This window comes from Bacteroides sp. 90-K9/2 (genome assembly GCF_047310725.1).
Classification (GTDB): Bacteria; Bacteroidota; Bacteroidia; order Bacteroidales; family Bacteroidaceae; genus Bacteroides; species Bacteroides vicugnae.
Genome location: NZ_JBCGVL010000004.1, coordinates 346,030 through 456,722 on the forward strand (window position 1 = coordinate 346,030; position 110,693 = coordinate 456,722).

Sequence of the window (110,693 nt, forward strand, 5' to 3'; positions counted from 1 at the left end):
GGATTTCACGGTTTTTAGTATTATAATTGTATAAAGCAACAGCGTAATCCGTGTAATCCGTGCCTGAACTTACTGACAGTCTTATTGTTATTTCGACGCTTTCATCGCTCGGATGATAGCGGAAGTGAAGCCGTTATGCTCCAGTTCGTTGATTCCCTTGATGGTGATTCCGCCCGGAGTAGTCACCTTGTCGATTTCTACGCTGGGGTGGGTGTCATTGTTCTGAATCAGTGCGGCCGCTCCTTTTAAGGATTGGGCTATCATCTGCATGGCATCTTTAGGACGGAGTCCCATTTCAATTCCGGCTTGCATGGCTGCCTGAATGTATTTCAGAACGTAAGCGATACCGCAGGATGCCAATGCAGTGGCTGCCGCTATTTTATCTTCGGGAATCAGCATCACTGTTCCCATCTCGCTGAATAGCCGGAGGACGAATTTGTCTTGTTCATCATTCGTGTTGCGGGCAGCGACAAGCGTCATGCTTTCCAGTTCGCTGATAGCGGTATTCGGAATCAGACGGAACATCGGCATTTCCGGTGCAACGACACAATGAGCCAATTCTTCAAAGCTGATGCCGGCGGCTACAGAAATTAGTATCTGTTTGCTTTTCAGTTTCAATTCGCGCATCACAGGTTCCATAAACCACGGTTTGACGGCGAGGATGACAATATCTGCTCCTGCGGCAGCTTCCGCATTATTGTTCGTGATAGAGATACCCGGAAATTCATTCTTCAGTTTCTCTAGTTTTCCGGCACTGGGATTGGATACAATGATATCCGAATCGTCTATCAGACTTCCTTTTGCCAGGCCACGGGCTATTGAACCGCCCATGTTTCCTGCACCGATAATGGCTATTTTCATATACGCTTGTTTTTAATGAGTTGTTACAGACAAAGGTAACGGTTAATTACGAAAAAACAAAAAGCAGCCAGAATAAGAACTAAATTTCTAATAGAGGCTGCTTTTATCGTTGGCTGTTTATTAATCAAATGAGCGGTTAGAGTACTTTCTTGAACCGGGCAAGGAACTCTTTTGCTTCCTCCATGCTAAGACAAAGAGGGGGCAACAGGCGAAGTACATTCGTGCCGCTTGCTCCGGTGAATACGTGCTCGTCGTAAATGAGTCGGCTGCGCAGTTCCTTGATTGGTTCTTCAAATTCAAGTCCGATCATGAGTCCGCGTCCGCGCACTTCCTTAATTTGCGGGAATTTCTTTAGTTCTTCCAGTAAATAGTCACCTACAGCTTTTGCATTCTCTACCAGATTTTCCTGTTCAATGACATCCATCACGGCGAGAGCTGCCGCACATGCCAGATGGTTCCCACCGAAGGTAGTTCCCAGCTGACCGTATACCGGTTTGAACATCGGGCTGATTAGGACACCTGCCATCGGGAAGCCGTTACCGATTCCTTTGGCTACAGTGATGATGTCCGGTTTGATATCGTTATATTGATGAGCGAAGAATTTGCCGCTACGTCCGTATCCGCTCTGAATCTCATCCAGAATCAGGATGGTTCCTGTCTCGCTACAAGTTTTGCGGAGTTCCTGCATAAATTCGGTGGTCGGTATTTTGATACCGCCTACACCTTGAATTCCTTCAATGATAACAGCACAGGTGTCTCCTTTAGACAATTCCTGCTTCATCGCGTCAATGTCGTTGAGCGGAAGGTAGGTGACATGACCGTTATTGTTGATAGGAGCGATAATGGAAGGATTGTGAGTTGCTTCTACTGCAAGAGACGTACGTCCGTGAAACGCTTTGCTGAAAGATACGATTTTGGTACGTCCGTTGTGGAAAGAAGCCAGCTTCATGGCATTTTCGTTTGCTTCGGCACCACTGTTAATCAGAAACAGGCTGTAGTCTTCGTAACCGGAAATCTTTCCCAGTCGTTCGGCTACCTCTTGTTGAAGCTTATTGATGACGGAGTTCGAGTAGAAACCAAGTTTTGATACTTGATTGCTGATCATCGCTACATAGTGGGGATGCGCGTGTCCGATGGAGATAACGGCGTGACCTCCGTAGAGATCCAGATATTCTATTCCGTTCTCATCCCATACCTTGCAGCCATCACCTTTGACAATGTTGATATTGTATAAAGGATATACATCGAATAAATTCATAATTCTTCTGTTTTTTAGAAAGCTGAAGGCTTCAAACGTAGTCCTATGGTTTCTTCCAGGTTGAACATCAGGTTCATGTTATGAACAGCTTGTCCGCTGGCGCCTTTCAGCAAGTTGTCGATACAAGAGATAATCAATAGCTTGTCGCCATGCTTTTCCAGATGTATCAGGCATTTATTAGTATTAACGACTTGTTTTAAGTCAATATTCTTATCTACGATGTGTACGAAGGAGTCTTTGGCATAATATTCCTCATACATACGAACGATTTCTTCCTGCGCTACTTTGGTCTTGACTACCAGCGTTGCAAAGATACCACGAGGGAAGTCTCCACGGTATGGAATGAAGTCAATATCTGCATCGAAGCTGTTTTGCAGTTGCTTCAGCGATTGCTTGATTTCCGGAACGTGTTGGTGTTCGAATGCTTTGTACACACTCATATTGTTGTTTCTCCAACTGAAATGACTGGTAGCACCCGGTTTCACTCCGGCGCCCGTACTTCCTGTAATGGCATTTACCATCACATCATCCGTCAGCATCAGGTTCTTGGCGAGCGGAAGCAAACCAAGTTGTATGCAGGTTGCAAAACAACCGGGATTGGCTACGTGCTTCGCCGTGCAAGTGGCCCGGCGGTTCAGTTCCGGCAGACCGTAGATAAAGTCATGGTCATCGCTTTTGATACGGTAGTCCATGGAGAGGTCGATAATCTTCAGGTCTTCCGGTATGTTGTGGCTTTCCATGAATTTCTTTGTGTCGCCGTGGGCGGTACAGAAGAAAAGGACGTCGATTTCGTCCAAAGGTAACTGGTCGGTGAATCTTAAATCTGTTTCTCCATACAAGCCTTCGTGTACGTCGGTAATTTTGTTTCCGGCATTACTGCTGCTGTTGATAAATACGATTTCAGTTTCCGGATGGTTGAGCAGCAGACGGATTAATTCGCCTGCTGTATATCCTGCGCCACCAATGATTCCTGCTTTAATCATATCTCTTCGTCTTTGTGGTTATTATAATAAACGCGGAGCGGAGTGGAGGTCACTTTGATAAAGCCTTTTGCATCTTCGGCTGTCCAGCCTTTCTGCATTTCACCGTATTCTCCGAATTTAGTCTTCACCAGATCATCTTCCGATTCTACACCTACGGTAGAGAAAGAGAGCGGGCGAAGTTCGAGGATCGCTGTACCGTTCACATTGCGCTGGCTTTCCTGCAACATGGCTTCGATGTCACGCATGACCGGTTCCAGATATTGACTTTCGTGGAGGAACATACCGTACCAGTTAGCTACTTGGTCTTTCCAGTATTGTTGCCATTTGCTCAATGTATACTTTTCAAGGAAACGGTGAGCGCCGATAATCAACATCGGGGCAGCTGCTTCGAATCCTACACGGCCTTTGATACCGATAATTGTATCGCCTACGTGCATATCACGGCCGATACCGTATGCTGCACCAATCTCTTCCACTTTCTGGATAGCTTTGATCGGGTCGTCAAACTTCTCGTCGTTGACAGCTTTCAGTTCCCCTTTTTCAAAAGTCAGGCGGAGCTGTTCGCTACCTTCTTTTTCAACATGTTTGAGGTAGGCTGTTTCCGGGAGTCCTTGCGCGGAGTCGAGAATTTCGCCGCCACAGATAGAAGTACCCCACAAACCAACGTTATAAGAGTATTTCAGCTTAGTAAAGTCTGCGCTGAAACCATGCTTGTTCAGATAATCAATTTCTTCCTGACGGCTCAATGCCATGTCACGGGTCAATGTGATGATTTCCACATTGGGAGCCAGTACGAGGAAAGTCATATCGAAACGGATCTGGTCGTTACCGGCTCCGGTAGAACCGTGTGCGATGGCGTCTGCACCAATCTCGTTGGCATAGCGTGCGATAGCCAATGCCTGGAAGATACGTTCGGAACTGACTGAAATAGGATAAGTACCGTTGCGCAGCACATTTCCGAAAACCATGTATTTCAGACTCTTTTCGTAGTATTCTTGGGTAACGTCCAGTGTTACGTATTTCACTGCTCCCAGTTTATAAGCATTTTCTTCGTTTGTCTTCAGTTGTTCTTCACTGAAACCACCCGTATTGGCACAAGCTGCATATACTTCGTAACCTTTTTCTTTGGCGAGGTACATGACGGTGAACGATGTGTCCAGTCCGCCGCTGAATGCCACCACTACTTTTTTCTTCTTTTCTTCCATAGTGCTGTATCTTTTAAATGTTATTTCTTTCTTGTTCTTTTTTTATGTTCCGCGGGTCTGTCGGATCGTACAGCATGGCTGTGCAGATGCAGAACTTACGGTTCTTCGCTACCAGAATGTCATGGTTGATACATCCTTCGCATCCTTTCCAGAAAGCTTCATCGTCTGTCAGTTCATTGAAAGTGACAGGTACGTAACCCAGTTCGGTGTTCATCTTCATGACTGCTGCTCCGGAGGTCAGACTGAATATTTTTGCTTTCGGCCATCGGAGACGTGCGAGTTGGAAAGAAGCCTGTTTGATACGTTTTGCCAACCCTAATCCACGAAAATCGGGATGAACGATCAGACCGGAAGTAGCTACGTACTGCTTGTTTCCCCATGATTCGATATAGGTGAATCCGGCGAAAGTGTCACCGCAAAGAGCAATAATCGCCTTACCTTCTTTCATCTTTGTCGCTACGTATTCGTGTGTGCGTTCCGCAATTCCTGTTCCTCGTACGGCGGCAGCATTTCTGATAGTTTCCAAAATAGTGTCAACGTAAACCTCATGTGAGGCGTCGGCTACCATAACATCTATTTGTTGAGTGTCCATTTCTTTATTATATAATAATAGGTATAATTATTCGATATTGGGAATGATGAGTGACAAAAGCTGGCGTATCTTGCTGGTTGCAACTCCTTCACGCAATACCAGCATAATCGTGTCATCACCGGCAATGGTTCCCAGGATTTCACTGAATTCATTGTTGTCGATGTCATAAGCCATGCTGCTGGCATAACCGGGACGGGTGCGGATAACGGCGATGTTACCGGAAAACTGCAAAGAGATAAATCCGTTGTTGCGTAACATTTCACCGGCACTCTGGTCGGTAGAACGTTTATACATAATGTTGTTCGGCAGTACATATACGTACTTTCCGTTCATACTGGCAGCCTTGGCTACTTTCAGTTGTTTCAAGTCGCGGGAGAGGGTGGCCTGTGTCAGTTCGAAGCCTTCGCGGTTCAGCTCTTGCAGCAGTTCTTCCTGCGAACCGACCTCCTTGCTTGAGATAATCATTTTGATGGCGTCTAACCGATTTGCTTTCTTCTTCATTGTATAATTATTCTAAGAATGGCGCAAAAGTATGCATTATTTCGGAGAAAATATGCATAAAACCAAAGTTTTTTTGCATAAAAGTGAAAAATATGCTAAACGATGAGAGCCTGTTTTTCTGTTTTGTGTCAAAATGTATACCCTTTCAATCAAAATACATAAGGAAAGGGAGGAGGGAATCGCCTATCTTTGCCATGTGGGTAAATGTATACCTTAAACATATAGACAGAATACCATGAAACAAAACTTTTTTGCAGTCGACCTAGGCGCAACGAGCGGTCGTACAATCTTGGGAACTTTCATTGAAGGCGGATTAAATCTGGAAGAGATTAATCGTTTTCCTAACCACCTGATTGAAGTGGGTGGACATTTCTATTGGGATATTTATGCATTATATCGTCACATTATTGACGGATTAAAGTTGGTTGCTCACCGTGGCGAATCTATTGCTTCTATCGGCATCGATACTTGGGGAGTGGATTTTGTATGTGTCGGAAAAGACGGTAACTTGCTCCGTCAACCTTATGCATATCGTGACCCGCATACGGTAGGAGCACCGGAGGCTCTTTTCTCCCGTATCTCCCGTAGCGAAGTGTATGGCAAAACGGGTATTCAGATTATGAATTTTAATTCACTTTTCCAATTAGATACTTTACGTCGCAATCACGACAGCGCATTGGAGGCGGCAGATAAAATTCTGTTTATGCCGGATGCGTTGAGCTATATGCTCACTGGAGAGATGGTGACGGAATATACGATTGCTTCGACAGCCCAGCTGGTGAATGCACAAACACGACGTTTGGAGCCGGAGTTGCTGAAGGCGGTAGGATTGAGTGAGAAGAATTTCGGCCGTTTTGTATTTCCGGGTGAAAAGGTGGGAGTATTGACGGAAGAAGTGCAAAAGATTACCGGACTGGGGGCGATTCCTGTGATTGCTGTAGCCGGACACGATACCGGTTCTGCTGTTGCTGCCGTTCCGGCATTGGATCGCAATTTTGCTTATTTGAGTAGTGGAACCTGGTCGCTGATGGGAGTTGAAACGGATGCTCCGGTGATTAATGCCGAAACGGAAGCGTTGAACTTTACCAATGAAGGCGGTGTGGAAGGAACCATTCGTCTGTTGAAGAATATTTGTGGAATGTGGCTGCTGGAACGTTGCCGTCTGAATTGGGGAGATACAAGTTATCCTGAATTAATCAGTGAGGCGGATGCTTGTGAACCATTCCGTAGTCTGATTAATCCGGATGATGATTGTTTCGCGAATCCTGCGGATATGGAAAAAGCCATTGCTGAATATTGCCGGGCTACCGGACAATCGGTTCCCGAGAAACGAGGACAAGTGGTGCGCTGTATCTTTGAAAGTCTGGCTTTGCGTTATCGTCAGGTGTTGGAGAATTTACGTTCACTTTCTCCCCGTCCGATTGATACATTGCACGTGATTGGCGGAGGTAGCCGGAATGATTTGCTGAACCAGTTTACTGCCAATGCGATAGGCATTCCTGTGGTAGCCGGCCCGTCTGAAGCGACAGCCATCGGTAATGTGATGATTCAGGCTATGGCGGCAGGCGAAGCAACGGATGTTGCCGGTATGCGCCAGTTAATTAACCGTTCTATCCCGTTGAAGACTTATCAACCGCAAGACACGGAAGCTTGGGATACGGCTTATATCCATTTTAAGAACTGTGTTCGGAAATAAATGGAACAACCGACAGAATAATCATTTTTAAAACTAATAGAATATCATGAAAAAAGAAGAACTGATTCAGAAAGCGTATGAAATTGCTGTGGAACGTTATGCAGCAGTAGGTGTAGACACCGAAAAAGTATTGAAAACTATGCAGGATTTTCATCTGTCACTCCACTGCTGGCAGGCTGATGACGTTGCTGGATTTGAAGTACAGGCCGGTTCGTTGACCGGAGGTATTCAGGCAACCGGTAATTATCCGGGCAAAGCTCGTAACATTGATGAACTGCGTGCCGACATCTTGAAGGCTGCTTCTTATATCCCGGGTACTCATCGTTTGAACTTGCATGAAATCTATGGAGATTTCCAAGGTAAGGTGGTAGACCGCGACCAAGTAGAACCGGAACATTTCAAGAGCTGGATTGAATGGGGTAAAGAACATAACATGAAGCTCGACTTCAACTCTACTTCTTTCTCTCATCCGAAATCAGGTGATTTATCACTTTCTAATCCTGATGAAGGTATCCGTCAGTTCTGGATTGAGCATACCAAACGTTGTCGTGCAGTTGCGGAAGAAATGGGTAAGGCACAGGGCGATCCGTGTATCATGAACCTTTGGGTGCATGACGGAAGCAAGGACATTACCGTGAACCGTATGAAATATCGTGCATTGTTGAAAGATTCTTTGGATCAGATTTTCGCTACCGAATATAAGAATATGAAAGATTGTATCGAATCTAAGGTGTTCGGTATCGGTCTGGAAAGCTACACGGTAGGTTCTAACGACTTCTATATCGGTTACGGTGCTTCTCGTAATAAGATGATTACGTTGGATACCGGTCACTTCCACCCGACAGAAAGTGTAGCTGATAAAGTTTCTTCACTGTTGCTTTATGTTCCTGAATTGATGTTGCACGTAAGCCGTCCGGTTCGTTGGGATTCAGACCACGTTACTATCATGGATGACCCGACTATGGAACTGTTCAGCGAAATCGTTCGTTGTGGTGCTTTGGATCGTGTACACTATGGCCTTGACTATTTCGACGCATCTATCAACCGTATCGGTGCTTATGTGATCGGTAGCCGTGCAGCACAGAAATGTATGACTCGTGCTTTGCTCGAACCGATTGCGAAGTTGCGTGAATACGAAGCAAACGGACAGGGATTCCAGCGTCTGGCTCTGCTTGAAGAAGAAAAAGCGCTGCCTTGGAATGCAGTTTGGGATATGTTCTGCTTGAAGAACAATGTTCCTGTAGGTGAAGATTTCATCGCAGAAATCGAAAAGTACGAAGCCGAAGTAACTTCTAAACGATAAGTTATGGATATTTTAATCGGCTTATTGATTATAGCCATCGGTAGCTTTTGCCAGTCCAGTTCTTATGTGCCTATTAAAAAGGTAAAGGAATGGAGCTGGGAAAGCTTCTGGTTAATACAAGGTGTATTTGCCTGGTTAGTGTTCCCGTTCCTGGGTTCACTACTGGGTGTACCCCAGGAAAGTAGTTTGTTCGACTTATGGGGAGCGGGAGGTGCTGGAATGAGCATCTTTTATGGTATATTATGGGGAGTGGGAGGTTTGACTTTCGGGCTTTCCATGCGTTATCTGGGGGTTGCGCTGGGACAGAGTATCTCATTGGGTACTTGTGCCGGTTTCGGAACTCTTCTTCCGGCTCTTTTTGCAGGTACAAACTTGTTTGAAGGTAACGGGTTGATTCTTCTGTTGGGTGTTTGCATCACATTGGCGGGTATTGCCGTTATCGGGTATGCCGGTAGCTTGCGTGCACAAAACATGAGTGAAGAAGAAAAACGTGCTGCCGTAAAGGACTTCGCATTGACAAAAGGTTTGCTGGTTGCACTTCTAGCCGGTGTCATGAGTGCTTGTTTTGCTTTGGGACTGGATGCGGGAACACCTATCAAGGAAGCTGCCTTAGCCGGTGGAGTAGAAGGGCTTTATGCCGGACTTCCGGTGATCTTTCTGGTTACATTGGGGGGATTCCTGACAAATGCAGTTTACTGCCTGCAGCAGAATGTAGCGAATAAATCGATGGGTGACTATGCTAAAGGAAAAGTATGGGGCAATAATTTAGTTTTCTGTGCGTTGGCTGGTGTACTATGGTACATGCAGTTCTTCGGACTGGAAATGGGTAAGAGTTTCCTTACGGAAAGTCCGGTATTGCTGGCTTTCTCCTGGTGTATTTTGATGGCATTGAATGTCACATTTAGTAATGTTTGGGGAATTATTCTGAAAGAATGGAAAGGCGTGTCAAACAAGACCATAACTGTGCTGATAGCTGGTCTGATCGTACTTATCTTCTCATTAGTGTTCCCAAATTTGTTTTAAAAAAATCAGGCACGGATTACACGGATTACACAGTTTTTTTATAACTTGCGACAAAATCAGTGTAATCTGTGTAATCCGTGCCTAATTAAAAAATATATATAGAATGAAATCAATCTTAGAGAATCGTCCGGGACTTGCCAAAGAAGTAAACAAGGTAGCGGAAGTTGCCGGATACTTGTGGCAGAAAGGATGGGCTGAACGTAACGGTGGTAATATCACTGTTAATATCACAGAGTTTGTAGACGATGAAATCCGTCAGATGAAACCGATCAGTGAAGTTAAACCTATCGGTGTAACTCTTCCTTATCTGAAAGGATGTTATTTCTACTGCAAGGGAACTAATAAGCGCATGCGCGATTTGGCTCGTTGGCCAATGGAGAATGGTTCGGTGATCCGTATTCTGGATGACTGTGCCAGCTACGTAATTATTGCGGACGAGGCTGTGGCTCCGACATCGGAATTGCCTTCTCACTTGAGCGTGCATAATGACCTGTTGAGTAAAAACTCTCCTTATAAAGCATCTGTGCATACACACCCGATCGAACTGATTGCCATGACGCATTGCCCGAAGTTCCTGGAAAAAGATGTAGCTACCAATCTGTTGTGGAGTATGATTCCCGAAACAAAGGCATTCTGTCCGCGTGGTTTGGGTATCATTCCTTATAAATTGCCTAGTTCTGTTGAGTTGGCGGAAGCTACCATCAAGGAATTGCAGGATTACGATGTTGTGATGTGGGAGAAACATGGTGTATTTGCAGTAGATTGCGATGCGATGCAGGCGTTCGACCAGATTGATGTACTTAATAAATCGGCTCTCATCTATATTGCGGCGAAAAATATGGGCTTCGAGCCGGATGGTATGAGTCAGGAACAGATGAAAGAAATGACAGTTGCTTTTAATCTCCCTAAATAAAAAAACAATAGCACAACCATGAATCGCATTATTTTAAACGAAACTTCTTACTTCGGTGCCGGATGCCGGAGTGTGATTGCTGTGGAAGCAGCCAGACGTGGCTTTAAGAAAGCCTTTTTTGTAACGGATAAAGACTTGATTAAGTTTGGAGTAGCTGCCGAAATCATTAAAGTATTTGATGAGAACCAGATACCTTACGAACTTTATAGTGATGTAAAAGCTAATCCTACTATTGCAAATGTACAAAACGGTGTGGCGGCCTACAAAGCTTCCGGAGCCGATTTTATCGTTGCTTTGGGTGGTGGCTCTTCTATCGATACTGCCAAAGGGATCGGTATCGTTGTGAACAACCCTGACTTTGCAGATGTGAAATCTTTGGAAGGTGTGGCTGATACCAAACATAAAGCTGTACCTACCTTTGCACTGCCTACTACTGCCGGAACGGCTGCCGAGGTAACGATCAATTATGTGATTATTGATGAAGATGCCCGTAAGAAGATGGTTTGCGTAGACCCGAACGACATCCCTGCCGTGGCTATCGTAGACCCTGAACTGATGTACTCGATGCCGAAGGGACTGACTGCCGCTACCGGTATGGATGCTTTGACGCATGCCATCGAAAGTTATATTACTCCGGGTGCTTGGGTAATGAGCGATATGTTCGAATTGAAGGCTATTGAGATGATTGCACAAAATCTGAAAGCAGCCGTAGACAATGGTAAAGATGTGGCAGCTCGCGAAGCAATGTCGCAGGCACAATATATTGCCGGTATGGGATTCTCGAATGTCGGTTTGGGAATAGTTCACTCAATGGCTCATCCGTTGGGTGCATTCTATGATACTCCTCATGGGGTAGCCAATGCTTTGCTGTTGCCGTATGTGATGGAATACAATGCTGAATCTCCGGCAGCTCCGAAATATATCCATATTGCGAAAGCAATGGGAGTGGACACTACCGGAATGAGTGAAGCAGAGGGCGTTAAAGCTGCTATTGAAGCTGTGAAAGCACTTTCTATCAGCATTAATATCCCACAGAAATTGCATGAAATCAATGTGAAAGAAGAAGACATTCCTGCATTGGCTGTAGCTGCTTTCAATGATGTTTGTACAGGTGGTAATCCTCGTCCTACTTCGGTAGCGGATATTGAAGCCTTGTATCATAAAGCATTCTAAATCTCGTCATAATAAAGTTTGTTTTTATATAAACATCCGGAGATACTTGAAAGTATGCTCCGGATGTTTTTTTATACCCTTGCGTGTGTTTTCTGAAAATAATTCCTATTTTTGTCCAACTCAATTACATGAAAACACTCTGATATGATCGAGGATAATAGTTTGGGATTGGAATTTAAATATCTGATTGTAAATGACATGGACCGTAAATTCGGGCTATGGGTAAATACCGTCGGCTATCAGTCTATCCCTCCCGACTCACCTTATCCATTGAAAGAGCATCCCTCCGGTTACTTTTTTAATGCGGAAAAAGGAAGGGTGCTTCGCGAATATCAGTTGGTCTATATCACCAAAGGGCGTGGTTTGTTTTCATCCGATTCCACTTCTGAAAAGCAGGTTTGTAAAGGCCGGCTGATGGTGCTGTTTCCCGGTCAATGGCATACTTACCGCCCGTTACGGCAGACTGGTTGGACGGAGTATTATATTGGTTTTGAAGGACCAATGATAGACGCCATCGTGAACGATGCTTTTTTGTCGCAGGAACAGCAAATACTCGAAATTGGTATTAATGAAGAGTTGGTTTCCTTGTTCTCCCGTGCCCTTGCTGTGGCAGAAGCGGATAAGATTTCCGCGCAACAATATCTTTCCGGCATTGTGCTCCACATGATAGGAATGATTCTTTCCGTTTCTAAGAATAAGTTTTTTGAGATGAGTGATGTGGACCAGAAGATAGAGCAGGCTAAAATTATCATGAATGAAAATGTTTCCGGTAATGTGGATCCGGAAGAGTTGGCTATGCGGCTCAACATCAGTTATTCATGGTTCCGACGTGTTTTCAAGGAATATACAGGTTATGCTCCCGCCAAGTATTTTCAGGAATTGAAACTACGTAAGGCCAAACAAATGCTGGTCGGAACTTCCCAATCCGTGAAAGAGATTTCTTTTTTCCTGGGTTTCCAGTCTACCGAATACTTTTTCTCTTTTTTCAAGAAGCGTACAGGGCTTACTCCGTTGGAATATCGTTCGTTCGGACGGGAAGAATGAATAGGGTGAAAGTCTATATCTATCAGTAATTTTGCTCTGATTTTGGGAATATCATAAAAACTGTTACTTTTGTGACGAGATTAATGTGTGCTATAAACCATCATTCTTGATATGCGCGGACAAAGACTATCTAATATCCATTTTTTGATTCTGCTATCTCTTTTTGGATTTGTATTTCCACTCCGGTCACAGGAATACAAGTTCAGAACATTGGGTGTGGAAGATGGATTGTCGCAAATAACGGTGAGCGATATTTGCCAGGATGAGAAATCGCGTATATGGATTGCCACTCTGGACGGGCTGAATTGTTTCGATGGCAATCACATCAAAGTCTTCAACCACTTTCATAACGACTCTATCAGTTATGGTAATTTATATGTGACTCAAATGGTGGAAGACGGTCAGGGAAGTCTTTTCCTGTTGGCTTCTACCGGACTTTTCCAGTTCGACCTTGAAACGGAGAAATATTATATCCTTCCGGTGACTTCTCCCTCCACTCTTGCCAAAGGAAAGACGGGAGTGTGGATTGCAGAAGGAGGGAAACTGTTCTTATACGATAAGAATACCCGCCTCTTGAAACCGATGTATGCCGATTTGCAGCTGCCGGACAGTGGCCCGACGATGGTGGAAGGTTCCGAGGGAAGCCTCTGGATTGCTTTGAAAGAGGGTGGGGTGATGCGTGTAGACACTTGCGGAGCGATGTCACTTCACTTGCCCGGAATTAAAGTGATGAAACTGATAAAAAGTAACGACCAGAATATCTGGATAGGTTCGCAGGATCAGGGCGTTTTCTGTTTTTCACCTCAAGGTGCCATCATACATCACTATGAATACAATGATAAGAGTGTTTACACGGTTCGGGATGATATGGCGAGAGCGTTATGTCAGGACTTGGAAGGGAATATATGGGTAGGCTACAGAAGTGGATTGAGTAAGATTGAAGTGGCTACCGGGAAAATATTCCATTATCAGGCAGATCCTAACCGGGTGGGTGCCATGTCCAATCGTTCGGTGACGTCTCTTTATACAGACAATCAGGGAACTGTTTGGGTGGGGACTTATTGGGGAGGGGTAAATTTCTTCTCTCCGGAATATCAGCATTTTGTGCATTATCATGCTTCGGACACCGGATTGTCTTTTCCCGTGGTCGGTGCTATGGCGGAAGATAAAGCCGGAAATATCTGGATTTGTACGGAAGGAGGCGGATTGGATTTATATCAACCGGAGCAAGGGAAGTTCAAGCATTTTAATACGCATACGGGATATCATTTCAGTACGGACTATCTGAAAGATGTTGTTTTTGATGAGGCTAATAATTGCTTATGGATTGCTGCTGACTTTACCAATAAGGTGAATTGTTTTCATCTTGATAACTATCGGAATGATATCTATAATCTCGAACCGCTTGGAGAAGAAAGTGTAGGAGAAGCCCTGTTTGCTTTGGCAGATACGCCTCGTAAATTGTATGTCGGGACAACATCAGCTATTGTGAGTTTGGATAAACAGACCTTGAAACCGGAGGTGTTGTTTCATCAGAAGGAATTGTTTACACATAACTACAACACCCTATTGCTTGATTCGAAAAACAGATTATGGTTTGCTTCCGATGACGGTTGTGTAGCTTATGTGATTGAGGAAAAGCGGTTTGAAACCTATAGGATAAGTCTGAAGAAACGGGTCAGATCTCAAAAAGAGCTGGTCAATGTTATCTATGAAGATCGGAAAGGAAATATTTGGGTAGGGACACATGGAAACGGACTTTTCTTGTTGGATAAGAAAGACCGTTCATTTCATTTGCATACTCCTGAAAGTGTATTGTCAGGAGAAAATATCAGGGTATTGGGTGAAACTCCTTCCGGAAATTTGCTGATTGGTACCGGGCATGGATTGTCAATGCTGGAGCAGAAAGAGGGAAAAGTGATTAACTTCAATTCGAAAACAGGGTTTCCTCTGACTCTTGTGAACCGGAAATCCATGCATGTATCGCGCAATCATGATATTTATATGGGAGGGGCCACCGGACTGGTTACCATTCGTGAAAGTAGTCTGTATTATCCTCCGAAAATATACGATCTGGAGTTGGCGCATTTGTATGTCAACAACAAAGAGATAACAACAGGCGATCAAACTGGTATTTTAAATAAATCCTTTGCCTATACCGACCGGATCAAATTGAATTACTTGCAGAATGTGTTTTCTATCGGCTTCTCGACAGATAATTTTTTGCATATAGGCGGGGGTGAGGTAGAATACCGGTTGATGGGGTATAATGATGAATGGAGCGAGAACCGTTTGGGAAATGATATTACTTATACGAACATCTCTCCGGGCGATTATGTCTTTGAGATCAGGCTGAAGAACTTCCCGGAAGTAATCAGATCGCTGAATATAACGATTACGCCACCTTTCTATGCCACTTGGTGGGCCTATACGATTTATGTATGCGTGATTCTTACTATGCTATTCTTTATCGTGAGAGAATATAGAATCCGTCTGTTCCTGAAAACTTCATTGGATTTTGAACTTCGCGAGAAGCAATACATTGAAGAGATGAATCAATCCAAACTTCGTTTCTTCACGAATATCTCGCATGAAATCAGAACTCCGATCACTCTTATTCTGGGACAGGTTGATCTGTTGCTGAATTCCGGCAAATTGTCTACCTATGCTTATTCAAAACTGTTGAATATACATAAAAATGCAGGTAACCTGAAATCATTGATTACTGAATTGCTTGATTTCCGGAAACAGGAACAGGGACTTTTGAAACTGAAAGTTTCTCAATTTGACTTATATTCTTTGCTCAAAGAGCATTATGTATTGTTCAAGGAGTTGGCTGCTAACAGGAATATTTCGTTTGCTTTGCATGCCGACTGCGAGCAATGCCTCGTGTGGGGAGACCGGATGCAAATACAGAAGGTGGTTAATAACCTGCTGTCTAATGCTTTTAAATATACTTCAGACGGTGGAACTATCCGTATGGAATTGGCTGATGGAACGGAGGAATGTATGTTTTCCGTTTCCGATAATGGTGCGGGAATCTCCGAGGAAGACTACGTTAAGATATTCGAGCGGTTCTATCAGGTTGAGAATATAGGACAGTATGGAGGAACAGGTATCGGACTGGCTTTGAGTCAGGGTATTGTGAAAGCCCATCAGGGGGATATAACAGTAGAAAGTCAGTTGGGAAAAGGCTCTTGTTTTAAGGTCATTTTGAAAAAAGGGGATGCTCACTTTGATTCTTCTGTTGCCCGGGTTGAACCGGAGCGGGATAAGGAATATATTTATTATTCGGAAGATAAAGAACTGTTGGTTAAGGAGGTGCGGTCAGCCCAGAGTGAAAGCGGGACTACTGACTGTAAGTTATTGGTAATTGATGATAATGAAGAGATCAGAAATATCCTTGTGGATATTTTCTCTCCATTGTACACGGTTGAAACTGCAAGTGATGGCAAGGAAGGATACGAGAAAGTAAAGGTGATGCAGCCCGATCTGGTTATTTCGGATATCATGATGCCCGGAATGCCCGGAACAGAGTTATGTGCCAAGATCAAGAACAATATAGAAACCTGCCATATACCTGTCGTTCTTCTGACTGCCCTTAGTGCTCCCGAACGTGAGTTGGAAGGATTGAGAATTGGAGCGGATATTTATGTGGTGAAGCCATTTAATATGCGGCGGCTGGTGATGCAATGCAATAATCTCATTAATACCCGCAGACTTTTACAGAATAAATATGCCCATCAATTGGATAGCAAGGCGGAGAAGATTGCAACGAACGAACTCGACCAGAAGTTTATCGAACAAGCTACTCAAGTGGTGGAAGATAATATGGAAAATCCCGAATTCAGTGTAGATGCTTTCTCACGGGAGATGGGGGTGGGGCGTACTGTCTTATTTCAGAAGATAAAAGGTATCACGGGAAGTACGCCAAATAATTTTATCATGAATCTCCGTCTGAAAAAGGCTGCGTATTTTCTGCTGAATGCTCCGGAGATGAACATTTCGGATATTGCTTACCGGTTAGGATTTGGAAATCCTCAATACTTCAACAAATGTTTTAAAGAACTTTTTGATATAGCTCCTACACAGTATAGGAAATCTCATGATGCCCCTTCCGATCCCTCTGTAAAGTGATTAAAATAAGTCATCTGAATTTTTAGACTAGATAAAACGAACAATTCGATAGGGTGCAATATGCTCAAATGCGATACTTTTGTGGCGTTGGATCATGCCAGCTTGTACTTGAGTTTTCTTTAATTAGGTGTGTCCGCACACACTTTTATTTAGCAGACCAAGTATGATATAATCTTTATTCTAATATAATAATTATTGTATAGTATTATGAAAGACAATCATCCGTGTAATAAATAAAAGATAACATCTTACAGGAGAGAACCAATGTATTTCTCCTAATTAATTAAGTAGTGAGTAAAACCTTGATAATTAACCAATTTAATTTTATTCTAGTTATGAAAAATTTGCAGAGTAGGACAAAAGTGCGGTTGTTGCAGTCGTTTCTTTTGATTTCCTTGAGTCTCCTTTTCCTTGTCCATCCGGCTTATGCTCAAGGCGGGTTTGCAGTGAAGGGAGTTGTTGTGGATAAAACAGGATTTCCTTTGCCTGGCGCTAACGTGATGGAGAAAGGAACATCTAATGGGACAATTACGGATTTAGATGGTAATTTCTCATTGAATGTTTCAAAGAAGGGAGTTACTTTGACTGTATCATTCATGGGATATACCCCTAAAGAGGTAGTAGTGAAAGATAAAACAATGAATATTACGCTTGAAGAGAACTCTAAGTTACTGGACGAAGTAGTGGTAGTGGGTTACGGTACGATGAAAAAGCGTGATGTGACGGGAGCTATTACTTCCATCTCAAGTGAGGCTATTGAGCAGAAAATGGCTACTAATGTTTTTGAAGCACTGCAAGGTACTACTGCCGGTGTACAGGTAGTGTCAGGTTCGGGACAGCCCGGTGAGTCTTCTTCTATTAAAATTCGTGGTACTTCCACTTTCTCCGCCGAAGGAGTGACTCCTCTTTATATTGTAGATGGTGTGCCTTTGGAAAGTATCGACGGTATCAATACCAATGATATTACTTCTATGGAGATTTTGAAAGATGCTGCTTCTGCAGCTATCTACGGTTCCCGTTCGGCTAACGGTGTGATTATTATCACTACCAAGAGCGGTCAGGAAGGTAAAGCCCGTATTGATATCAAGTATAATCACTCATGGGGTACATTGTCTCATAAGGTGCCACAGGCAAATCGCAAAGAGCGTCTGTTGTACGACCAGTACCGCAAAGAGTATTTTGAAACATACGGCGGAGGTAATCCTGACGAAAGTAGTGATATACTGAATGATCCGTTGAACTCTTTCTTTAATGTAGACAATGATTATCTGGACATGATTACGAGCACTGCGCAGAAAGATCAGGTGGATATCAGCGTAGGTGGCGGTACGAAGAAACTGAAATATTTCATCAATACCGGTTATTATAACGAGAAAGGTATTATTTCCAATACCGGTTTTCAAAGATTAAATACTCGTATCAACTCCGATTATTCACCGACAGACTGGATGAATATGGGTAGCCGTATTTCTTTGACTTATTCTAAGAAGAAAGGTCTGAATGAAGGTACATTATTGAGTGCGGTATTGACTCGTCGCCCTTATTTCAATACTTATTATCCGGATGGCTCTTTGGTTGGAGTGTTTAATGGTCAGAAGAACCCTATTGCACAGGTTAATTATACAACTGACTTTACAGACTCTTATAAGGCGAACTTTTTCCAGTTCTTTGAAATCAAATTCAACAAATATCTGAAGTTCAGAGCCAATATCAATGCCAACTTCTATCTGGACAAGCGCAAAAAACTCGAACCGAGTCTTATCACCGATGAATGGCAGAAACAGAATAAGGGCTATTCTTATAATTACTTGAACTGGAACTGGATGAATGAAGATTTCATCACTTATGCACGTAAGATCAAGGGACATAATTTCAGCGCAATGGTGGGTGTCAGTGCTCAACAATGGCGTTATGAAAATGAAACCTTTGTAGGTTTGAATTCATCCACCGACTTTATTTATACGATGAATGCCTTTGCTGCTAATTTGGATTTGTCTTCTACGGGATCTACCTTGAGCAATCACTCCATGGCTTCTGTCTTTGCACGTGTGACGTATGATTATCTGGGAAAATATCTGTTTACAGCGAATATGCGTCGTGACGGTTCTTCCCGTTTCGCGAAAGAAAACAAATGGGGAAATTTCCCGTCAGTGTCAGTGGGATGGCGTTTCTCTGATGAGAAGTTCATGAAGTTCTCGAAGAAATTCCTGGAAGATGGTAAGATACGTGTAAGTTATGGTATTACGGGTAATGAAGCGATCGGAAACTATGACTATATTTATTCTTATTCTCCGAATTCTATCTATGACGGAGTGGGTGGTGTTATTCCGACCCGTATCGGTAAAGACAACCTGAAATGGGAGGAAACCAAACAGTTCAACCTTGGTTTGGACTTGAATTTCTGGAATAGCCGTTTGACGATTACTGCCGATTACTACGATAAATATACAGACGGTCTGTTGGCAAACTACCAATTGCCTAAAGAATCCGGTTTTGCATATATGAAGACAAACGTCGGTGAGATGAGTAACCGCGGTTTTGAAATTGCCGTTACCGGTGATATTATCCGCACAAAGGACTGGAAGTGGAATGCTTCTTTCAATATCTCCAGAAATATCAACCGCATTGAGAAACTGTCTGAAGGTAAGGCATATATGGAAGGTGATATCTGGTGGATGCAAGAAGGCGGCCGTGTAGGTGACTTCTATGGATTTAAAAGCGCCGGTATCTTTGCTTACGACGAATCGAACGCTTTTACAGATAAATGGGAACAACTGACTCCGGTATTTGAAAATGGTGTATTCCAATACAAGTATTTATTGAATGGAAAGGAATATGCAGGTGATATCCGCCAGAAAACGTTACCGAACGGCAAACCGTTCCGTGGTGGAGATTACAACTGGGAAGAGCCGGAAGGAACTCGTGATGGTGTGATTGATGATAATGACCGTATGGTGATTGGTAATGCCATGCCTGATGTGACCGGTGGTTTGAATACAACCGTGACTTGGAAAAGCGTAAGCTTGTATTTGGGATTCTATTATTCTTTGGGAGGACAGATTTATAACGCTGCCGAACATAATCGTAATATGTTCAAATATACCGGAACCACTCCTTCACCGGAAGTCATTCATAATATGTGGTTGCATCCGGGCGATCAGGCCATCTATCCGCGTCCGTATAACGATGATTTCAACAATGCGCGTATGGGTAACTCGTTCTATTTGGAAGATGCTTCATTTATCCGTTTGCAGAACGTACGTATAGCCTATGATCTTCCTGAAAACTGGATAAAGAAGCTGATGTTGAAGAATATAAACATCTACGCTTTTATAAACAATGCATTGACATGGACCAACTATTCGGGATTCGATCCTGAATTCTCTACAAGTAATCCTTTGCAGGTAGGTAAAGACTCTTATCGTTATCCGAGAAAGAGAGAATATGGTATTGGTTTTTCTGCTAACTTTTAATTGAAAATATCGTATGAAGAATATAAAATATTTTGTTGGAGCTGTATGCCTGGCTCTATCATTGAATAGCTGTTCGGACTTTCTGAATGAGGAACCGGTGAGTGAAATCCCGGCAGGTGACATGTGGCAGACCGCTCGTGATGCTAAGGCAGGTATAAATGAAATCTACGGATTGCTGCGTTCCACTTTACGCGAGAATTATTTTTATTGGGGTGAATTCCGTTCGGATAACGTAGCTCCCGGAGCACCGGTGATGGCCGATCAGGCACGTGTGATTAATAACCTGATGTCTACGGACGAGAAATGTGCGAAATGGACAACCTTGTATCAGATGATTAACCAGACCAATCTGGCCATCAAATATGTTCCTAATATCAGTATGCCCGACGTGGCAGACCGTAACGATTACCTCGGACAAGCGTATGCGCTACGTGCTTTGTCCTACTTCTATGCTATCCGTGTCTGGGGAGACGTACCTTTGTTTATAGAACCTACTGAAAAGTATTCGGAGGCTATTTACAAGGAACGTACAGATAAGAATTATATTATTGATAATGTAATTCTTCCGGATCTGAAGAAAGCGGAGAGTCTGATTAACCGTAACAAAAATTACGAACGCAAGCGTATCTCTATCTGTGGCGTTTGGGCCATCATGGCTGATGTTTATATGTGGACAGAGCAATATAATTTGGCTGATCAGACCATTGATAAGATGGCTGATATAAAATCTTCCAAAGGGCGTCTGGTAGATTTTGAACCCTCTATTCAAACTTGGCATACAATGTTCACAGAGGAATTGAATAACAAGCCATCGGATGATACTCCGGAAAATGATGAGTATTCTACAAAAGAGTTTATTTTCCTGATTCATTTTAATATGGATGAAGTGGGAACCAATGGTTATAGTTATATGTATCAATGGTTCTCCGGCTCTGGTAACCGTGCTGCCGTTTTGTCGGATAAGTTGATGAGTGTTTTCAATGAACCGGATATGCAGGGTGATTTACGTAAAGCTTATACTGTGAAAGATTATCAGAATGGAAACGAATTACGTAAATATATGGCCGGTGATATTAGTAACTCATTAAATAAGACTTGTGAGGTTGCTTATCCTATTTATCGCTACACGGATATGTTGTTATTGCAGGCCGAAGCACGTGCCCGTTTAGGAAAATGGGAAGAAGCTTTGGATTTAGTGAAGAAAGTACGTGACCGTGCCGGACTGGTTACTCCTACTGCACTTAGTTTTGCATCGGAAGATGAAGTCATTAATTATATTCTGCGTGAACGGCAGGTAGAGTTAGTGGGTGAAGGCCGTCGTTGGTTCGACTTGTTACGTACAGGGAAATGGAAAGAAGTGATGAAGCCTATTAATGGCATGAGTCAGGATGGAAATGAGCTGTTCCCGATTCATTATTCTCACATATTGGAGAATCCGAAGATAACTCAGAATGCATATTATGGTAACAATTAAAAAGATTGAAACGATGAAAAAGACAATATATAGAACGCTTTTCTTTTGCTTGAGCGTTATTGCGCTAGCTGGGTGTGACTTGGAATTGCAGAAGAATTATGATTATGAAGCATCAGTAGATGATCCTCATGTAAATGTAACAGCTTGGGAGTATTTTCAGGATCATCAGGATATGTTCTCTGAATTTACTACCGCTATAGAGTATACAGGTTTGAAGGATTATTATACTCAAACCGAAAATAAATACACTTATTTGGCTTTGAATAATACGGCAATGCAATCATACCGTGAAAATGCCTTTCCGGGGATAGCCTCTATTACGGACTGTGATAAAGAAACGGTGAAAAATATGCTTTTATACCATATTGTAGATGGTGAATACAGTTCCTATGGTCAACTGCAGGTGGAAGCTATGTTTGTTTTGACGATGCTTCCCGGGGAAAAGGGATTGATGACAATGTCTGTCTGGAAGAACCCGTGGCAGGCTGCCGTAGGCAAGATCTTGGTGAATGAAACGGGTAGTAATGGCAAATCACCTCAGCGTAATGCCAAAACTAGTAATATTTTGCCGACGAATGGTGTCATTCATATCTTCGAGAAATATTGTTATTACCAGAAATAATCAGTATTACATTAAAATGAGTTTATTATGATTCGTAAATTATATACCATCTTATTAATCGGGCTTTGTTTAAACTTAGTAGCTTGCGGCGACGACAATGAAGGCATTGATCCTAATGCGTCTGCTCCTGTTATCAAATTCCCGATGGAACAATTGGATGTTGATTTGAATAAAGTCGACAATCTGCCAGTAGTAGCTGTAATCAAGTCCCAGGCTGGATTGCAGAGCGTAACGATGAAAATCCAGACTGTAGAGGGTACTGTTGAGTATAAGACTGTCACGGATTTTTTTAATCCGAACTCTTATAGTTTGTCGGAAAACTTAGAATATAATGCAAATTATCAGGCATTTATTATTGAAGCGACTGATAAACTGAATCATGCTATCACAGGAACACTGCCCATATCTGTGACTGATGTGGTAGAACGTCCGGTTATCACTTTTGATCCGGAAGAGATTATCTATGATGAAATGGATGAGAATCCTACTATTCCTCGTACTACATTTAAAATAACTTCGGAGGCTGGTTTGAAAACAGTTGAAATGTATTTGGTTTCGGCTAGTGGACAGGAAGCGAAAGGAACGATAAATTTGAGTGGGGAGAAAGAGTACACGTTTGACGAAATGATTAATTATAAAGAAGGCGACAGAGGTTTTAAAGTAAAAGCGGAAGATACCTATGGTTATATTACGATTTCAACGTTACCTGTAACTTATAAAACTATCCCCGGACCTTCTTTGACCTTAACAGAATCCGCAATTTTTGCAGGTACTGATGCTAAAAAAGGAGTATCTATGCAGATAGAGTCAGTACGTGGAGTGCACGAGGTTGTAATTTACCGTATTGAAAATGGAGCGGAAGTTGAGGCCTTGCGTGAAACTAGAAGTGGAGAACATACTTTGAATTATGCTCCGGAAATAGATTTTACCGAAGCTACTTCAAAACTTAAGGTAGTAGTCTCTGATGGAAGAGAAGGCAAAGAAGCAACAGGCTATGTGAAAGCGTATGTTAATATGGAGGTTGCTACACTGAATGTAGGTAGCCAGCCTCTTGCTAATAATGCACATGAGAAATATCCGGATGCATTTGGAATGGTGTCTTTGAATGATTTGAAAACATACTCTGTTGATTATGCAATCGCTAATGAGGCTAATGCGAAGAATATAGACTTTAAATTCTATTGTTTTGGGGCGGCAGGTACTCCTCGCTTATACTCTATGGATAATACAGGAAAGGATAGTGAGTTTTCCGGGTCTACTGGTAAACTGTCGGCTATAAAGGTGAAAAACTTAACACGTTTTGCTATATTATCTAACTTTGATTATGAGAATGCAACTGTGACTTCTATTTCTTCGGAAATACTTTCAAGTAGTATAACTCAAAGTCTGTTGGATCCTATTGCTGTTGGAAATATTATAGCCTTCCGCACAGGAAGTTCTTCTACAGCAGGTGGAGGAAGAATTGGAGTTATGAAAGTTATTAATATAACGGAACCTAAGGATTTGGTTTCCAATAATGCAACTGCCCGAGTAATGACTGTTGAAATCAAATTCCCCCAAAAGAAGTAAAGATGCTCCCGTTCGCAATGTATTGAAACAGGTGGATTGTATAGGGATAAGAGGTTAGTTGTTGTGTACGAGATGAATGTCTCGTACACGATACTAACATTAACTGAAAGTAATATGGAAAAACATACATACAGGTATTTTTGCTCTTTTTGTTTAGCCAGTTTGATATTATTGTTCGCAATAAGTTGTTCTGGCAGTGCAGAAGAACCTTCAGAACCAGAAACTCCTACTACTCCAGCAGATGAGTATACTTATCTGAATGTAGAGTATAGAAAGTGGCAGAATGGGACTTTTCAATCGTGGACTACTGCAGATTCCCGTGAGACCCGTATCATTGATAATATGAACCGATACGCTCCTTCGGGAGATTATAGCAGGACTGCATGGGGAGGACGGATCGGGTTGCAACCTTCTTCTGTAACAGGAAAAGAAGGGTTCTTCCGGGTTGCCTATTGTGGAGGACGAGCTTACCTGCTTGATCCAGATAATGGAGCTGTTATTTTGCATGGAATTCAGCATGTTCGTCCAGGGGAGTCTACAGCTCACCAGAAAGCTTTCATTACAAAATATGGAAGTGAAGCCCGATGGAGTGAGGTGACTGGTAAAATGTTGGCTGACAATCATATAAACTATATCTCATATGGTTCAAACCGTATTGAAGCATTTCCCGTAGCGGTACGTGCCAATCTGTTGACTCCGAAGACACAGAAAATTGCTTATGCGGAAACGCTGTATCTACTCCGCACTTTTATGTGGGATATGACTAAGAATTTGGGATATGCTTTTGATGATGATAAATATAATCGTCTGGTTCTTCTTTTCGAACCCACATTTGCAGCATATATTGATAATCTTGTACAGGAGAAATCAGCATTGTTTGCAGGTGATAAACATTTTATCGGATATTATCTTGATAATGAATTGCCGTTTGCAAGTTACCAGAATGGTGATCCAGTAAAGGGAATTGAGTTGAAGCATTTTCTATCCTTGCCCGATCGTTATAAAGCTGCCCGGATTTATGCGGAGAAGTTTATGCAAGAAAGAGGGATTGCTTCTTCGGCGGCAATAAGCAAGAAAGATCAGGAAGACTTTCGTGGAGCTGTTTCTGATTATTATTATCAGTTAGCCACAACAACTGTTCGCCGCCATGATGCGGAGCATTTGATCTTAGGTACGCGTCTTCATGACTGGAGCAAATATAACCAGAAAGTGGTAGAAGCTTGTGCCCGTTACTGTGATGTTGTTTCTGTTAATTACTATGGACGTTGGCAACCCGAAACCGACTTCCTTGCTAATTTGAAAGTATGGTGTGGTGCGAAGCCATTTCTGGTATCAGAATTTTATACGAAAGCAGAGGATGCCAGTTATCAAGGGGTTAAATATGTAAATACTGAAGGCGGTGGTTGGCTTGTCCGTACACAAAAGAACAGAGGAGAATTTCATCAGAATTTCTGTCTTCGTTTACTTGAAACGCAGAATTGTGTTGGATGGGTACATTTTGAATACAACGATGGTTATGCTTCGGATGGCAGTGCCTCAAATAAAGGAATCGTTTCGCTGGAATATGAACCCTATGAATCCTTCCTCTCATATGTACGACAACTGAACTTGGCTGTATATCCATTGATTGATTATTATGATGCCAAGCAATGAGTAGGATAGTTTATCGAGATTTTGATAGAAAAAGAAAATATAATTTGAAATAGTTACTACAATGAAGAAGATCAGTTTATTAGCTCTTTTTTTAGGCTTTAATATAGCTTTAGGTGCTTGTTCAGATGACGACGCAGCTCCGATTGTGAAAAATGAATCGTTTCAGCTTCCCGCAAAGGCATATGTTTTGGCAGAGCAAACAAAACGTGCTATTGTGATAAGAGATGCAGAAACCCAACGTAATGTATGGAGTTGGGATCCTTATACTGCTCGTGTTCCTTCGGCACATCAGGATTGGTTTATTAATCCGAGCGAAGTAAAACCGGTATTTAATAAACGCTATATTCTAATGACTGCTTCCGGTGGGGCGGTAGCTTTAATTCGCTTGTCAGACCATAAATTAATGTTTTATGCAAACTGTGGACAGAACCCGCATTCTGCAGAAATTTTGCCGGATGGAAATATCGTTACGGCAGAGTCGAAATCCGGTGAAATCAATACCTTTGTAGTAGATACGGTAAAAGTATTAGGAATGAAAGCTAATACCATAAAACTGGGTAATGCCCATAATGTAGTCTGGGATAAGGAAAGAGAATGTATCTATGCTACGGCTACCATACAGGCGGGTGTAACAGCTTTGTTCCGTATGAATTATAATGGAAATCGGAATAATCCGCAACTTACTAATCAGACACGTATATATACCTTCGACAAGGAATCTGGAGGACATGATTTGTTCCCGGTGTATGGTGAAGAAGATAAATTATGGTTGACAGCGGCTTCGGCAGTTTATAAGTTTGATATTTCTACGGATGTTCCGACCTGCGAGAAAGTGTATAGCATAGCCGATATAAAAAGTATCTGCAACGGACCGGATGGAATCCTGATGTTGAAACCGACTGAAGAGTGGTGGGCAGAAGGACTTGTAAATGAGAAGGGAGAAGAACTTTTCAAAATGGACGGAGCCAAGATTTATAAAGGCCGTTGGATGATAGACAATACCTTCAGTTATCCGGAAAAGCATGATTTCGTGTTGGGTGAGGATTGATTAAGTATCACGGAAGATTGATAGAGTATATAAGTTGAATAATTAAGTTTGGAACAATGAGGAAGCTTCTTCTATTTTTATTGGTATCTATCGCATTGCCGGCTTTGGCGCAGAATGGAAAGAAAGTGTATGCCGACTTTCACGGTGTACGCTATACCCGGCAGCATGACGGAAAGTTGGGCCGTTGGGAGATGTATGCCAATACGGAGAAATCAAGTACCGGAAGAAAGTCGCTGTGTTATAATGCCGACCTGATAGACAGTGAAGGGCGGCATGAAATAGCGGCAGTGGCTTATCCGCAAGTCGGAATGCAGTCCAATCTCGATCCCGATTATATCGAATATCAGATTTTGTCTGCGAAAGCAGCCAAGATAGATGGATTCTTTATTGAATGGGGATTCAAGCCTCACGAAAATGACATCTTGTTGCGTGAGATGCAGAAAGTGGCGGCGAAGTATGACTTTGAGATCGGGGTAAACTGGTGTGACGGTTGGTTGTATTATGACTGGATTACTAAACTTTATCCGGAAATCAATACCCGTGAGGCAAAGACTGAATACATGGCTAAATGTTACCAATATTTGGTAGATAGCGTCTTTACTGGTCCTACAGCTCCTATGGTGAAGGGAATGCCTGTTTTTTATCATTTCGGTCCCGGAGCGAAGGTGGATGAATATAAGAAAGTATTATCACTGGCGAAGTTACCGCAAGGAATGAAGCAACCGGTTGCTTTACGCCGTTGGGCGGATTGGGGAAAACTGGAAAACGATAAATATATCCCCGTCACTCGTAGCGATGAAATGGATGCTTGGAAAGAAGTGGGAGAAATTCCGACTGCATGGCTTCCTGCCCGTGTCCGTACAAGAGATCAGGCACATGCCGAATGGGATAATTACGCCACACAGGATGATGTTATCGAGTTTATGAAACCTTTCCGCGATTCTATCTGGCATAGTAACAATCCTGCATATACAATAAAGTCGGGATTTGCCATGCCGGGGATGGATAACCGGGGGTGTGCAGGCTGGGGACGCGGACACTTCTATTATATTCCTCGCAACAATGGAGAAACCTACCAAAGTATGTGGAAGTTCTGTATGGCGGAGAAAGACAGCTTAGATATGATGTTTATTGCTTCGTGGAGCGACTATACCGAAGGACACGAAATAGAGCCAACCATTGAAAACGGCGACCGCGAATTGCGTACTACTTTAAAATATGCGGCAGAGTTCAAAGGTGAACAGGCGGATGAACGTGGATTAACCTTGCCTTTGATGCTTTTCCGTTTGCGAAAAGAAGCCCGTTTCCTGGAAAAGACAAAGATGGACGTATCCGGTTGTCATCGTTCCCTCGATAAAGCAGCATTGTTAATCAGCCAGGGACGTTATCCGGTGGCGATAGGTTTGTTGTCGCAAATAGAAAATGATGTCAAGACGGCAAAGTCGGCTTTAACGGTTGAGATGATGCGTTTGCGTGAGTCGGACATGAAGATTCAGGGAAAGCGGAAATCCGGTGGCTACAGTGCCGAAGAGACTCTCTCTATCTCTTTGCCTAAAGAGTTGGTTTCCAAACTACAAATGAATAACTATGTAGGATATCTCTATTTTGAGTATCTGGATAAAGGAAATGAATCTCTTTTTATACGTTCGTCTACGCTGCGTGAACCGAAAGAGCCGTTTAAAATTGTATCCCGGATACGTACCGACAATACGGGCGAGTGGAAAAGCGCAAAAGTAGAATTGTATAAGGATAATATCGTGAATGGATTCAATATGCCTACTTTTTATTTAAAAGGAAATGTCGTAGTCCGTAATTTGTCATTGGGTTATACGATCTACACAGTCAAATAAATGCATGGATGAAGAGCTTAAATAATTGGTTATTAGTTTTATCGGTACTATCCTACTTCGGCTGTTCCTCTCCGGTTCATGAGGATGGCAGAGGATGTGCTTTCGTATCTGACAGTATTCAATATCGGGTTGAGTTTATGTCGGCGGGATGCGTACGGATTTTGTCTTTTCCCCAAGGTGATACGTTGATAACAAAAAGATTGGTGGTCGATGCGGAAAAGCCGGCTTTCAAAGACTATAAATGGGAAGATACGGGACAGAAGCTGTTCTTTCGCACCCGTGAACTTTCCGTAGCTTTTGATAAGGCAGATGCGGCTTTCACTTTTCAGGAAATATCCACAGGTAAGTTGTTACTAAAAGAGAAAGGGGATGGAAAGGCACGGAACTTTAAACGTTCGGTTGCCGGAGGTGAACAATGTCTCGAAGTCACTCAATGCTTTGTTCCTACCGAGGATGAGGCTATTTACGGGTTGGGACAGTATCAGAACGGAATCATGAACTATCGGGGGAAATCCGTACTTCTGTTGCAGGCCAATATGGATATTGTCAATCCGTTCCTTATTTCGACCAACGGATACGGTGTCTTATGGGATAATTATTCTTCTACGAAGTTTGAAGATACGAAGGAGGGGTACTCGTTTACTTCCGAAGTAGGTGATGCTTCCGACTATTATTTTGTCTATGGCAAGAATATGGATGAAGTCGTTGCCGGTTATCGGGAATTGACGGGGGAAGTGCCGATGTTTGGAAAATGGGTATATGGCTTCTGGCAGTCCAAAGAGCGTTATAAGTCGTTCGATGAATTGAAGGCAGTCGTTAAAGAATACCGTAAACGGGAAATTCCGTTGGATAACATTGTGCAGGACTGGGAATATTGGGGAGACAAACCTCATTGGAACAGCCTGACTTTCCATCCGGCAAACTTTAATCATCCCCGTCAGGTTATTGATGAACTGCATCAACAGGACCATGTTCATTTTATGCTTTCCGTATGGCCCGGATTCGGACCGGAAACGGCTGTCTATCAGTCTTTGGATTCTATCGGTGCATTGTTTAGTGAACCTACATGGGCAGGCTATAAGGTTTTTGATGCCTATAATCCTGTTGCACGGGATATCTTCTGGCAATACCTCAAGAAAGGACTCTATGATATGGGCGTGGATGCCTGGTGGATGGATGCAACGGAACCTTCTTTCCGGGACGGATTCACACAGTTGAAACAGGAAGAAAAGACCAAATCGGCAGGTAATACTTATCTGGGTAGCTTCCACCGTTATCTGAACACCTATTCTTTAGAGATGCTGAAAGATTTCTATCAACGCCTGCGAGCCGAAAGCGATCAGAAACGAATATTTATCCTGACTCGTTCCGCCTTTGCCTCGCAACAACATTATGGTACGGCTGTATGGTCGGGTGACGTTTCGGCTTCATGGGAGAATATGCACAAACAACTGGTTGCCGGCTTAAACTTGTCCATGTCCGGTATTCCGTATTGGACTTCCGATACGGGAGGATTCTTCGTCACAGAACGGGATGCGAAATATCCCGACGGACTGAAAAGTAATGATTATAAAGAGTTGTATTCCCGTTGGTTCCAGTTTAGCGCATTTACTCCTATCTTCCGTGCTCACGGTACGAACGTGCCGCGTGAAATTTGGCAATTCGGTGAAAAGGGGACATTATTCTATGATAATCAGGTGAAATATATCCATCTGCGCTACCGTCTGTTGCCTTACATTTACTCAATGTCTCATCAGGTAACCGCCAATAACTATACCATGTTGAGAGGCTTGGCAATGGATTTCACGACAGATACCCGGACTTTTGATATTGATAATGCCTATATGTTCGGTACTTCCTTATTGGTGCGTCCGGTATTTCGTCCGCAATCGGAAGAAAAGAACATCAGCATTTATCTGCCGGAACACAGCGGTAAATATTGGTATGACTTCTGGACCGGAGAAGCTTTTGAAGGAGGAAGAGAACAAATGCAGACAAGTATCCTCGATATACTTCCGCTCTATGTGAAGGCAGGTTCTATCTTGCCTTTGGCAGAAGTAAAACAATATGCGATGGAATATCCCGACCGTGAATTGGAACTGCGTATCTATGGAGGAGCGGACGCTTCTTTTTTATGGTATGAGGATGAAGGTGATTCCTACCGCTATGAAGAGGGTGTATGTTCGAAAGTGCCGGTGCAATGGAAAGATTCGGAACGGACATTGATTATTGGCCTGCGTGAGGGAACTTATCCCGGTATGCCGGAACAAATAAAAGTGCATATGAAATTATATCTGCCTGAAGGTGCTGCTTTTGAGAGTAAAGAGTGTGTCTACACAGGTAGAGAGGTAAAAATAAAGTTTTAATTAGATGCATATATCGATTATGAAGAAGTTTTTCTATATCTTTATTCTATTGCTTATTGTGGGATGGGCGCAGGCGCAACAACGCGTGGTATACACAATCAACGACGGATGGAAATTTACAAAAGGATCTCCGTTTGAAGCGCAGCTGGCCGGCTGTGACGACTCTTCTTGGGAGACGGTCAATATTCCTCATACATGGAATGATAAAGATGCCGACGACGAAACTCCGGGATTTTATCGGGGGCCGGCTTGGTATCGGAAACAATTATTTGTAGACAAAAGCCAGGAAGGACGTCAGGCAGTGATCTATTTTGAAGGAGCCAATCAGGAAGTGCAATGCTATCTGAACGGTCAGTTCGTGGGAGAGCACAAAGGAGGGTATACCCGTTTCTGTTTTGACATTACTTCCCATTTGCGTTATGGACAGGAAAACCTGTTTGCCATTTATGTGAACAATGTCTATAACCCGAATATCCCGCCTCTGTCTGCCGATTTTACTTTCTTTGGCGGTATCTACCGGGATGTCTATCTGCAGTTTATGAATCCGGTGCACATTGCAACGAATGATTATGCTTCGTCAGGAGTTTATATCCGTACCCCCGAAGTGAACAACTCCGCAGCCTCGATAGAAATCACTACGTTACTGACGAATAATACACTCCAACCTGCTGAAATCAGGGTGGAAAATATAATCTGCGATGCGGATGGCAGGGAAGTGAAAAAGACTCATGCGGAAGTAAAGCTGGCATCCGGCGAAACAAAGACGGACATCTCTAAAAAGATAAAAATAGATTCTCCCCGTTTGTGGGATATAGACGATCCCTATCGGTATATGGTATATACGCGTATTCTTGATAAGAAAAAGGGCGCTTTACTGGATGAAGTGGTGAATCCGTTAGGTTTGCGCTGGTTCAAGTTTGATTCGGAAAAAGGCTTTTTCCTGAATGGCAAAGGACGTAAACTGATCGGAACTGCCCGGCATCAGGATTGTTTTCAGAAAGGAAATGCCTTGCGCGACGAGTTGCATGTACAGGATATATTGCTGTTGAAAGAGATGGGAGGGAACTTCCTGCGTGTGTCACATTATCCCCAAGATCCTGTAATCATGGAAATGTGCGATAAACTGGGTATTGTGACTTCGGTTGAAATCCCCGTTGTCAATGCTGTTACGGAAACCGAAGAGTTTCTGCAGAACTCCGTTGAGATGGCTAAAGAAATGGTGCGTCAGGACTTCAATCGCCCTTCTGTTATGATTTGGGGTTATATGAATGAGATTTTCCTGCGTCGCCCTTATACCGAAGGCAAGCAATTGGAAAATTATTACCGCTTTACTGAAAAAGTAGCCCGTGCCTTGGAGGCGACCATCCGAGAAGAAGATCCTTCAAGATATACCATGATGGCTTATCATAATATGCCTCAATATTACGAAGACGCCCATCTGACCGAGATACCGATGATTCAGGGATGGAACCTGTATCAAGGCTGGTATGAACCGGATATCAATGAGTTTCAGCGTTTGCTCGATCGTGCCCATAAGGTATACAAAGGAAAAGTACTGATGGTTACGGAATATGGACCGGGAGTAGATCCGAGACTTCATTCCTACCAGTCGGAACGTTTCGACTTCTCACAGGAATACGGTCTGGTATATCATAAACATTATCTCCGTGAAATGATGAAACGTCCGTTTATAGCCGGTTCCAGTCTGTGGAATCTGAATGATTTTTATTCCGAATCCCGTGTAGATGCTGTTCCTCATGTAAACAATAAAGGAGTTGTCGGATTAGACAGGGAGAAGAAAGATGTCTATTGGTTCTATAAGACAGCTTTGTCACGTCGTCCGATACTTGTTATAGGTAATCGGGAGTGGAAAAGCCGTGGGGGAGTGGTGAATACTGCACAGAAAGAGTGTATTCAGTCTGTCCCTGTATTCTCTAATGCGGAAGAAGTTGAGCTGTTTGTGAACAACAAGAGTCTGGGAAAGAAAAAGGTAGAAGATAATTATGCTTTGTTCGACGTGCCGTTCGTTGGTGGAGAGAATCTGCTGGAAGCTGTTGCTGTGGCTAGTGGTCATAAATTGCGTGATATGCTCCGGATTCAGTTCCAGTTGGTAGGTTCACAATTGAAAGATGAAGCTGTGCCATTCACGGAAATCAATGTAATGTTAGGTTCTCCAAGATATTTTGAAGACCGTTCGGCAAATGTAGCATGGATTCCCGAACAGGAGTATAAGCCCGGTAGCTGGGGATTTGTTGGCGGAACTTCTTATCGCCGCAAAACAGGGTTCGGCAGTATGCTTGGCTCGGATATTGATATTCACGGAACAGACATGAATCCGGTTTTCCAGACCCAACGTGTCGGAATAAAATCTTTTAAAGCTGATGTACCGGATGGAGAATATTCCGTATATTTGTACTGGGCAGAACTGGAGTCGGACAAAGAGCGGGAAGCATTGGTTTATAACTTGGGAGCTGACTCGGAACAGACATTTGCCGGAAACCGCAGCTTCGGAATTTCAATCAATGGAACAACCGTTTCTGATGATTTTAACGTAGCCCGCGATTACGGATATGCCCGTGCTGTTATCAAGAAGTTTGTGATAACAGTAAAGGATGGAAAAGGATTGAGTGTCGATTTCCATAAAAAGGAGGGAGAACCAATTCTGAATGCTATCCGTATTTATAGAAACTATTAATTATAAATGCTATCAATATGCTTAGGTCTATTTATTTACTGTCTTTTCTCCTCCTGCAATCCTTGTTTGCTTTTGCCGGGAATGTAAAGGAGAGTGTTCCGTCCTCTTTTGATTTGTATGTATGCATCGGACAATCCAACATGGCGGGGCGTGCAACATTAACTCCGGAAGTCATGGATACCCTTCAAAATGTGTATCTGTTGAATGATAAGGGGAATTTTGAACCGGCAGTAAATCCCCTCAATCGTTATTCAACAGTCCGGAAAGATTTGTCTATGCAACGCTTGGGACCAGCTTATGGTTTTGCCAAAGAATTGACGCGGAAAACGAAACGCCCTATCGGACTGGTAGTAAATGCACGTGGTGGTTCTTCTATCAACTCTTGGCTAAAAGGAAGTAAAGACGGATATTATGAAGAAGCACTCTCCCGGATTCGGATTGCGATGAAACAGGGAGGTGCTTTAAAAGCAATACTTTGGCATCAGGGAGAAGCCGACTGCTCCAATCCGGAAGCGTATAAACAAAAACTGATTTCTTTGGTGAAAGACCTGCGGGAAGATTTGAATCTGCCGGAACTGCCGATTGTTGTAGGACAGATTTCTCAATGGAACTGGACGAAAAGAGAAGCAGGTACAGTCCCCTTTAATCAGATGATTAAAAAAGTTTCTTCTTTTATTCCCCATTCCGATTGGGTATCATCGAAAGGATTGGGATGGTATAAAGATGAGAAGGACCCTCATTTTAATACGGAAGCACAATTGTTATTAGGGAAACGTTATGCAAAAAAGGTACTGAAGTTCTATAAGCATCCATAGAATACCCTTTTTCGAAAGAATACAAAAGCCGGCTGATTCATGAGGAATCAGCCGGCTTTTGTATGGTGAATAACTAAATACTGCCTTGTTGATAGAAAATGACTATATGTAGTTAATTATCTTGTTATAAACAAATTAACCTGTTAATAACTTTGTTAATATCCTTGTTGATAACTGAAATGAGGTTGTGAATAAAGTCTGTAGAGAAGAGTCGTCATAAAAAAGAAGAACCGCATTTTGCGATTCTTCTTTTCTTTAGTTGCGGAGATCCGACTCGAACGAATGACCTTTGGGTTATGAGCCCAACGAGCTACCAACTGCTCCACTCCGCGATGTTTAACGGGTGCAAAGGTACGGCTTTTTTTGAAACAAACAAATATATTGCTGAATATTTTTCGAATAAATCTTCACTTTTTTCTTATTAGGTTGAGAATGAGCGAAATAATGATGAAACTTTTTCTTAGCACCTATTAATATACAAATGTTAATATTCTCTCTATTTTCTTGTATGGTCTAAAGAAAAGAATTACTTTTGCTCAAAATATTCAGCAATGTGCAATTTGTAACCTATGACCGTATCCAAGACAAAAGCCAAATTAGTAGATGTAGCCCGTCAGCTTTTTGCGAAGATGGGAGTAGAAAACACAACTATGAACGATATCGCTCTTGCTTCTAAAAAAGGTAGACGAACACTCTATACTTATTTCAAAAGCAAGGACGAAATTTATTTGGCTGTTGTGGAGTCGGAATTGGATATTCTGTCGGATATGATGAAGCGGGTAGCCGAGAAAAACATCTCACCGGACGAGAAATTGCTGGAGATGATATATACCCGGTTGGACGCGGTAAAAGAGGTAGTCTATCGAAACGGAACACTGCGTGCTTATTTCTTCCGTGATATATGGCGGGTAGAGAAAGTCCGCAAGAAGTTTGATGCAAAGGAAGTCCAGCTTTTTAAAGCCGTTCTCCTGGAAGGACAGGCAAAAGGAGTTTTTCATATTGACGATGTGGAGATGACTGCCGACTTGATTCATTATTGTGTGAAAGGAATTGAAGTTCCTTATATCCGTGGTCATATAGGCGCGCATCTGGATGAAGATACAAGAAATAAATATGTGTCCAACATCGTGTTTGGCGCACTGCATAGAACAGAAATTTAATTAAATAACTTTTAGTATGGGATTATTAGACGGAAAAACAGCCATTGTAACCGGTGCTGCTCGCGGTATTGGTAAGGCTATCGCTCTTAAGTTTGCCGCCGAAGGTGCAAACATCGCATTTACTGACCTTGTCATTGACGAAAATGCAGAAAATACAGCTAAAGAACTTGAAGCAATGGGCGTGAAAGCCAAAGGCTATGCATCTAACGCTGCTAACTTTGAAGATACTGCAAAGGTCGTAGAAGAAATCCACAAGGACTTTGGACGGATCGATATATTGGTAAACAATGCCGGTATCACTCGTGACGGTTTGATGATGCGCATGAGCGAACAGCAATGGGATATGGTGATCAACGTGAACCTGAAGTCGGCGTTTAACTTCATTCATGCTTGTACACCTGTCATGATGCGTCAGAAAGCCGGTAGCATTATCAATATGGCATCTGTTGTAGGTGTTCACGGAAATGCAGGACAGGCTAACTATGCTGCTTCCAAAGCAGGTATGATTGCATTGGCTAAGTCTATCGCACAGGAGTTGGGTTCTCGCGGCATCCGTGCCAACGCTATCGCTCCGGGATTCATCCTGACAGACATGACAGCTGCTCTTTCTGATGAAGTAAGAGCTGAATGGGCAAAGAAAATACCTTTGCGTCGTGGTGGTACTCCTGAAGATGTGGCAAACATCGCTACCTTCCTTGCTTCTGATATGTCATCTTATGTATCGGGCCAGGTGATTCAGGTAGATGGTGGTATGAATATGTAATCGAACAGAATGACTGTTGTATACGAAGACAACCATATCATTGTAGTCAATAAGACCGCTTCCGAGATTGTCCAGGCAGACAAGACGGGTGATACGCCGCTTTCGGAGACTGTGAAACAGTATCTGAAAGAGAAGTATCAGAAACCCGGAAATGTTTTCCTCGGTGTGACACACCGGTTGGACCGCCCCGTAAGCGGTCTTGTTATTTTTGCCAAAACGAGTAAAGCGCTTACACGACTCAACGAGATGTTTCGCACCAGTGAGGTGAAAAAGACTTATTGGGCGGTTGTGAAAAATGAACCGGAAGAACCGGAAGGCGAACTGATACATTTTCTTGTGCGTAATGAAAAGCAAAATAAAAGTTATGCATATGATAAGGAAGTTCCGAACAGTAAGAAAGCGATTTTGCATTACCGGTTGATCGGTCGTTCGGAGAATTACTATTTGCTCGAAGTCGATTTGAAGACCGGACGTCATCATCAGATTCGTTGTCAGTTGGCCAAAATGGGATGTCCTATCAAAGGAGATTTGAAATATGGTTCTCCACGCTCCAATCCGGATGGGAGCATTTGTCTGCACGCCCGGAGAGTGCGATTCATACATCCTGTTTCCAAAGAGCTGATAGAGCTTGAAGCTCCCCTTCCCGAAGGGAATTTATGGAAAGGATTCATCATAGATTAACACGGATTTCTATAATAAATTTAAGCACGGATTTCACGGATTGGCGCTGTTGCTTTACAATTCATTATTCTAAAAAACATGGAATCTGTACCTAATAATATACGATTGTTTAGCAAGAGTGCTTGGTATACAGCTTTTTCTATGGAAATTCGGGTAAGTCTGTGATTGGAACTCTTGCCAAAAGAGTAAACTTGCCTGCCATTTTTCTAGTAAACTCCAGCGACATTTAGTAAATTCCTGAATAGGTAGTATATTTGCATCATTCGCTAATTGTTATTATCAATCATACCAAAGAAGAATACGAATGAAAGCATTTAAACTACTTGCATTGACTTCCTGCTTCTTGTTTGCAGCGGGAAATGGAGTTGCGCAACGGGACTATTCAAAAAGTGAAGGATTATTGCAGTACGTCGATCCGTATATCGGATCCGGTTATCATGGACACGTTTTTGTTGGGACGAGTGTTCCGTATGGAATGGTGCAGCTGGGCCCTACTAACATCCATAAAGGTTGGGACTGGTGTTCGGGTTATCATTATTCCGATAGCATCTTAATCGGTTTTTCACATACCCATTTGAGCGGTACGGGCTGTACTGACTTATGTGATATTCTCATCATGCCATTGAATGAAATCCGTACGCCTAGAGGCAATCAGGATGATATACGAGATGGCTATGCTTCCGGATATTCCCATACGAATGAAATTGCCCGTCCCGAATATTACTCTTTGCTTCTCGACCGTTACAATATCAAAGCTGAGCTGACAGCTACAGATCGTGTAGGCTTCCATCGTTATACTTATCCTGAAGGAAAACCTGCTTCCATATTGATCGACTTACGTGAAGGGAACGGCTCGAATGCTTACGACAGTTATATCCGTAAAGTAGATGATTATACAGTAGAGGGGTATCGTTATGTGAGAGGCTGGAGTCCTTCCCGCAAAGTTTATTTTGTGTTGAAAAGTGATAAGAAGATAGAGCAGTTTACTGCCTATGACGATAATACCCCGAAACCTTGGGGGCAACTGAAAGTGGCATCAGTGAAGAGTGTCCTCACTTTTGGTAACGTGAAAGAAGTGAAGATAAAAGTCGCTCTTTCTTCTGTCAGCTGTGACAATGCGGCGATGAATCTGCAAGCCGAACTTACCCACTGGGATTTTGACAAAGTAGTGGATAGGAGTGCCGCCCGATGGAACAAGCAACTGGAGAAGATGACAGTAGAAACCGACGATGAGGCTTCCAGACGTGTGTTCTATACCGCACACTATCATACCATGATTGCCCCTACACTTTTTTGTGATGTGAATGGAGAGTATAGAGGAATGAACGACATGATTTACACGGATCCTAAGAAAGCCAACTATACAACTCTTTCTTTGTGGGATACCTACCGTGCATTGAATCCTCTGATGACTATCACCCAACCTGAAATGGTGGACCATGTAGTCAATTCGATGATTTCCATCTATCGTCAGCAGGATAAACTCCCCATCTGGCCTTTGATGAGCGGCGAAACCAATCAGATGCCGGGCTATAGCTCCGTGCCGGTGATTGCCGATGCGTATCTGAAAGGATTTACCGGTTTCGATGCGGAAGAAGCATGGCAGGCTATGAAAGCTACGGCTACTTACGAGAAACAAAAGGGAGTACCCTATGTGGTAGAAAAAGGATATATTCCTGCCGACAAAATCCATGAGGCGACTTCGATAGCAATGGAATATGCGGTGGACGATTGGGGAATTGCTGCTATGGCATATAAGATGGGAAAGGTCGAAGATGCTGAAACATTCTCGAAACGTGCTCATTATTATAAGAACTATTTTGATTCTTCCATCCATTTTATCCGCCCGAAATTGGAAGACGGCTCTTGGCGTACTCCTTACGATCCGGCACGTTCCATCCATACTGTCGGAGATTTCTGTGAAGGAAACGGATGGCAATATACTTTCTTTGCTCCACAAGATCCGTATGGACTGATTGCCTTGTTTGGCGGTGACAAACCCTTTGCGACGAAGCTTGATAGTTTCTTTACCAACACCGACAGTATGGGCGAAGGAGCATCGAGCGATATAACCGGATTGATCGGACAATATGCGCACGGAAATGAACCGAGCCACCATGTTGCTTACCTTTATGCGTATGCCGGTGAACAATGGAAAACGGCGGAAAAGGTCCGTTTCATCATGAGTGATTTTTATACAGACCAACCGGATGGTATTATCGGCAATGAAGATTGTGGACAAATGTCAGCTTGGTATCTGCTTTCATCCATGGGACTCTATCAGGTGAACCCGTCGGATGGTGTATTTGTTTTCGGTAGCCCCTGTTTTAAGAAAGTAGAAATGAAGGTACGTGGTGGTAATACTTTTACTGTAGAAGCACCAAATAACAGCAAAGAAAATATCTATATCCAGAAAGTGTATTTAAATGGCAAGCCTTATGATAAGAGTTATATCACTTATCAGGATATAATAAATGGCAGCACATTGAAGTTTGTAATGGGGAAAAAGCCGAATAAGAATTTTGGTAAGGCTCCGGCAAACAGACCGGTTGTTTTGAATAAGATAAATAGATGAAAGACAGCTTATAAAAGATAAGTCCTTATTGAAAGGAGGGAAAAGTCTCCGGCAATGAAAGAATAAAGTTAGTTCCCGAGTATTAATTCAGTTTTCAATAGGTATTGTAAAGCTTTCCGGTTGTAACATTTAGTTCAGCTTCGGAAAGCTTTATTTTATACACTAAAAACGGCTGAAAAGTAAATCCTTACAGGAACTTACCGTTTTCAACCGTTTGAGAGGATGTAGTTTTAAGAAATAAGTTAGTCGTGATTACTTTCTTTCTTTTAAAGGAGGATGTAATCCGTGTCTGAATGATTATATAAACTACTTGTGTGCATATACTTAATTATGGCAGCGGATCAGCTTTTGCCGGCCGTTTCGGATCATAAACGGCTACTCCTACTTTGGAGTCGGCACAGCCATAATACAAATACCATTTGTTTTTGAAATAGACCATTCCTTCGATAAATACGGTTCCGTCCACATATTGTCCACTCTTTTCGAAGCTATCCATCGGGCGGAAAAACGGTTCGTCGAGACGGGTGATAAAGCGGGTAGGATCTTTGGCGTCGAAGAGCGCTTGTCCGGCAGCATAAACATTGGCAGTATAACGTTTGTCACCTCTTCCTGAATGGTTCTTACCATTGTAAAGAAGGACGATTCCTTTCGGAGTGTAGATGGCCGGTGGTCCACATTCGGTGAGATGGCTGTCAAAGTAGCCGTCACGGGGAGAAAACAGCTTCTTCAGGGAGCCGTCAATGTTGACAATCGGAGTCCAATGGATTAAATCATCAGAAGTAGCCGCAAATACGTGTTCTTCGCCCCAGTACATAAAGTATTTTCCGTTGATTTTCTTGATAACCTGTTTGCCTTTGACAACCTCCGTCAGGATAGAGCCGGATTTACAGCCCAGATTAAAGAACTTTCCGTTGTATGCCGTGGCAAAAGCAGGCCCATGCTTTGTCCAATCTTTTAGATTGCGGGAGGTCGCTACTGCCAGCCGAGGCACATGGCGGTTCCATTGGGTGTACATCATTACATAAAGTCCGTCATCGGTTACAGCAATCCGTGGATCTTCACAGCCGCCGGGCCATTCCAATTCTTTTTGTGAATCGTCATCCGGATAGAATACAGGAGTCTTTTCCCGTTGGAAATGTGTGCCATCAGTAGAGGTTGCATAACCGAGGCGTGAAGTACGGCGTCCGATGCCGACCCCTGATTTATCCTCTGCACGGTATAACACGACAATCTCTCCATTGTAGATTGTAGCTGCCGGATTGAATGTATCATTCGATTCCCATGCAATGGAGTCTTTTGTGAGCGGACAATAAAATTGGGTGTTTTCGATGGGGGATATTACCGGATTTACGCTCTTCGGACGTTCGAAACCACCGAAAGCCCAATCGGGTAACTGGTTCTCTTTATGATTGGAAGACTGGCCGTTGGCAGCACAAGTCATCACTGTCGTAGCAAGTAAGAATAAAAAAGTTGATTTCATATTGTCTATATTATATGGGTTGTTTATTTTCAGGAGTCATATAACTCTCTACATATAAATTGAAAAATGAATAAAATGCTGTCATCTGTCACCTGATTGGATATAAATTATTGATCCTGAAAATATTACGGTGTGACAGCATGGTGTGATGGCAAGGTGACGGCATGGTGTGCTGTCACTTTGTCGAAAGCTGGGATTTTATTGTTTTTCTGCTATGAGGGTACTTGTTTCTCTATTCGGAGTTGTATTCGCTCATTATCATACTATTACAGGTGAGAGAAGGTTTCATTGCTTGAAACTTTAGTTTCATCAGTAGGAAACTTTAGTTTCATTGGTGAGAAACTTTAGTTTCTGTTGCTTGAAACTATGGTTTCAAAGGCTTGAAACTAAAGTTCTTCTGCCTTGAAACTATCTTGGAACCGTAAGTGTCAATGTTAGAAACAGTTATTCCGTAAGCAGGAATACAATAATTCCTGATATGAGCAATCGGCTACTCCATCGCTTGCATACCGGCACTGCCGGAGAGGAGGATGGATAAACCAACTATTTTAGTTATATTCATGGTAATAATAATGGATGAAGTTAATTTATTTCGGCAAAAAACTCAATGAGGCAGGCATTGTCGAGCAACCATTTATACGGTTCCTCCTTATGTCCCGACCAGTCTCTTCCCAATAGTCCGTTCTCATCCCTGTAGTTTTCCCAAGCATGAAGAACGTTGTTCACCATGGCATCTACATAAACCGGATTGTTGTCAATCTTGTACAGAGCTTTCAATCCCCTGAACAGAATCACATTAAACCAAGCCATATCTTTGTGTACTTTGATTACCGGATCTTTCTTGTCGGCTTGCGTACGGAAAAAAGCGTCTGTTCCTGCAGCTGTTTGTCCGGCATCACGCAGATATTGTTCGTCTCCTGTTTCCTCATAGAGCAACACGCCTGCCTGAATCATCTGCCCACTGTTGTAGGCATACTTCTCTTTGGACACTTTTCCTTTCAGGTTGACGTTATCCCAATAAAGATGGTCGTCGGGGTCACAAAGATGTTCCCTGGTCCAGGCATAGGTAGCCTTTGCTTTTTCCAGATACTTGGCATCTTTTGTCAATCGGTATAACTTGACACCGAGCACAGTTGACGGGGCATTCGAACAAGTGTGTTTTGCTTCCTTTTGCTGTTCGCACCAGAAAATACCTCCACCCAGTTCGTCAGTCCAGCCGCTGTAAATGTATTGATACAATGCGATGGCTTTTTTCAGATAAGTTGGGATGTGGGTGAGCTGGTAATAGTCGCAATAATCCAATGCAATCCAGATGTTGTCGTCATAATAACGTCCGTGCTGACCATATTTGGCCGGATATGACTGATAACAGGCTGGTTGGCGGCTGTTATCCCAATACTGTTCCATTCCCGGCAAGATTCTCTTTTCGAGTAATTTCTTGTACTTCTTGTTACCGGTAGCTTTGTACAACGCCACACAACCTGACATCATCCCGGAGTAAGGCCATAGAAAAGAGGCTTTCAGCGTTCCGTTCTGTTGCATTCCTCCAGCCAGATAAGTGATTTTCTGGTCGGGATTGACAGGATAAGTCTCTGTCAGTAATCCGTCCTTCGTCTGATAAAGATTCAATACATTGTGCAGAATCGAGTCGGCAATGGAAAGATAGCGATTGTTTTCCGGTGTCTTTCCCGTTGCGGACGTAAGGAAAAATAACATACAGGCTAGGGTGTATATATTTCTCATAGGAATATCAGGTTGTGTGGTGAAACTTTTCAGGTTATTTTTAACTAATAAAATTATTTCTGCCGACGTTCGTCAAACTCTAACTCTACCTTTACAGGAAAGTGATCGGAAGGAGTGCGGGCTTGATATGCTTTGATGTCGATTTCTTCCGGACAGTCGGTTGCATTTTTTTTGTCTCCGTTTCCTACGATGCTCCGGTAAGTATCTGTCAGTACGCCGTATCTTTTCACATGGAAAGACGGAGATACGAATACATGGTCGATGCGGCTTTCTGTAAAGCTGTTCGGGTCGAAGTCATTGAAGGTTCCGTTGATAGCATAACGGAAATCGCATTTTTCGTAGGAATCGCACAGCACGCCTTTGCTTACAAAAGCATCGTATGACTGATGAGTCTGATCGACATTGAAGTCACCGGTCAGGATAGCCGGAAGATTCTTGCCTTTGCCCAGTTCCTTCATCTTCTCCTGTACAAGGAACGCACTTTCCACACGGGCTTTCTTCCCGATATGGTCCATGTGCAGGTTGAAGAACAGGAATTCGAAACCGGTATCTTTGCATTTGAAGTGTCCCCAACTGCAGATACGCGGTAGCACGGCATCCCAGCCTTTGCTCGGCACATCGGGAGTCTCCGACAGCCAGAAGTCGCCTTTCTCTACAAGATCGAACTTGTCGGTACGATAGAAGATTGCAGAATGTTCACCCTGATCTTTACCGTCGTCACGGCCCACACCGATATAGTCATAACCGGAAAGTGCTTCCTTCATGTCTTTCAGCTGATGAAGGAAACATTCCTGTGTGCCGAAAATATCGAAATCGTGGTATTGCACCATCTTGGCAATGACCGGATAACGTTGTCCCCAACCGTTTCCGCGAAGTGAATCGCTGCCGTTGGCATTTCTTAGGTTATAAGAGGCAACAGTAAAGGTGGTAGGCTGATAGTTACTCTGGCAATTGCAGAATACGATCGCAACAAGGGAAATTAGTAAAAGACTTTTCAGTTTCATGTTTTTATAGTTTGTTTGGTAGATAATTCATTGACCTCCAAAAGTACAATATTTTATTCAAATGAAAGAGAGTAAGGTACATCTTTTTCTGTGATTCCCCGCTGTTTATTGGGTACGGGGCTCATTTGGAATTGGATATTAGCACCTTTTGTCAGCTGGTCATGTGTAAGGAAATTGCGGGTTTGTGATTTCCCGTTCACCTTCATTTCTTTAATGTAGCGGTTGGCAAGCTGGTTGTTATCTGCTTTGATCGTAATGGTCTTTCCGTTTTCCAGATGTAACTTCGCTGATTTGAAGAGCGGAGTTCCTATGATATATTCATCTGTTCCCGGACAAACTGGATAGAAACCGAGTGCGGAGAATACATACCATGCGGAAGTTTGTCCGTTGTCTTCGTCGCCGCAATAGCCGTCGGGACCGGCGGTGTATAGCTTGTTCATAATCTCACGTATCCAGTATTGGGCTTTCCAGGGTTCGCCTGAATAGTTGTAGAGATACACCATATGCTGAATAGGCTGGTTTCCGTGCGCATATTGCCCCATGTTCATCACTTGCATTTCACGCATCTCATGAATCATGCCGCGGCTCTCCATTCCCTGTCTGCCCGGAATGACGAAAACGGAATCCATCATCGTATTGAATTCTTTCTTGCCTCCCATCAGGTTGATAAGTCCTTGCGGATCGTGGAATACGCAGAAGCTCCAGTGCCAGCTGTTTCCTTCACAAAATTCACCGCTCCAGTCTACAGCGTCGAATTTCGGATTGAATACGCCTTTGTCGTTTTTACCTACCATCAGTTTGTGTTCCGGATGATAGACATTTTTATAGTTCAATGCGCGCTTCTTGTAAATATCGGTTTCGCTTTCCGGTTTACCGAGTTTCTTGCCTAATGTATAAATCGCCCAGTCGTTATATGCATATTCCAATGTACGTGCAACGTTTTGTCCTATGCCGATATTGTTGGCGACATATCCCAGTTGGTTGTAAGATTCGTAGCCGAGACGTCCCGAAGCAGTTCCGCTAAGATGTGCATTGGCTCCATGTTTCAATGCTTCCCAAAGAGTTTCGATGTCATACCCGCGCAACCCTTTGATGTAAGCGTCGGCCACTACGGAAGCCGAGTTGTTGCCCACCATGCAATCCCTGTGTCCCGGGCTGGCCCATTCCGGCAGGAAACCGCTTTCTTTGTAAGCATTCACCAGTCCCTCCTGCATCTTCTGATTCATTGACGGATACATCAGGTTGAGGAAAGGAAACAAGCAGCGGAACGTGTCCCAGAATCCGGTGTCGGTAAACATATAGCCGGGACGCACTTCGCCGTTGTAGGGGCTGTAATGCATGACTTGTCCCTTAGCGTCTATTTCGTAGAAACTGCGTGGAAAAAGCATCGAACGGTACAGGCAGGAATAAAATGTACGTAAATGATCAATGTTGTCATCTTCTACCTCTATCTTGCTCATTTCACGGTTCCAGACCTCTCTTCCGTTTGCTACCAGTTGGTCGAAACTGTTTTTGCCAAGCTCTTTGAGATTCAACTCCGCCTGTTCGGGACTGATAAAGGAGGAAGCAACACGTGCGTGTACAATTTCTCCTTTTTGGGTGGCGAACCCGATCACGGCACCTGTGTGGTTTCCTTTCGCTTCTGTTTCATTCGGAAGAATGTTATTTTCGGAAACTGCGGAAAGGAATGTGAACGGTTTGTCGAACTGAATCACAAAATAGTTTTTGAAGTTTTCCGGCACGCCACCGCTATTCTTGGTTGAATAGCCGATAATCTTGTTTTCTTCCGGAATCACTTTCACGTAAGATCCCTTGTCGAAAGCATCTACAATCACGTAGGCATTCTTTGTCTCCGGATATGTGAAACGGAACATGACGGCACGCTCCGTAGGAGCAAGCTCGGTTGTTACATCATGGTCGGCAAGGTACACCTTATAATAATAAGGTTTGGCAACTTCCGCTTTGTGAGAGAACCAACTGGCACGTCGGTCTTGATCGAATACCAGTCCGCCAGTGATAGGCATGATGGCAAACTGCCCGTAGTCGTTCATCCAGGGACTGGGCTGATGTGTTTGTTTGAATCCCCGGATTTTGTCGGCATCATACGTGTATGCCCAACCGTCTCCCATTTTACCGGTCTGCGGTGTCCAGAAATTCATTCCCCACGGCAATGCCGTAGCCGGATACGTGTTTCCGGTAGACAGTTCAAACTTGGATTGAGTGCCTACCAGTGTACTGACATAGTCTACCGGATTCTTAACGGCAGAAGATTGCAGGCTGTACAACACGGCACCTCCAAGAAATAGCAAGTGTTTAAATGAAAAAGGTGTTTTCATGAACCAATGAATTTATAGATTTGAAAATAATTTCTACGACGAAAATAGGGAGAAAAGGAATGCGCTTCTAGTAATAGGGAGTTTAAATCGTCTCTTGTCACTGAAATTAACTACTCTGGCACGGATATTTACTTATATCTCGGCCAAAAAAAAAGCTCGGAATGTTTTTTTGTTTACCTTTGTCATATAGCAAATCTAAGAATAATACACTATGGGGAAACAGTCGTTTTTTATTCTATTCTTTTTTCTTAATCTGTTGATACATAACGCTTATGCTTATAATTTGAAGCAAGTTGCAGATAAAGAATATATGTCTAATAGTTCGATTACATCTCTGTGCCAGGATGAACGTGGATTAATGTGGATCGGGACCTGCGACGGACTGAATATTTATGATGGACAAGAGATTGAGGAATTTAAGACCCGTGACAAGGAGGATTACTTATCTGGTAATCTGATTGACAATATTGTGTATACGGGTGAAGACATTTACTGGATTCAAACCTACTATGGGTTGAACCGTTTGAACCGGAAAACCAATACAATCACTCACTATAATGAATTTCAGAAACTCTTCTTTATGAATAAGGATAGTCATGGTAATCTGTTCATTATCCAGGATAGTAACTGCATTTATTATTATCATAAAAAAGAAGGCGTCTTCAAGAAAATCAATATCACGGGAATTCCGATTTCCGATATCGTAAACTTCTTTATCGATGGTAATAACCGGATGTGGGTAGTCATGAAAGGATACAACCGTTGTTATGACATACAGCAGGAAGCCACATCGGGAGATATCACCCTGTTACCCCAAAAAACGAATCTGATTTATCAGACCTCCTTGATCTATTGTTTCAATGACGAGCAATCTCTTTATTACATAGACAAGGAATTTAATTTTTATGCTTTCCATATTCCGACCCAGAAGAATGAATTTATTGCCAATCTGGGTAAGGAAATACAGGAACGTGGCAAAATCTCTTCCATCGTTCATTATCATAACAGCTATTTTGTGGGTTTTTTGATGGATGGTATTCTGCTGTTGGAGAAACAGAAGGAAACGAATCATTATCAAATTCAGCCGTTGCCAATCAACAGCGGTGTATTCTGTCTCAAGAAGGACCGTTTTCAGGATGTTGTTTGGATTGGTACAGACGGGCAAGGTGTTTATCTTTATTCGAACCCGCTTTATTCTATCAAATCAATGGTGCTTAGCAATTACACCGAGAAAATAGAACGCCCCGTGCGTGCCATCTATCTTGATGATGAACGTACTTTTTGGGTGGGAACCAAAGGAAACGGAATTCTTAAAATCTATGATTACGAATTCGATAAAAACATCTCTGACTGCCGATCAGAGGTGTTGACTACCTCTAATAGTGCTTTGAGTAGTAATGCCGTTTATTGTTTTGCCAAAAGCCACCGGAATTTGCTTTGGATAGGAGACGAAGAAGGATTAACTTATTATTCATATCGGGAAAAACGTATCAAGAGTATACCAATACGGATCGGCAACGAAGATTTCAAATACATCCATGACATTTACGAAACAGCAGATTCCGAACTGTGGCTGGCGAGTGTCGGCATGGGAGTGGTGAAGGCTCGTATTGCCGGAACACCGGACAATCCGGTGATTGTGGATGCGCAACGTTACATCATTAATGATGGCGAACTGGGATCGAACTATTTCTTTACTATTTATGCGGAGAATGAAACCAACCTGTTGTTTGGTAATAAAGGATATGGGGTGTTCCGCTATAACGAAACGACGAACGGCCTGGAACCGGTGTCTACTCACAAATACGAAAACATGACCCTGAATAATATTCTCGCCATCAGTAAAGACAGCAGCAATAACTATCTTTTTGGAACGAGCTACGGATTGATAAAGTACACTTCGGAAACTTCTTATCAGCTCTTCAATGCCAAGAATGGTTTCCTGAATAATACCATTCATGCAATTCTTAGAAACTCGTCCGACAATTTCTGGTTGAGCACCAATCTCGGATTAATCAATTTCGATACGAAACGGAATGTCTTTCGTTCGTATGGTTTCGGAGATGGTTTAAAGGTGGTAGAGTTTAGTGACGGTGCCGCTTTTCGGGATTCCCGGACTGGTACTCTGTTCTTTGGAGGAATCAATGGAGTCGTAGCTATCCGGGCGGATGGCCGTCCGGAGCAGCTTTATATGCCTCCTGTTTATTTTGATAAGCTGTCTATCTTCGGTGAACAATACAATCTGGGAGAATTTCTCACCCGGAAAAAAGAAGCTGAAGTCTTGAATTTACAGTATGACCAGAATTTCTTTTCAGTTTCATTTGCTTCTGTGGATTATCTGAATGGTAATAACTGTACCTATTTCTATAAACTGAAAGGATTGAGTGACCAATGGGTAAACAATGGTTCGGAAAGTGGAGTCTCTTTTACGAATATGGCTCCTGGTGAATATACCTTACTGGTGAAATATTACAATAGTGTCTTTGATAAAGAGAGTGATGTCTATTCCCTGGTCATTCGTATAGGCGATCCGTGGTATGCTTCCTGGTGGGCTTATTTGATTTATGCCTTCTGTCTGCTTTTACTGGCAGCCTTACTGATACGTTCTTTTATACTGCGCTCCAAACGTAAAAAGCAGGAATTGCTGAACGAGATAGAGAAACGCCATCAAAAGAATGTCTTTGAGTCCAAACTTCGTTTCTTTACTAATATCGCACATGAGTTTTGTACTCCGCTGACTTTGATTTATGGTCCTTGCGGACGAATCCTTTCATCGAAGGGACTTAGTAAATTTGTCGTGGACTACGTACAGATGATTCAGACGAATGCGGAGCGTCTCAACAACCTGATTCATGAGTTGATTGAATTCCGTCGGATTGAAACAGGAAACAGGGAAGTACGGATTGAGTCATTGAATGTGTCTTCTATTGTGAAAGGAATAGCCAAAACGTTTGTCGAAATGGCTAAATCCAGAAACATCACTTTCTTGAGCAAGATACCCGAACAGGTGATGTGGAACTCGGACAAGGGATTTCTGAATACGATTATTATTAATCTGATTTCTAATGCCTTTAAATATACTCCCGACGGACAGAGTATCAAGATTGAAGTGGATACGAGTGGGGAAAACATGCTGACTCTTCGTGTAGCAAATGAAGGAAGTACCATCAAGGAAAAGGATTTCCAGTATATTTTTAACCGGTATGCCATTTTGGATAATTTCGAGAATCAGGATGAAAAGAACTTTTCACGGAACGGACTGGGACTAGCCATCTCTTATAATATGGCAAAGTTACTGAATGGTACGTTGAAAGTGGAAAATACTCCTGACGGATGGGTGATGTTTACACTCACCTTGCCGGTCGTGGAACTGACTACCGGAGTGTCGGAAACCAAGCGGCTCACAGCGGAATACATCCCTAAGATAGATACTCAATCGATACTGAAACTTCCACAGTATGAGTTTGACAAGATGCGTCCCACGCTTTTGGTGGTCGATGATGAAATTGAAATGCTATGGTTTATTGGAGAAATATTCTCGGCTGATTTCAATGTGGTAACCTTGCAAGATCCCGAACGGCTGGATCAGGTGATGAATGAGGTTTATCCGAATGTGATAATCTGTGATGTCATGATGCCGGGAATGGGTGGCATTGAACTGACCAGGCGGATCAAATCGGTGAAAGAGACGGCGCATATTCCTATTATTGTGGTTTCCGGACGGCACGAGATGGAACAACAGATGGAGGCTCTTTCTGCCGGTGCGGAAATGTATATCACGAAACCGTTTAGTGCGGAGTACCTTCGTATTTCTGTCTGTCAGGTGATGGAACGGAAAGAGGTGTTGAAGAATTATTTCAGTTCGCCGATTAGTTCTTTTGAAAAGTCGGACGGGAAGTTGACGCATAAAGAGTCGAAGAAGTTCCTACAGTCGGTTTTGAAGATTATCAATGATAATATAACGAACAAAGATTTGACTCCGCGTTATATCGCCGATCGGCTGGCAATCAGTCCCCGGAGTCTTTACCGGAAGATGGAAGAGATAGGAGAGGATAGCCCGACCGATCTGATTAAGGAATGTCGTTTGCACATAGCGAAAGATTTATTGCTGACCACTAAAAAGACGATTGATGAAATTGTATTCGATTCGGGATTCTCGAACAAAGTTACTTTCTTTAAGGTGTTCCGTGAAAAGTATGAATGTACGCCAAAAGAGTTTCGGATGAAACATTTGGAAGAGGTTCAGCAGTAGTCTGTGGCGGGAATTTTTAAAGAAAAAGAAGAAGTAAATATCCGTGTTAATGTAGTAAATATCCGTGCCAAAAGGTAAAAAAAAGCAGTTAATTTTCTTTTGGTAGAGTTTAGTGATTTTATCTTTGTCTCATCGAAGTTTTAAGTAGATAAACTTGAAAAGTATTAATTTATTAATCTTTAATCTAATGAAAAGGAAACTTAGTTTTTTATTTCTTTCAGCATTGACTATCCCATTTTTTATGGTATCGTGCAGTGATGATAAAGAAGAACAGGAAGTGAAACCGGCAACAGATCTGGTTGTCGATAATAATTCGGTGACACTGCTACAAGGAGATGAGATTACGGTAAGTATCACTTCCGGTAATGGAGATTATTATGTGAAGCCATTTGATGAAAATGTGGCGACGGCTACAATCAATGGTAATAAGGTGACTATTAAAGCTACCGAAAATAGTCAGTTGGAGGAAAATAACCGTACGGAAACCACTATATTAATAGTAGATGGGCGTAAGAAAGTGGCTAGAGTGCTGGTTCGGGTAGCAAAACTTTGGGATTTGACGGTAGATGCACCGGAAGAAGGGTTTGACCTCTTTATCGGTGAAAAGAGACTGGTGAAGATTTTGACCGGTAACGGAGATTACCAGATTTCCATACCGGAAGGTGCTGATAAGTTTCTGGAAGTGGGCGAACTATCGGGACAGGTTATTCCGTTGACTGCCAAGTTCGAGACTGGAGATGATCCGGTAAATGTTACGATAACAGATAAGAAAGGCAAAACGATCATCCTTCCTGTGGTAGTGAACATCGTGGATCTGACACTGAAAAGTAATGAAGCCATTTTTGTCGAACCGGATGCCGAATCTCAATATATATCTATAGAGAAAGGTAATGGTGGCTATAGTTTTACTTATCAGGTAGGAGATGGCGAGCCTACTACGGATGCAATGATTGTGGAGGCCACTGAAAAAGAGAATCTGATTACCTTGAAACCCAAAGCCAGAGGTGATGTGAAAGTGATTGTGACAGACCAAAAAGGTTCCATGGAGGAGATTGCGGTGAAAGTGAATCCGTATAACCTTAAATTGGAAAATGAAGCAACTTCTTTAATTATTGGTGGCTATGAGGCATCTACAGAAATTGCCATCGCCAGAGGAAATGGCGATTATAAGTTGGCACAACTCACAGATGATAATAAAACCTATTTGAAAACCGCTGAATTGATTACGGAAGACGGGGCTACCAAGTTAAAACTAACAGGAAAGAAGCTTGGAACTACTACACTGGAACTGTCTGATGCGGCAGGTCAGAAATTGACTTTACCAGTTTATGTGAATCCGGTATGTTATCGTTTGGAATATGACGTATGCTTTAAAATTGATATTAAGAAGTATGCGGAATCACATTCAGAGGTGAAAAGTATGAATCAGCTTACTCTTGAGGTTGTTTTCTATCCGACTTATACTCGTTCTTTGCAATCGTTTATAGGTTTGGAAAGTGTATTCCTGCTTCGTGCAGAAGCTAAGGATGTGAATCCGCGTTTTGAAATAGCCACTAAAATTAATGGTAAGAGTGACCCCCGTTTCCGTAGTCAGCAGACTATTTATTGTGATGATTCGGAAGGTGGACGTAAGACTCCGGGTAAATGGTATCATATAGCCATTGTATATGATGGAACGAAATCAAGTACAAAAGAGGCTTATAAAATGTATATAAACGGAGTGAGAGAAACGTTGACTCCTGCAGATAACTCTTATGAAGATTGTGCCCCTAATTCATCTCTCAATCTGACAGATGTAGGTGGAAATGATAAGGCGTTGTTGATAGGACGTTCCGGAGATTCATATCGGGTAGGATATTGCAAAGTTTATCAGGCACGGATGTGGAAGAGAGCGTTGGACGAAAGTGAAATTAAAGCGAATATGTGCAAAATCCTTAATGCAGAAGAACACTCTGACTTGATGGGATATTGGGTATTCTCGAAAGGTGTCGGAGGTTCTACAGTTTTTGAAAATTGGGGAAATGGCGGTAGCGGATTGGATGCGCAAGTTTGTTTGCAGAATATAAGCGAAAATAAACCAGCTTGGGGAGCGGAACTTCCTGCAACTTATAATGGAGATAAGAGCCGCTTTGAACCAATTGGATGTCCTCATTCATACTAAAACTAGGAATATAATATGAGAAACAATATGATAACAAAGAAACTAATCAAATTTGCCCTGCTGTTTTTTCTTATCGGACTGACGGCCTGTGACAATAAACTGAATCCGGGCTTTGATCCGGATGATTATGAACCGATTGTTCCGCCTGAACCAGTCAGAACAATGGATGCAATGGCTAGCGGTGAGCGGGTAGTACTTTCGGGTGCTTCGTTAACGGATATTATCTTAAAATGGACGCCTACCGAGAAGCACGGAAATACTGTATATCGTTATGAAGTATTGATTGATACGATCGGGGGCGACTTTACCAAACCGGTAGAAACTTTTTTTTCGGATAATAATGGGCTGGAATCACAGCTGACTTTTACCCATTATCAGGCAAATACAATAGGTAAACTGGCTAAGTTCCGTTGCAATACCAACGGCACACTGCGTTGGAAGGTACGTGCTTATTGCGGATTGGATCAGGCTCTTAGTAGTTTGGAAGGCTATTTCGTAATTTTTATGATGGACGGCATCGATGATATGCCTTCTGAAAACGAGCCGGTTTATATCACTGGAGCAGGTACAGAAGATGATGGCGATGAAGCGGAAGCGCAGCAGATGCTTCGTCAGAATGAGGGAATTTATCAGACATTTACTCAATTGAAAGCTGATCAGCCATTTGTCTTTACATCTACTGTTGAAGGTCGCAAGTGCTATTATTATGTAGATGATAACGGAGTGTTGCGTGAACGTAATGACGGTGAAGATTATACAATTACGGTTCCTCAATCAGGCATCTACCGGATTACTATCAATATGGGTGAGCAGACAATCAGTTATGATGAAATAGGAGAGGTGTATCTTTATAACCATTCAGGCGGGTATAGACAGAACTTCAACTATCTGGGATATGGCAAATGGGGTGTGAAGAATTATACTGCCCGGAAACAAACGGAAAGTTGGGCAGGAAGCGGTGAAACCCGTCATAGCTTTAAGATGGAGATCAACGGAACAACCTACCGTTGGGGACATAAGGAGAAAGATAAAGGGCAACCGAATCTGACTACCGACAACAGCTATTATAATTTATATCAACTGGCATTGGGCACAGATCCATGGGATTACAGTTTCCGTTTTTGCGACGAGTTACTGCAATGGGGCGAAAAGCAGGGAAATGTCTATTATGCTACGGTGAAAACCGATGTGACCCTCTATTTCAATGCAGAGTTTGGAACGTATACCCACCGTTGGGTAGCTTCGGAAACGAATGAAGATTAAAACTGAATAATAATATGAAGAACTATATAGTATCATTATCAAAAAGAGCTTTGCTGTTAAGCGGTGCACTGGCAATATTTACAGCTTGTGACGACGGCGATTTGGGAGATATCTACAAGGGCAATTCGTCTGGCGAATATGTGTCGGATGTGAACTGGACAGATGCAGCCGACAAAAGTACGGGAACTTATATCAAATATTTTTATGAGAATGCCAGCGGACGGGATACCTTTTGCGGAAGCATTTACTGGGAAAAACCGAATACACCGGAAACCGGAGAACCGGCAAGCACAGGCGGTAGCGGTGGATGGTCGCAGGGACATGCATTGGATATCGTGATCGATGCTTATATCCGTCATGCAAATAATCCCGAATATCAGGCTCATTTGTATGAAAACATCATGAAACCTTTCCTGCCGGCTTTTGATGACTGGAATGAACATTGCGGTTATGGTGGCAAAGACTTCTGGAATAACTTCTATGATGATATGGAATGGATGGCACTGTCTTGTCTGCGGGTTTATGAGTTGACTGGCGATCAGGATTATTACAGTGCGTTGATGAAGATGTGGAACCATATTAAGGGAGCGAAGAATGCCTATAAAGGGGTAGGAGGAATGGCATGGAAAACGGATGCGCCGGCTTCACGTATGTCTTGTTCTAATGGTCCCGGTTGCCTTCTGGCTATGAAATTGTATCAGCTTACCGTTAAAGAGGCTAAAGACGGCTGGGAAGAGCAGGCTGCTTATTACCTGAACTTCGCCAAAGAGGTATATAACTGGATGACGGCTTATCTGTGTGATATTTCCACCGGACAGGTATATGATAATCTTAGTATTAAAGATGACGGTACACCGGGAGATCCTGATAAAGTAGCCTTGTCTTATAATCAGGGAACATTTATGGCGGCTGCTCTGGAGTTGTACAACGCTACCGGTGAGGATGAATATCTTCGTAATGCAGTTGCTTTCGGCTCTTACCAGGTGAATAAGAAAATGGATTCCAACTATCCGGTATTCAGTGGTGAAGGAAATTCGGGAGATAATCTTTTATTCCGTGGAATATTTGTCCGTTACTTTTTGGATATGGTGAAACAGCCGACTAGCAGCCTTTATCCGGAAAAGACCAAGAATAAGTTTATTGCTGCATTGCGCAGCTGTTCTGATGTGCTTTGGACGTTGGCTCATCCCGAAGGCTATTATGTGTGGGAGTACGACTGGGCAAAAGCACCGGTCTTCGGTAATCGCGACAACAGGGAAGATCGTCTGACAATCTCCTTGAATGCGGAAGTCCCGGGAGCAACAATGATTGAAATCCGTGCCCGTTATGAAGACTGGGTGCAAGGTAAAGCAACGGAAAAAGCCAACTGGGTCGGACCGGATTTCGGTAAGAAAGCAGAGGAATAAGATTGATTTATTACACATAGAAAATCGAAAAGAAAGATGATACATATAAAAAGAAATATTTGTCTGGTGGCTGTTTCTTGCACTCTTCTTGCAGGTATACCTTTGCAGGGGGTGGCGCAAACGGGAAGAACGGCAAAGGTGCAGGCCACACAAAGCAATAAGATAACAGTGTCAGGTACGGTATTGGACAAGACGACAAATGACCCGTTGATCGGTGTGTCTGTTGTCGTGAAAGGAGTGGCCAATGCAGGTACGATTACGGATATGGATGGTAAGTTTACATTGAAACTGCCTTATGCAGAAGCTCCGTTGGTGTTTTCCTATCTGGGTTACCAGCCGCAGGAAATTGTTCCCGGTGCAAAGAAGGAACTGACTGTCTTACTACAGGAAGATACGAAAGCCCTGCAGGAAGTGGTTGTGGTAGGTTATACCAAACAACGTAAAGAAACCATGATCGGTTCTGTTGCTACCATTACGACAAAAGATTTGACGCAGAGTCCTACGGCTAATATCAACAATGCACTTGCCGGACGTCTGCCTGGTTTGATTGTAAACCAGTATGCGGGTGGTGAACCGGGTGTTGACCAAAGTGAATTGTTTATCCGTGGTAAGGCAACTTACGGTAATCAAAGTGCTATTGTCATTGTCGATGGAATCGAACGTGACATGAGTTACCTCGCACCAGATGAAATTGAAACATTCACTATTCTGAAAGATGCTTCCGCTACTGCCGCTTATGGTATCCGTGGTGCAAATGGTGTAATCGTTATTACCACCAAACGTGGTAAGGCAGCGGAAAAGGCAACCGTGAACCTGAAAGCCTCTATCGGTATTAACCAGCCGATCGGTTTCCCCGAATATTTAGGTTCTGCCGATTATGCAACCTTATATAATGAGGCCAGATTGAACGATGCCAAGATGACGGGTGCAGACATCAGCAGTTTGAACCTCTTCTCTCAACAGGCGATTGATAACTTCCGCCGCGCCAAAGGAGATAACTCCGATGGCTTGGGATATGACTGGGATTATTATGATTTTGCCTTTAAACCGGGCTTGCAGGAAGATGTAAGCCTCTCCATCCGTGGAGGTACGGACAAGGTACGTTATTATGTATTGGCTAATTACTTCTCACAAGGAGGTAACTACAAATATGCGAATGCTGGTGAATATGACTCACAGACCAAATTCACCCGTTACAACTTTCGTTCAAACATTGATATTAACATTAATCGTTATTTGAGTACCCGTCTGGACTTGGGAGCCCGTATTACTGACCGTAATGCACCGGGTACAACGGCTAGTCGCCTGATGACCATCTGTGCAACTCAACCTCCCTATCTGCCCATTTTGGTGGAAGAAAACTCGCATCCGCAGAATGAGGAATATATTCAGCAGAACCCTCGTGGAATGCTTTATGGTGACAACATCTATCGCTACAATCTTTTGGGTGAATTGAGCCGTACGGGTTATTTGAATGAGAAGAATACTTATCTGAACGGTAGTTTTGCGATGAATCTGGATATGGGATTTCTGACGAAAGGATTAAAGGCGGAACTGATGTTTTCTTATGATGCTTCCGAAGGACGATGGATTAACCGCAAACTGGATACTTACAAGGATGGATATCGTGAATATCCGAAGTATGCAACGTTTATGCCGATTGAAGGTTCAGATGCTTATATGACTGGCGGCCATTATACCGGTGCTTATAAAACAGGTAACAAGTATGATATTGACCAGACTATCGGTAACGGATTCAGTCATAATGCTTCTGATGGACGTACTTATATACAAGCACGTTTGGATTACAACCGTTTGTTTAGCGATCGTCACGAAGTGACAGCCATGTTATTGGCAAACCGTGGTAATCGTACCGTTAACAATGAGCTGGCTTATCATAGCCAAGGTATCACCGGGCGCTTTGCTTATTATTATAATCAGAAGTATCTGATGGAATTCAATTTCGGTTACAATGGTTCCGAGAATTTCGCTCCGGGCAAACGTTACGGATTCTTCCCCGCGGGTTCAATCGGTTGGGTAGTCTCAGAAGAAGAATTTATGAAAAAAGCTTCCTGGGTTGATTTCCTGAAAGTAAGAGCTTCTTATGGTTTGGTAGGTAGTGACAATGTCAGCAGCCGTTTCCCTTATCTGGCTTTCTATGGTGGTGGTAGCGGTTATGATTTCGGTAATAACTTTGGTACAAATGTAGGCGGTAATTCCGAAGGTAATCTGGCTAATGCAAGTTTGACTTGGGAGAAAGCTCGTAAACTGAATGTCGGTATTGATTTTACTACCCTGAATCAAAGGTTGGCATTGACGGTAGATGCATTTTATGAATATCGTTTTGACATTATTACGGATATGAACGGTGACGGTATCATGGGATATCCGGACATTGTAGGTAAGGATGCGGCTTTACAGAATCTGGGTGAAGTAAGCAACCGCGGTGTGGATATCGAATTGAGCTGGAACGATAAGATTGGAAAGGATTTCCGTTACTATATCCGTCCGAACCTGACTTTCTCCCGCAACCGTCTGGAATATAAAGCGGAAGTTGCCCGTAAGAATTCCTGGCGTAAAGAGACCGGTAAACGTTTATACGAAAACTTCGTCTATGTGTTCGATCATTTTGTAGCCGATCAGGAAGAAGCTGACCGCCTGAACAAAATCGGTTATCAGCCGTGGGGACAATTAATTCCGGGAGATGTTGTTTATAAGGATTTGGATCGTAACGGAGTGATTGATGATGAAGACCGTACGGCAATGGGAAATCCGCGTAGTCCGGAACTGATGTTCGGTATTCCTTTCGGTTTCCAGTATAAGAACTTTGATTTTAGTGTATTATTGCAAGGTGCGACAAAATCATCTATTCTGTTGAATGGGGCTGCTGTATTTGACTTCCCGCAATTTGAACAGGATAAGATCGGACGTGTGAAGAAAATGCATCTGGACCGTTGGACACCAGAAACGGCTGCTACTGCCAAATATCCGGCATTACATTATGGAACACATGATAACAACAAGAATGGAAACAGCAGTTTGTTTTTGTATGATGCTTCATACCTGCGTCTTAAGAATGTGGAAATTGGTTACAATGTATCGCCCAAATTATTACGTAAATTCCATGTGCAACAGGCACGTATCTATGTGCAAGGTCTGAATCTGTTGACTTTTGATAAACTGGGTGATGTGGATATCGATCCGGAAACGAAATCCGGAGACGGAGCTTCCTGGTATCCTATTCAAAAGGTATTCAATTTTGGTATTGATATTACATTCTAAATAAGATAGAAATATGAAAAAGTTAGATAGATTTTTAGCAATTGCTTTATTGGTCCTGCCTTTGGTCTTTACTTCCTGTAGCGATTACCTGGACCGGGACGATGATGATAATATTACGGAAGCGGACGTTTTTGCCCGTTACGAAAAAGTGAACGGACTAGTCTCCGACGTATATGCGGCTGCAAAGAAAGCAGACCGTCCGTTGGTATTCTTCGAACACTTCAGCAACAGTGCCATTACGGACGAATGTGAAGGAACCAACGTAGAGGGAAACATAACGAATAACTTCAATAACGGCGCTTGGAACCCGAACTCTTTGCCCGGTAGTTTTGGACAATATTGGGAGGCTCTTTATGAAGGAATCCGTAAAGCGAATCTGATTATAGAAAATGTACAAAAATATAACACTCCTGATAATCCTCAACAGGATGGTGATCTTCGTAACCGTATCGGTGAAATGTATTTCATGCGTGGTTATTTCCACATGTTGTTAATGCGTATGTATGGCGAAGCTCCTTATATTGATCGTGTGATTAATGCCGGAGATAATATGGACTTCAAGAAAGAGTCTGTTCATTCGATGGCCGAGAAGATTGTGACGGATGCGCAAACAGCTTATGGCATGGTTCCCAATAAATATGTGAAAACTTCTGAGAATTTCGGTCGTGTGGATAAGGGAGCCTGTCTGGGATTGATTTCTTTTGTTCGCTGGGTAGCAGCTACTCCGTTGTGGAATGGTGCTTCTCAATATGGATATAACCTGCGTCGTGTGTTCGAAGATGAGTATGCTTACGATGCTACTCGTTGGAGAAAAGCAAAAGAAGCGGCCAAAGCCGTTTTGGATTTCGAAGTCGGTGGCACCAAGCGTTATTCTCTCTATACGAAACATGACGCAAATGATTTCAAGGATCCGGCTGACGGTAATCTGAATGACAGCCGTGTATATGCTCGTTTGTGGGATATGTTTTATGATATGGATGCCTTTGCCAATGAGTATGTGTTCTTTATGACGAAGAGCAAGGATCAGGCATGGCAGGGAGATATTTATCCGCCCAGCCGTGAGGGAAGTTCGCGCCAGCAACCGGTGCAGGAACAAGTGGATGAATATGAATATATCGTAGGTGATTATGGTTATCCGGTGTATTCGGCAGAAGCCCGTAAAGGTGGCTATGACGATGCTAATCCGTATGTGAAAGGTACTCGTGACCCGCGTTTCTATCGCGACGTAATTTATCACGGAGCTCCTTACCGTAATAACAAGAACGAGTCGAAAACGATCAATACCGCGAGTGGTTCCGATAAGATTGGTGCTACCAATGCAACTACTACTGGTTATTATTTACGTAAATTCCAACAGGAGTCATGGAACAAATCCGGTAATTTCAGTATCAATGCGCCCGCCATCTGGCGTCTTCCGGAGTTTATATATATTTATGCGGAGGCTTGTAATGAATTGGGAGAGGATATTGATGAAGCTTATAAATTGGTGAATATGGTTCGTGAACGTTCTTTTATGAAACCGATGCCGCCGGAAGTAAAAACGAATCAGCAGTTGATGCGTGAATACATTCAGCGCGAACGTCGCGTGGAACTCTTTTATGAGGGAAAACGTCCGTGGACTTGCCGTTTGTATTTGGAGCCGACAAGTAAGGAAGAACTGGCAAAGGAAAGCCTTTGGAAATCTAGTGGAAGCGACAACTCAAAACGTACACAGAAATACTGGGCTGCCAATAACGGTGCATTGCCTCGTTGCCAGCGAATGATTAACGGAATGCGTCCGGTACAGGATGAGAATGGAGCGATTACGGTTGACGGTGTAAAATATAGAATGGAGCGTTTCTGCGTGGAAGAACGTACTTTCTCTATTCAGCATTATCTGTTCCCGATTCGCCAGAGTGAGTTGCAGAAGACACCGACCATTGAACAAAATCCCGGATGGTAAACCGGTAGGAATGTATAACTTTAAAAAGAAAATCAGATGAAACGAATCTATACATATATGTGTCTGTTGCTTTTGTCGGTATTATCGTTTGCCGTTATAGGTTGTGATGACGATGATGATGACGATGTGGCTAAAGACTTGATAGAGTTGATTGTGAATAAACCGGTGATACGTATCGGGCAGAATGAGGAAGCCAAAGTGAATGTAGTGGTTGGAAACGGAAACTATACCGTGAGAAGTTTCAACACTGCCATTGCAACGGCTACTGTTTCCGGTGAATTGATAACTGTAAAAAGTGGCTCACAGAATGGAGCCACTACCATCGAAGTAATGGATGGAGAAGGAGTAGCTGCCAATATCTCTGTGAATGTAGGTGTATTTGAACTGGAAGTGAATGAGCCGGAGGTGATCTTGGAAGTTTCCGGTGAAAAGCAGTTGATTGTCAGCATGGGGAATTTTTCCAGCAATGATGAATTATCTTATGAGGTGGAGGACGAAACGGTTGTCAGCATGGTCAATACAGACCAGTTCCGTCCTTTCTATACTTTGACAGGCTTGAAGAACGGACATACAACAGTGACTTTTACAGACCATAAAGGAAAACAGGCAGTGGTTCAGGTGACGGTAAATCCGATTTCTATTGATGTCTCCAATCTGACACCGAGAGTGGGAGTCAACAATAAGATCATGATTACGGTAGAAAAAGGAAACGGAGGTTATAGTCTGACAGCAGAGAATGAAGAGATTGTAGCTATTCAGCAGGTGGATGACACTCGTTTCAATTTAATAGGTAAAAAAGCGGGTATCACTACCGTGTTTGTCAGAGACGAAGCGGAGCAGGAATTAAGTCTGACTGTAACGGTGGTACAGGCAGATAAAGTAGCGAACCTGGGTAGCGGTAATTACTTTAAAGTACCGTTTGAATATAATGGTACGGCAGATGAATCGCTAAAGAATTTGAGTACGATCACGTTTGAAGCCCGTTTCAACATTGAGTCGTTGAATGGAGATGACAATGGAAATGCCCGGATTAATACAGTGATGGGTATAGAGAAGAAATTCCTGCTGCGTGTCGATGTGCATAAAGGAGGAAGCAATAATGAGGAACGTTTCCTTCAGCTTGCTGCAGATGATAAAGGCAGTATCCGCTATGAAGGTTCTACCAAGATAGAAACTAATAAATGGTATGATGTGGCTGTGGTATTGGATAATAGTAAGAGCGGAAGTGAACGGATTGCATTGTATGTAAATGGTGCCAAAGAAACGCTTCAATTATCAAACGGTACGCCGGATGATTTGAAAGAGATCAATCTTACTTCTGATTTCTACATCGGACAGTCTGATGGTAAACGCCGGTTGAACGGAGCTATCAGTTATGCCCGTATTTGGACAAAAGCCTTATCGGAACAACAAATTTCCGAGCAGAGCGGCAAGTTGTTGAGTGAGGATAAGGATGGAATGGTAGCTAATTGGTTGTTCAATAATGGAAATGGCAATACTAAGACATTTGTGTCTTTGGTAGGAAAGAGTTTTGAAGCAGAGGCGGCAAATATTGTTTCAAGTTGGAAAGCTGATCCGATATTGGAATAAAAATAAAAAAAAGCCATCCCCGGAATAGACGAAAGTAGGGATGGCTTTTTTTGTAGTGTGCTTACTATTGTTCAGCAGACTATGTCCTGCTTGTTGTTGGCAAGGTTATTCCTTGACAGGCACAGCCGGTTTGTCTTTAGATGCAGTGTCTGTGACAACTGTATCATTGACATTAGCGGCTAATGCAACCAGTGATGCCGTTGCAGGCTCGTCTTTTTTAGTTACAGTATCTTTTACTACTGTATCATTGACAACTGTCGCATTGACTTCTGTCGGGGCTGTCACAGCTTCTGCAGAACTCTGAGCCTTTACAAGGAATGAACCACCACAAACAAACATAAACATTGCTACTACTAATACTAATTTTTTCATAATCGTTTGCTTTAAAGATTATTAGACATATGTTTTCAATTCTCTACTTTTGTGTTAAGGAATTGGTTATTACTTTTTCGCTAACGTTTTATTAAAGATCAAAGCGCGTGCCAAAAAAAATAGCGATATGCTAAGTGGTTGATAAATAAAGGTGTATGTGCTTTCGAAAGGCGTAGGACTGTGTAGAACCGTATGTGGAATGTGTGGAAATAGTGGCGGGGAGTGTGGAATTATTCCACACTCCCTGCCACACTCCTTTTGTTTGGGCAATCTATTTTATTTCGTCCGGCCAGGGACAAGGATTGCCGGTAGCTTTGGAAGTAGGTCGTTGTGCATCTACTTTTCTTAGATAGTCTCCTAACTCTTTGGAAAGTTTTTTCACGATATCCGGATGTTGTGCACTAAGGTCGTTGCTTTCACCTATGTCATCAGGGATATTGAACAACTCTTTCTTGCCTGTTCCATAGTAATAAATCAATTTCCAGTCGCCGTTACGAACGGCACAATTGAAGTTGATTCCGGGACCGTCATTTCCCCAGTTGTTAGGCATATTCCAGAAAAGGCTCCGGCCTTTGGAGGGATTGCCTGTCTGTTTCAACAGAGGTATGAAGCTGATTCCATCTATTGGCTGGACTGTTTTGTATTTTTTGATTCCTGCCATTTCGAGGATAGTGGGGTAGAAGTCCTCTATCAGCAGGTAATTGTCGCATTTGCTTTCTGGAGCCACTACACCCGGCCAGCTGACAATCATCGGTTCGCGAATACCACCTTCATAGGTAGAGCCTTTGCCACTGTTCAAAGGGTAATTCTGTGTATTCAATTTGCCGTCACGCCATTGGGGTTCGGAGGCAAGTCCTCCGTTATCACTCATAAAAATGATAATCGTGTTATCAGCTTCTCCATTCTTTTCCAGCCAGTTCATTAAGTCGCCAAGACTCTTGTCCATGCCTTCAATGAGCGTTGCATAGGCAGCTTCGTGGTCAGTCATCCCTTTCTTCTTGTATTTGTCATAGAAACGTTTATCTTTGTTCAGCGGGATATGGATGGCGTATTGAGCCATATACAGGTAGAAAGGCTGGTTGTATTTCTTTGCCTTATCCAATGCTTTAATAGCTTCCAAAGTCAGCGCTTCGGTTACAAAAGTTTCTGTACCCCAATATTTTTCAAGCCCGGGAACAGCCATCAATGAAACCGGTTTCCCTTCTTTGGTATGTCCGTAATTTTCTTCTCCAAGATAACTGGCAAGCCCTCCGGCGGCATGTCCGGCGATATTGACTTCAAATCCCCAATGATGTGGATCTTCTCCCGGCGTGTCTATGGCACCGAAGTGGGCTTTTCCGCAATGGATGGTATGATAACCGCTGTCTTTTAGGAGTTGTACGAAAGAGGTTCCGACAAAGGTGTTATTAGTGCCGGCTACTTGACTTACTCCGTTATAGTTCCAATCCGGAACATCCAGTAATTTGTCTTCGCGATCCGTCTTTGTATTCTTTTGTAGTGTCCAATTGGTTACCCGGTGGCGGGCTGCATTCGTTCCGGTGATAAGACTGCACCGGGAAGGAGAACTGATGCTGCTGGCATACGCTTGGGTAAACATCATTCCTTGCCGGGCGAGGCGTTCCATATTAGGTGTTTCATACAGTTCGTTGTAACGTGTCTTTTGCGTCCAGAATGGGAGGGAAGTGTCTTGCCATCCCATATCATCCACCATAAAGAGGATGATATTCGGACGTTTGTCTGTGCATTCACTTCGGAGACTGCCGTTGTTCTGTGCCTGCAAATAAGTTGCGGCCAGCGGCAAAAGTGTGAGAGGAAATAGAGCTTTCTTGTTCATGGGGGGGGAGTTTTTGGGTGTTATTTCTTTATTTCAATTATGCCTATCTTGTTGATGGGGATACTTCGTAATTACTGCTTTCCGTTAGAATCAACCCATACTATATTCAAAACATTCTGTACCATACAATTCATCAATCCCAGCTGCATACGATGGGCTTGATGTTCTAATGCGAGGTTACAGTACTTTGCCTGTCGAACGGCCTGCGTTCCGTCCATATAAAACGGGAGCGTGAAAGATTGGTTATCTATCTTTAAAAAGTCAAATCCATACTCTTTCATGGTGCGGATGGTTCTTTTCATGTTTCCGATTTTATTGGACGGAGTATGCACTGAAATTGATAATATCCGGTAATGCGGTAGATTCGAGTACAGTCAGTCTTAGTGCCGTTGCTTCTACCGGTTCAAACTTTTCAATCCGTTTGTGGCCTACGGATTCTCCTGTGCAGACGGTTTTCCATTTGCCGTTCACTTTCGCTTCTACTTTATATTGACGGATGCGTTCTCCATTTTTGATGTTTTCCTGGATGATGCAGTAGTTTACGGGTTGCTTTTTGCCAAACTTAAGGGGCAGACTTTTCTTCTGTCCTGCGGTTTGTGCTATCGGTGAAGCGAACCGGCGATTGATTTCATCTCCCATTTCTTTGAGCCGTTGCACGTCTCCGGTGGGAAGTAACCCTGTGGGGTCGGGCGTAAGTCCAAGGATTAGCGTGGCGTTTCTTCCTACCGATTTTTCATATTTGTCCATTAGCACGTCCACCGGGTAAATATTGTTTTCGTCATCTGGTTCCCAAAACCATTCGTGACGTCCGTTAGCCCCTCTTAATGGAGTGTCTGCCATGGCGGGAACCCAATATTTGCCGTCCTTGCTTCCGTGTTTTAGCAACTCCAAAAGGTCTTTGTCTTGTTCCAAACGCTTATGGTGCGAGCAGGGAGCGGGAAAAGTAGACCAGCAAGGATAGCCCACAGTACCGGTTTCCGACCCTCCCCAGCGGAAGTCGGCACGGTCTATATTATGGTAAAACAAACAATTCGGTTGGTATTTGTTCACGATAGGTTCCACATCCGGACCGTCACCGCGCGGGTCATCGGCTCCACCGTCAAACCATATCATATAGAGATCGCCGTAGCGGGTGCACAGCTCGGTAACCATTCTCTCGCACAGGCGTTTATACCATGTCTGGCGGTTGACTGCGAATTCTCCTTCTCCTTCGGCTTTGAAATTGTGGATGCCTAGCAGAGCATTCCATCGTACACCGACATAAATGCCCGGTTGCACACCATATTTGCGGCAGGAGTTCACGAAGTCGCGTACAATATCTCCTTTGCCGTCCCGCCATTTCACGGCTTTCAGGCAATAAGGGTTGACATCACTTTGCCAAAGACAGAAGCCGGTTTCGTGACTGGTTGTCAGCACAGCGAATTTGCATCCGGCAGCTTTGGCGGCTTGCACCCATTGGTCGGTATTCAGTTTGGTAGGATTGAATATGTTGTAATCTTCGATGGGGTTAATGCGGTTGTTGCCTTGCTCATAGCGGATGCCGTCGAACACATGCAGGTCGTAGTGGAAGACGGCTCCTAATTCCGCCTCATGCCATTTTAGTTGGTGAGGCTTGGGGACAGGGATGTTCTGCTGTTGTGCGAGACAGGTAACTGTGCAAAAGATAAAAAGAATAAAGTAATGTAGTTTCTTCATGGTCTTTAATTTATTTATTAGGGGGTCAGATAATTGGCAAATGAATCATGGGTATGGTGTAGCCATTTCTTGAGTTGTTCCCGGAACTGCCGGACTAACTTGGGGGAGTGTTCGGCTATATTGTTTATTTGATATGGGTCTTTTGTGCGGTCGAAAAGAACTGTTTCGTCTATAATACCATTTTGGGCATGTACTACAAAGGTATGGGTTGCTGTGCGTAGTCCGCGATAACCTGTGGCATGATTGTCGAACTGTACGAAATAATAAGGTTGTACGACCTCTCTTCTACTTTCACCGAGGATTTCCCGGGATAAGTCGAATGTTTGTACCGTTTCGGGAATCTCTTTCCGGAATCCCATCATGGATAGGAGAGAAGGATATAAGTCGGCGAAAGCAATCATCAAATGTTCGTCTTTACGCGGCTGAATTTTTTCTGGCCAGGAAATAATCATGGGGATACGCATAGACTCTTCATAAAAAATATCTTTCCCTGCATGGTTGTGAGCACCCATACAGATGCCGTGGTCGGAAGTAAACACTATAATCGTATTCTTGAAGAGCCCGTTTCTTTTTAATTCGTCTACGATACGTCCTACGTTCTCGTCCACTCCTGTAACACATGCATAATAGTTACGTATGTTGTCTCTGAAATAGTCACCCATTTCAGTCCCTTTGGCAGGTATATCGGGGCGATTGGCACACAAGGCTTCTACATTCAAGTCCCTATACATGGCTTTATAGTTGTCGGGAACCAGTTCATAACCTGTATGTGGAGGATTCATTGAAACGACTAATGCGAAAGGCTGTTTATTCTCTTTTTGTGCCTGAATGTATTCGATGGCTTTATCTGCCTCATAGGCAGGTCCCCATTGGTTTACATAATAGAAACTATCGCGTGGGGCGGTAGTATCCCAATACATGGGCTTTAGATGGTAATCGTACGTCCCGTAGGCTATCCAATGATCGAAACCATGACGACGTTCGGGCGGACACCATTCGTTCCATGCTACTTTACCGCGGTTGTTGTAGGTGTCTACATAAGGTTTATGAGGAGAATCCAAGTGCCATTTGCCTATATATCCGGTCTGATAGTTCATTTCTTTCAGTACGTCGCTCCAGCAGCGGGCTTCTTGAGGAAGTTCTACATCATAGGGGGCAGTTTGTGAATTACAATTGCCTACCACCTTATTGTGGAGCGGATACATACCTGTCATCAGCATGGCCCGTGCCGGTGATGAAACGGGATAACTGCTGATTGCATTGGTCAACAGGATTCCTTCGGAAGCAAGTTTATCCAGACAAGGGGTTTTTACAGGTTCTTTGCCCACACAACCTAATGCATCTCCCCGATATTGGTCGGCCATGATAAAGACTAGGTTAGGGGGGACCTGTGATGAAACTGGAAGAATCGGAGCAGCAAGTGCTGCTCCGATTATCCATGTCCGGTGATATATCATACTTGTTGTAATACTCATAATGGCAAAAATAGCTTTTTATTTTTAATGGATTATGATTTATATTGAATTGCTACTGATTTGCATAGAGATTGGAGCCTATCGGCCATCCCGGATTCTGATATACAACCGAAGTGGTTGGGTCTCCTCCTTTCACTGGTGTCGACATGCGGAAGATGTCATAAGAAATCGGGGTAAGATAGTTTGCTTCTTCAAAGTTATAGCCATTGTTGTTGATAATCAACTCGTTGAAGGCATATGGCCGCAGATATTTGCTATCATAGATTTTCAATCCCAGTTGCGTCTGATGTACATAATACTCCTCTTTCTTATATTCTTCCCAGTTGAATCCTTCCACTATATAATTCTTCATTTTATCTAGTGAACGCCAACGGAATAAATCGTCTTTGCGCATACCTTCAGCTATAAACTCACAACGGCGTTCACGTCGGATATTATAAAGCAGTCTGCTAACTTGTTCATTGCCCGACCATACAGCCAGGTCATTTTCTTTGTTCAGGTCAGTGTTGTCTATGGTCTTTTGATAATCATCTGATACTCCCGCGCGTTTTCTTAATGCTTTCCAGTATTTCTGGCTGTTTGCATCTATGGAAATTCCTCCGTTTTTCATACAATCGGCTTCCATATAGTTGAGGAATGCTTCTGAAGCACGGAAAATCATATAAGCCAATGGCGAATTATCATTCATAGTAACGTTGCTGTCTCTCCATCCTTTGCGTACCATATAACCGGTAGTGGAATGAGATACGCTTTCATATGAATTCAGCAAGTTGACATATCTCATGATACCTGTCTGGTCAAGGTTTGCTCCCCTCCATATGAGATCTCCCGGTTTGGAAGTTGATTGTACCAGACGCAGATCTCTGTTTTTCATCACATCTTCAATACTTGCGTCACCCTGATATTCTGTGTTGCCGGTTGCGTAAATAGGCAAACCGTTAGTGGTCAGGAATGTTTCCATTAATGAGCGTGTGTATCCTCCGTCTTTGCCGGCACAACCTTGGGCTTCTGTTTTTTCTCCGTAGTAGATACTATGATACGTACCCTCCACCTTGCTGTTGACTGTTGCATCTACGGCATACATACGCCATAACAATACTTCTTTATTGGATGATAAATCATATTGGTTGAACAAATTCATGTAGTCTTCAATTTTATCGGTAATATTGGGTAGAAATGCTTCTGCTATAGGTTTTGCTGCCTCCATTGCCTGTGTCAGGAAAAAGTCTGTTTCTGTGTCCAGATTACCATCAAATGTTCCTCCCGGCCATCCCGGACCACCCGGTACGCGGGCTGTTCCTTTGTGATAAGTCTCCCAACTGGCTTCATAAAGAGCAACACGTGACTTAAACAATAATGCGGATTCCTGATTCAACCGGTGATTGGTTAATGCATTGCTACGGGGAAAAAGACGGCTGATAGCTTCATCCAGATCGCTAAGAATAAAACGTGCTACCTCATTACGTGGCTTACGTTTGTTTGCTTCCACATTGGCGGCATAGTCATCAGCGGTAAGTTCTTCCGTAATGATAGGGAAGTCTCCAAACTTTCTTAGGTATTCAAAGTAAATATAGGCACGGAAGAAATACATTTCGCCTATATATTGCTGTGTTTCATTGGTATTATTAAGTCTTCCGCTTTTCAGGTTCTCAAGAGCATAGTGCAGGAAGTGGTTACAATCCCGCAAATGTTCCTGCCGGTTATAGCTGCCATCTGTTGCTACTTTGATGCGCTGGGGCAAAAAGAGATCTTTCGGTGCGTCTGCTGCCTGATTATCACTCGTTTCGTCATCATTGAAAAGATTGACATCTTTATAATCGGGGAGCAAATCATATTTTTTATTGCAATATGCCTGCAATTGAATCGGTTCGGTGAAGAATCCTTCGTCCGTATTGTCTGTCAAGGGTTGCCTGTCGAGAAAGTCACTGCATGAACTCAAAGTGAATGAGGCAGCCATGAATGAAAAGAATATATATTTTAGTTTCATAATAATCTGTTTTTAAGGTTTATAATGTGATGTTGACACCGAAGGAGAGTGTATAGCTTAGTGGGTAACTCATACCATTCTGATATAATAGCTCCGGATCAAAATTCTTACTCATTTTACTTCCTGTCCAAAGATTGTCACCAGAAAAGAAGACCCGTATTTTTTGTAAACTGATTTTTTGTATCAGCGCTTTCGGTAAGGTATATCCGATTTGTAGATTCTTCAGACGGATATAAGCGGCATTTTGCAGGTAACGAGTCTGTACTTGTTGATTTTGCTTGCTTCCGATGATGGGACGAGGGAAGTAAGCGTTCAGGTTTGTTCCCAGTTCGTCACCTTCCGGGCGGAAGAAATCATAATGTTCTTCGTATCCTGTAGAGTCCCATTGTCCTCCGTTGACTCCCCAGAAAATCATACCTTTTTCATATACAGATCTGTCATCTCCACCTACCCATATATCGCGTTTGGCCACTCCCTGGAACATCATGCTGATATCAAAACCTTTGTAATCTGCTCCCAATGTGATGCCAAAACGATAGCGCGGTGTACTGTTGCCGATAATGCAGAGGTCCTTCGGGTCGTTGGCGGAAGTCCCTTTTTCAATAGCAGCATTATCATCGAGATTCGCATACATGATGTCACCTGCTTTCCAGATGTTATTGCCAACATTGGGAAGTCTGCTTTGGTCATGGATAGCTATATAATCTTGTATTTCCTGATCGGTTTTTGCCATGCCTACTGTCTTGAATCCCCAGATTTCACCTAGTTTTTTTCCTTTCCAGTAACTTTCTATTGTATTACCATCAGAGTCTTTGGTATAGAATGTCTTGTCAGGGTTAGGATATTCTGTCACTTCAGTCTGCGCATCGGATAAGTTGAGAGATATGTGATAACCTACCTGACCGATTCTATCCTGCCAATTTATTTGTAATTCCCATCCTTTGGTTCGTAAAGATGTATTGTTCAGTTTCGGGGCTGACGCACCTACAATCGGAGAAATCTCTTCGGCAGGTCCTACCATGTCTTTTGTGTCGCGGACATAATATTCAGCATATCCGGTCAAACGGTTGTTGAAAGCTCCGAAGTCCAGACCGGCATTGTAACTGGTGATCCGTTCCCAAGTGAGCAATGAACTTACAAGTCCGGGAGTAGTAGCTATACTTGACTTGTTGGCCTGCTCAAGCAACCAACGGCCTCCGTCGTCTGCGCTACCTACTGTAATGTCCTGAATGGAATAGGTAGGGTAGAAGCTCTCTGTGTTCTGGTTTCCCAGACTACCATAAGAGAAACGGAGTTTCAAAAGATTTACTTGTTGTTGTATCGGTTCCCAAAATGCTTCGCGTGCGATATTCCAACCGACGGATACGGAAGGGAAAGTTCCCCAACGTTGATCTCCACGGAAACGGGAAGTCGCGTCACGACGGATATTTCCTTCAATCAGGTATCTGCCGTCGTAGTCATAGTTGACGCGTGCGAAATAACCCATTGTAGCCCATTCTCTTGTGAAGGCTTTCAGTACGCTCGTTCCTGTTGCGGTATTGATACTGGGGACCAGTTCGTTGACTACGTCATAGCGTTTGCCTACCATGTTGTTGATGCGGTAATATTCCGAATTCATACCTGCGGTAGCTTTGAAATTATGCTTCATCCAAGAGTATTCATAGTCTGCGTAAAGAGCCGTAGTTACCATGGAAGTTTGTTCCGTTTCGCTTTGTGCAGATGTTCTTCCGGCGGCAAGATCGTCGTCACCACCCAACCATTGCTCTTCAACCGGCTGATTGTCACGAGTGTATAGATATACTTTGTTAATGTTGTATTGATGTTGATAGCTTTCGGTACGCAGACTGGCTTGCCCGTGTATGCCTAATCCTTTGATGGGGGTTAAATGAAATCCTCCCTGGGTGAAGTAAGTATCTTTCGTTGAGTTGGAACGCCCTCCGGAAGTTAACTGCATTAACTTGGGATTACGTGTATAGTGTCCGTTGTTGTCATATAATGGCATTGTAGGATATAACTTGGTTGTTTCTGCAAAGAAACGGTCGCCATAGAGATTGATAAACGTAGGCATTGCAATATCTTCACGGATAAATCGTGCATTGAAGTCAAGGTTTAACCATTTGGTTACCTGTCCGCTGACTTTTCCGCTGATATTAAAACGTTTCTTTTTCTCGTCAGAGTAGTTCATTTGTCCTTCTTGCGAAAGAAAAGCACCGGAGATATAATACTTGACCTTTTCACTTCCACCGGAAATACTTAAATTATGTTCTTGTCCGAAAGATGTTTTGTCTATGAAGTTTCGCGGCCAGTTTTGGTTATCATTAGACGCTCCATTGAAAGGGAAAAAATTACTCCCTTGAGAACCTTCCGGATCAGAGGTGTATGGATACTCGCCTGCCATGTATCGTTGGATACGATCAATAGTGTTGGCATCGAAAATAAATTTCTTGTTACCATCTCCTGTATTAAGTTGCGCTGCATTGAAATATCTGGCAAAACGATAGGAGTCAAGCATGTCGGGTATATTGGTCGGACGAGACCAACGGAAGTTATCTGAATATTGGATCGTTGTCTTTCCTGCTTCTCCGGATTTAGTAGTAATCAATATCACACCAAACGGAGCGCGAGATCCGTAGATAGAAGAGGAAGCTGCATCTTTTAATACGGAAATATTAGCAATATCCTGTGGATTAAGCGTGTTAATATCTCCTTCGGCACCGTCAATCAAAACAAGTGGTGAAGCACTGGAACCTGTTCCCAGGTTACCGACGCCACGGATGTTCATTGTCGGATTCTTATCCAGTCGTCCGCCTTTATCATTCACGTCAATGTTCAATCCCGGCATGACCCCTTGCAGGGCCTGTGATACGGAAGTGACCGGGCGGGATTCCAATGTTTTGGTATCTACTGTCGCTACGGCTCCGGTTAAGTTCACTTTCTTCTGCGTACCGAATCCTACTACAACCACTTCATCCAGCGTTTGTGTATCTTCGGTCAGCATAATATTGAAAGTCGTTTGATTGCCGTCGAATGTCAGGCGTTGAGGCTGATATCCTATATAAGATATGATCAGCACATTTCCTTTAGCGACATTTTTGAGAGAGAAGTTACCATCTATATCTGTGATGGTTCCGTTGTTTGTGTTTTCCACTAATACACTGGCACCGATAATCGGCTCATTAAGCCTTTTGTCTGTAACGGTACCTTTGATGCTGACTTGCTGCGCATACACGAAACTGATACCTAGCAATAGCATGGTGAGTAATGATGTTAGTTTTCTCATTGCATTTTATTTAAAGTTATACATAAGGTTATTGTACTGCAAATGTACGCGAACAAAGTCTTTACGGATATGCATATTTCTTTCATTCAGTGTACATGTTTAATTCATGCGGCATTTCTTTATTCTTTTTTTTTGTATGTTTTGACTTTATTTCGTTTATTTGCCCTAAATTGATTAATATGACAAAACGCTTAAATCTAATCTTACTAGTTCTGATAATAAGCAGTATTCCTTTGGTTTCCGTTTATGCTTTTTTTGATAAGGATATTCGTTTGTTGACAATGCAGGATGGACTGGCAGACAATACCGTTTCTTGCATTTGTAAGGATGCGGATGGATTTATGTGGTTTGGCACGAATAATGGCTTAAGCCGATATGATGGTAAAATAATTAAAAATTTCAGACCGATGGAAGTGTCTGCTCCGTTTGAAAAGATTGTGAAATTATCAAAAGACTATCTGGGTGTTATTGCCGGAAATAAACTTTATTGTTTCAATAGAAAATCCGAATGTTTTACTCCTGTCATATCCGGAAAGGAGACGGATGGAGTCAGGCTCTGGGGATTGTTGCCTTTGAATGAAACTTCTTTTTGGGCTATATTCGAAGATAAATTATTGTTGTATCAATGGAAAGAGCATAAAGATCAGTCAGGCGATGCAGACTTTATTTGTGCGAACCTTCAGAAGGAGTTTAAGCTACTATCCGCAAAAGGAGAATTTCTTTCTGCTGTTTGCTTTGATGAAAATAGAGGGTTGTGTCTGGTTACCAATTTCAGTAACTTGCTGTTATTTCATCCGGATAGTGAGAAGTTGTGCCGGACGTTGATTCCATTAGATACAATAAAGTCTACTCAGATTACGTCTGTCATGTGTAAGGATGATATTGTATGGATTTCAACCATTGCCCGGGGGATTATTCGCTATCATTTGCGGACTCATCAGATTGACCGGATCTCGTATGACGGGACAACTGAGGAAAATCAGCTTTCCCATACGGATGTCTATCAAGTCATACCAATAGATAATAACCGTTATCTGGCGGTAACTTGGAGTGGTTATACACTGTTGATACCGGATAAGGAACATCCACAGAAACTCACTACTGAAATTTACAATAATACAGCTTCACAAGTTCAGCAAAACTTGGAAACCCGTATGATTTCATCCTATTATGATCCGAATGGGGTGCTTTGGATTGGGACAAACGGTGGAGGAGTGATGTGTTCGGACTTGCGGTCACAGTTCTATAACCGTTTTTATCAGGATAGGCATAATGAGATTTGCAGTATAACGATGGACGACGACTGTTTTGTATGGCTGGCCACTTTTCATAAAGGTATTATGCGAAGTGATGAACCTTATGAATCAGGTAAGAGGCTACAGTTTTCTACTGTATATTCCGGTTCGGGAAATAGTAGTAAAACTGTGCTCTGTTCTTTGAAAGATGGACAGGGTAATTTATGGTTCGGGAATAGAAATGGGACATTGACCGTTTATGATGTTAAATCCCGCCGATTCATAACTTATACTTTGCTGGTGGATGGTATCATCTATACTTCGGATATTTGGGCTATCTATATAGATGCTGAAGGAGTTATTTGGGTGGGTACTGAAAAAGGACTTTTGCTCTTTGAACCTAAAAAAAGAATGTGCAAGCGTTTGCCGGTTGAACAGAAACTAGATAAAAAAGAAGCACTTGCCATACGTTCTATTGCTGTAACAAAAGACGGGGGTATCTGGCTGGGCACAAGCAATCAGGGAGTATGTAGGGTGTCTGTCTCTGCTTCCGGTGAAATATCAGCCAAGTCTGGCTATGAGCAGAAAGCAAATGTAAAGAATCATTCAGTGCGGTCATTGTTAGCTTCTACAGATGGAAATCTGTATGTAGGCTATATGGATGGTTTTGCAATTCTCTCTCCTCAACAGGATTCGATTCGTGAATTTTATACAACTGCTGACGGATTGTGCAGTAATTTTGTCGGTTGTATTACGGAAGATGCTAAAGGACATATATGGCTGGGCAGCAATTCGGGAATTTCCCGTTATAGCCGTCATCAGCACCTTTTCTATAATTATTATATTGCAGGTAGTAACCGTTCGGCTTTATTCAGTAACCATACGTTGTTCTTTGGGAATAATCAGAGTATGACTTACTTTCATCCGGATGATGTAGATGTGTATCCTGCAAATGAACGGGTATTGATAACGGGATTGGAAGTCGACAACCGTCCGGTGGAAATAGATAAGGAGATAAACGGTCAAATAATACTTCGGGAGGGAATCTCTTATACCAATCAAGTTATTTTGAATAATGATAATCGCGATTTTTCTTTGACTTTCAATAATCTGTCTCATTCCAATGAACAACAAAAGTATAACTACCGGCTTTTGCCCTATCAGGAGAATTGGCTGATATCTGATGATGGAGAAAAAGCCTCATATACTAACTTGCCGGAAGGGGACTATGTATTCGAGGTAAAGAATATATTTCCGGATGGACAGACGGGAGCAGTGACTTCCCTGAATATAAAGATACTTCCTCATTGGAGTCGCACAGTGGCTTTTCGGTTGTTTATTCTCTTTGTGGTGATTGGCATGATAGCTTATTTTGTGCGATTGTTAAGATTGAGACAACGGCGTCTGGAACATGAAATGCAGATGAAACATGAATTGCTGACTGTTGGTCTGGAGCGTGAGAAAGAACGGCAGATACGTATGGAACGTGAAAATTTCTTTACTGGTGCTGCCCACGAACTGCGTACTCCGCTAACTTTGATTCTTGCTCCGTTGCAGGAATTGATGAAACAAGCTAATCCGTTGGAACCTTTTTATAAGAAATTGCAGATAATGCATAAGAATGCTACTTCCTTGCATACTTTAGTAGATCATTTACTTTATGTGCAAAAAATAGGGGCAGGAATGGTTAAACTCCAATTGTCCGAGACCGACTTGGCTCGGGTGATAAAGAGTGTGTCGGAACCATTCCGGCAAATGTCGGAGATCAAGGATTTGCGCTTTGAGGTTAATCTGCCTGAAGGAAAACTGTTGTATTGGGTAGATGAACCCAAAATTACTTCGGCCATGCAAAATCTTCTTTCGAATGCATTTAAGTATACATCTTCGGGTGGTAGTGTCCTGCTCTCTGTCTCCCATACAATGAAAGATGGACAAGGATATTGCCGGATTGCTGTTTCGGATACAGGGGCAGGGATTCCGAAGGATTTGCAGAAACATGTTTTCGAATCGTTCATAACAGGAGAAAATATACCGGAAATATCAACAAAGATAGGGATTGGATTATACATTGTGAAGAATACGATGGATTTGCATCATGGCAAAGTGACATTGGAGAGCAAAACGGGTGAAGGGAGTACGTTTGTTTTATATATTCCTGATGGCAAGGAGCATTTTGCAAAAGATGATTATGAACTGGTTGACTGTCAGCAAATGAGTACGAAACCGAATGAAGAGTTGGAGTCGGAACTATTTCTTTCTGCATCAGAAAATAGTCAAGAAACAACATCCAAAAAAAGCTTGTTGGTTATTGAGGATAATGAAGAAGTCCGTGAATATATCCGGAGTTTGTTTATTTCTAAGTATTTAGTATATGAAGCCGGCAATGGTGAAGAAGGGGTGCGTATGGCAAAAGAACAATTGCCCGACCTCATTATCTCGGATGTGATGATGCCTGTAAAAGACGGCTTTACTTGTTGTCGGGAGATTCGTGCACAACAGGAAACGGCGCATCTTCCGATTTTGATGTTGACTGCAAAATCGGAAGATGCTGATATCTTGCATGGTTCTTATAGTGGAGCGGATGATTATATGCTGAAACCTTTCAATCCGGAGATTCTTCTTGCCAAAGTGGATAACCTGATTTTACAACGAGAACGGTTGAGACGGATTTATACAAAGGCCTTGATGCTGAAACAAGAATCGGAAGAGGGAGGGAAAGAAGATACTTTCCTGCAACAGCTTATTCATGTTATAGAGGTTAATCTTTCCAATGAAGATTTTAATGTGAAGATGTTGGCGGAACAATTAAATATGAGCCAGCCTACGTTGTATCGGAAAGTGAAGCAGCGTAGTGATTTGTCGGTCATAGATATGATCCGCAGTATACGTATAAGCAAAGCGGCGTCATTAATTCTGGAAAACCGCTATTCTATTCAGGAGATTTCGGAAATGGTCGGATATTCTGATACTCGCACTCTTCGCAAACATTTCACGGAACATTTTGGAGTATCTCCTTCTAAATATATGGGAGAAATATAGAAAGGTAGCCAATTATTAGCAGGTTATTACGCAATCATTCTAATCAACCTGTAACAAGAATAAAGAAAGAACTAGTCAAATAGTATCAGGGAAGTACAATCTAAAGTGTTCTCACTGTGATGAGAAAAAATACTCATTATAGTGAGAACTTTTTCTCATGCCTATGAGAGTTTTTTCTCATCACAGTGAGAATGCTTGAGAAATATAAGATTGTAAATTGCTACAAATCAATATTATATAATTTCAATTTATTATATAATGTCTTCCGGTCAATATTCAGTAACTGTGCAGCTTTGCTCTTATTATTTCCGGTTTGGCGCAATGCTTCCAGAATATGTTCCTTTTCGGTATCTTCATTGCGTAATGCTATGCTTGTGACACTGGATACGGGAGTTTCCAAAAGTTCGGTCCCAAGTTCAAGGAGAGTGATGAAACTGCCTTGTGCCAATAAGGTCGCTCTTTTCACGATATTCTTCATTTGGCGTAAGTTACCTGGCCAATGATAGTTCAGTAAAGCCTGTGATGCTTTTGCATCAAAGCCTATCAGATGCTTGTCCAGCTCCTTATTTGCCTGATCAAGAAAGAAATTTGCAAAGAGCAGGATGTCCTCTTCCCGCTCTTTTAGGTCAGGCATTTTCAACGTAAATTCATTAATACGGTGATAAAGATCTTCACGGAAAGTTCCTTTTTCGATAGCTTGTTCCAGATTTTCATTTGTTGCAGATACCAGACGGATGTCTACTGATATTTCCTGCATGGAGCCTACCGGACGTATCTTTCTCTCTTGCAGGGCACGGAGCAGTTGTATTTGTACTTCGTAACTAAGATTCCCGATTTCATCCAAGAAGATAGTTCCGCCGTTGGCAGCAACGAAAGCCCCCGTCTTATCTGTCAAGGCTCCTGTGAACGAACCTTTTACATGACCGAAAAATTCGGAGGCCGCCAGTTCTTTGGGGATAGAGCCACAATCTACGGCAATAAACGGCTTGTCATTCCGTTTGCTAAGTTGGTGGATGCGGTGTGCCACATATTCTTTTCCTGTTCCGCTGGAACCGTTGATAAGTACGGACATATTGGTAGGAGCTACCAGACCTACATAGTTGTAAAGTTGTTTGGCTGCATCACTTTCACCTTCCAGATAGGCATGATGATTTTCTGTTGAATCTTTAGATGAAATGGAGGTGCTTTTTTTAGAAGAAGATTTGGCGGTATTATGAGTCACCGGAACCTTTCCGACCTGTAAGGATTCTGCGATTTTCTTCAGCAACTCTTCCGGATTCACAGGTTTGGCGATATAATCACGTGCTCCCAGTTTCATTGCTTGCACAGCCGATTGTATATCTGCATAACCGGTCATGATAATTAAAGGAATATCAATGCCTTGTTCGTTCATCCATTTCAGTAGATCAATGCCCTCGTGGTCGGGGAGTCTCAAGTCTGATAAAATGAGGTCGACGCTTTGGCTTTCAATATGTTTTCGGGCGCGGGCAATATTACTCACTGATGATACTTCAAAGCCCTTTTTGCCTAACCAGGTTTTTAGCATCATTCCAAAAGTGATATCATCTTCAACGATCAATATGGAGCTCATCATGTCAGGTTTTGATTCTTTTAAGTCACAAAGGTAAGAGGATTTAGGCGAAAATGGTATATTTGCAAACTTAAATTAAATAAAAGCGTTATGAAAAAGATTTTATTGATCATATTAACCATATCGTTTTGCGGACTTACTGCCTGCAAAACCGGAACAAAAAAAGGAGGAGACATGGATAAAGAAACGTTGGTAAAGATTGAAACCACTTTAGGAGACATTGAGGTAAAGCTCTATAATGAGACACCGAAGCATCGCGATAATTTTATCAAACTGGTGAAAGACGGAGTTTATGAAGGTACGTTGTTTCATCGCGTTATCAAAGATTTTATGATTCAGGCAGGTGACCCGGACTCAAAGAATGCGCCGAAAGGAAAAATGTTGGGTACCGGAGATGTAGGTTATACTGTTCCCGCAGAATTTGTATATCCTAAATATTTCCATAAGAAAGGTGCCCTGTCCGCTGCTCGTCAGGGAGATAATGTGAACCCGAAGAAAGAATCTTCCGGTTGCCAGTTTTATATCGTGACGGGTAAGGTGTTCAATGATTCTACCTTGCTGGGTATGGAAAGCCAGATGAATGAGAATAAGATTAATGTTATTTTCAATACGCTGGCACAGAAACACATGAAAGAAATCTATAAGATGCGGAAAGAAAATGACGAGAACGGTCTTTATGATTTGCAGGAAAAACTGTTTGCACAGGCACAGGAAATGGCTGCCAAAGAACCGGAATTTCATTTCACTCCGGAACAGATTGAAGCCTATACAACGGTGGGAGGAACTCCGCATCTGGATGGCGAATATACCGTATTCGGCGAAGTCGTGAAAGGTATGGATATTGTGGATAAAATCCAGCAGGTGAAAACCGACCGTAGCGACCGTCCCGAAGAAGATGTAAAAATAACAAAGGTGACAATACTTGACTGAAATATATGAAAATCAACAGGCATATTCTTGATAATGGGTTACGTTTGGTACATTCGCAGGACGAAAGTACGCAGATGGTTGCCCTTAATATATTATATAATGTGGGAGCCCGTGACGAAGATCCCGAACATACCGGTTTTGCCCATTTGTTCGAACACCTGATGTTCGGAGGATCGGTGAATATTCCCGATTATGATATGCCGCTTCAACTGGCGGGTGGAGAGAATAATGCCTGGACGAATAATGATATAACCAATTACTACCTCACTGTACCTCGTCAGAACGTAGAAACCGGCTTTTGGCTGGAATCCGACCGGATGCTGAGTCTTGATTTTAGTGAACGGAGTCTGGAGGTACAGCGGGGAGTAGTAATGGAAGAATTCAAACAGCGTTGTTTGAATCAGCCCTATGGAGATGTAGGGCATCTTTTGCGTCCTCTGGCTTATCAGACGCATCCTTATCAATGGCCTACTATCGGAAAAGAGTTGTCGCATATAGCCAATGCTACGCTGGAAGAAGTGGAGGCATTCTTTTTCCGTTTTTATGCTCCCAATAATGCTATATTGGCTGTGACCGGCAATATCTCTTTCGAAGAAGCGGTTGCTTTGACGGAAAAATGGTTTGCCTCTATTCCTCGTCGGGAAGTTCCTCAACGGAACCTGCCACAGGAACAGGAGCAGACGGAAGAACGTCGACTGACAGTTGAGAGAAATGTTCCTCTTGATTCCCTGTTTATGGCTTACCATATGCCCGATCATCATCATCCGGATTATTATGCGTTTGATATTCTGTCGGATGTGTTGAGCAACGGGCGTTCCAGCCGTTTGAGCCAGCGTTTGGTACAGCAGAAACAATTATTCTCAAGTATAGATGCCTATATTTCCGGCAGTGTAGATGCGGGGTTATTCCATATTAGTGGCAAACCTTCGGCAGGTGTCACCCTGGAACAGGCGGAAGCGGCAGTACGGGAAGAACTGGATTTGTTGCAACAAGAATTGGTTGACGAACAGGAACTGGAAAAGGTGAAGAATAAATTTGAGTCTACCCAGATATTCGGCAACATCAATTATTTGAATGTGGCAACCAACCTGGCTTGGTACGAATTGCTTGGCCGGGCGGAAGACATGGAAAAAGAGGTTGATCGTTATCGATCTGTCACAGCTGACCAATTGCGGGCGGTGGCTCAATCTGCTTTCCGTAAGGAGAACGGAGTAATACTTTATTATAAGAAACAACAAAATTAAATTCTCCCTTTTATAATCTACCAGTGAAAGGGAAAAGTCCCTTTGCCTGAAAATGGAGATTCGTTTAGGTAACGAAAAAGTAAATGAGACATATTTATAGTACATATAAAGAGCATTATAAAGCACTGATTTTTCTCGGATTGCCGATTGTGATCGGTCAAATAGGAGTAATCGTTCTTGGATTCGCGGATACGTTAATGATCGGACATCATAGTACGATTGAGCTGGGAGCAGCTTCCTTCGTCAATAATGTGTTCAATCTGGCGATTATTTTCAGTACGGGTTTTTCGTATGGGCTGACTCCCATTGTGGGAGGTTTGTATGGAACCCGGCAGTATGCCCCTGCGGGACAGGCTTTACGCAACAGTTTGCTGGCAAACCTGATGGTTGCATTGCTGCTGACTATCTGTATGACTGTTCTTTATCTAAATATAGAACGTCTCGGACAGCCGGAAGAATTGATTCCTCTGATTAAACCGTATTATCTTGTTTTGCTCGCTTCGCTAGTGTTTGTCATGCTTTTCAATGGATTTAAGCAGTTTACAGACGGAATTACGGATACTAAAACCGCCATGTGGATATTGCTTGGTGGAAATGTCTTGAATATCATAGGAAACTATATCCTGATTTATGGAAAGCTCGGATTGCCCGAATTAGGTCTGTTGGGAGCAGGTATCAGCACGCTGTTCTCGCGTATCGTGATGGTGATTATATTTATCATAATCTTTATGCGTAGTCCGCGTTTTGTCCGCTATAAGATTGGCTTTTTCCGTTTGGGATGGTCACGAGCTATATTTGGACGTTTGAATGGGATCGGATGGCCGGTTGCCTTTCAAATGGGAATGGAGACAGCCTCCTTTAGTCTAAGTGCGATCATGATCGGTTGGCTGGGTACTATCGCTCTGGCTTCCCATCAGGTTATGCTGGCTATTTCGCAGTTTACATTTATGATGTATTACGGTATGGGTGCCGCTGTGGCTGTTCGTGTCAGTAACTTCAAAGGTCAGAATGACATCATCAATGTACGTCGTTCTGCCTATGCAGGTTTTCATCTGATGATGACATTGGGTGTTGTGCTTTCTTTGATTGTCTTCCTTTGCCGGAATTACTTGGGAGGCTGGTTTACCGACAGTCAGGAAGTGGCTGCTATGGTGACCTCTCTAATCTTACCTTTCCTCGTTTATCAGTTTGGCGACGGACTGCAGATTACTTTTGCCAACGCTTTGCGTGGAATTTCAGATGTAAAACTAATGATGGTGATTGCCTTTGTCGCCTATTTCATTATTTCCCTTCCTGTAGGTTATTTCTGTGGCTTTGTGATGGGATGGGGAGTAGTAGGTGTCTGGATGGCGTTCCCTTTTGGTTTGACGAGCGCAGGATTGATGCTTTGGTGGCGTTTTCATCACATGACGAAACTCCCCGAACCCCATCCCAAAACCTGATACTAAATACTTGATACTTAAAACTTAATACTTAACCCCAATGGCTTCCTTCCGTTTTACAAAGTTGAAAATAACCGCCGGTTACACTTTGTTGCTGGCGATCCTCCTTTTCTCGCTGGTGTTTGTACATCGTGAGATGGAAGCATTGTCGGCCGCCGACGATCAACAGAATTTAAGAACAGACAGTCTGTTGACCCTTCTCCATGAGAAAGATCAAAACACGATTCAGATGTTGCGGGTGCTAAGTGAAGCAAACGACAGTCTTCTCTCTGCTTCGGAAATCGAAGAAATCATTTCCGAACAGGATTCAGTTATTACCCAGCAGCGGGTACAACATCGGGTCATTACCAAGCGTGACTCTTTAATCACTACGCCTAAAAAGAAGGGATTCTTTAAGCGACTCGCCGAGGTGTTTTCCCCTTCTAAACAAGACAGTGCCGTATTAGTAAATACATCGTTGGAAGTCGCTACCGATACCATTCTTCAACCGACCACTTCCAAAGATTCTCTTCAGCAGAAAATCCGCATGGCTACCGAAGAAAAACGACTGCAACGGAGGAAAACAATCCGGCGTACCAGTACAAAGTACCAGCGGATGAATACGCAGTTGACGGCACGGATGGATAGCCTGATTAAACAATATGAGGAAGAAATGACCTTGCGTGCCCGTCAGGATGCCGAACTTCAGCAGGAAGTGAGGATGCGGTCGGCACGTATCATCGGCGGTATCGCGGTTGGTGCCGTACTATTATCTGCTTTTTTCCTGATATTGATTATGCGGGATATTTCCCGTAGCAACCGTTACCGTCGGCAATTGGAGGTAGCGAATAAACGGGCGGAAGATTTGCTTGTTGCCCGCGAGAAATTAATGCTTGCCATTACCCATGATTTTAAAGCTCCGTTAGGCTCAATTATGGGATATACCGAGCTTCTGTCCCGGTTGACAGAAGATGAACGGCAACGATTCTATCTCGACAATATGAAAAGTTCTTCGGAACATTTATTGAAGTTAGTCAGTGACTTGCTCGATTTCCACCGGCTTGATCTCAATAAAGCGGAAGTGAATCGTGTAACCTTTAACCCCTCCCAGCTATTTGATGAAATTTATGTCAGTTTCGAACCTCTGACTGCTGCCAAAGGATTAGCCTTGCAATGTCACGTCGCTTCGGAACTGAACAGAGGATATATTAGCGATCCTTTGCGACTTCGGCAAATTGTGAATAACCTTTTGTCCAATGCTGTAAAATTTACTCAAAAAGGCGAGATTAGCCTGACAGCCGGTTATGATTCTTCAAAGTTAACCATTGCTATAGCCGATACAGGAAAAGGAATGGCATCAGAAGATCGTGAACGTATTTTCCAGGAGTTCACACGTCTTTCCGGTGCACAGGGGGAAGAAGGATTCGGACTCGGACTGTCTATTGTGAAGAAGCTGGTAACCTTGCTTGAGGGAACAATCGACGTGCAGAGTACATTGGGTGAGGGGAGCTGTTTTACGGTCGTTCTGCCTCTGTATCCGGTAGGTAAATCCCTTGCGGAGAGTGAATCTCCGGAAAGTGAATCATCGGAGAACGAAAGTCCATACGCTCCCAAACAGTCGGCTGGCATTCCTCCCATGAAAGTCATTCGTGTGCTCTTGATTGATGACGATAAGATTCAGTTGAATCTGACTGCTGCCATGTTGAAACAGCATGGTATTGATGCAGTGTGCTGTGAACAGCTGGAACAGTTGATTGAGCAACTTCGCTCTTCCGTCTTCGATGTATTGCTGACAGATATACAAATGCCTGCCATTAACGGGTTTGATCTGGTAAAACTATTACGGGCTTCTAATATACCACAAGCAAAAACAATCCCTGTTATTGCTGTGACTGCCCGTAGTGAGATGGATAAAGCCGCTTTACATGAACATGGTTTTGCCGGTTGTTTGCATAAACCGTTTACAGTAAAGGAATTGTTGCTAACAGTAAATGAAGGTCAACTTTCGGCCGATGAAGCGCATATTACAGAAGATATGGGAACTGTCGGGATCAACTTTTCTGCACTTACTGCTTATTCTGAAGATGATCCGGAAGCAGCATACTCCATCATTCATACTTTTATTGAAGAGACAGGTAGGAATATCGAACGGATGCAACAAGCATTGAACGATAAAGAAGTGGATGGGATAGCTGCCATGGCGCATAAACTTCTCCCTCTCTTCACAATGATCGGAGCGGAGGAAACCATCGCTCCGCTAAAATGGTTGGAGGCTTGTCGTGGAGAAGAATTCTCGGAAAAAATAGAAGAAATAACATTTAATACATTAGAAGCTGTCCGTAAAATAATTAGTGAAGCGGAGCTTTATTTGGAGACAATGAAGAAGCCCCAATAAGCTGGTTTCTCCTACTCCTTAGCTACTATTTATATCTTTCTTACTATTACCCAAACCTTTTTTCAAAATAATTTGTTTACTTTGTGTCACCTTATTTACACTGACACATTTTACATGAAACGAAAATGGATACGTTGGGTAAGCTGGATACTGCTTACTCCTATAATACTCTTTGTAATACTAATGGTATTGCTTTATGTTCCTCCCGTTCAGAATCTTTTGCGTCGGGAGGTTACTGCATACGCCTCTAAAGCAACCGGCATGCAGATTCAGGTGGAGCGGATAGACCTTCGTTTCCCACTTAATCTGTTGGTACGTGGTGTGGAGGTCATTCAACAGCCGGACACCCTTTTGTCTTTAGAAAGCCTCAATGTCCGTGTACAGGCATGGCCGTTGATAAAAGGAAAAGTAGAAGTGGATGAAGTGACTTTGAGCCGGGTAGCCGTTAATTCAGCCGATTTGATGGAGGGAATGAAGATTAAAGGCGTTTTGGGACGTTTCTTCCTGCAAAGTCATGGCGTCGATCTGTCTAATGAAGTAGCGGTAATCAATCAGGTCGAACTATCCGACACTCACGTGCAACTACTGATGAATGATACCACAACTACGCCCAAAGATACCACAGCTTCTGCTCCGATCAACTGGAAAGTAGCTCTTCATCAGTTGAAATTGAAAAATGTATCGTTCAGTATGCAGCTTCCTGCTGATTCCATGCGTATGGCGACCCATATTGGAGAAGCAGCCATCGATGATGCTCAAGCGGATTTGAAGAATCAGTACTACGACTTGAAGAAGTTCTTATTATCGGGAACCTCCGCCAGCTATGATACCGGAACTGCTCAACCGGCAGAGGGCTTCGATGCTTCTCATATTGCCGTCCGGGATATTCGCATCGCTCTGGATTCCTTGCTGTATAAAGGGAGGGATATGAACGCAGTCATTCGTGAATTTACCATGAACGAACGTTCCGGATTGAGCGTCACTTCCCTGACGGGTAGAGCCTACTCCAATGATTCTGTTATCTGTGTTCCCGGTTTGAAACTGAACACTCCCCATTCTGAAATCGATTTATCTGCCCATACCTATTGGGAACTGGTCAATATCCCCACTACGGGACGCTTATCCGCCCGTCTCAATGCCTATATCGGCAAAGAAGACGTCATGCTATTTGCCGGTGGTCTGCCTGAAAGCTTCAAAGAAGCCTATCCCTTCCGCCCGCTCGTCATCCGTGCCGGCACGGACGGCAATCTGAAAGAAATGCAGATTTCCCGTTTCACGGTAGATCTGCCGGGTGCTTTTGCATTGGAGGGTGGTGGTCTTCTGGAAAACCTTGCTGACAGCCTCACACGCACCGGAACCATCGGCTTGAAAATGACCACTCAAAACCTGAACTTCCTGACCGCTCTGTCGGGAGAAGCCCCTAATGGCACGCTTGTTATTCCTGACAGTATGAATCTGGTGGCGAAAGTAGATATCAAAGGTCCTGAATATAAAGCAAATCTCCGTTTGAAAGAAGGACAAGGAGCTATGGACGTGAATGCAGCCTTAAATACCGCTACCGAAGTCTATAAGGCTGATCTGAAAATAGACAATCTGCAACTTCACAGTTTCCTCCCGAAAGACTCTATCTATGAACTTTCTCTTTCGGCTGCGGCTAATGGTCGTGGATTGGATGTCATGTCCTACCATTCATTTGCCAAACTGAATCTTTCATTAGATCAGCTTCATTATGCTAAATACCATCTTTCCAATCTTGATCTGACGGGAGAACTTAAGGGCGCCTTGGTCACTGCACATCTGGCAAGTGATAATGCCTTATTGAAAATGACAACGGATGCTGAATACAATCTGGCACACAGCTACCCCGACGGTAAGGTAACGATTGATGTCACCCAATTGGATTTGCATGAACTGGGAATCATGCCGGAGCCAATGAAACGTCCGCTTGCTTTCAATTTTTTGGCAGAGGCTCGTCAGAACCGCGTATTCACCCATTTAATCTCCGGAGATATGAAACTTGATTTGAGTGCACGTTCCGGTGTTAATCCTTTGATTCGCCAGTCCACTCATTTTGTAGATGTACTGATGAAGCAGATTGATGAGAAAGCCTTGAATCACGCTGAATTACGCAAAGCATTGCCAACTGCTATTTTCTCTTTCTCCGCAGGACAAGAGAACCCTTTGGCATATTTCCTGGCTACCAAGAAGATAGCTTACCATGACGCTTCAGTGAAATTCGGAACGGCTCCCAACTGGGGAATCAATGGAAAGGCCGCTATTCATGCCTTGAAAGTAGATACTTTGCAATTGGATACCATCTTCTTTACCGTCAAACAAGATACCACACTCATGAAATTGCGTGCCGGAGTTATTAACGGCCCCAAGAATCCGCAATTCTCCTTCTCTACCACACTGACGGGAGAGATTCGTGACCGGGATGCCGAGTTGTTGGTAGACTTTAAAAATGGAAAAGGAGAAACAGGAGTATTACTCGGTGTCAATGCACGTCCCTTGTTTGAGGGCAAAGGAAAAGGCGATGGACTGGCTTTCACCTTGATTCCGGAAGAACCGATTATCGCCTTCCAGAAGTTCCATTTCAATGAAAAGCATAATTGGATTTATGTACATAAGAATATGCGCGTATACGCCAATGTCGATATGTGGGATGACGAAGGAATGGGATTCCGTGTACATTCCGTACGGGGAGACACCGTTTCTCTACAAAATATTGATGTGGAAATCCGAAGAATCAGTTTGGCTGATTTGAGCAGTGTACTTCCTTACTTCCCGGAAATAACCGGTTTATTCTCTGCGGAAGCGCACTATGTACAGACCGAAAAGGATCTTCAGCTTTCGGTTGAAGCGGCTATTGATGAGCTGACTTATGAACGTCAACGCATTGGTGACGTGACAGTGGGAGCTACTTGGCTACCGGGCGAACAGGGAAAGCAATACCTGAACGCCTATCTGAATCACGACGAAGTAGAAGTGATGGTGGCGGATGGTAAGCTGCTTCCAACCCGGACAGGAAAAGACAGTCTGGAAGTAAACGCTACTCTGGAACATTTCCCGCTACGTGTAGCTAACGTATTTATTCCTGATAAAATGGCTACGCTGGCTGGTGATATGGATGGTAATCTGAACATTACGGGTAGCACCGAACAGCCTTTGATTAATGGCGAACTGGTGCTGGATAGCGTTTCTGTCCTTTCTCAACAGTATGGTGCTAATTTCAGGTTCGACAACCGTCCGGTACTGATAAAGAATAATCGGTTGGAATTTGATAAATTCGCTATCTATACAACAGGAAAAACTCCATTTACGATTGACGGTTATGTTGATTTCAGGGATATGTCCCGACCGATGGCAAATCTGAATCTGCTGGCGCAGAACTATACGCTTCTGGATGCCAAACGCACTCGTGAGAGTCTGGTCTACGGAAAAGTCTTTGCCGATTTCCGGGCAACAGTGAAAGGACCGTTGGATGGATTGAACATGCGTGGAAACATGAGCCTGTTGGGTAATACAGACGTTTCCTATATCTTGACCGACTCACCGTTGACGGTACAGGATCGTTTGGGAAGTCTGGTAACCTTTACTTCGTTTAGCGACACCACTACGGTTGTTCAACAAGAAGTGCCGACTGTTTCTTTAGGTGGGTTGGACATGGTGATGATGGTACATATCGATCCATCCGTCCGTTTGAAAGTCGATTTGGATGCAAGCAATGACAATCGTGTCGAACTGGAAGGGGGAGGTGACCTCTCTATGAAATATACTCCGCAAGGTGATCTGACATTGACCGGACGCTATACGTTGAGCGGCGGTTTGATGAAATATGCTTTGCCTGTCATTGCCGCCAAAGAATTTGCTATCGATAACGGTAGCTATGTGGAATGGACAGGAAACCCCATGGACCCGATGTTGAACTTCAAAGCCACCGATCGTATCCGTGCTTCTGTTTCCGAAGGAGAGAACGGCGGAACGCGTTCGGTTAATTTCGATGTATCCATTGTCGTCAAGAACCGGTTGGATAATCTTTCCTTTGCATTTGATGTATCTGCTCCCGAAGATGCAACCATACAAAACGAGTTGACAGCCATGGGGGCGGAAGAGAGAGGTAAACAAGCTCTCTATATTATGGTTATGAAAACCTATCTTGGCACCGGACCGATTGGTGGCGGAGGTGGTGGATTGGGTAAATTGAATATGGGTTCCGCACTGAACTCCGTATTAAGCAGCCAAATCAATTCATTGATGGGAAATCTGAAAAATGCCAGTGTTTCTGTCGGTATCGAAGATCACGATTTGTCGGATACGGGTGGTAAGCGTACGGATTACAGTTTCCGTTATTCACAACGTCTCTTTAACAATCGTTTCCAGATTGTAATCGGAGGTAAGGTTTCTACAGGTGAGAGTGCGACGAATGATGCGGAATCCTTTATTGATAACATCTCTCTGGAATATCGTTTGGATAGAACCGGAACCCGTTATGTCCGTCTGTTTTACGATAAAAACTACGAGAGTGTACTCGAAGGCGAGATTACGGAAACCGGAGTCGGTCTGGTACTTCGCAAGAAACTGGACAAACTCAGTGAACTGTTCATCTTTAAGAAAAAGAAGTAAGCATGAAAGGGATATATAATAACATATTAGCAAGTTGTCTGATTGGTATCATTTTGTTTTCGGGCTGTTCGGTGACAAAACACCTGCCTGAAGGGGAGGTACTCTATACAGGAGGAAAAACGGTAGTAGAGAATAAGTCGGCAACACCGGTAGGAGAGACGGCCTTAACAGAGATTGATGCGGCTCTTGACAAAACTCCCAGTACAAAGATGTTAGGAGGCCTTCTGCCTATTCCTTTTAAAATGTGGATGTATAATGACTTTGTGAAATATAAAAAGGGATTTGGAAAGTGGATGTTCAACCGCCTGGCTGCCAACCCTCCGGTATTTATTTCCACTGTCAATCCGGAAGTGCGTATCAAGGTGGCTACTAACTTGCTCCGTGATTATGGCTATTTTAACGGGAAAGTGACTTATGAAACCTTGGTGGATAAGAAAGACAGCCTGAAAGCAAGCATTCTTTATACGGTTGACATGAAGAACCCTTATTTTATTGATACGGTCTATTATCAGCGTTTCACACCCCAGACTTTACGTATTATGGAACGGGGGCGCCGGATGTCCTATATAAATCCCGGTGAGCAGTTTAACGTGGTCGATCTGGATGAAGAACGTACCCGTATCAGTACGCTGTTACGTAACCGGGGATATTTTTATTTCCGTCCCGACTATATGACTTATCAGGCAGATACAACTTTAGTGCCCGGAGGACACATCAGTCTTCGTCTGATTCCTGTGTCGGGATTGCCTGCTGCTGCGCAGCGTCCTTACTATGTAGGAGATGCTTCCGTCTATTTATTTGGGAAAAATGGAGAAATGCCGAATGATAGCATGATGTACAAGAATCTGAATATTCATTTCTATAAGAAATTGCAGGTTCGTCCGAATATGCTTTATCGGTGGTTGAACTATCAGCAATTTGTGCGGAATACACAGATGCGTGCTTCCAACCGCACCCGGCTTTACAGTCAGTATCGACAGGAGCAGATTCAGGAGAAGCTCAGTCAGCTGGGAATTTTCAGTTACTTGGATCTGCAATATGCTCCTAAAGATACAACAGCCGTTTGCGATACGTTGCAGGTGACGATGCAAGCTACTTTTGCCAAGCCGCTGGATGCCGAGCTGGAATTGAATGTCGTAACCAAAAGTAACGACCAGACCGGTCCGGGAGCCTCATTCGGCGTCACCCGGAACAATGTGTTCGGAGGTGGAGAAAGCTGGAATGTAAAGCTGAAAGGTTCTTATGAGTGGCAAACCGGCGGAGGAGAGAAGAGTTCTCTGATGAATAGCTGGGAGATGGGAGTTTCTACTTCTTTGACTTTCCCACGGGTGGTTTTCCCGCATTTGGGAAAACGGGAGTTCGACTTTCCGGCAACAACGACTTTCCGCCTGTACGTCGACCAGTTGAACCGCGCCAGATATTACAAACTGCTATCCTTCGGTGGAAATGCTACCTACGATTTCCAGCCGACACGTACAAGCCGACATAGTATTACCCCTTTCAAGTTGACATTCAATGTCCTGCAACATCAATCGGACGAATTTATCGCAATAGCCGAAGCTAATCCGGCCTTATATATCAGTTTGAAAGACCAGTTTATTCCTGCCATGGAATATACTTATACGTATGATAACGCTTCCGCACGCGGTATAAAGAATCCGATTTGGTGGCAGTCCACCATTACTTCTGCCGGAAACTTGACCTCCTTGATTTACCGTGCTTTCGGTCAGCCTTTCAACAAAGAGGATAAGCGTTTGCTCAACGTACCTTTCGCACAGTTTGTAAAGCTGAATACGGAGTTCCGTCATTTATGGAATATGGACAAGAATAATAAGATTGCCTCCCGTGTGGCCTTGGGTGCTCTCTTCTCTTACGGTAATGCAACGATAGCCCCTTACAGCGAACAATTCTATGTAGGCGGTGCCAACAGTATTCGTGCCTTCACGGTGCGTAGCATCGGACCGGGTGGCTACCATCCGTCGGAAAGCCGCTATTCCTACCTCGATCAGACGGGTACTTTCCGTTTCGAGGCAAATGTAGAATATCGTTTCCGTATCTTTAAGAGTATCTGGGGAGCTACTTTCCTAGATGCCGGAAATGTCTGGTTGATGCGTAAAGATGAGGCTCGTCCGGACTCACAGCTCGAACTGAAAACTTTCCCGAAACAAATCGCCTTGGGTACTGGTGTCGGTATTCGGTATGATATGGATATTCTGGTGTTCCGTCTCGACTTCGGTATACCTTTGCATTTGCCTTACGATACCGAAAGAAGCGGATATTACAATGTCACAGGAAGCTTTATGAAGAATCTGGGAATACATTTTGCTATCGGTTATCCCTTCTAATGAATGATTTTTGTACGATTTTGGTAAATAATGATTGATATTTGTCCTGTTGGATTCAACTATTTTTGTAATTTTGCAACGAAATCTGATGCCGTTGACATCACTAACCTTTTAATATTACACAATTTATGAAACCAACTTTATTCTTATTGGCAGCCGGTATGGGTAGCCGTTATGGAGGCTTGAAGCAATTAGACGGACTGGGTCCTAATGGCGAAACTATTATGGATTACTCTATCTATGATGCTATCAATGCCGGATTTGGTAAGCTTGTATTTGTAATCCGCAAAGATTTTGAGCAAGATTTCCGTGATAAAATTATTTCCAAATACGAAGGTCACATCCCTTGCGAACTGGTATTTCAGTCTATCAACGATCTTCCGGAAGGCTTTACTTGTCCGGCAGACCGTACAAAACCATGGGGTACAAACCATGCAGTAATGATGGGTGCTGATGTGATTAAAGAACCGTTTGCAGTAATCAACTGCGATGACTTTTATGGTCGCGATTCTTTCCAGGTAATGGGTAAATTCCTTTCAGCTCTTCCTGAAAATTCAGAGAACGTTTATTCAATGGTAGGTTTCCGTGTAGGAAATACCTTGAGCGAAAGCGGTACGGTATCTCGTGGTATCTGTAGCACAGATGCTAAAGGATTGTTGACATCTGTAGTAGAACGTACGAAGATTCAACGTCTTGACGGTGAAGTGAAATATATCGGTGATGATGGCGAATGGACTGCTACTCCTGACACGACTCCGGTAAGTATGAACTTCTGGGGCTTCACTCCTGATTACTTCGCTTACAGCCAGGAATTTTTCAAGACTTTCCTTAGCGATCCGAAGAACATGGAAAACCTGAAGAGCGAATTCTTCATCCCATTGATGGTGGATAAATTGATTAATGACGGAACTGCTACTGTTGAAGTATTGGATACTACCAGCAAATGGTTTGGTGTTACTTATCCGGAAGATCGTCAGAGCGTAGTAGACAAGATTCAGGCATTGGTAGATGCCGGCGAATATCCTGCTAAGTTGTTCTAAAGAAGATACATAGGTAAAGATAGAGGGCAGTCATTCAATCAGAATGACTGCTTTTTTGTTTTTCATAACGTATAATACTAAGCTGTATCTAATAAATATTCAGTATCTTTGCAGTCCAAAATGTTATAAATCAGAAGCAGAAGTGATTTCAGTAGAAGGATTATCAGTAGAATTTAATGCGACGCCGCTTTTTGAGGACGTCAGCTATGTAATTAATAAGAAAGATCGCATTGCGTTGGTCGGCAAGAATGGTGCCGGCAAATCAACCATGCTGAAAATATTAGCCGGCTTGCAGTCGCCGACACATGGCATTGTAGCCACTCCGAAAGATGTAACCATCGGATATTTGCCGCAGGTCATGATTCTTTCCGACAACCGGACGGTGATGGGAGAGGCGGAACTGGCATTCGAACATATTTTTGAACTTCAGGCGAGGTTGGAACGGATGAATCAGGAACTAGCCGAACGGACAGACTACGATTCGGAAGAATACCATCAGTTGATAGACCGTTTCACACATGAAAATGACCGCTTCCTGATGATGGGTGGTACAAACTATCAGGCGGAAATCGAACGGACTCTGCTCGGACTGGGATTCAGCCGGGAGGACTTCGAACGTTCTACTTCGGAATTTTCCGGCGGATGGCGTATGCGTATCGAATTGGCAAAATTGCTTTTACGTCGCCCGGATGTACTCTTGCTCGATGAACCGACCAATCACCTCGATATTGAAAGTATCCAATGGCTGGAAAACTTTCTGGCTACACGTGCCAATGCAGTCGTATTGGTCAGCCACGACCGTGCTTTCCTCAATAATGTAACGACCCGTACCATCGAAATCACTTGTGGCCAGATTTATGACTACAAAGTGAAATATGATGAGTTTGTAGTTCTGCGTAAAGAACGTCGCGAACAACAGCTTCGTGCATACGAAAACCAGCAGAAACAGATACAGGATACGGAAGACTTCATCGAACGCTTCCGCTATAAAGCTACCAAAGCCGTACAGGTGCAGAGCCGTATCAAACAGCTGGATAAAATAGACCGCATTGAAATAGATGAAGAAGATAACTCCTCACTTCGTTTGAAGTTTCCTCCTGCCAGCCGTAGCGGAAACTATCCTGTGATTTGCGAAGATGTACGCAAAGCGTATGGCAGCCATGTTGTTTTCCATGATGTAAACCTCACTATCAACAGGGGAGAGAAAGTAGCTTTCGTCGGTAAGAATGGAGAGGGTAAATCTACATTGGTAAAGTGTATCATGGGAGAGATTGACTTTGATGGTAAGCTCACCATCGGTCATAATGTACAAATCGGCTATTTTGCACAGAATCAGGCGCAAATGCTGGATGAGAACCTGACTGTATTCGATACGATCGACCGGGTAGCTACAGGCGATATCCGTCTGAAAATACGTGATATACTGGGAGCTTTCATGTTTGGAGGCGAAGCCTCGGACAAAAAAGTGAAAGTCCTCTCCGGTGGAGAACGTACCCGATTGGCAATGATTAAACTTCTTCTGGAACCCGTCAACTTCCTGATTCTGGACGAACCGACCAATCATTTGGATATGCGTTCGAAAGACGTATTGAAAGAAGCGATCCGCGAATTTGACGGAACCGTAGTTCTTGTCAGCCACGACCGTGATTTTTTGGATGGACTTGCGACTAAAGTATATGAGTTCGGTGGCGGACTGGTAAAAGAACACCTCGGCGGTATCTATGAATTTCTGCAAAAGAAAAAGATAGATAGCTTGAACGAACTTCAGAAAGGGGCAGGCTTATCCACTTCTCCTACGGCATCTGCCAAAGGAAATAATGAACAGGAAGCCGCACAACCTTCGGAAAACAAACTCTCTTATGAAGCTCAAAAAGAACTGAATAAGAAAGTGAAGAAACTCGAGCGCCAAGTTGCGGATTGCGAAACCTCGATCGAAGAAACCGAATCGGCCATAGCCATTATAGAAGTGAAAATGGCCACTCCCGAAGGAGCTTCGGATATGAAACTGTATGAGCAGCATCAGAAACTGAAACAGCAGTTGGATACTATTGTTGAAGAGTGGGAGCGAGTTTCGATGGAACTGGAAGAAGTGAAAGGCTAGAACTTCCTTTCCAATAGCATGATAATTCTATAACATATTATATGAGTATGAAAGTAACCAAGTATTTACCAATTCTTGCCGTATGCCTTATGACAACAGGATGTAACAGTAAGAAAGAGGCCGTGCTGACGTCCGGTATCGACCTTGCTAATCTGGATACCACGGCTGTGCCGGGTACAAGTTTTTATCAATATGCCTGTGGAGGTTGGGTGAAAGATCATCCGCTGACAGACGAGTATTCACGTTTCGGCACATTCGATATGTTGCGCGAAAACAGCCGTGAGCAACTGAAAGCGTTGATTGCCGAATTGGCTGCAAAGAAAGATAACGCACCGGGCAGTGCTGCCCAGAAAGTAGGCGATCTTTATAATATCGCAATGGATAGCGTGAAACTGAATCAGGAAGGTGTAGCTCCGATCAAAGCGGAACTGGCAGCCATTGACGCTCTCAAGGATAAAGGAGAAATCTATGCATATATCGCCGAAAGCCAGAAGAAAGGCATCCGTCCTTACTTCACCATGTTCGTAAGTGCAGACGATATGAACAGTTCCATGAATATCGTACAAACCTATCAGGGAGGTATCGGAATGGGACAACGTGACTATTATCTGGAAGATGACGAGCAGACTAAAAATATCCGTAACAAATATCAGGAACACATCGCCAAGATGTTCCAGTTGGCAGGTTATGATGAAGCTACTGCACAGAAAGCGGTAAAAGCAGTGATGAACATTGAAACCCGTCTGGCGAAAGCAGCTCGTTCACAAGTGGAATTGCGTGATCCTCATGCTAATTATAACAAGATGGACATGGTAACGTTGAAAAAGAACTTCCCGACTTTCGACTGGGATACTTATTTCACCGTTTCCGGTTTGAAAGATCTGAAGGAAGTGAACATCGGTCAGCCTGCTGCCATGAAGGAAGTAGCCGATGTGATTAACACCGTATCGCTGGACGATCAGAAACTGTATCTCCAATGGGGATTGATAGATGCTGCCGCTTCTTATTTAAGCGATGATTTTGAAGCACAGAATTTCGATTTCTACAGCAGAACAATGTCCGGCAAGAAAGAAATGCAACCTCGTTGGAAACGTTCTGTGAGCACCGTAGACGGTGTGCTTGGCGAAGTGGTAGGACAGATGTACGTGGAAAAGTACTTCCCTGCTGCTGCTAAAGAACGCATGGTTACACTGGTGAAGAACCTGCAAACTTCTTTGGGTGAACGCATCAAAGGTTTGGAATGGATGAGCGAACCGACCAAAGAAAAAGCGTTGGAGAAACTGGCTACCTTCCATGTAAAAATCGGTTATCCTGATAAATGGAAAGATTACTCTGCACTGGAGATCAAAAATGATTCTTACTGGGCAAATATTGAACGTGCGAACCAATGGGATTACAACGAAATGATTGCTAAAGCCGGCAAACCGGTAGACAAGGATGAATGGTTGATGACTCCTCAGACTGTGAACGCTTATTATAACCCGACTACCAATGAAATCTGCTTCCCGGCAGCCATCCTGCAACCTCCGTTCTTCGATATGAATGCGGACGATGCTATGAACTACGGTGCAATTGGCGTGGTCATCGGCCATGAGATGACTCATGGATTTGACGATCAGGGACGTCAATATGACAAAGACGGAAACCTGAAAGACTGGTGGACGGAAGAAGATGCTAAAAAGTTCGAAGAACGTGCCCAAGTAATGGTGAACTTCTTTGACAGCATTGAAGTGGCTCCGGGCGTACACGGAAACGGTAGCCTGACATTGGGAGAGAACATCGCCGACCACGGAGGTTTGCAGGTTTCTTTCCAGGCTTTCAAGAAAGCAACAGAAGCTGCACCATTGGAAATTGTTGACGGATTTACTCCGGAACAACGTTTCTTTCTTGCTTATGCTAATGTGTGGGCAGGAAATATCCGTCCTGAAGAAATTCTCCGGTTAACTAAACTCGATCCTCACTCATTAGGAAAATGGCGTGTGGACGGTGCTCTTCCTCATATCGAAAATTGGTATGAAGCATTCAAAATTACCGAGCAGGATCCGATGTTTGTACCTAAGGATAAACGAGTGTCTATCTGGTAATAGATTTTGAATAGAGAACACATCTGCGAAGAGGCGTTGATTTTCCATTGAGGAGGGTCAACGCTTTTTTTTATTAATTCACACCTTATTTATTACGTACGATAAACAATATTTCGTAACTTTGCACACCAAATACTTAATAAGCAATTCAATGTCAGAGTCTAAAAAAATAAAAACTGCATTGGTATCTGTATACCATAAAGAAGGTTTGGACGAAATTATTACCAAACTTCATGAAGAGGGAGTAGAGTTTTTGTCGACAGGCGGAACTCGTCAGTTTATTGAATCATTGGGATATCCTTGCAAGGCAGTGGAAGATTTGACCACTTATCCTTCTATTCTCGGTGGTAGAGTAAAGACATTACATCCGAAAATATTCGGAGGTATCCTTTGCCGTCGCGGCTTGGAGCAGGATATGCAACAGATTGAGAAGTATGAAATCCCCGAGATAGATCTGGTGATTGTTGATTTGTATCCGTTTGAAGCTACGGTAGCTTCCGGTGCATCTGAAGCAGATATTATTGAAAAAATCGATATAGGCGGAATCTCTCTGATTCGTGCCGCAGCCAAGAACTACAACGATGTAATCATTGTGGCTTCTCAAGCTCAATACAAACCATTGCTGGATATGTTGATGGAGCACGGTGCTACTTCTTCACTCGAAGAACGCCGTTGGATGGCAAAAGAAGCATTTGCCGTTTCTTCTCATTACGATTCGGCTATTTTCAACTATTTCGATGCCGGCGAAGGCTCTGCTTTCCGTTGCTCGGTAAATAGCCAGAAGCAACTTCGTTACGGTGAGAACCCACATCAGAAAGGTTATTTCTACGGAAATCTGGAAGCGATGTTCGACCAGATTCACGGAAAAGAAATCTCTTATAACAATCTTCTCGATATCAATGCTGCCGTTGACCTGATTGACGAATTCGACGACCTCACTTTCGCTATCCTGAAACATAACAATGCTTGTGGACTGGCTTCCCGCACTACTGTTCTGGATGCTTGGAAAGACGCATTGGCCGGTGATCCGGTTTCTGCTTTCGGAGGTGTATTGATTACGAATGGCGTCATTGACAAAGAAGCAGCGGAAGAAATCAACAAGATTTTCTTCGAAGTGATTATCGCACCGGATTATGATGTGGATGCACTCGAAATCCTGGGACAGAAAAAGAACCGCATCATCCTCGTTCGTAAAGAAGCCAAATTGCCTAAAAAGCAATTCCGTGCTTTACTGAATGGCGTATTGGTGCAGGATAAAGATACTAATATTGAAACGGTAGCTGACCTGAAAACCGTGACAGACAAAGCTCCTACTCCGGAAGAAGTAGAAGATATGTTGTTTGCCAATAAAATTGTAAAGAACAGCAAGTCTAATGCCATCGTATTGGCAAAAGATAAGCAACTTCTTGCAAGCGGTGTAGGACAGACTTCGCGTGTAGACGCATTGAAGCAAGCAATTGAAAAGGCCAAATCATTCGGTTTTGATCTGAATGGTGCAGTGATGGCTTCCGATGCTTTCTTCCCGTTCCCCGACTGTGTGGAAATTGCAGATAAAGAAGGTATTACGGCTGTTATCCAACCGGGAGGTTCGGTAAAAGACGATTTATCCTTTGCTTATTGCAATGAGCATGGTATGGCGATGGTGACTACCGGTATCCGTCATTTTAAACACTAAAAAAATAAGTATTAAGTTTTTAGTGTTAACTTGCACTGCACAGTTATAATACTTAAACTTAATACTCCACTTTAATAAATTATTCAAGAATGGGATTATTTTCTTTTACACAAGAGATCGCAATGGACTTGGGCACAGCCAATACCATTATCATCACGAATGGGAAAATCGTGGTGGATGAGCCGTCAGTCGTTGCTTTGGATCGCCGTACAGAAAAGATGATTGCCGTGGGGGAAAAGGCGAAGTTGATGCATGAAAAAACCCACGAAAACATACGTACTATCCGTCCGTTGAGAGATGGAGTGATTGCCGACTTTTATGCTTGCGAGCAGATGATGCGCGGTTTGATAAAGCAGGTGAATACTCGCAACCATTTGTTTTCACCTTCTCTTCGCATGGTGATTGGCGTTCCTTCGGGAAGTACGGAAGTCGAACTCCGTGCTGTTCGCGACTCTGCGGAACATGCCGGTGGCCGTGATGTCTATTTGATTTTTGAACCGATGGCTGCGGCAATCGGTATCGGCATCGACGTAGAAGCTCCGGAAGGAAACATGATTGTCGATATAGGTGGTGGTTCTACGGAAATTGCCGTTATCTCTTTGGGAGGTATCGTTTCCAACAACTCCATTCGTACTGCCGGTGATGACCTGACAGAAGATATTCGCGAATACATGAGCCGTCAGCACAATGTGAAAGTCAGCGAGCGTATGGCAGAACGTATCAAGATCAATGTGGGTGCTGCTTTAACCGAACTGGGTGAAGATGCTCCGGAAGATTATATCGTTCATGGTCCGAACCGTATCACAGCTCTTCCAATGGAAGTGCCTGTATGCTATCAGGAAGTAGCTCACTGTCTGGAGAAATCTATTTCAAAGATTGAAACTGCTATCTTGAGTGCATTGGAAAATACGCCTCCTGAACTGTATGCTGATATTGTGCACAATGGTATCTATCTCTCCGGAGGTGGTGCATTGCTTCGTGGACTGGATAAGCGTTTGACCGACAAGATCAACATTCCTTTCCATATTGCGGAAGATCCTTTGCACGCAGTCGCCAAAGGTACAGGTGTGGCATTAAAGAACGTAGACCGTTTCTCTTTCTTAATGAGATAAACCGGGAATGAGGAATTTATTAAACTTCCTTCTGAAATACAATTACTGGTTCCTCTTCATCGTATTGGAGGTAGCCAGTTTTGTTTTGTTATTTCGGTTCAACCGTTATCAGCAGAGTGCATTCTTCACTTCTGCCAATACGGTTGTGGGGGCAGTTTATGAAGTTTCGGGAGGAGTTTCCTCTTATTTTCATCTGAAATCGGTCAATGAAGACCTGATGGACCGGAACATGGTGCTCGAACAACAGATTACTAATCTGGAGAAAGCATTGAGAGAGCGTCAGCTTGATTCTCTGACTATCAAAAGTATTCGGCAGGTGTCGCAAACGGATTATGAGCTGTTCAAGGCTCATGTGATAAAGAATAGCTTGAATCTCGTTGATAATTATATCACACTTGATAAAGGTTCTTCTTCCGGCATTCGCTCCGAAATGGGAGTGGTGGACGGTAATGGAATTGTAGGGATTGTTTATGAAACATCCCCTTCTTATTCGGTGGTGATTTCGGTACTGAACAGCAAGTCGAATATCAGTTGTAAGATTGTCGGTAGCGATTACTTCGGCTACCTGAAGTGGGAACATGGAGATTCGCGCTATGCTTATCTGAAAGACCTGCCTCGTCATGCAGAGTTTAATTTGGGAGATACGGTCGTCACCAGCGGTTTCTCGACTGTCTTTCCGGAAGGTGTCATGGTGGGAACGGTGGATGATATGTCCGATTCTAATGACGGACTTTCCTATCTGTTGAAGATTAAGCTGGCTACTGATTTCGGTAAGTTGAGTGATGTTCGCGTGATAGCCCGGACGGGACAGGAAGAACAGAAGAAACTTGAAAACAAGGTGACGCAAGAATGATAATTACTTATATACATAGAATCGGATGGTTTATCGGCTTGGTGCTTCTTCAGGTACTGATTCTGAATAATGTGCATATTGCCGGATACGCAACTCCTTTTCTCTATATCTACTTTATTCTGAAGTTCAGCTCCGGCACTTCCCGCAATGAACTGATGCTGTGGGCTTTCTTCTTCGGACTGACCATTGATATCTTTTCCGATACTCCGGGAATGAATGCAGCGGCTGCCGTGTTGCTTGCTTTTCTCCGACCCTCTTTGCTTCGTCTGTTCATGCCCCGTGATAATCCGGACAGCCTCATTCCCTCTTTCAAGACGATGGGAATCAGTCCTTTTCTAAAATATACTACTGCAAGTGTTTTTGTGCACAGTCTGGCATTACTCTCCATCGAGTTCTTCTCATTCACCAGCATTTGGCTGTTATTGTTGCGAGTGCTCCTTTGCACTGTTCTGACTGTAACCTGTATCATAGCTATAGAAGGGATTAAGAGGTAACGATGGCAAAAGATTATATCTTAGAGAAGCGCAAATTTGTAATCGGAGGTATTGCTCTCTCCATTGTTCTGATTTATCTGATACGTCTTTTTGTATTGCAGATCATGACTGATGACTACAAAAAGAATGCTGACAGTAACGCTTTTCTGAATAAAATCCAGTATCCTTCACGCGGTGCTATTTACGACCGGACCGGCAAACTGCTGGTATTCAACCAGCCGGCCTATGACATAACAATTGTGCCGAAGGAAGTCGAGAATCTCGATACCCTCGATTTATGCCAATCGCTGAATATCACCCGTTCGCAGTTCCTGAAAATTATGAGCGACATGAAAGACCGTCGCCGTAATCCGGGATATTCCCGCTATACCAACCAGTTGTTTATGTCGCAACTTTCGGCAGAGGAATGTGGTGTCTTTCAGGAAAAACTATTTAAGTTCCGTGGCTTTTATATTCAACGGCGTACCATTCGCCAGTATACCTACAACGCTGCCGCTCATGCTTTAGGAGATATTGGAGAAGTCTCCGCAAAAGAAATGGAGGCTGATGAAGAAGGATACTACATTCGTGGTGACTATGTCGGCAAACTGGGAGTTGAAAAATCGTATGAAAAATATCTTCGTGGCGAGAAAGGAATTGAAATTCTGCTTCGTGATGCACATGGCCGTATCCAGGGGCATTATATGGATGGCGAATATGACCGTCCTTCCGTTCCCGGTAAGAATCTGACATTGAGCCTGGATATTGACTTGCAGATGCTGGGCGAGCGTTTATTAAAGAATAAAATCGGAAGTGTTGTAGCTATCGAACCGGAAACCGGGGAAATCCTTTGTCTGGTATCCTCTCCCAATTACGATCCGCACTTGATGATTGGCCGTCAGCGTGGAAAGAATCATCTGGCTTTGCAACGTGATATGACGAAACCACTTCTGAATCGTGCCTTGATGGGAGTGTATCCTCCGGGATCTACTTTTAAAACAGCGCAGGGACTGACCTTCTTGCAAGAAGGAATTATTACCGAACAAAGTCCGGCATTCCCTTGCTCGCATGGATTCCATTACGGAAGATTGACAGTAGGTTGCCACGCTCATGGTTCTCCCTTGCCTCTGATTCCTGCCATTGCCACTTCGTGCAACTCCTATTTCTGTTGGGGACTGTTTCGTATGTTCGGCGATCGTAAATACGGTTCACCGCAAAATGCCATAACGGTCTGGAAAGATCACATGGTTTCGCAGGGATTCGGCTACAAACTGGGAGTCGATTTGCCGGGAGAAAAACGTGGTTTGATTCCGAATGCACAGTTCTACGATAAAGCTTATCGCGGACATTGGAACGGATTAACCGTAATCAGTATCTCTATCGGACAGGGAGAAATTCTGTCCACTCCTCTTCAGATTGCTAACTTGGGGGCGACGATTGCCAACAGAGGATATTTCGTGACACCGCATATTGTAAAGGAAATCCAGGATAACCAGTTGGATAGCATCTATCGTGTACCGCGTTATACCACTATTGAGAAGAGGCATTATGAATCAGTAGTAGAAGGGATGCGTGGCGCAGCCACCGGTGGTACCTGCCGTATGCTGTCCGTAATGGTTCCGGGGTTGGAGGCCTGTGGTAAAACAGGTACTGCACAGAATCGTGGGCACGACCACTCGGTATTTATGGGTTTTGCACCTATGAATAAACCCAAGATAGCTATTGCCGTCTATGTGGAGAACGGTGGGTGGGGAGCTACTTATGGAGTGCCTGTTGGTGCGTTGATGATGGAACAATATATAAACGGGAAGTTATCACCGGAAAATGAATTAAGAGCGGAAGAAATTAGTAACAGAGTGATATTGTATGGTAACGAGGAACGATAGTTTGTGGAAATCACTGGACTGGGTAACGATTTTTATTTACCTGCTCCTGATTGTTGGTGGATGGTTCAGCGTTTGCGGAGCCAGTTACGACTATGGTGAACGTGATTTTCTGGATTTTTCGACCCGTGCCGGTAAACAGTTTGTGTGGATTATCTGTTCCTTCGGGCTCGGATTTGTGTTGTTGATGCTGGAAGACCGTATGTATGATATGTTCGCGTACATTATATATGTAGGAATGATTCTCTTGCTCATCGTTACCATCTTCATAGCGCCGGACACAAAGGGTTCACGCTCTTGGCTGGTGATGGGGCCGGTTAGCTTGCAACCTGCCGAATTTGCCAAGTTTGCCACAGCCTTGGCTTTGGCCAAATACATGAACTCTTATTCATTCAGCATCAAAAAAGAAAAGTGTGCCTTTATCTTGGGATTTATCATTCTGCTTCCGATGTTATTGATTATCGGTCAGCGGGAGACGGGTTCCGCATTGGTTTATCTCGCCTTTTTTCTGGTTCTTTATCGTGAAGGAATGCCGGGGGTAGTGCTCTTTGCAGGCGTATGCGCGGTAATCTACTTTGTGGTCGGCATCCGTTTTGATGAAGTATTTATTGCCGATACTCCTACGCCGCTGGGAGAATTTATCGTATTGCTGTTGATTCTATTATTTGCCGGTGGCATGGTATGGGTATATCGCAAGAAATGGGCTGCTACCCGCAATATCATTGGTGGAAGTTTGATCATATTGCTGATTACCTATTTAATATCGGAATATTGGGTGCACTTTAGTCTGGTTTGGGTGCAATGGGGGCTTTGTGCTGTAATGATAGGCTATCTGATTTATCTGGCATTAAGTGAGCGGCAACGTACTTATTTCCTGATTGCTCTGTTTGCAATCGGTTCTGTCGGGTTCCTGTATTCTAGTAATTATGTATTTGACAATGTGCTGGAACCTCATCAGCAAGTCCGTATTAAAGTAGTGCTTGGTTTGGAAGAAGATTTGACCGGTGCCGGATATAATGTGAACCAATCTAAGATTGCCATCGGTTCCGGTGGATTAACAGGAAAAGGGTTCCTGAATGGTACGCAAACGAAGTTAAAGTATGTGCCTGAACAGGATACCGACTTTATCTTCTGTACAGTAGGTGAAGAGCAAGGTTTTGTTGGTTCGGCTGCTGTCCTGTTGGCATTCCTTATTTTGATTTTGCGATTAATCTTCTTGTCCGAACGGCAGACTTCGAATTTTGGCCGGGTTTATGGATATTCGGTCGTCAGTATTTTCCTTTTCCACTTGTTTATCAATGTCGGTATGGTGCTGGGCTTGACTCCGGTTATTGGTATTCCATTACCTTTCTTTAGTTATGGAGGCTCTTCTTTATGGGGATTTACGATATTGCTGTTTATTTTCCTGCGGATTGATGCAGGCCGTGGCAGAAGGCTTTAACTTTTACCTTTTACTGTTTTTCAATGCGGATGCCTATATCGCTCAATCCTTGTAGTTTTTCATCTTTCATTCCGTTTATCACTTTGATAGTATAGTTGCCGGAATGCAAGGGGAGGAGAGATTTAAAAAAAGTTTCCGATTGGTAAATGCTTCCCCATCCATGTCCAGTCCATTTTCCTTCAGAATCAGCCAAGCTGAAAGCGATTGTGTCAGTGCGCCATACCGTAGAATCCTGTAGATTCTGACTGATAAATAAGTGGAGGTCATGATAAGGATACTCTATTCTGTTGCGGACTTCTGCAAAAAGCCGGAGGGTAGTGGGAATACTGTCGGTTATGGATATTTGAAAAGAGAGTGTATCACTCTTTTCCCATCCCTCGTCAGGGAGGGATTGATAGGAGTGATACACCGTATTATCATTGCAGGCTGTCAGTAAGCAAGCACTGAATAGAATAAATAAACTATTCTTGAGTAGACTTTTCATTATTTGGCAGTTTCTCCTGATTCTGATTTCTTTCCGGTTTGGAAGGACGCTCCAGATTAGGACGACGTTCTTGACGTTCCTGTCCTTGCTGCTCCCGTTGGCGGTCTTGTTGTTGCGGGCGTTCCTGACCTTGCGGACGTTCTTGACTGGGGCGCTCTTGTCCTTGTGGGCGTTCTTGGTTCTGTCCCCTTTCCGGACGTCTGTTTTCGTTATTCCGTCCCTGGTTCTGTCCTCTGTTCCGGTTGTTATTGTTATTTCTCGGTCGATTGTCCCTTTCCCCTCTGTTGCCGTTTTCTGACGGCTGCGGGCGGTTTTCATTCTCCCGTTGAGGTTGTTGCGGACGATTTCCACCTTCCGTTTGTTGTTGCGGGCGGTTACCGTTATTATTGTTATTGTTTCCTTTCTTCTTCTTTTTATTGTTCCGGTTAGCGTTATTGCCGCCATCTTTATTATTCCGGCTACGGTCAAAGCGGGTAACGCTTTCCTGTTCCAGCAAGTCAACCGGTTTCTTCGGTTCCGGTTTCTTTTCTTCCTCGATCAAGCTGTCCGGTTTCATCCCTTTTTTATTCATGGAGATGACTTCAAAAGCGCGTTTGCCGCTGATTGTAACCAGATTGGCGGGGAAGTTCTTATCCGTAGAGTAAGAAACCTGATTGCTTAGAATATCTGCTTTGAAGAAATAGAAAGTACCATCTTTTGTTTCCAACTCTATCTCTCTCGAAGGAAGTCGTTTTTGCGCTTCTACATAACAGTCTACTTCATAGTTCAGGCAACATTTCAGTTTAGCACACTGTCCGGCAAGTTTTTGCGGATTTAGTGAGATGTCCTGAAAACGGGCGGCACTGGTAGACACAGAAACAAAACTTGTCATCCATGTGGCACAACACAGTTCGCGTCCGCAAGGGCCAATTCCGCCGATACGTCCGGCTTCCTGACGGGCACCGATTTGTTTCATCTCGATACGTACACGGAAAGCTTCGGCCAATACTTTGATTAACTGACGGAAGTCTACCCGTTCATCGGCGATGTAGTAGAAGATAGCCTTATTACCATCTCCCTGATACTCCACGTCACCGATTTTCATATCCAGATTGAGGTTCAATGCAATTTGGCGTGCGCGGATCATGGTAGCGTGTTCTTTGGCTTTGGCTTCGTTGAACTTCTCCATATCCACTGGTTTGGCTTTCCGGTAAACACGTTTGATTTCCGTATCTGCCTTGAAGTTTGCTTTCTTCATTTGCAGGGGAACAAGCCGGCCGGTTAATGTAACTACTCCGATGTCATGGCCCGGAGCAGCTTCTACGGCAACTATATCTCCTTTTTCCAGTTTGATCTTGTTGCTGTTCCGAAAATATCCCTTCCGGGTATTCTTGAATTGCACTTCTACCATGTCACTCTCCTCCGCATTGCCCGGTATGTCAGCCAGCCAGTCGTAGGTATTCAGTTTTTTATCTTGTCGGGAACATCCTTTGCAGCAAAGGCCACCGCTCCCATTATGAAGTTTATATTCCATAAGTTATATATTTATTATTGCTTCAACAGTACGATCATCTTCAGTGAGAAGTCGAAAAATACCATTTTAGCATTTACATTTTGTTCTATATGTAGTTGCGCTTCGCTTAATTCGTCCATGATACCCATCACATTACGTTCGTTGACAAAAGGTGCAAAGCGGGTTGCAAAATTCTGTTCGTTAATAGTCATATACGTCAGATCGCGCTGGTGCAGGTTGAAGATAAAGTTTTCGCGGATCATACGTTGGCAATATTCCAGAAAGTTTTTCTGGCGTTCGCGTCCCATGCTGGCCACCTGTTCACTCCACATCTTCATCTCCTTTATTTTCCGTTGATAGGATAAGCGCATCAGGTTGACAAAGAGCTCGAAGAATAACTGATTCTCCTCATTCAGATGAATCGTTTCGAGTGCCTTGACGAAATTTCCGTTTGCCAGATGGGCAATCGAGATGCTATCCGCAGGCTGAACATGATATTTACTCTGCAATACCCGGTCGATGCTGGCTTCGTCAATTTTCCGCACATTCATACGTTGAGTACGGCTCAAGATGGTAGGCAGAATCATGTCCGGAGCTTCGGAAACCAATAGAAAAATCGTCTTTTCGGGTGGCTCCTCAAGCAGTTTCAGCAACTTATTGGCGCATACCGGGTGCATTTTCTCCGGCAACCATACAATCGTAATCTTGAATCCACCCTCACTGGATTTCAGACTGAGCTTCTTCAGGATCTCATCGCTCTCTTTGGCATAAATCAGCGCTTGAGAGTTCTCTGCGTCCATTTCACTTAACCAATGGTTGAGGTTGAAATAAGGATGGTTGATAACGAATGGCCGCCAATCGGCAATATAATCATCACACACTTCTTTCTTGCCTTTCGCACTTTTCACGATGGGGAATACGAAATGCACATCCGGATGTACCAGCTTATTGAATTTCACACAAGACGGACAGACACCGCAAGCATCTTCCTCGCCCCGATTGGTGCAACTGATGTAGCGTGCGTATGCGATAGCCAATGGCATTTTACCAACTCCCTCGGGACCGCAAATGAGTTGGGCATGTGGAATACGCCCCTCGTTCACTTCCTGAATGAGTCGTTGCTTGATTTCTTCTTGTCCGATTACGTCTTTGAAAAACATATCAATAAATGATTTTGGCTACTTCCTTGATACTGTCTACTGCTCCGATGGAGTAGAAATGGATGCTCGGAACCCCATGTTCCATCAACTCCTTGCATTGAGCCACGCACCATTCAACACCCACCTGTTCGGCTTCCGCGTCATTCTTGCATTTCAATGCTTCTTTCACCAGAGCTTCCGGCAAATCCACCTTGAATGTTTTGGGGACCATGCTTAGTTGGGAGATTTTCTTGAAAGGCTTGATTCCCGGAATGATAGGTATGTTGATACCTGCTGCCTTAGCCTGCTCCACAAAATCGAAATATTTCTTATTATCGTAGAATAATTGTGTTACAGCATACTCTGCACCAGCTTCTACCTTCTTTTTCAGCCAGTAAAGATCTGTCTCTATGTTAGGAGATTCTTCATGCTTTTCCGGATAACACGCCACGCCATACGAGAAAGGACTGGCGGTGACTTTCATTTCTGAACCGTCAACGAAGATTCCCTTATTGAAATTATTAATCTGCTCCTGCAATTCAATCGCATGATGATATCCGTCTCCTTCGGGAGTAAAGACCGATTCATGTTTAGCCTTGTCCCCACGAAGTACCAGCAAATCAGTGATATTCAGAAATTGCAAATCCAGCAATACATATTCGGTTTCCTCACGTGTGAAACCACTGCACAGGATATGAGGAACCACAGTAATATTATATTTATTCTGAATGGCTGCCGCTACGGCAACTGTTCCCGGACGTCTTCTCAGGCGGTTTCTCTGAAAGAGCCCGTTGCCGAGATCTTTGTAGACATATTCGCTGCGATGCGTGGTGATATTGATATATTTCGGATCAAATTCTCGAAGAGTGTCGATTGTCTGATAGAGCTTTTCGATTCCGGTTCCCTTCAAAGGAGGGAGAATCTCGAAAGAAAAAGCTGTACCTTTACTGTTATTTATTAAATCAATTACTTTCATTCCTTTTCGTTGATGTTGTTATCTACTTGGATTAAACATGCATATTGGGACAAAAATACGAAAAAAGAAAGATTTCTTCTTGATTTGTTTGAAAATAGTTTGGTTTTTATCGCACTATTACATAAAAGAGGGCATATCCTGTATTTCGGACGCACCCTCTCTCACCTAATCATTATTAAATTAGAATTTACTTTTCGAGAAATGATTTCTTCATTCTGGCAATGTCAGTCAGATAATCTTGTAAATCTTGTTCATGTTCTTCCTCTTCGGCAAGAATATGTTTGGCGATATCACAAGTGGTGAAATCTTTCCCGTTAGTAAAGTCGGCAATTTCCTGATAACGGAGAATGGCACAGCGTTCGGAAGCAATATTATCCTTCAGCAAACTGACTGAATCGAAGCCTTGCGGAGCATCATATTTGCATCTTGCCAGTTCGAACCATTGTTTCGGATCAAGTACCGGAACCCCTTCCAGCTCGATGATACGGTCGGCAAGCAACTGTGCATGTCTACGTTCTTCTTCGGCATGTTCCTCGAACTCACCTTGTACGTCGGCACGCATGGCGCCTTCCACTACTAATGCACCTACCCAATATTGGTAATATGCCAACCACTCTTCAGCCAATGCTGCGTTCAACTGTGAAATTAAACTTTCTACATCTAATTTACCTTGTAGGATTTTTACACTTTCTCTAGCCATAATTTTAAAGTTTAGGTTACTATGTTTAAATCGCTAATGTAACAGACGGAGGTTCTTTTTGTTTGAGTATCCCGGAGGTTTTAACAGAAAGAATGCATTGCATTGTGCAGCTCCTTCTTTTTTAATAGAACATGGATGCTTTTAATATTTCATTTCAACTAAATTTTTGTATCACTTTTACCCTCACACCCTCACACCTTCGCTCAATCCCTTTATTCATCGTGGTTACAACGTGTGAGGGTAAGTGCGGTAGTAGGGTGAGGGTAACTTTTTACCCTCACCCTGTCTCGTCCTGATTCTATCTTAAACAGTTTATAATAAGTGTCTTGTCTATTCGCTTTTATCCTATACTCTCCTATACAATAGACGTCAATGTCTTATATAATAGATGTTTATCCCTCGTGATTCTTCTGATAAGCCCTAATGTCTTTTAACAGCTCACTGCAGTGAACGAATTTGTTTACTATCGTTAGCTTATTTGTTTACATCTGATAGCTTATTTGTTCACTGCAGTGAGCCCTTGCCAACTACTAAGCAAATGAATATTGAACATAAGAAGAAAGCCTATGAAGTGGTATGTCTTATAAAGAAAGACACCTGTATGCTGAAATTAGGATAGTAATTTATTTATTGATTAGTAGGAGTGAATTATAAACAAAAGTAGAGTGATAACGGATAACTATTCTCACTTTTTTATGTGTTCTTGTCCTGTAGAAATCTATTTTTTAGTTTGTTTCTTTAAGAGTACTTCTCTTTTTACCTTCTCTTTGCGAATATCTTTTTGCTATTTGCTCTATACGCGCGTATGTAATATAATAAGGTGTCCTTTCCTGCCTGTTTTCATATATATGCAACATATATGAAGAAAAATATATTCTACAACATCGTTATGATTCAGTAAGTTAGGATGAATACCCGAAAATAATTAGAAAAAATAGTCAGATATATTTGGAAGTTATTGATAACTTGTCTACTTTTGCACCCGCTTTGCTAGAGAGACAGAGCCTAATGATTGACATTCTGCTATAAGATGAAGGCCACAGAAAATAAAAACAAAAAACTTTGAAAAAAGTTTGGAAGTTATCTGAAAAAGTCCTTATCTTTGCATCCGCTTTCGAAAAGAAAGCAGGCGCGGCGGAAGCCACGTTAGTTCTTTGAAATATTGATAAACAATACAAGTAGTACAAGTAAAAATAGAACCGTCAATACTTGTCTTATGAAGTAGCGATACAATTAAGACTAACAGGTATTTGAATAAGGTCAATAAAATTACGGCGTCCTGAACAGAGCAAATAATCATCTTAACTGATGATAAAAAATACTTTTACAATGAAGAGTTTGATCCTGGCTCAGGATGAACGCTAGCTACAGGCTTAACACATGCAAGTCGAGGGGCAGCATTTCACTTTGCTTGCAAAGTGAAGATGGCGACCGGCGCACGGGTGAGTAACACGTATCCAACCTGCCGATAACTCGGGGATAGCCTTTCGAAAGAAAGATTAATATCCGATGGTATATCAATCCCGCATGAGATTGATATTAAAGAATTTCGGTTATCGATGGGGATGCGTTCCATTAGTTTGTTGGCGGGGTAACGGCCCACCAAGACTACGATGGATAGGGGTTCTGAGAGGAAGGTCCCCCACATTGGAACTGAGACACGGTCCAAACTCCTACGGGAGGCAGCAGTGAGGAATATTGGTCAATGGACGTAAGTCTGAACCAGCCAAGTAGCGTGAAGGATGACTGCCCTATGGGTTGTAAACTTCTTTTATATGGGAATAAAGTATTCCACGTGTGGAATTTTGTATGTACCATATGAATAAGGATCGGCTAACTCCGTGCCAGCAGCCGCGGTAATACGGAGGATCCGAGCGTT

The 110,693-nt window shown here is 43.2% G+C and carries 67 protein-coding genes, 1 tRNA gene and 1 rRNA gene; 45 read left to right on the top strand and 24 right to left on the bottom strand.

Annotated elements, in window-relative coordinates; genetic code table 11:
- Window positions 1-87: 87 nt before the first annotated feature.
- From proC to AAHJ11_RS12515, 6 genes are all read right to left on the bottom strand, one after another.
- Window positions 88-861: a pyrroline-5-carboxylate reductase gene (proC, locus tag AAHJ11_RS12490; RefSeq protein ID WP_148363933.1), complete on the bottom strand. Its 774-nt coding sequence runs from the start codon at window positions 859-861 to the stop codon at window positions 88-90.
- 136 nt (window positions 862-997) lie between these two features.
- The gene (locus tag AAHJ11_RS12495) at window positions 998-2,119 is read right to left on the bottom strand and encodes an aspartate aminotransferase family protein (RefSeq protein ID WP_195649292.1); all 1,122 of its coding nucleotides are present in this window, start codon (window positions 2,117-2,119) and stop codon (window positions 998-1,000) included.
- Between the two features lie 14 nt (window positions 2,120-2,133).
- Window positions 2,134-3,102, bottom strand: coding sequence for an N-acetyl-gamma-glutamyl-phosphate reductase (argC, locus tag AAHJ11_RS12500; RefSeq protein ID WP_195649291.1), 969 nt, complete (start codon window positions 3,100-3,102; stop codon window positions 2,134-2,136).
- Window positions 3,099-4,307, bottom strand: coding sequence for an argininosuccinate synthase (locus AAHJ11_RS12505; protein ID WP_004310468.1), 1,209 nt, complete (start codon window positions 4,305-4,307; stop codon window positions 3,099-3,101). Before AAHJ11_RS12505 ends, argC begins: the two co-directional genes overlap by 4 nt.
- Before the next feature lie 13 nt (window positions 4,308-4,320).
- Window positions 4,321-4,899 carry a GNAT family N-acetyltransferase gene (locus AAHJ11_RS12510; protein WP_143257045.1) on the bottom strand — a complete coding sequence of 193 codons (579 nt, stop codon included), beginning with the start codon at window positions 4,897-4,899 and terminating at the stop codon, window positions 4,321-4,323.
- Window positions 4,900-4,926: 27 nt separating this feature from the next.
- Entirely contained in the window at window positions 4,927-5,400 is a 474-nt protein-coding gene (locus AAHJ11_RS12515; protein WP_004299854.1) for an arginine repressor, read from the bottom strand.
- Between the two features lie 235 nt (window positions 5,401-5,635).
- On the opposite strand from AAHJ11_RS12515, the gene rhaB reads away from it, so the two are divergent.
- The 17 genes from rhaB to AAHJ11_RS12600 all read left to right on the top strand — a co-directional run bounded on the left by rhaB (window position 5,636) and on the right by AAHJ11_RS12600 (window position 34,254).
- Window positions 5,636-7,096 carry a rhamnulokinase gene (gene rhaB, locus AAHJ11_RS12520; RefSeq protein ID WP_258979400.1) on the top strand — a complete coding sequence of 487 codons (1,461 nt, stop codon included), beginning with the start codon at window positions 5,636-5,638 and terminating at the stop codon, window positions 7,094-7,096.
- A 46-nt stretch (window positions 7,097-7,142) separates the two neighbouring features.
- Window positions 7,143-8,399, top strand: coding sequence for an L-rhamnose isomerase (locus AAHJ11_RS12525; RefSeq protein ID WP_004299875.1), 1,257 nt, complete (start codon window positions 7,143-7,145; stop codon window positions 8,397-8,399).
- A 3-nt stretch (window positions 8,400-8,402) separates the two neighbouring features.
- Window positions 8,403-9,422, top strand: a complete 1,020-nt coding sequence (gene rhaT, locus AAHJ11_RS12530) for an L-rhamnose/proton symporter RhaT (protein ID WP_148363928.1) — start codon at window positions 8,403-8,405, stop codon at window positions 9,420-9,422.
- Window positions 9,423-9,525: 103 nt separating this feature from the next.
- Window positions 9,526-10,335 (top strand): rhamnulose-1-phosphate aldolase, encoded by an 810-nt coding sequence (rhaD, locus tag AAHJ11_RS12535; protein WP_008997894.1) that lies wholly within the window; start codon window positions 9,526-9,528, stop codon window positions 10,333-10,335.
- An 18-nt stretch (window positions 10,336-10,353) separates the two neighbouring features.
- Complete coding sequence (fucO, locus tag AAHJ11_RS12540; RefSeq protein WP_004304988.1) at window positions 10,354-11,508, top strand: lactaldehyde reductase; 1,155 nt, start codon at window positions 10,354-10,356, stop codon at window positions 11,506-11,508.
- Between the two features lie 144 nt (window positions 11,509-11,652).
- Window positions 11,653-12,552 carry an AraC family transcriptional regulator gene (locus AAHJ11_RS12545; RefSeq protein WP_148363927.1) on the top strand — a complete coding sequence of 300 codons (900 nt, stop codon included), beginning with the start codon at window positions 11,653-11,655 and terminating at the stop codon, window positions 12,550-12,552.
- 111 nt (window positions 12,553-12,663) lie between these two features.
- Window positions 12,664-16,689: a two-component regulator propeller domain-containing protein gene (locus tag AAHJ11_RS12550; RefSeq protein ID WP_320974565.1), complete on the top strand. Its 4,026-nt coding sequence runs from the start codon at window positions 12,664-12,666 to the stop codon at window positions 16,687-16,689.
- A 335-nt stretch (window positions 16,690-17,024) separates the two neighbouring features.
- Window positions 17,025-20,162 (top strand): SusC/RagA family TonB-linked outer membrane protein, encoded by a 3,138-nt coding sequence (locus AAHJ11_RS12555; RefSeq protein WP_195649281.1) that lies wholly within the window; start codon window positions 17,025-17,027, stop codon window positions 20,160-20,162.
- Between the two features lie 13 nt (window positions 20,163-20,175).
- Window positions 20,176-21,636 (top strand): RagB/SusD family nutrient uptake outer membrane protein, encoded by a 1,461-nt coding sequence (locus AAHJ11_RS12560; protein WP_148363924.1) that lies wholly within the window; start codon window positions 20,176-20,178, stop codon window positions 21,634-21,636.
- Window positions 21,637-21,649: 13 nt separating this feature from the next.
- Window positions 21,650-22,258, top strand: a complete 609-nt coding sequence (locus tag AAHJ11_RS12565) for a fasciclin domain-containing protein (RefSeq protein ID WP_148363923.1) — start codon at window positions 21,650-21,652, stop codon at window positions 22,256-22,258.
- 27 nt (window positions 22,259-22,285) lie between these two features.
- Window positions 22,286-23,827 (top strand): hypothetical protein, encoded by a 1,542-nt coding sequence (locus AAHJ11_RS12570; RefSeq protein ID WP_148363922.1) that lies wholly within the window; start codon window positions 22,286-22,288, stop codon window positions 23,825-23,827.
- Between the two features lie 114 nt (window positions 23,828-23,941).
- Window positions 23,942-25,480 (top strand): hypothetical protein, encoded by a 1,539-nt coding sequence (locus AAHJ11_RS12575; RefSeq protein ID WP_297284820.1) that lies wholly within the window; start codon window positions 23,942-23,944, stop codon window positions 25,478-25,480.
- 61 nt (window positions 25,481-25,541) lie between these two features.
- A complete protein-coding gene (locus AAHJ11_RS12580; protein ID WP_148363920.1) occupies window positions 25,542-26,528 on the top strand; it encodes a DUF6528 family protein in 987 nt (328 codons plus the stop codon).
- Window positions 26,529-26,584: 56 nt separating this feature from the next.
- Entirely contained in the window at window positions 26,585-28,378 is a 1,794-nt protein-coding gene (locus AAHJ11_RS12585; protein ID WP_148363919.1) for a glycoside hydrolase family 71/99-like protein, read from the top strand.
- Between the two features lie 8 nt (window positions 28,379-28,386).
- Window positions 28,387-30,744 carry a TIM-barrel domain-containing protein gene (locus AAHJ11_RS12590; RefSeq protein WP_413579584.1) on the top strand — a complete coding sequence of 786 codons (2,358 nt, stop codon included), beginning with the start codon at window positions 28,387-28,389 and terminating at the stop codon, window positions 30,742-30,744.
- A gap of 19 nt (window positions 30,745-30,763) precedes the next feature.
- The gene (locus tag AAHJ11_RS12595) at window positions 30,764-33,439 is read left to right on the top strand and encodes a glycoside hydrolase family 2 TIM barrel-domain containing protein (RefSeq protein ID WP_413579586.1); all 2,676 of its coding nucleotides are present in this window, start codon (window positions 30,764-30,766) and stop codon (window positions 33,437-33,439) included.
- Between the two features lie 17 nt (window positions 33,440-33,456).
- Entirely contained in the window at window positions 33,457-34,254 is a 798-nt protein-coding gene (locus AAHJ11_RS12600; protein ID WP_148363916.1) for a sialate O-acetylesterase, read from the top strand.
- A 259-nt stretch (window positions 34,255-34,513) separates the two neighbouring features.
- Here the strand turns inward: AAHJ11_RS12600 and AAHJ11_RS12605 are convergent.
- Window positions 34,514-34,586: transfer RNA gene (locus tag AAHJ11_RS12605), tRNA-Met, on the bottom strand.
- Window positions 34,587-34,823: 237 nt separating this feature from the next.
- Between AAHJ11_RS12605 and AAHJ11_RS12610 the strand changes: the two genes are divergently transcribed.
- The 4 genes from AAHJ11_RS12610 (at window position 34,824) to AAHJ11_RS12625 (ending at window position 39,433) form a co-directional block, all read left to right on the top strand.
- Window positions 34,824-35,414: a TetR/AcrR family transcriptional regulator gene (locus AAHJ11_RS12610; protein WP_007763961.1), complete on the top strand. Its 591-nt coding sequence runs from the start codon at window positions 34,824-34,826 to the stop codon at window positions 35,412-35,414.
- Between the two features lie 16 nt (window positions 35,415-35,430).
- Complete coding sequence (fabG, locus tag AAHJ11_RS12615; protein ID WP_010536417.1) at window positions 35,431-36,177, top strand: 3-oxoacyl-[acyl-carrier-protein] reductase; 747 nt, start codon at window positions 35,431-35,433, stop codon at window positions 36,175-36,177.
- Window positions 36,178-36,186: 9 nt separating this feature from the next.
- Window positions 36,187-36,858 carry an RluA family pseudouridine synthase gene (locus AAHJ11_RS12620; RefSeq protein ID WP_195649268.1) on the top strand — a complete coding sequence of 224 codons (672 nt, stop codon included), beginning with the start codon at window positions 36,187-36,189 and terminating at the stop codon, window positions 36,856-36,858.
- Window positions 36,859-37,162: 304 nt separating this feature from the next.
- The gene (locus tag AAHJ11_RS12625) at window positions 37,163-39,433 is read left to right on the top strand and encodes a GH92 family glycosyl hydrolase (protein WP_413579587.1); all 2,271 of its coding nucleotides are present in this window, start codon (window positions 37,163-37,165) and stop codon (window positions 39,431-39,433) included.
- Window positions 39,434-39,761: 328 nt separating this feature from the next.
- On the opposite strand, the gene AAHJ11_RS12630 is transcribed toward AAHJ11_RS12625, so the two are convergent.
- The 4 genes from AAHJ11_RS12630 to AAHJ11_RS12645 form a co-directional block, all read right to left on the bottom strand.
- Window positions 39,762-40,922, bottom strand: a complete 1,161-nt coding sequence (locus AAHJ11_RS12630) for a glycoside hydrolase family 130 protein (protein ID WP_195649315.1) — start codon at window positions 40,920-40,922, stop codon at window positions 39,762-39,764.
- 573 nt (window positions 40,923-41,495) lie between these two features.
- On the bottom strand, window positions 41,496-42,629 hold the full coding sequence (locus tag AAHJ11_RS12635) for a glycoside hydrolase family 76 protein (protein ID WP_413579596.1): 1,134 nt from the start codon (window positions 42,627-42,629) through the stop codon (window positions 41,496-41,498).
- Between the two features lie 80 nt (window positions 42,630-42,709).
- Window positions 42,710-43,660 (bottom strand): endonuclease/exonuclease/phosphatase family protein, encoded by a 951-nt coding sequence (locus tag AAHJ11_RS12640; RefSeq protein ID WP_195649266.1) that lies wholly within the window; start codon window positions 43,658-43,660, stop codon window positions 42,710-42,712.
- A gap of 53 nt (window positions 43,661-43,713) precedes the next feature.
- On the bottom strand, window positions 43,714-45,996 hold the full coding sequence (locus AAHJ11_RS12645) for a GH92 family glycosyl hydrolase (RefSeq protein WP_148363894.1): 2,283 nt from the start codon (window positions 45,994-45,996) through the stop codon (window positions 43,714-43,716).
- Window positions 45,997-46,207: 211 nt separating this feature from the next.
- Here AAHJ11_RS12645 and AAHJ11_RS12650 point away from each other — a divergent pair, with 211 nt between their 5' ends.
- The 7 genes from AAHJ11_RS12650 (at window position 46,208) to AAHJ11_RS12680 (ending at window position 61,892) form a co-directional block, all read left to right on the top strand.
- Window positions 46,208-50,248 (top strand): response regulator, encoded by a 4,041-nt coding sequence (locus AAHJ11_RS12650; protein WP_234133226.1) that lies wholly within the window; start codon window positions 46,208-46,210, stop codon window positions 50,246-50,248.
- 187 nt (window positions 50,249-50,435) lie between these two features.
- Window positions 50,436-52,409 carry a LamG-like jellyroll fold domain-containing protein gene (locus AAHJ11_RS12655; RefSeq protein ID WP_413579588.1) on the top strand — a complete coding sequence of 658 codons (1,974 nt, stop codon included), beginning with the start codon at window positions 50,436-50,438 and terminating at the stop codon, window positions 52,407-52,409.
- 15 nt (window positions 52,410-52,424) lie between these two features.
- Window positions 52,425-53,672, top strand: coding sequence for a SusE domain-containing protein (locus AAHJ11_RS12660; protein ID WP_195649262.1), 1,248 nt, complete (start codon window positions 52,425-52,427; stop codon window positions 53,670-53,672).
- 14 nt (window positions 53,673-53,686) lie between these two features.
- On the top strand, window positions 53,687-55,078 hold the full coding sequence (locus tag AAHJ11_RS12665) for a glycoside hydrolase family 76 protein (protein WP_413579589.1): 1,392 nt from the start codon (window positions 53,687-53,689) through the stop codon (window positions 55,076-55,078).
- A 36-nt stretch (window positions 55,079-55,114) separates the two neighbouring features.
- A complete protein-coding gene (locus AAHJ11_RS12670; protein WP_195649260.1) occupies window positions 55,115-58,360 on the top strand; it encodes a SusC/RagA family TonB-linked outer membrane protein in 3,246 nt (1,081 codons plus the stop codon).
- 13 nt (window positions 58,361-58,373) lie between these two features.
- Window positions 58,374-60,302, top strand: a complete 1,929-nt coding sequence (locus tag AAHJ11_RS12675; RefSeq protein WP_195649259.1) for a RagB/SusD family nutrient uptake outer membrane protein — start codon at window positions 58,374-58,376, stop codon at window positions 60,300-60,302.
- Between the two features lie 36 nt (window positions 60,303-60,338).
- Window positions 60,339-61,892: a LamG domain-containing protein gene (locus AAHJ11_RS12680; protein ID WP_195649258.1), complete on the top strand. Its 1,554-nt coding sequence runs from the start codon at window positions 60,339-60,341 to the stop codon at window positions 61,890-61,892.
- Window positions 61,893-61,997: 105 nt separating this feature from the next.
- On the opposite strand, the gene AAHJ11_RS12685 is transcribed toward AAHJ11_RS12680, so the two are convergent.
- From AAHJ11_RS12685 to AAHJ11_RS12715, 7 genes are all read right to left on the bottom strand, one after another.
- Window positions 61,998-62,264, bottom strand: coding sequence for a hypothetical protein (locus AAHJ11_RS12685; protein ID WP_167511699.1), 267 nt, complete (start codon window positions 62,262-62,264; stop codon window positions 61,998-62,000).
- A gap of 271 nt (window positions 62,265-62,535) precedes the next feature.
- Complete coding sequence (locus tag AAHJ11_RS12690; protein ID WP_195649257.1) at window positions 62,536-64,098, bottom strand: sulfatase; 1,563 nt, start codon at window positions 64,096-64,098, stop codon at window positions 62,536-62,538.
- A gap of 71 nt (window positions 64,099-64,169) precedes the next feature.
- Window positions 64,170-64,400 (bottom strand): hypothetical protein, encoded by a 231-nt coding sequence (locus AAHJ11_RS12695; RefSeq protein WP_370540815.1) that lies wholly within the window; start codon window positions 64,398-64,400, stop codon window positions 64,170-64,172.
- Window positions 64,401-64,410: 10 nt separating this feature from the next.
- Window positions 64,411-65,793 carry an alpha-L-fucosidase gene (locus tag AAHJ11_RS12700; protein WP_320980639.1) on the bottom strand — a complete coding sequence of 461 codons (1,383 nt, stop codon included), beginning with the start codon at window positions 65,791-65,793 and terminating at the stop codon, window positions 64,411-64,413.
- Window positions 65,794-65,810: 17 nt separating this feature from the next.
- Window positions 65,811-67,268 carry a sulfatase gene (locus tag AAHJ11_RS12705; protein ID WP_413579591.1) on the bottom strand — a complete coding sequence of 486 codons (1,458 nt, stop codon included), beginning with the start codon at window positions 67,266-67,268 and terminating at the stop codon, window positions 65,811-65,813.
- A gap of 52 nt (window positions 67,269-67,320) precedes the next feature.
- Window positions 67,321-69,255, bottom strand: a complete 1,935-nt coding sequence (locus AAHJ11_RS12710; protein ID WP_195649256.1) for a RagB/SusD family nutrient uptake outer membrane protein — start codon at window positions 69,253-69,255, stop codon at window positions 67,321-67,323.
- 19 nt (window positions 69,256-69,274) lie between these two features.
- Window positions 69,275-72,535 (bottom strand): TonB-dependent receptor, encoded by a 3,261-nt coding sequence (locus tag AAHJ11_RS12715; protein WP_321019698.1) that lies wholly within the window; start codon window positions 72,533-72,535, stop codon window positions 69,275-69,277.
- A gap of 179 nt (window positions 72,536-72,714) precedes the next feature.
- Between AAHJ11_RS12715 and AAHJ11_RS12720 the strand changes: the two genes are divergently transcribed.
- Window positions 72,715-76,809 carry a two-component regulator propeller domain-containing protein gene (locus tag AAHJ11_RS12720; RefSeq protein WP_413579592.1) on the top strand — a complete coding sequence of 1,365 codons (4,095 nt, stop codon included), beginning with the start codon at window positions 72,715-72,717 and terminating at the stop codon, window positions 76,807-76,809.
- Window positions 76,810-77,029: 220 nt separating this feature from the next.
- On the opposite strand, the gene AAHJ11_RS12725 is transcribed toward AAHJ11_RS12720, so the two are convergent.
- A complete protein-coding gene (locus tag AAHJ11_RS12725; protein ID WP_148363881.1) occupies window positions 77,030-78,403 on the bottom strand; it encodes a sigma-54-dependent transcriptional regulator in 1,374 nt (457 codons plus the stop codon).
- Between the two features lie 87 nt (window positions 78,404-78,490).
- On the opposite strand from AAHJ11_RS12725, the gene AAHJ11_RS12730 reads away from it, so the two are divergent.
- The 15 genes from AAHJ11_RS12730 (at window position 78,491) to rodA (ending at window position 104,023) form a co-directional block, all read left to right on the top strand.
- Entirely contained in the window at window positions 78,491-79,330 is an 840-nt protein-coding gene (locus AAHJ11_RS12730) for a peptidylprolyl isomerase (protein ID WP_148363880.1), read from the top strand.
- Window positions 79,331-79,335: 5 nt separating this feature from the next.
- Window positions 79,336-80,574: a M16 family metallopeptidase gene (locus AAHJ11_RS12735; RefSeq protein ID WP_195649252.1), complete on the top strand. Its 1,239-nt coding sequence runs from the start codon at window positions 79,336-79,338 to the stop codon at window positions 80,572-80,574.
- A gap of 83 nt (window positions 80,575-80,657) precedes the next feature.
- Complete coding sequence (locus tag AAHJ11_RS12740) at window positions 80,658-82,016, top strand: MATE family efflux transporter (protein ID WP_195649251.1); 1,359 nt, start codon at window positions 80,658-80,660, stop codon at window positions 82,014-82,016.
- Between the two features lie 40 nt (window positions 82,017-82,056).
- Window positions 82,057-84,390, top strand: a complete 2,334-nt coding sequence (locus AAHJ11_RS12745; protein WP_413579594.1) for a hybrid sensor histidine kinase/response regulator — start codon at window positions 82,057-82,059, stop codon at window positions 84,388-84,390.
- Window positions 84,391-84,504: 114 nt separating this feature from the next.
- Window positions 84,505-89,016, top strand: coding sequence for a translocation/assembly module TamB domain-containing protein (locus AAHJ11_RS12750; protein WP_217723282.1), 4,512 nt, complete (start codon window positions 84,505-84,507; stop codon window positions 89,014-89,016).
- A 2-nt stretch (window positions 89,017-89,018) separates the two neighbouring features.
- On the top strand, window positions 89,019-91,361 hold the full coding sequence (locus AAHJ11_RS12755; protein ID WP_217723283.1) for a BamA/TamA family outer membrane protein: 2,343 nt from the start codon (window positions 89,019-89,021) through the stop codon (window positions 91,359-91,361).
- Window positions 91,362-91,489: 128 nt separating this feature from the next.
- Window positions 91,490-92,401 carry a nucleotidyltransferase family protein gene (locus AAHJ11_RS12760; protein WP_074558949.1) on the top strand — a complete coding sequence of 304 codons (912 nt, stop codon included), beginning with the start codon at window positions 91,490-91,492 and terminating at the stop codon, window positions 92,399-92,401.
- A 142-nt stretch (window positions 92,402-92,543) separates the two neighbouring features.
- Window positions 92,544-94,502 (top strand): ABC-F family ATP-binding cassette domain-containing protein, encoded by a 1,959-nt coding sequence (locus tag AAHJ11_RS12765; RefSeq protein WP_122136212.1) that lies wholly within the window; start codon window positions 92,544-92,546, stop codon window positions 94,500-94,502.
- A 47-nt stretch (window positions 94,503-94,549) separates the two neighbouring features.
- On the top strand, window positions 94,550-96,586 hold the full coding sequence (locus AAHJ11_RS12770; protein WP_217723288.1) for a M13 family metallopeptidase: 2,037 nt from the start codon (window positions 94,550-94,552) through the stop codon (window positions 96,584-96,586).
- A gap of 151 nt (window positions 96,587-96,737) precedes the next feature.
- Window positions 96,738-98,261 (top strand): bifunctional phosphoribosylaminoimidazolecarboxamide formyltransferase/IMP cyclohydrolase, encoded by a 1,524-nt coding sequence (gene purH / locus AAHJ11_RS12775; protein ID WP_074637238.1) that lies wholly within the window; start codon window positions 96,738-96,740, stop codon window positions 98,259-98,261.
- An 89-nt stretch (window positions 98,262-98,350) separates the two neighbouring features.
- On the top strand, window positions 98,351-99,373 hold the full coding sequence (locus tag AAHJ11_RS12780; RefSeq protein WP_004304915.1) for a rod shape-determining protein: 1,023 nt from the start codon (window positions 98,351-98,353) through the stop codon (window positions 99,371-99,373).
- 7 nt (window positions 99,374-99,380) lie between these two features.
- Window positions 99,381-100,226 carry a rod shape-determining protein MreC gene (gene mreC, locus AAHJ11_RS12785; protein WP_122136129.1) on the top strand — a complete coding sequence of 282 codons (846 nt, stop codon included), beginning with the start codon at window positions 99,381-99,383 and terminating at the stop codon, window positions 100,224-100,226.
- Window positions 100,223-100,720 (top strand): rod shape-determining protein MreD, encoded by a 498-nt coding sequence (gene mreD / locus AAHJ11_RS12790; RefSeq protein ID WP_195649246.1) that lies wholly within the window; start codon window positions 100,223-100,225, stop codon window positions 100,718-100,720. Before mreC ends, mreD begins: the two co-directional genes overlap by 4 nt.
- A gap of 2 nt (window positions 100,721-100,722) precedes the next feature.
- The gene (mrdA, locus tag AAHJ11_RS12795; RefSeq protein ID WP_148363874.1) at window positions 100,723-102,585 is read left to right on the top strand and encodes a penicillin-binding protein 2; all 1,863 of its coding nucleotides are present in this window, start codon (window positions 100,723-100,725) and stop codon (window positions 102,583-102,585) included.
- Window positions 102,566-104,023, top strand: a complete 1,458-nt coding sequence (gene rodA / locus AAHJ11_RS12800) for a rod shape-determining protein RodA (protein WP_148363873.1) — start codon at window positions 102,566-102,568, stop codon at window positions 104,021-104,023. Before mrdA ends, rodA begins: the two co-directional genes overlap by 20 nt.
- 10 nt (window positions 104,024-104,033) lie before the next feature.
- Here rodA and gldH read toward each other — a convergent pair whose 3' ends face one another.
- From gldH to AAHJ11_RS12825, 5 genes are all read right to left on the bottom strand, one after another.
- A complete protein-coding gene (gene gldH / locus AAHJ11_RS12805) occupies window positions 104,034-104,507 on the bottom strand; it encodes a gliding motility lipoprotein GldH (protein ID WP_195649245.1) in 474 nt (157 codons plus the stop codon).
- Window positions 104,485-106,020, bottom strand: coding sequence for a stage 0 sporulation family protein (locus AAHJ11_RS12810; RefSeq protein ID WP_195649244.1), 1,536 nt, complete (start codon window positions 106,018-106,020; stop codon window positions 104,485-104,487). The genes gldH and AAHJ11_RS12810 overlap by 23 nt, the downstream gene beginning before the upstream one ends.
- Before the next feature lie 14 nt (window positions 106,021-106,034).
- Window positions 106,035-107,159: an ATP-binding protein gene (locus tag AAHJ11_RS12815; RefSeq protein ID WP_148363870.1), complete on the bottom strand. Its 1,125-nt coding sequence runs from the start codon at window positions 107,157-107,159 to the stop codon at window positions 106,035-106,037.
- 1 nt (window position 107,160) lies between these two features.
- Window positions 107,161-108,114, bottom strand: coding sequence for a methylenetetrahydrofolate reductase [NAD(P)H] (gene metF / locus AAHJ11_RS12820; protein ID WP_074558936.1), 954 nt, complete (start codon window positions 108,112-108,114; stop codon window positions 107,161-107,163).
- A 187-nt stretch (window positions 108,115-108,301) separates the two neighbouring features.
- The gene (locus tag AAHJ11_RS12825; RefSeq protein ID WP_148363869.1) at window positions 108,302-108,814 is read right to left on the bottom strand and encodes a ferritin-like domain-containing protein; all 513 of its coding nucleotides are present in this window, start codon (window positions 108,812-108,814) and stop codon (window positions 108,302-108,304) included.
- Window positions 108,815-110,140: 1,326 nt separating this feature from the next.
- Between AAHJ11_RS12825 and AAHJ11_RS12830 the strand changes: the two genes are divergently transcribed.
- Window positions 110,141-110,693 (top strand): 16S ribosomal RNA (locus tag AAHJ11_RS12830); the annotation flags it as partial.

What these genes read in the sequence shown, in the direction of transcription:
- AAHJ11_RS12720 (WP_413579592.1), top strand. Translation starts at nt 72,715, where the DNA reads ATGACAAAACGCTTAAATCTAATCTTACTAGTTCTGATAATAAGCAGT.
- AAHJ11_RS12580 (WP_148363920.1), top strand. Translation starts at nt 25,542, where the DNA reads ATGAAGAAGATCAGTTTATTAGCTCTTTTTTTAGGCTTTAATATAGCT.
- AAHJ11_RS12495 (WP_195649292.1), bottom strand. Translation starts at nt 2,119, where the DNA reads ATGAATTTATTCGATGTATATCCTTTATACAATATCAACATTGTCAAA.
- AAHJ11_RS12595 (WP_413579586.1), top strand. Translation starts at nt 30,764, where the DNA reads ATGAAGAAGTTTTTCTATATCTTTATTCTATTGCTTATTGTGGGATGG.
- mrdA (WP_148363874.1), top strand. Translation starts at nt 100,723, where the DNA reads ATGGCAAAAGATTATATCTTAGAGAAGCGCAAATTTGTAATCGGAGGT.
- fucO (WP_004304988.1), top strand. Translation starts at nt 10,354, where the DNA reads ATGAATCGCATTATTTTAAACGAAACTTCTTACTTCGGTGCCGGATGC.
- AAHJ11_RS12560 (WP_148363924.1), top strand. Translation starts at nt 20,176, where the DNA reads ATGAAGAATATAAAATATTTTGTTGGAGCTGTATGCCTGGCTCTATCA.
- AAHJ11_RS12660 (WP_195649262.1), top strand. Translation starts at nt 52,425, where the DNA reads ATGAGAAACAATATGATAACAAAGAAACTAATCAAATTTGCCCTGCTG.
- AAHJ11_RS12675 (WP_195649259.1), top strand. Translation starts at nt 58,374, where the DNA reads ATGAAAAAGTTAGATAGATTTTTAGCAATTGCTTTATTGGTCCTGCCT.
- rodA (WP_148363873.1), top strand. Translation starts at nt 102,566, where the DNA reads ATGGTAACGAGGAACGATAGTTTGTGGAAATCACTGGACTGGGTAACG.
- AAHJ11_RS12670 (WP_195649260.1), top strand. Translation starts at nt 55,115, where the DNA reads ATGATACATATAAAAAGAAATATTTGTCTGGTGGCTGTTTCTTGCACT.
- AAHJ11_RS12700 (WP_320980639.1), bottom strand. Translation starts at nt 65,793, where the DNA reads ATGAAGAAACTACATTACTTTATTCTTTTTATCTTTTGCACAGTTACC.
- AAHJ11_RS12780 (WP_004304915.1), top strand. Translation starts at nt 98,351, where the DNA reads ATGGGATTATTTTCTTTTACACAAGAGATCGCAATGGACTTGGGCACA.
- AAHJ11_RS12620 (WP_195649268.1), top strand. Translation starts at nt 36,187, where the DNA reads ATGACTGTTGTATACGAAGACAACCATATCATTGTAGTCAATAAGACC.
- AAHJ11_RS12510 (WP_143257045.1), bottom strand. Translation starts at nt 4,899, where the DNA reads ATGGACACTCAACAAATAGATGTTATGGTAGCCGACGCCTCACATGAG.
- AAHJ11_RS12550 (WP_320974565.1), top strand. Translation starts at nt 12,664, where the DNA reads ATGCGCGGACAAAGACTATCTAATATCCATTTTTTGATTCTGCTATCT.
- purH (WP_074637238.1), top strand. Translation starts at nt 96,738, where the DNA reads ATGTCAGAGTCTAAAAAAATAAAAACTGCATTGGTATCTGTATACCAT.
- AAHJ11_RS12770 (WP_217723288.1), top strand. Translation starts at nt 94,550, where the DNA reads ATGAAAGTAACCAAGTATTTACCAATTCTTGCCGTATGCCTTATGACA.
- AAHJ11_RS12545 (WP_148363927.1), top strand. Translation starts at nt 11,653, where the DNA reads ATGATCGAGGATAATAGTTTGGGATTGGAATTTAAATATCTGATTGTA.
- AAHJ11_RS12590 (WP_413579584.1), top strand. Translation starts at nt 28,387, where the DNA reads ATGAAGAGCTTAAATAATTGGTTATTAGTTTTATCGGTACTATCCTAC.
- AAHJ11_RS12740 (WP_195649251.1), top strand. Translation starts at nt 80,658, where the DNA reads ATGAGACATATTTATAGTACATATAAAGAGCATTATAAAGCACTGATT.
- AAHJ11_RS12650 (WP_234133226.1), top strand. Translation starts at nt 46,208, where the DNA reads ATGGGGAAACAGTCGTTTTTTATTCTATTCTTTTTTCTTAATCTGTTG.
- AAHJ11_RS12680 (WP_195649258.1), top strand. Translation starts at nt 60,339, where the DNA reads ATGAAACGAATCTATACATATATGTGTCTGTTGCTTTTGTCGGTATTA.
- AAHJ11_RS12610 (WP_007763961.1), top strand. Translation starts at nt 34,824, where the DNA reads ATGACCGTATCCAAGACAAAAGCCAAATTAGTAGATGTAGCCCGTCAG.
- AAHJ11_RS12635 (WP_413579596.1), bottom strand. Translation starts at nt 42,629, where the DNA reads ATGTTATTTTTCCTTACGTCCGCAACGGGAAAGACACCGGAAAACAAT.
- AAHJ11_RS12685 (WP_167511699.1), bottom strand. Translation starts at nt 62,264, where the DNA reads ATGAAAAAATTAGTATTAGTAGTAGCAATGTTTATGTTTGTTTGTGGT.
- AAHJ11_RS12755 (WP_217723283.1), top strand. Translation starts at nt 89,019, where the DNA reads ATGAAAGGGATATATAATAACATATTAGCAAGTTGTCTGATTGGTATC.
- mreC (WP_122136129.1), top strand. Translation starts at nt 99,381, where the DNA reads ATGAGGAATTTATTAAACTTCCTTCTGAAATACAATTACTGGTTCCTC.
- argC (WP_195649291.1), bottom strand. Translation starts at nt 3,102, where the DNA reads ATGATTAAAGCAGGAATCATTGGTGGCGCAGGATATACAGCAGGCGAA.
- AAHJ11_RS12695 (WP_370540815.1), bottom strand. Translation starts at nt 64,400, where the DNA reads ATGAAAAGAACCATCCGCACCATGAAAGAGTATGGATTTGACTTTTTA.
- AAHJ11_RS12655 (WP_413579588.1), top strand. Translation starts at nt 50,436, where the DNA reads ATGAAAAGGAAACTTAGTTTTTTATTTCTTTCAGCATTGACTATCCCA.
- AAHJ11_RS12705 (WP_413579591.1), bottom strand. Translation starts at nt 67,268, where the DNA reads ATGAGTATTACAACAAGTATGATATATCACCGGACATGGATAATCGGA.
- AAHJ11_RS12555 (WP_195649281.1), top strand. Translation starts at nt 17,025, where the DNA reads ATGAAAAATTTGCAGAGTAGGACAAAAGTGCGGTTGTTGCAGTCGTTT.
- AAHJ11_RS12745 (WP_413579594.1), top strand. Translation starts at nt 82,057, where the DNA reads ATGGCTTCCTTCCGTTTTACAAAGTTGAAAATAACCGCCGGTTACACT.
- AAHJ11_RS12710 (WP_195649256.1), bottom strand. Translation starts at nt 69,255, where the DNA reads ATGAAACTAAAATATATATTCTTTTCATTCATGGCTGCCTCATTCACT.
- rhaD (WP_008997894.1), top strand. Translation starts at nt 9,526, where the DNA reads ATGAAATCAATCTTAGAGAATCGTCCGGGACTTGCCAAAGAAGTAAAC.
- AAHJ11_RS12600 (WP_148363916.1), top strand. Translation starts at nt 33,457, where the DNA reads ATGCTTAGGTCTATTTATTTACTGTCTTTTCTCCTCCTGCAATCCTTG.
- AAHJ11_RS12715 (WP_321019698.1), bottom strand. Translation starts at nt 72,535, where the DNA reads ATGAGAAAACTAACATCATTACTCACCATGCTATTGCTAGGTATCAGT.
- AAHJ11_RS12730 (WP_148363880.1), top strand. Translation starts at nt 78,491, where the DNA reads ATGAAAAAGATTTTATTGATCATATTAACCATATCGTTTTGCGGACTT.
- gldH (WP_195649245.1), bottom strand. Translation starts at nt 104,507, where the DNA reads ATGAAAAGTCTACTCAAGAATAGTTTATTTATTCTATTCAGTGCTTGC.
- AAHJ11_RS12815 (WP_148363870.1), bottom strand. Translation starts at nt 107,159, where the DNA reads ATGTTTTTCAAAGACGTAATCGGACAAGAAGAAATCAAGCAACGACTC.
- AAHJ11_RS12665 (WP_413579589.1), top strand. Translation starts at nt 53,687, where the DNA reads ATGAAGAACTATATAGTATCATTATCAAAAAGAGCTTTGCTGTTAAGC.
- AAHJ11_RS12750 (WP_217723282.1), top strand. Translation starts at nt 84,505, where the DNA reads ATGAAACGAAAATGGATACGTTGGGTAAGCTGGATACTGCTTACTCCT.
- AAHJ11_RS12760 (WP_074558949.1), top strand. Translation starts at nt 91,490, where the DNA reads ATGAAACCAACTTTATTCTTATTGGCAGCCGGTATGGGTAGCCGTTAT.
- AAHJ11_RS12565 (WP_148363923.1), top strand. Translation starts at nt 21,650, where the DNA reads ATGAAAAAGACAATATATAGAACGCTTTTCTTTTGCTTGAGCGTTATT.
- AAHJ11_RS12725 (WP_148363881.1), bottom strand. Translation starts at nt 78,403, where the DNA reads ATGATGAGCTCCATATTGATCGTTGAAGATGATATCACTTTTGGAATG.
- AAHJ11_RS12825 (WP_148363869.1), bottom strand. Translation starts at nt 108,814, where the DNA reads ATGGCTAGAGAAAGTGTAAAAATCCTACAAGGTAAATTAGATGTAGAA.
- fabG (WP_010536417.1), top strand. Translation starts at nt 35,431, where the DNA reads ATGGGATTATTAGACGGAAAAACAGCCATTGTAACCGGTGCTGCTCGC.
- rhaB (WP_258979400.1), top strand. Translation starts at nt 5,636, where the DNA reads ATGAAACAAAACTTTTTTGCAGTCGACCTAGGCGCAACGAGCGGTCGT.
- AAHJ11_RS12690 (WP_195649257.1), bottom strand. Translation starts at nt 64,098, where the DNA reads ATGAACAAGAAAGCTCTATTTCCTCTCACACTTTTGCCGCTGGCCGCA.
- AAHJ11_RS12585 (WP_148363919.1), top strand. Translation starts at nt 26,585, where the DNA reads ATGAGGAAGCTTCTTCTATTTTTATTGGTATCTATCGCATTGCCGGCT.
- AAHJ11_RS12515 (WP_004299854.1), bottom strand. Translation starts at nt 5,400, where the DNA reads ATGAAGAAGAAAGCAAATCGGTTAGACGCCATCAAAATGATTATCTCA.
- AAHJ11_RS12525 (WP_004299875.1), top strand. Translation starts at nt 7,143, where the DNA reads ATGAAAAAAGAAGAACTGATTCAGAAAGCGTATGAAATTGCTGTGGAA.
- AAHJ11_RS12625 (WP_413579587.1), top strand. Translation starts at nt 37,163, where the DNA reads ATGAAAGCATTTAAACTACTTGCATTGACTTCCTGCTTCTTGTTTGCA.
- AAHJ11_RS12810 (WP_195649244.1), bottom strand. Translation starts at nt 106,020, where the DNA reads ATGGAATATAAACTTCATAATGGGAGCGGTGGCCTTTGCTGCAAAGGA.
- mreD (WP_195649246.1), top strand. Translation starts at nt 100,223, where the DNA reads ATGATAATTACTTATATACATAGAATCGGATGGTTTATCGGCTTGGTG.
- AAHJ11_RS12640 (WP_195649266.1), bottom strand. Translation starts at nt 43,660, where the DNA reads ATGAAACTGAAAAGTCTTTTACTAATTTCCCTTGTTGCGATCGTATTC.
- rhaT (WP_148363928.1), top strand. Translation starts at nt 8,403, where the DNA reads ATGGATATTTTAATCGGCTTATTGATTATAGCCATCGGTAGCTTTTGC.
- metF (WP_074558936.1), bottom strand. Translation starts at nt 108,114, where the DNA reads ATGAAAGTAATTGATTTAATAAATAACAGTAAAGGTACAGCTTTTTCT.
- AAHJ11_RS12570 (WP_148363922.1), top strand. Translation starts at nt 22,286, where the DNA reads ATGATTCGTAAATTATATACCATCTTATTAATCGGGCTTTGTTTAAAC.
- AAHJ11_RS12735 (WP_195649252.1), top strand. Translation starts at nt 79,336, where the DNA reads ATGAAAATCAACAGGCATATTCTTGATAATGGGTTACGTTTGGTACAT.
- AAHJ11_RS12505 (WP_004310468.1), bottom strand. Translation starts at nt 4,307, where the DNA reads ATGGAAGAAAAGAAGAAAAAAGTAGTGGTGGCATTCAGCGGCGGACTG.
- AAHJ11_RS12645 (WP_148363894.1), bottom strand. Translation starts at nt 45,996, where the DNA reads ATGAAAACACCTTTTTCATTTAAACACTTGCTATTTCTTGGAGGTGCC.
- AAHJ11_RS12575 (WP_297284820.1), top strand. Translation starts at nt 23,942, where the DNA reads ATGGAAAAACATACATACAGGTATTTTTGCTCTTTTTGTTTAGCCAGT.
- proC (WP_148363933.1), bottom strand. Translation starts at nt 861, where the DNA reads ATGAAAATAGCCATTATCGGTGCAGGAAACATGGGCGGTTCAATAGCC.